This window comes from Gordonia sp. Swx-4, from assembly GCF_030316175.1.
Classification (GTDB): domain Bacteria; phylum Actinomycetota; class Actinomycetes; order Mycobacteriales; family Mycobacteriaceae; genus Gordonia; species Gordonia alkanivorans.
Genome location: NZ_CP128197.1, coordinates 3,505,935 through 3,621,277, shown reverse-complemented (window position 1 = coordinate 3,621,277; position 115,343 = coordinate 3,505,935). Strand labels below are relative to the sequence as shown.

Genomic DNA, 115,343 nt, shown 5'->3' with positions numbered 1-115,343 from the left:
CATCAACATCGTCGGCGTGCCCAAGACCATCGACAACGACATCGACGCCACCGACTACACGTTCGGGTTCAACACCGCCGTCGAGATCGCGACCGAGGCCATCGACCGCCTGCGCACCACCGGCAACTCGCACAAGCGATGCATGGTGCTCGAGGTCATGGGCCGCCACGCCGGCTGGATCGCGCTGCACTCGGGTATCGCCGGCGGTGCGCACGTGATCCTCATCCCGGAGAACCCCGAAAGTCTCGACCAGATCTGCGCGTGGGTGACCAGCGTCAAGGCCCGCGGCCGTTCGCCGATGGTCGTCGTCGCCGAGGGGTTCAAACTCCCCGAGATGACGGAGGCGTACTCCACCAAGGGCCTCGACGGCTTCAACCGTCCGCGGCTCGGCGGCGTCGGCGAGGTGCTGGCCCCGCTCATCGAGGAGCGCACCGGCATCGAGACGCGGGCCACCGTGCTCGGCCACATCCAGCGCGGCGGCGTGCCGTCGGCCTACGACCGCGTCCTCGCCACCCGCATGGGTATGGCGACCGCCGACCTGGTCGCCGAGAAGGGCTGGGGTCAGATGGTCGCCCTGCACGGCACCCGGATCGACCGGATCACCTTCGACGAGGCGCTCGGCGAGCTGAAGACCGTCCCGCAGGATCAGTACCAGGAGATCCGGGTCATCTTCGGCTAGACCGGCACGACTGCTAGACCGATGCGACTGCCGTCGCGGGGACCGGCTCGCGCGGAATGACGATCCACAGTGCCAGGTAGATCAGGACCTGCGGGCCGGGGAGCAGCATCGACAGCACGAACAGGACGCGGACCAGGGTCGGGTCCCAGCCCCAGCGTTCGGCGATGCCGCCGCAGACGCCACCCAGCCAGGCGTTCGAACGGGAGCGCGTCAGTCGCGGGGCGGACGAAGCGGGCTGTGCGGTGGTCATCGGGGTCTCCCTGCTGATCGAGGTGATGTGGGTCGGTGAACTGATGTCTACGACGGTAGGTCCGCCGACCCGTTCCCGGCATCGGTGATCACCCTGAACGTTCCCCTGGGATATCGCCGCATAAACTGGCAGCCATGACTTCCGCCGCCGTCGAACTGTTGGAGTACGACGAGGTCATCGCCGCTTTCGATCCGGTGATGGGCCTCGAGGTGCACGTCGAGCTGGGTACCGCGACCAAGATGTTCTGCGGATGCCCGACCGACTTCGGCGCCGAGCCCAATACCCAGGTGTGCCCGGTGTGCATCGGCCTGCCCGGATCGCTCCCGGTCGCCAACGCCAAGGCCGTCGAGTCCGCGATCCGCATCGGCCTGGCACTGAACTGCTCGATCCGGCCGTCGAGTAAGTTCGCGCGGAAGAACTACTTCTACCCGGACCAGCCGAAGAACTACCAGATCTCGCAGTACGACGAGCCCACCTCATACGACGGCTACCTCGATGTCCTGCTCGCCGACGGCACCACGTGGCGCGTCGAGATCGAGCGCGCACACATGGAGGAGGACACCGGCAAGTCGCTGCACATCGGCGGCGCCACCGGTCGTATCCACGGTGCGAGCCACTCGCTGCTCGACTACAACCGCGCAGGCGTCCCGCTCGTCGAGATCGTCACCCGACCCATCGTCGGTGCGGGGGACCGTGCTCCCGAGGTCGCACGCGCGTACGTGACCGCGCTGCGCGACCTGCTCAAGTCCCTCGACGTGTCGGACGTGCGAATGGACCAGGGCTCGATGCGCTGCGACGTGAACCTGTCCCTGATGGCCAAGGGCGCGAGCGAGTTCGGGACCCGTACCGAGACCAAGAACGTCAACTCGCTCAAGAGCGTCGAGATCGCCGTCCGCTACGAGATGCGCCGTCAGGCAGCGATCCTGCAGGCCGGTGGCGAGATCGTGCAGGAGACCCGCCACTTCCACGAGACCGACGGCACCACGTCGGCCGGTCGTCGCAAGGAGACCGCCGAGGACTACCGCTACTTCCCGGAGCCCGATCTGCCTCCGGTGCAGCCGGATGCGGCGTGGATCGAAGAGCTGCGCGCCACCCTGCCCGAGCTGCCGTGGCTGCGCCGTGCCCGCATCCAGGAGGAGTGGGGTGTCTCCGACGAGGTCATGCGCGACCTGGTCAACGTCGGCGCCGTCGACCTCATCATCGCGACCGTCGACGCCGGTGCCTCACCCGAGGCCGCCCGCGGCTGGTGGGTGTCGTTCCTTGCGCAGCAGGCCAATTCGCGGGGCGTCGAACTCGACGGTCTCGCCATCACGCCGGCGCAGGTCGCCGAGATCATCGGACTCGTCGACGAGGGCAAGCTGACCACCAAGCTCGCCCAGCAGGTCGCCACCGCGGTGCTCGACGGTGAGGGCGAGCCGAAGCAGATCGTCGCCGACCGCGGCCTCGAGGTCGTCCGCGACGACTCCGCACTGCAGAAGGCCGTCGACGACGCACTCGCCGCCAACCCCGACATCGCCGAGAAGATCCGCGGCGGCAAGGTCCAGGCCGCAGGCAAGATCGTCGGCGACGTCATGAAGGCCACCCGCGGACAGGCCGACCCGGCGCGCGTCAAGGAACTCGTCCTCGCCGCCTGCTCGTAGACGCCACCTCCGCTGCGAGGCGTGAGGAGCGACAGCGACGACCGGCAGACGTCAGCTCCACCGGCAGACTTCGATCGAAGTCTGCGAGTCGAGATGAGGTTCGCCGGTCATCAGCGCTCAGGGAGCGTTGGCGCCCGGTCAGGTCCGGTCGTTGCCGCCGCCCTGCGGGAGGAAGCGGAACACGCGGTCGTCGGTCGGCTTCGGATTGCCGGCCTGCTTGTTGACCGTGGCCACCTGCAGGAGTCCGTTGGGCAGGGCCGCCATTCGGCCGAGCGCGCCGTAGCGCTTCTCGAGCGCGACGACCGGCGGTGTGATCGTCGGGTCCTCGAGGGTGGGTTCGCGGATGCCCTCGATGCGCTGGGTGCGGGTCGTCGAGACGAAGATGCTGCCGCCCGCGACACCGCATCCGGCGATCTGCGGCTTGTCGGGCCACGTCCACAGGACCTTGGGGCCGCCCTCTTCGATGACCTGCACACGGTCCTCGGTCGCCGTCTGGTCGGCGACATAGATGGTGCCGGAGGACTCGTTGGGGCACAGTGCGACCGATGATCCGAAGCCGGAGGCCAGGATTCGCGGGCGCGGGCTGACACCCGAGGTGAACGAGGTCACCAGCAACAGCTTTCCGGCCAGCGACGACGGGTCGTCGGCGGCCGCGGGGTTCCCGGCGTCGCCCGTGGCCACCACGAGTTCGGTGGGCGTGCGGAAATACATCGAGCCCATGTTCCCGGTGGCGCCCTTGGGGATTCCGGTGAGGATCGGCTTCGGCACATCGTCGGGCGCCAGCCGCACGATCCGGTTGTCCGACGGCGTCGTGATCAGTGCGTAGATCAGACGGTCCTGGGAGTAGGTGGGGGAGAAGGCGAAATCGATGAGTCCGCCGTCGCCCGAGGCGTCGACGGGTGCCTGACCGAGGACCCGTTCGGGGCCATAACGCTTGGTGGTGATGATCTTTCCGGTGGTGCGTTCGGCGACCACCGTGACCTCACCCTGCTCGTCACCGGGCATCACCCCGCCCGTCGACGCGAGGCAGGTCGCGATCACCGCGGGGTCGGGGTCGACGCACGGACCGGTGGGCGGTGGCTGGGTGTCCCGCGGCGTCTCCGGCGGTGGCGTCGGCTCGGCCTGACCGCTCGGACGGTTGTTGGGACTGAACGCGCCGGCCTCCCGCTGACGGTCCTGTTCGGTGAAGTTCGCGCAGCCGCCCACGGTGAGCGCGATCACCGCCAGAACGGCCACCAGCATTCGGCCTGTCGGCCGCCCCTTCCACATGGCGTCCACAGTAATGGTGTGCCGACTCACCCCGCCGGGGTGCGGGGACCGCACCCCGCGAGCCTCTAGAGTCGGGCTTGTGAGCGAACGCGACACGCCGAGCGCCAGGGAGCCCGATACGTCGAGCCCGCCCGCGATGAGCCCCTACGACGAGCCGACCGGCCAGATCCCGGTCCAGGATCATCCGCCGACCCCCGCACCGCGGCCCGAGGTCGATCGCGATGACTTCTACAACCGGCACGCGCGGCGGCCGGCACCGTATGCGCGGGTCGACGACCTGGACGACATCGACCCCGGCGACGTGGAGACCCGACAGACCAAGGGGAGTGCGGACAAGCCGCCGGCCACACCCGTCCCCGTACCCCCGCGCGTCCCGGAATCCTCGAAGGCCCCGGAAACTCCCCGCACGCCGGAAGCCCCGCACGCGTCGGAGCCCGATGTCGAACCGACCGTCGCATTCGAGCGTCGCGCGGCAGCCGGTTCCGACGCCGGCGACATCCCCGCCGACGACACCGCGACCCGGCCCGAACCCGCGTTGCCGCCGGTCGGCGCCGCTCGCTACGACTTCCTCGACGAAGACGACACCGCCGGCCGCTACAGCGCGAACCCGGCCGATTCGAGCGCCGCGGACACCGCCCTGCTCGACGACGAGCCGGAGCGCAGGAGCCTGTTCGGTCGTCGCCGGAACCGGACTCCCGAGGACGAGTACGAAACCAAATCGGTCGCCGACGACGACCTCGAAGACGCGCTCGCGAAGTCCCGACGCGGCACCCTCGACCTCGGCCTGTTGCTGCTGCGCATCGCGCTCGGCGGTTTCGTCGGCGCGCACGGACTGCAGAAGCTGTTCGGACTGTGGAACGGGCCGCGTCTCAGCGGTTTCGAGCAGATGCTCGTCGACGGCGGATTCAACGCCGACTATGCGCAGATCCTCGCCATCGTCGGCGCACTCGCGGAGACGGTCGGCGGCCTCATGGTCATCCTCGGCCTCCTCACCCCGATCGGCGCCTCGGCCATCCTGGGCACGATGCTCGTCGCCGCGGCGTACCGGGTGTCCGCGGCCGGCGGCTTCGAGTTCTTCGCCGCCGCACAGGGAGCGGAGTACGAGCTGTTCCTCGCGGCCACCGCGGCCGCGGTCATCCTCACCGGGCCGGGCCTGTACTCACTGGACTACCCGCGCGGCTGGGCACGCCGACCCTTCGTCGGGTCGTTCGTGTGGCTGATCGTCGGCATCGGTGCAGCCGTCGCCGTGTGGATCCTGGCGAACGGGACCAATCCGCTGAACTGAGCTCCGCGCACAGACAACAGTGCGGGGTGCGTACCGACATCCGGTACGCACCCCGCACTCGTTGTTCAGTGGTCAGTCGACCTGACGGACCGCGCCCTTGTCGGCCGAGGTCGCGAGCTTCGCGTAGGCGCGCAGCGCGGTGGTGACGGTGCGCTCGCGGTCCTTCGGCTGCCACGGACGCTCGGAGGCCTCCATCTTCGCGCGGCGCTCGGCGAGCACCTCGTCGTCGACGAGCACCTCGAGGCGACGGGTCTTGACGTCGATGAGGATCTGATCGCCGTCCTCGACGAGTCCGATCGCACCACCCGACGCCGCCTCCGGCGACATGTGGCCGACCGACAGACCCGACGATCCGCCGGAGAACCGGCCGTCGGTGATGAGGGCGCACTTCTTGCCCATGCCGGTGCCCTTCATGAAGGCGGTCGGGTGCAACATCTCCTGCATGCCCGGCCCGCCCGCGGGGCCCTCGTAGCGGACGACGAGCACCTCGCCGGCCTGGATGGTCTTCGACAGGATGACCTGAACGGCCTCTTCCTGGCTCTCGACCACGCGGGCCGGACCCTCGAAGTGCCACAGGTCCTCGTCGATGCCCGCGGTCTTGAGCACGGCGCCGTCGGGAGCGAGGTTGCCGCGCAGGACGCACAGCCCACCTTCGACGGTGTACGCGTGCTCGAGGTCGCGGATACAGCCGCCGGCGGCGTCGGTGTCGAGCGAACTCCAGCGGTTGGCCGTGGAGAACGGGGTCGTGGTGCGCACGCCACCCGGCGCGGCGTGGAACAGTTCGACGGCCTCGTCGGTCGCCTTGCCGCCGCGGATGTCCCAGTCGTCGAGGGCCTGGGCCAGGGTCGGGCTGTACACGGTCGAGGTGGTGTCGTCGAGCAGTCCGGCACGGCGGAGCTCCCCGAGGATCGCGGGGATTCCGCCGGCCCGGTGGACATCCTCCATGTGGTAGTCGGAGTTGGGGGAGACCTTCGACAGGCAGGGAACGTTGCGGCTGATCTCGTCGATGGTCGACAGATCGAAGTCGGCGACCTCGCCCTCCTGCGCCGCGGCGAGGATGTGCAGCACGGTGTTGGTCGAGCCGCCCATCGCGACGTCGAGCGCCATCGCGTTCCGGAAGGCGGTCGGGGTCGCGATGCTGCGCGGCAGCACCGATGCGTCGTCCTCGCGGTACCAGCGGTTCGCGGCGTCGATGACGACCTTGCCGGCGCGCTCGAACAGCGCACGACGCGCCTCGTGGGTGGCCAGCGTGGACCCGTTGCCCGGCAGGGCGAGTCCGAGGGCCTCGGTGAGGCAGTTCATCGAGTTGGCGGTGAACATGCCCGAGCACGAGCCACAGGTCGGGCAGGCGGACCGCTCGACCTCGCTCAGCCCGTCCTCGTCCACGTCGCTGTTCGCGGAGGCGGAGATCGCGGTGATCAGGTCGGTGGGGGCCTGGGCGACGCCGTCGACGACGACTGCCTTGCCGGCCTCCATCGGACCGCCGGACACGAAGACGGTCGGGATGTTCAGGCGCATCGCGGCATTGAGCATGCCGGGGGTGATCTTGTCGCAGTTGGAGATGCACACCAGCGCGTCGGCGGTGTGGGCGTTGACCATGTATTCGACGGAGTCGGCGATGATCTCGCGGGACGGCAGCGAGTAGAGCATGCCGCCGTGACCCATCGCGATGCCGTCGTCGACGGCGATGGTGTGGAACTCACGCGGGACGCCGCCCGCGGCCCGCACTGCGTCGGCGACGATGTCGCCGACATCCTTGAGGTGCACATGGCCCGGCACGAACTGCGTGTACGAGTTGGCGATCGCCACGATGGGCTTGCCGAAATCGTCGTCGGTCATACCGGTGGCGCGCCACAGGGAGCGTGCTCCGGCGGCTTCGCGGCCGACGGTGGTGGTGCGTGACCTCAAGGCTGGCATGGGTTCCTCAATATCGATCGTCGGGTCGGGCAGAGTCGGCGTCGTCGAACGGCTTCGGGCGCTGCTGGGCCGAAGTCGTTCTCCGCGTCGGACTCTTGGCGTCAACACCGCGATCCCGGGGGTTTGTCTCACTCGGGCTGTGTGGTCCCGGGACCTGGGTTGAACGGCGTCGCACGCTGAGGGTGGGCGTCGCGAGTCGCCGAGAGACCAGGCTACTCCGCTGTGACATGCGGAAACAAAACGATTCGGACGTGCCCCCGGTGCTCCGGTGGTGACCTCAGATTCCCAGAACCGCCTTGGCGATGGAGAAGTAGACGATCAGGCCGGTCGCGTCGCAGAACGTCGAGATGAACGGGGTGGAGAAGACGGCGGGGTCCACCCGGATGGATTTCGCGACGAGCGGCATCACGCCGCCGACGGTCGCCGCCATCGTGCAGATCGACACGATCGTCAGCCCGATCACCCCACCGATGTCGACGCCGTAGACCAGTGCGGCGACGGCGAACCCGACGACGCCGAGCAGCGATCCCATGGTCAGCCCGACCCGGACCTCCTTGGCGGCGACCCGGACGACGTCGCGAGTGGTGACGTCGTCGGTCGCAAGGGCACGAGTCACGGTCGTCGCGGCCTGCGATCCGGTGTTGCCGCCGATGCCGGTCAGCAGTGGGATGAACAGCGCGAGGGCGACCTTCTGCTCGAGGGTGCCCTCGAAGATCTCCAGGACGTTGACGGTGAGGATCGCCGACACCGCGAGGACGAACAGCCACACGATGCGGGCGCGGGTGATCGACAGGATCGATGCATGGAGGTACGGCTCGCGGAGCGGCTCGCGGGCGCCGGCACGGGCCTCGTCGGTGTCGCGGGCCTGTTCGACGACCTCGACCGCGTCGTCGATGGTGAGGACGCCGACCAGCCGGTTGTCGCGATCGACGACCGGCATCGCGAGAATGCCGCGGTCGACGCATCGTTGGGCGGTGGCCTCGGCGTCGTCGTCGGCGTGCGCGAACATCGGCCTGCTCATCAGGTCGGCGATGGGTTCGTCGGGTTCCGCGAGGAGAAGGTCGCGGAGGCTGACGACGCCGCACAGGGACCGCGCGACGTCGAGGACCGGCACGGTGTAGATCGTCTCGGCGGCGTGGCCGCGGTCCTTGACCCGGGTGAGTGCGGCACCCGCGGTCTCGTCGCGTCGGGCGTGGACGAACTCGGGACTCATCCGACGCCCGACCGAACCGCGCGGGTAGCCGAGCACGACGGCGGTGACGTCGCGTTCGGCGGGGGTGAGTTGCTGGATGAGTGCGCGGGCGACGCCGGCGGGCAGTTCGTCGAGGAGTTCTGCACGGTCGTCGGGGTCGAGGTGGTCGAACGCCGCCACCACCTCGGCCGTCCCGAGATCGTCGATGAGCCGACGCTGGGAGCCCGCGGAGAGATCGTCGAAGACCTCGACGGCGAGATCCTTCGGGAGGAGACGGAAGGCCACGCCCCGCGCCTGGTGGGACAGACGGTCGAGGAGCGCGGCGATGTCACCGGCGGGCAGTGCGGACAGCGCGGTCGCGGCCGCTCCGAGTTGACCGTCGGAGATCAGGTCGTCGAGTTGGTTCGCGTCGAGCATCGCGTACGTCACCCGACGAGCCTATCGGCTGGTGTCGGTGTCAAAGCCGTTCGCGCAGCGACGATTCTGTGCCGCCGGGGACGGGTCGGGCCTACTTGTCGCGGTTTGCGGCGGCCTCGAACGGATCCGGGATGCGGCCCTTGCTGACCACGTTCAGCACCGGGAGATCGCGAAAACCGATGGCGGGCAACTTGACCCGCTCACCGTCGGGGCGGACCGCACGCACCGAGCTCCACTTGGGGAACTGCAGGCCGGCGATCTCGGACCAGGGGAGTTCGGTCGTGGACAGGGCGCCGACCGCGCGCACTCCGTCCTCGGTGACGACCGTGCGGAGGCGGTGGATCCACATGTACAGAGCCACCGGGGCGACGAAGAGGAAGGCGAACCAGTACGACGCGCCGAGCAGCAGGACCACCACGAGCGCGACCATCGGCACCGTGAAGTAGGCGACACGGTTGATGCGGAAGACCACGGGATAGGGGATCTCCGCCGAGTCGTCGGGTGTCGAGGCGGCGGGGTCGCTGGAATCAGTCGGCACACATCCATTGTGCCAACACGGCCACGGTGAACGCGGCGTCGGGTCTACCGGGCAGTAGTCGGTGAGACGTCCGTCACCACCTGTGCGTTCCCATGATGTGGGACGGCGTGGTCCGGAGTTTGACTCAGAACGACGCACGGTCCTACCGTGATCTACGTGATGACGAACGGGATCCTCGTAGTAATCGGCTGGCGCGTCGCCTGACCGGTCACCTCGCAGACCCCTACCGGCATCGACGCGCCACCCTCGAACAGCGGAAGCTGTCGGGGGTTTTTTCATGTCAGGTAGTCACATCACCCCACCACCGAAATACAGACAAGATGAGGATCGTGCAGTGAGCGCACCAACAGCACGCACCGACGCCGGCCGGAATGAGCCGACGCGCAACGCCGGACTGCGTCAGCAGTCTCCCGCGGCGGGCAACCTCCGTGCGGTAGGTCAGCACACCGTCGCGCCGGAGCGCGTCAGCGGTGCGCAGTCTGTGGTCCGATCGCTCGAGGAGCTCGGGGTCGAGGTCGTCTTCGGCATCCCCGGCGGCGCGGTCCTGCCGGTCTACGACCCGCTGCTGGACTCCACCAAGGTTCGCCACGTCCTCGTGCGCCACGAGCAGGGTGCCGGTCACGCCGCCACCGGCTACGCACAGGTCGCCGGTCGTGCCGGCGTCATGATGGCGACCTCGGGCCCCGGTGCCACCAACCTGGTGACCCCGCTGGCCGACGCGCAGATGGACTCCGTCCCGGTCGTGGCGATCACCGGCCAGGTCGGCCGCTCGCTGATCGGCACCGACGCCTTCCAGGAAGCCGACATCTCCGGCATCACCATGCCGATCACGAAGCACAACTTCCTGGTCAGCCGCGCCATCGACATCCCGAAGACCATCGCCGAGGCCTTCCACATCGCCGAGAGCGGCCGTCCCGGTGCGGTTCTCGTCGACATCCCGAAGGACATCCTGCAGAGCCAGACCACGTTCTCGTGGCCGCCGCAGATCGACCTGCCCGGCTACCGTCCGGTCACCAAGCCGCACGGCAAGCAGGTCCGCGAGGCGGCTCGCCTGATCAACGCCGCCAAGGCGCCGGTCCTCTACGTCGGGGGCGGCGTCATCAAGGCCAACGCCTCCGAGGAGCTGCTCGAGCTCGCCGAACTGACCGGCATCCCGGTCGTCACGACCCTGATGGCGCGTGGCGCGTTCCCCGACAGCCACGACCAGCACCTGGGCATGCCGGGTATGCACGGCACCGTGGCAGCCGTCGGCGCCCTGCAGCGCAGTGATCTGCTGATCACCCTCGGCGCCCGGTTCGACGACCGCGTGACCGGACAGCTCGATTCCTTCGCGCCCGACGCCAAGGTCATCCACGCCGACATCGACCCGGCCGAGATCGGCAAGAACCGTCCGGTCGACGTCCCGATCGTCGGTGACTGCAAGGCGGTCATCGCCGAGCTGACCGAGACGCTGCGCGACGAGCGGGCGACCACCGGCACCACACCGGACCTGTCCGAGTGGTGGACCTACCTCGACGGCATCCGGAAGACGTACCCGCTGAGCTACGACCGTCAGACCGACGGTTCGATGTCGCCGGAGTTCGTCATCCAGGCGCTGGGCAAGGCCGCCGGACCCGACGCGGTCTACTGCGCCGGCGTCGGCCAGCACCAGATGTGGGCCGCACAGTTCATCTCCTACGAGAAGCCGCGCACCTGGCTCAACTCCGGTGGTCTGGGCACGATGGGCTACGCGGTGCCCGCCGCCATGGGCGCCAAGGCCGCCGCACCCGACACCGAGGTGTGGGCCATCGACGGCGACGGCTGCTTCCAGATGACAAACCAGGAACTGGCCACCTGCGCGATCGAGGGCATCCCGATCAAGGTCGCGCTGATCAACAACGGCAACCTGGGCATGGTCCGGCAGTGGCAGACCCTCTTCTACGAGGAGCGGTACTCCAACACCGACCTGGCGACACATTCGCGGATGATCCCGGACTTCGTGAAGCTGTCGGAAGCGTTGGGCTGCGTCGCTTTCCGCGTCGAGCGTGAGGAGGACGTCGACGACGTCATCGCGCAGGCACGGGCGATCAACGACCGCCCGGTCGTCATCGACTTCATCGTCGGCAAGGACGCCCAGGTGTGGCCGATGGTCGCCGCGGGCACCGGCAACGACGAGATCATGGCGGCCCGCAACATCCGGCCGCTGTTCGACGACGACGAGGCGGCTTCCGACCCGGTCGACATCCACGAGACCATGACCAAGCCCGATGCAGCGGCCCCGGCCGACGCGCCGGCAGCGAAGAAGGACCAGAAGTGAGTACCACCCACACCCTCAGCGTCCTGGTGGAGGACCGGCCGGGCGTCCTGGCCCGCGTCTCCGGACTGTTCTCGCGTCGCGGGTTCAACATCGAGTCGCTGGCCGTCGGACCGACCGAGCTCAAAGGGATCTCGCGGATGACCATCATGGTCTCCGTCGAGGACTTCCCACTCGAGCAGGTCACCAAGCAGCTGAACAAGCTGGTGAACGTGATCAAGATCGTCGAGCAGGACCCGGCCAACTCCGTGTCCCGCGAATTGATGATGGTCAAGGTCCGTTCGGACTCGACCGTGCGCACCGAGGTCATCGAAGTGGTGAACCTGTTCCGCGCCAAGGTCATCGACGTGTCGCCGGAGTCGCTCACCATCGAGGCCACCGGTACGTCGGAGAAGCTCGAGGCTTTGCTGCGGATGCTCGATCCTTACGGCATCCGTGAGATCGCCCAGTCCGGCGCCGTTGCGCTCGGACGCGGACCGAAGAGCATGTCGGCCAACCGCTGACCTATACACTCCGCTGGAAACAGCGGCGAGAAATTTAAAAGTCCCTCGGCGAGAGAGAAAATCGCGAGGGGCGCCACATATCGAAGGGAAACAAAGTGGCCATCGAACTGTTCTACGACGACGACGCGGATCTGTCGATCATCCAGGGTCGCAAGGTCGCGGTGATCGGCTACGGCAGCCAGGGCCATGCGCATTCGCTGTCGCTGCGTGACTCGGGCGTCGACGTCGTCATCGGCCTGCGTGAGGGTTCCAAGTCCAAGGCCAAGGCGGAGGAGCAGGGCCTCAAGGTTCTGACCGCTTCCGAGGCTGCTGCCTGGGCCGACGTCATCATGGTCCTCGCACCCGACACCTCGCAGGCACAGATCTTCACCGAGGACATCGAGCCGAACCTCTCCGACGGCGACGCGCTGTTCTTCGGTCACGGCCTGAACATCCACTTCGGTCTGATCAAGGCTCCGGAGAACGTCACCGTCGCCATGGTCGCCCCGAAGGGCCCCGGCCACCTCGTTCGTCGTCAGTTCGTCGACGGCAAGGGTGTGCCCGCGCTCATCGCGGTCGCCCAGGACCCGAAGGGTGAGGGCCAGGCTCTCGCTCTCAGCTACGCCAGCGCCATCGGCGGTGGGCGCGCCGGAATCATCAAGACCACGTTCAAGGAAGAGACCGAGACCGACCTCTTCGGTGAGCAGGCCGTGCTCTGCGGTGGCACCGAGGAACTGGTCAAGGCCGGCTTCGAGGTCATGGTCGAGGCCGGTTACGCACCGGAGATGGCCTACTTCGAGGTGCTGCACGAGCTCAAGCTCATCGTCGACCTCATGTACGAGGGTGGCATCGCCCGCATGAACTACTCGGTCTCCGACACCGCCGAGTTCGGTGGCTACATCTCGGGCCCGCGTGTCATCGACGCCGACACCAAGGAGCGCATGCGCGCCATCCTGAAGGACATCCAGGACGGCACCTTCGTCAAGCGCCTCGTCGCCAACGTCGAGGGCGGCAACAAGGAGCTCGAGGGCCTGCGCAAGCAGAACGCCGAGCATCCGATCGAGGTCACCGGCAAGAAGCTGCGCGACCTGATGAGCTGGGTTGATCGTCCGATCACCGAGACCGCCTGAGTCTCACCCTCTCTGCACCGACAGCGGGCCCGCACCTTTCCAGGTGCGGGCCCGCCGTCGTATCCCACCTCTGAGAAGCGCCCCTGGAAAGCACCCCTGACATAGGCCCTCCACAGGGGGACCGTCGACACTACGTCGTCGGGTCTCTCCTGGAGGGTCGATCTCGGGGGCGGTTTCCAGCAACCAACGCCGTGCGCCGACGAGTGGCCCAGAAATGCGCAACGCCCCGGGTGAACCCGGGGCGTCGCGAGGGAAGTTCGATCAATCGTCAGGCGATCTTGAATCCCTTGTACTCGGGGACCGAGGCCACCCGGTTGAGGATCGGCTTGATGTTGGTGCCGGTCTCCGGGCCGAAGCAGCCGAGGAAGTAGTAGGCGTTCACCATGCCGACGAGGCGGTCGCCGACGACGACGGGACTGCCGGAGTCGCCTTCGATCACGCACAGCTGGCTCAGGTGGACGTCACCCTCGGAGAACCAGGCGATACCACAGGTGTTGCCGGTGGTGCGGCCTTCCTTGCACGCGATGGTGGGGAAGCCGATCGGCCGGGGATCGACCGAGCGGATCGTCACGCCGCGGACGGTGCGCAGCGGAACCACACGCGAGGCGTCCATCTCGATGATCGCCATGTCGAGGTCGGAGAACGAGTGGGTGATGGTGCCGGCCTGGCCGCGGTCCTGGAAGGTCTCCGAATAGACCTTCTGACCTGGGTTACCGCAGTGTCCCGCGGTGATGCCGATGAGCTTGCCGGTCTTGGAGCGGCCGATCGTGGTCAGGGTGCAGGCTGCAGCGGAGTTTCCACCTTTGAGGACAAGAATTCCCGAGCCGCCCCCGAGGAAGATCTTCGCCGGGGCCGCGACCGCGACGCCCGCTCCCCAGCCGGCGAGCACCGTCGCAGCCAAAACCGCCAACAGTGCCGTCAGCTTCTTCGTCATCCGCTCTCCACTTCTGATTCGCAATGCGCCGAAACGCCTGCCGGAACTGGTCGCGGCAGGCGGTCAAAACACACCGTACCGGGACTCTCCGGCTTCGCTCCTGCGTGGGATCGACCCGCGGTCGGTTTGCAACCCTTCCGTGATGCTTGCCGCAGCGCGTCGTAACCCCCGTCACACTCTACCCAGCCGCACGTACACGGCTCCTCTTTTGGGGTAGACCGCCTGTTCGGGGCCACCTACCAGACCTTTAAGGTGTGATACGGAGAGTCCACGACGCTCCGTCCTGCCGAAGGTGAGAAATCGCACCTGCCCCGAACCTGGAGAAAAGACTGTGAGCTCTGCTGGCCGCCCGGTCGTACTCATCGCCGACAAGCTGGCGCCGTCCACCGTGGAAGCACTCGGTGACGGCGTCGAGGTGCGATGGGTCGACGGCCCGGACCGTCCCAAGCTGCTCGAGGCCGTCGTCGACGCCGACGCCATCCTCGTGCGTTCCGCGACGACTGTCGACGCCGAGGTCCTCGACGCCGGCAAGAAGCTGAAGATCATCGCGCGCGCCGGCGTCGGTCTCGACAACGTCGACGTCCCCGCCGCCACCGCTCGTGGAGTCATGGTCGTCAACGCGCCGACCTCCAACATCCACACCGCCGCCGAGCACGCCATCGCGCTGCTGATGTCGGCGTCGCGCCAGATCCCGGCCGCCGATGCCACCCTGCGTGAGAAGACCTGGAAGCGTTCGGCTTTCAACGGTGTCGAGATCTTCGACAAGACCGTCGGCGTCGTCGGTCTCGGCCGCATCGGTCAGCTGGTCGCCGCACGTCTGGCCGCATTCGAGACGCACATCATCGCGTACGACCCCTACGTCTCGCCGGCCCGCGCCGCCCAGCTCGGCATCGAGTTGGTCACCCTCGACGAGCTCCTCGAGCGCGCCGACTTCATCACCGTGCACCTGCCCAAGACGCCCGAGACCCTCGGCCTCATCGGCGCCGAACAGCTGGCCCGCACCAAGAAGGGCGTCGTCATCGTCAACGCCGCGCGCGGTGGTCTGATCGACGAGCAGGCACTGGCCGACGCCATCAACTCCGGCCAGGTCCGCGCCGCCGGCCTCGACGTCTTCGCGACCGAGCCCTGCACCGACTCGCCGCTGTTCGACCTCCCGCAGGTCGTCGTGACCCCGCACCTCGGCGCCTCCACCAGCGAGGCCCAGGACCGTGCCGGTACCGACGTCGCCAAGAGCGTGCGTCTCGCCCTGGCCGGTCACTTCGTGCCCGATGCCGTCAACATCACCGGCGGAGCGGTCGACGAAGAGGTCGCCCCGTGGCTCGAGGTCGCCCGCAAGGCCGGTGTCCTCGTCGGCGCCATCAGCAAGGAGCCGCCGACCTCGCTGGTCGTCGACGTCCGCGGTGAGCTGGCCGCCAAGAGCGTCGACGTCCTCGGACTCTCCGCGCTGCGCGGTCTGTTCTCGGCCGTCCTCGACGAGCCGGTCACCTTCGTCAACGCTCCGGCCGTCGCCGAGAGTCGCGGCGTCACCTGCGAGGTGACCACCGCTCCGGAGAGCCCCAACCACCGCAGCGTCGTCGACGTGAAGGCCGTCTTCGCCGATGGTTCGGTTCACAACGTCTCCGGCGCGCTCACCGAGCCGCGTCTGGTCGAGAAGATCGTCAACATCAACGGTCGCAACTTCGACCTCCGCGCCGAGGGCCACAACCTGGTCGTCAGCTACGCGGATCGTCCGGGCTCGCTCGGCAAGATCGGCACCCTGCTCGGCGATGCCGGGGTCGACATCCTCGCCGCTGGTCTGTCCCAGGACGCCGAGGGCGGCGGCGCGACCATGATGCTGCGCATCAGCAGCGTGCTCGCCGACGACGTCGTCGAGGCGATCGGCTCGGCCGTGGGCGCCACTCTGATCGAGCAGGTGGACCTCTCGTGAAACTCGCAATCATCGCCGGCGACGGCATCGGTCCCGAGGTCATCGGGGAGGCACTCGGCGTCCTCGAGACCGTCGTTCCGTCGGTGAGCACCACCGAGTTCGATCTCGGTGCTCGCCGCTACCACCGCAACGGCGAACTCCTCACCGAGGACGACCTCGAGTCGCTGCGCAGCCACGACGCAATCCTGTTGGGCGCCATCGGCGATCCGTCGGTGCCGCCGGGCATCCTCGAGCGCGGTTTGCTGCTCACCATGCGTTTCGCCCTCGATCACCACGTGAACCTGCGTCCGTCGCGCCGGTACCCGGGTGTCACCTCGCCGCTGGCGGGCGACCCCGAGATCGATTTCGTCGTCGTCCGCGAGGGCACCGAGGGTCCGTACACCGGCAACGGCGGTGCGATCCGCGTCGGCACCCCCCACGAGGTCGCGACCGAGGTCAGCGTCAACACCCGCTTCGGCGTGGAACGCGTGGTGCGCAACGCCTTCGGGCGGGCGCAGCAGCGTCGTAAGAAGCTGACGCTGGTCCACAAGACCAACGTGCTCGGCTTCGCCGGATCGTTGTGGAGCCGCGCGGTCGAGGAAATCGGTGCCGAGTTCCCCGACGTCACCACCGACTACTGCCACGTGGACGCGGCGACCATCTACATGGTCACCGATCCGGGCCGCTTCGACGTGATCGTCACCGACAACCTGTTCGGCGACATCATCACCGACATCGCGGCTGCCGTCAGTGGCGGCATCGGACTCGCGGCGTCGGGCAACATCGATGCCACCGGCGCGAATCCGTCGATGTTCGAGCCGGTTCACGGTTCGGCACCGGACATCGCCGGCCAGGGCAAGGCCGATCCGACCGCTGCCATCCTGTCGACGGCACTGCTGCTCCAGCACCTCGGCGAGAACGACGCCGCGGCCCGGATCGAGAAGGCTGTCGCCGACGACCTCGCCGAGCGCAGCGGACCGGTTGTCACCAGCGAGGTCGGCAAGCGCATCCGCGAACGCCTCTCCTGAGGTTCCGCGAACCAGCACCAACGCATCAACCCACCACCCGGCGATCGGGTGGTGGGTTGATCCGTATGCGCTGAGGTCTGAGGTCTGAGGTCGTGGTCAGGTCAGGCTCTCACGGGCTCCTCGACGAGGCGCTGTGCGTCGCGCGGGACCAGGGGAGTGGCGACCAGCGGTGCGAGCGCGGTGACCGCGAACGCCGCCGGGAAACCGACCGCTGCGATCAGTGCGCCCAGCACGGGCGTCGTCGCGGCGGTGACCATGTACTGGCCCGTGTTCTGCACCGCGAGTCCGCGTCCGCTCCAGTCGGGCCCGGCGAACTCGGCGATGGCGGTGAACGCCAAGCCGTTGTCGGCCACCGAGATCACGCTCGCCACGGCCATCAGTGCGGGGGCCACGGGGCTGTCGAACCAATCCGCCACTGCGAGAGCGCACATCGATGCGATGCCGGCGACCGCGATGATCCGGATCGGGCGCATCCGGGAGAGCCAGGCGTCCGACCATCGACCCGCGGCGATCCGGCCGAGCGCGCCGACCACCTGTGTCACGGTGATCAGGATGCCGGCGCCGGCCGGCGACCAGTCGTGCGCCACGATCAGCCACGTGGGTACGAAGGTCCACATCATCGACTGCGGTACGACGAGCAGCATGCTGACGGTGTGAACCCGGGCGAGGAACGAATTGCCCCGGTAGGGGTTTCGAGTGATCGCCGGAGCATCGTCGTGGCCGCTGGGTGTCGCCCGGCGCGACGGGTCGCTGATACCGATCAGCACCGCCAGCAATCCGACGGCGGTGATCACGGCCGGGATGGCCAGTGCCGCAGCGGGTCCGTGGGTGGCGGCGACAACCGGCATGGTCAACGCGCACACCCCGATACCCAGAGGTTGCGCCATCTGCCGAATCCCCATCGCGGTGCCACGCTGATGGGCGGGGAACCAGCCCACCACGATTCGGCCGCTGGCGCCGTTGGCGGCGCCGGAACCGATGCCGCCCACCAGGAGAGCGGCTCCCACAAGGGCATACGACGCATCCGTGGCCGCAGCAACGGCCGCGCCGGTGGCGCCGACCAGCGAGATCGACAGGGAGATCAGCAGAATCCGGCGTTCGCCGTAACGGTCCAGCAGAATTCCCCACAGGAATGTGGCCATCGTGAGGCCGATGGTGGGGACGGCGGCGAGCGTCGACGCCGCGGTGAGGGTCAGCTCCGCATCGGTGTGCAGCGCGGGTATCAGATACGCGACGCCGCTCACGACGCAGGTGGTCGTCAGCGCGGCGAGCAGTGAGCATCCGAGGATGACCCATCTCCTGGTGTTGGAAATGATGCCGATGTCATCCATCCGAACTCACCCCGCTCTCTACTATCTCATACTATGGGACTTGAGGTTCACATTGTAAGAACGGTGAGGTGGTTCGCCAACTCGGCTCTCAACCGATGGGATCAGTCGGTGCGATAGGGTCTGGACATGCGCTTAGGTCGAATTGCGAGTCCCGACGGAGTGGCCTTCGTGTCCGTCGAAGGGGAGGGCGACGACGCTGTCGCCAAGGAGATCGCCGAGCATCCGTTCGGCACCCCGACGTTCACCGGTCGTTCCTGGAAACTGGCCGACGTCCGTGTGCTGGCTCCGATCCTGGCCAGCAAGGTGATCTGCATTGGCAAGAACTACGCCGCACATGCGGCCGAGATGGGTGGTGAGGCACCGGCCGACCCGGTGATCTTCATCAAGCCGAACACCTCGATCATCGGTCCCGAGGTCCCGATCGTGCGCCCGCCGTCGTCGGAACGTGTGGACTACGAAGGTGAACTCGCCGTCGTCATCGGACGTCCCTGCAAGGACGTCAAGGCCGGCCAGGCCAAGGACGTCATCCTGGGTTACACGATCGCCAACGACGTGACCGCCCGCGATCAGCAGAAGGCCGACGGTCAGTGGACGCGGGGCAAGAGCTACGACACCTTCTGCCCGCTCGGTCCCTGGATCGAGACGTCCTTCGATCCGTCCGACGTCGAACTCGTCACCGAGCTCGACGGCGAGGTCAAGCAGCGCACACGGACGTCGTTGATGCTGCACGACATCGGTGAGATCGTCGAGTGGATCACGCGGATCATGACCCTGCTCCCCGGTGACGTGATCCTCACGGGCACGCCCGAAGGAGTGGGACCCATGGTCGCCGGACAGCGGGTCTCGGTGACCGTCAACGGAATCGGCACGCTCTCCAATCCGGTGGTGGACAAGGCATGACAGCTCCCAGCACGGCACGCGTCAACGGCATCGACATCTCCTACAGCGTGGCCGGGAGCGGCCCGCTCGTCGTGATGGTGATGGGGACCGGAAGTCCCGGTCGCGTGTGGAAGGCCAATCAGGAACCGGCGCTGGTGAAGGCGGGCTACACCGTCGTCACCTTCGACAATCGCGGCATCGCCCCGTCGTCGGAGTGTGCGGAGGGTTTCAGCCTCGACGACATGGTCGCCGACACGGCCGCGCTCATCGAGTATCTGGACCGCGGTCCGGCCATCGTCGTGGGGACCTCGCTGGGCGCCCGGATCACCCAGGAACTCGCACTGGCCCGGCCCGACGTCGTCAAGGCCGCTGTCCTCATCGCCACCTACGGCCGCAATACGCCGCTGCAGGAAGCGATCTCGGCCGGCGAGCGCGCGCTCTACGACAACAAGATCAAGCTGCCGCCGGAGTACGAGGCCGCCATCACGGCTCATCTCAACCTGTCTCCGCACACCCTCGACGACGACCGCTCGGCCCGGGACTGGCTCGACATCATCGGGTTCTCGCCGCAGACGATCACCCCGGGAGTGCGTGCGCAGCTCGAACTCCACCACAAGGAGTCCGACCGGCTCTCGGCGTACCGCAACATCACCCGCCCGACGCTCGTCGTCGGTTTCGCCGACGACCGCACATTGCCGCCGAAGCTGGCTCGCGAGGTGGCCGAGGCGATTCCGGGCGCGGAGTACGTACAGATCGAACGTGCCGGGCATTTCGGCTATCTCGAACAACCGGCCGAGGTGAACCGCGTGCTCGTCGACTTCTGCGGGCGGTTCCGGGACTGAACGCGCCGGTCAGCGCCTGAGGCGGTTTCGATACCCTGAGGGTCATGACCAGTAGTGAAGCCGTACGAGTCCGATTCTGTCCGTCCCCGACCGGTACACCCCATGTGGGACTCGTGCGGACCGCGCTGTTCAACTTCGCCCAGGCGCGTCACGACGGCGGAACCTTCGTGTTCCGCATCGAGGACACCGACGCCTCGCGCGACAGCGAGGAGTCGTACCAGGCGATCCTCGACGCGCTGCGCTGGCTCGGGATGGACTGGGACGAGGGGCCCGAGGTCGGCGGCCCCTACGGTCCCTACCGTCAGTCGGAGCGTCGTGACATCCATGCCGACGTCGTCGCACGCCTGCTCGAGGCGGGGGAGGCCTACGAGGCCTTCTCCACCCCCGAGGAGGTCGAGGCGCGGCACAAGGCGGCCGGTCGCGACCCCAAGCTCGGCTACGACAACTTCGACCGCGACCTCACCGACGAGCAGCGGGAGGCCTACCGCGCCGAGGGTCGCAAACCGGTTGTGCGCCTGCGCATGCCGGACATCGACCTCTCCTGGGACGACCTGGTCCGCGGTACGACGACGATCAAGGCCGGCACCGTTCCGGACTTCGCGCTGACCCGCGCATCGGGGGATCCGCTGTACACGTTGGTCAACCCGGTCGACGACGCCATGATGAAGATCACCCACGTTCTGCGCGGTGAGGATCTTCTCTCCTCGACGCCGCGTCAGCTCGCGCTGTACGAGGCGCTCATCCGTATCGGTGTCGCCGACTTCGTGCCGAAGTTCGCCCATCTCCCGTTCGTGATGGGCGAGGGCAACAAGAAGCTGTCCAAGCGCGACCCCCAGTCGAACCTCTTCCATCACCGCGACCGCGGATTCATCCCCGAGGGGCTGCTCAACTACCTGGCCTTGCTCGGGTGGGGTTTCTCCAGCGACAACGACGTCTTCTCGCTCGACGAGATGATCGCGGCTTTCGATGTGCGACAGGTCAATTCGAATCCGGCGCGCTTCGACCAGAAGAAGGCCGACGCGATCAACGCCGAACACATCCGCCGGCTCGAACTCGGTGACTTCACCGCGCGCCTCAAGGAGTTCCTGATCGGTCACGGCCACCTGTCGGAACCGGTCGACGATGTGAGTTTCGCCGCACTCGCCGAGCTCGTCCAGACGCGCATCCAGGTCCTCGGCGACGCCTGGGACCTCATCAAGTTCGTCTACGTCTCCGACGACGACTTCACCATCGACGAGAAGGCCGCGAGCAAGAACCTGGGCGCCGATGCGGTGGCCGTTCTCGATGCCACGATCGCCGCTGTCGAGCCGCTGGCGTCCTGGACCACCCCGGAGCTGCAGGACGCGCTCAACGCGGCTCTGGTGGACGGTATGGAGCTCAAACCGCGCAAGGCGTTCGGTCCGGTGCGTGTCGCCGTCACCGGTTCGCAGGTGAGTCCGCCGCTCTTCGAGTCGATGGAGATCCTGGGTCGCGACAAGACCCTCGCGCGTCTCGCCGCAGCCCGGGAGATCGCCGGGAAATAGCCCTCTGAACTGCGCGTTTGTGGACTTCCGGTAACCCTTTGCTATTGTCTTCCTCGGCACTTTTCCTCAGGGAAAAGGGAAGTCCATGGGGTATGGTGTAATTGGCAACACAGCTGATTCTGGTTCAGCCATTCTAGGTTCGAGTCCTGGTACCCCAGCGAACTGAAGAAGATCGAGACCGCGAGGTCCGATCGCTGGAAGTTCCTTGGCCCCGTCGTCTAGCGGCCTAGGACGCCGCCCTCTCAAGGCGGTAGCGCGGGTTCGAATCCCGTCGGGGCTACAGAAGCTCCCTCTTCCTGCTCAGGCAGGAGGGGGGAGTTTTTCACTGCAAGGTGAGTGCGGCCGGACCCATGCTAGGGTCTGGTTCGCCGGAAAGTTCCAGGGCCCCGTCGTCTAGCGGCCTAGGACGCCGCCCTCTCAAGGCGGTAGCGCGGGTTCGAATCCCGTCGGGGCTACAGATGCACCCTCCCTCTGTCCAGCAGGGGGAGGGTGCTTTTCTCTGTGCGACAGAGCAACTCGCCCGTATCGCGATGTGATGATCGCGAGACGGGCGAGTCCGTGAGTGCGGGGATTGGGTTACAGGTACTGCGCGGTGCTTCCCGACGCCGGCATCTCCGGGATGCCGAGCTTGCGGTGATCCCACGAGCGGACGCGCGAGGGCACCAGGCGGACGGCCACGCGCTTGCGCATCATCTGCTCGACGAAGGGACGCGACTCCTCGGTGTAAGGGGCCGTGTAGCGCTCCCAGACGCTGATCCCTGTCTTCAGGCAGGAGTCCGGGTCGTCGAGGATCTCGGCGGTTCCCTCGAAGCTGACGCCGCGCAACGTGTCGTAGGTGTCGCCATCCTCGATCATCACCGTGCACCGGTTGTTGCGGCGGAGGTTGACCGCCTTCTGCGACTTGGACTTCGTCTCGAACCAGATCTCGCCGTCGATGACGCCGTACCACATGGCGACGAGGTGGATGCCGCCGTCGGGGCCCGTGGTTGCGAGGGTGGCCGTGCGGCTGCGCGCGACGAAGTCCTCGATCTCGGCGTCGGACATGACGATCTGGTTGCGTTGGTTGACTCCCATGTGACGAAGCTATCCGACGGACCCGTCGCACGGAACGGTCACTATCGGGAGCGGCCGTGAAGGTGACTCAGGCGCGAGAGGTCTGCAGGCGCTTGTGGATCGCGTCTGCGGCGGCGAGGAGATCGGCGGCCCACCGGGCGCCGGGCCGTCGGCCCATGCGGTCGATCGGGCCGGACACCGAGATCGCCGCGACGACGTCGCCGTTGCCGTCGCGCACGGGCGCCGAGACGCTCGCCACGCCCGCGGCACGTTCGCCGGCACTCTGGGCCCAGCCGCGGCGCCGGATCTCGTGCAGTGTCCGTTCACCGAAGACGCTGTCGTGCAGCAGTGCGCGCTGCGTCGCGGGGTCGGCCCAGGCGAGCAGGACCTTGGCCGCGGAGCCGGCGGTCATCGGGAAGCGCGTTCCGACGGGCACGGTGTCGCGGAGTCCGGTCGGCGGTTCCATCGCCGCCACGCACACGCGCTCGGCGCCTTCGCGGCGATAGACCTGTACCGATTCGCCGGTGATGTCGCGGAGCCGGGGAAGGACCATCAGGGCCGACTCGGTCACGGGATCGTGGGCGGATGCGGCGAGTTCGCCGAGGGCCGGCCCCGGCTGCCAGCGGCCGGTGATGTCGCGGGTGAGGAAGCGGTGGGTCTCGAGACCCACCGCCAGACGGTGGGCCGTGGCGCGCGGGAGCCCGGTCCGCTCGCACAACTCCGAGAGGTTGCACGGGGCCTCCGCGATGGCATGGAGCACAGCCACGGATTTGTCGAGTACGCCGATTCCGCTGCTGACTCCGGATGCGCTATCCTTTCCCATAGGACGATACTAGCTGTCCAAATAGTGAGATGCACGTTTCATCGCGAGATGGGCGTGCACCGTCCGCCGAACCCGAGAAGATATCGAGTGCAGCCATGAGCAACAGCCCAGCCCAGCCGCTTACTCTTGCCGAGAAGGTCTGGCGCGACCACGTTGTCGTGCCCGGTGAAGCAGATGCGTCCGGAACCAGGAACCCGGACTTGATCTACATCGACCTCCATCTCGTGCACGAGGTCACCAGTCCGCAGGCCTTCGACGGCCTCCGGTTGGCGGGACGTCCCGTGCGGCGTCTCGACCTGACGATCGCGACCGAGGACCACAACGTCCCGACGATCGACATCGACAAGCCGATCGCCGACCCGGTGTCGCGCACCCAGGTCGACACCCTCCGCAAGAACTGCGAGGAGTTCGGTGTCCGGCTCCACCCGATGGGTGATGTCGAGCAGGGCATCGTGCATGTCGTCGGCCCGCAGCTGGGTCTGACGCAGCCCGGCATGACCGTGGTGTGCGGTGACAGCCACACGGCCACCCACGGCGCCTTCGGATCGATCGCGATGGGTATCGGCACCAGTGAGGTGGAGCACGTCCTCGCCACGCAGACGCTTTCGCTGCGTCCGTTCAAGACGATGGCGATCAACGTCGACGGCGAGCTGCCGCCCGGCGTCACGGCCAAGGACCTCATCCTGGCGATCATCGCCAGGATCGGCACCGGCGGTGGGCAGGGATACGTCCTCGAGTACCGCGGCGAGGCGATCCGCAAGCTGTCGATGGAAGCCCGGATGACCGTGTGCAACATGTCGATCGAGGCCGGCGCCCGCGCCGGGATGATCGCTCCCGACGAGGTCACCTACGAGTTCCTCAAGGGGCGTCCGCACGCCCCGAAGGGTGCCGAATGGGATGCGGCTGTTGCCTACTGGGACAGCCTGCGCACCGACGACGACGCCGTCTTCGACGCCGAGGTCCACATCGACGCCACCGAGCTGACCCCGTTCGTCACCTGGGGAACCAACCCGGGCCAGGGCGCCCCGCTGGGATCGACCGTTCCGAACCCCGCAGAGTTCGGTGACGAGGTCGCGTCGAGCGCCGCTGCGAAGGCCCTCGAGTACATGGACCTGAAACCCGGTACGCCGTTGCGTGACATCAAGGTCGACACCGTCTTCGTCGGATCGTGCACCAACGGTCGCATCGAGGATCTGCGCGCGGTCGCCGACGTGCTCAAGGGGCGCAAGCTCGCCGACGGCATGCGGATGCTCATCGTGCCCGGCTCGATGCGGGTCCGCGCCCAGGCCGAGGAAGAGGGTCTCGGGGAGATCTTCCTGAACGCCGGCGCCGAGTGGCGTCAGGCCGGTTGCTCGATGTGTCTGGGAATGAACCCGGATCAGCTCGCGCCCGGCGAGCGTTGCGCGTCGACGTCGAACCGCAATTTCGAAGGGCGGCAGGGCAAGGGCGGACGGACCCACCTGGTGTCCCCGGCTGTCGCGGCCGCGACCGCGATCCGCGGAACGCTGTCCGCTCCGGCCGATCTCGGTTGAGTAACCCCCAGACCACATTCCAGACAACTTCCGAACAGGGGCTTTGAAAAATGCAGCCGTTCACCGAACACACGGGCATTGGCGTCCCGCTGCGCCGCAGCAACGTCGACACCGACCAGATCATCCCGGCCGAGTACCTGAAGCGCGTGACCCGCACGGGCTTTGAGGACGGTTTGTTCGCCGGGTGGCGCACCGATCCGGACTTCATCCTCAACAACGAGCCGTGGAGCAACGGCTCGGTGCTCGTCGCCGGTCCGGACTTCGGCACCGGTTCCTCGCGCGAGCACGCGGTGTGGGCGCTGTCCGATTTCGGGTTCCGCGTGGTGATCTCGTCTCGTTTCGCCGACATCTTCCGCGGGAACGCCGGTAAGGCCGGGCTCGTCGCTGCCCAGGTGGAGCAGTCCGACGTCGAATTGCTGTGGAAGCGACTCGAAGAGAGTCCCGGGATGGAAATCACGGTGAGCCTTGTCGATAAGACCGTCACCGCCGGAGACCTCGTGGTGCCGTTGGCAATTGATGACTACACGCGGTGGCGCCTGATGGAGGGTCTCGACGACATCGGATTGACGTTGCGCCAGGTAGACGCGATTTCCGAGTACGAATCGAAGCGCCCGTCGTTCAAACCGAGGACTCTCGCGGACTGACCGGAGACCCTTGTCGGCCGCGCGAACGGCCGGGTCCCGCCGAAGCGGAGACCTTGTGAGCTGACATGCGATTTCGCAACACGGCGTCTTAATTGGCGTGGAAGATGGACGTTTTCAAATTCGACGTTTACCGTGTGTTGGTAGCTGGCCGAAAATCGGTCAGATCAGCTTGCGGAGGTACTCATGAACAAGGCGGAGCTCATCGATGAGCTGACCAAGAAGCTCGACGCGGATCGCAAGACTGCGACTGAAGCCGTCGAGCTCGTCGTCGACACGATCGTTCGCGCGGTCCACAAGGGCGAGAGCGTGACGATCACCGGCTTCGGTGTTTTCGAGAAGCGGAAGCGCGCGCCGCGCGTGGCTCGCAACCCGCGCACGGGCGAGACCGTGAAGGTCCGTGCTACTTCGGTTCCCGCGTTCCGTCCGGGCGCTCAGTTCAAGGCCGTCGTGGCCGGCAAGCAGAAGCTTGCCGCCAGCGGTCCGGCTGTGAAGCGCGGCAGCGGCACCACCACCACGGCGGCCAAGAAGGCGGCCCCGGCGAAGAAGACCGCGGCAAAGAAGGCTCCGGCCAAGAAGACCGCGGCCAAGAAGGCTCCGGCCAAGACCACGGCAGCGAAGAAGACCACCGCGGCCAAGAAGGCTGCGCCGGCGAAGAAGACGACCGCAGCAAAGAAGACGACGACCGCGGCGAAGAAGACCACCGCGGCCAAGAAGGCTGCACCGGCGAAGAAGACCGCGGCAAAGAAGGCTCCGGCCAAGAAGACTGCGGCCAAGAAGGCTCCGGCCAAGAAGTCGACGCGTCGCTGAAAACCGGCCCGGTAGGGCAAACCTCTCAGATCAACCCCTGGTGACTTCCCCGCCAGGGGTTGATCTGTGTCCGGGGGTGCTCAGCCCTGGGGCAGCGGACTCGCAATGTGATCGGCCGCCACGAGCCGGCCGTCGAGAAGAGAGCAGACCCATACGCTGCCCTTGCGGTTCGACGCCTTAGGCAGCGTGATCCCGTCCTGCTCGGCCCACCATTCCATGAGCGGCGGGATCACCTTGCCCTGGCTGCACACCGCCAGGGTGTCCGGCATCTCGGACGCCAGCTCCCGGATCCGGCGTTGTGCCGCCGCCGGATCCGCGCGGTAGACCTCTTCGGAGAGATCCGGCTCGCTCCGCGCCTCGACCTCGAGGCGGTCCTGCAGCGGTTCGAGCGTCTGCTCGCAGCGCACCCGATCCGCGGCGTGAACCCGACGGGCGCCGAAGGCCAGCAGAAGGGGGACGAGCGCCGCCGACTGCGTACGTCCGACGGCGTCGAGCGGGCGGAGGCGGTCGTCGCCCTTGTACTGAGAGCGCCGACCGGCCTTGGCGTGGCGCACCAACAACAGGGTGTGCAGATCGGCCGGCAGCCGCGTGAACTCGCTCAGGATCTCGCGATCCAACTCGTGGCTCAGTGTCTCGCGCGCCTTCTCGACCGTGAGCCAGCGCAATTCGTCGACCTCGTCGTCCGGGGTGAACGCAGCGTCGCCGCCGCGCGCCGACCAGTAGCGCACGTGTTTGCGACCTGCCTCGACGTCGTAGTGGACATCGCCCAGGTGCCGTCCGAGGACGACGTGTTGTCCGGTCTCCTCGGCGATCTCGCGAACCGCGGTGTCGACGAGGGTCTCGCCTGATTCACCCTTGCCCTTCGGGATCGTCCAGTCGTCGTAGCGCGGCCGGTGGACGACGGCGATCTCCACGTCCTCCGTCGCCGTCGAGCCCGATGTCCCCGGACGCCAGACCACGGCGCCCGCGGCCCACACATCCTTCGGCGGGTTCTTACTCATCGGTGATCACCGTCGGGACGGGGCGCCGAGATCGGCCGGTCACGAAATGGTCTCCGGCCGACGACGATTGCGGCGCATCATCTGCCGCTGGTGATCGCGGACCTCTTCGCCGGCGGCGGGTGAGGCGACCCAGCTACCGTCGGTCTGCAGGACCCAGCAACGGGTGCGGGGGTCGAGGGCCGAGTCGAAGATGTCGCCGAGCTCGCCGGCAAGACGCTTGTCGCGTACGTTCACCATCACCTCGACGCGGCGGTCGAGATTGCGGTGCATCATGTCGGCGCTGCCGATCCAATACTCGTTCTGGGCACCGAAATGCAGGATTCGCGAGTGCTCGAGGAACTGACCGAGGATGGACCGGACGTTGATGTTGTCGCTGACACCTTCCATCCCCGGGCGCAGTGCGCTGATGCCGCGGACCACCACGTCGACCGGAACCCCGTTCTGGGACGCGCGATACAGCGCGTCGATCACCTGCTCGTCGACCAGCGCGTTGGCCTTCAGCTGCACGCGGGCACGGTCGTCGCCCGCGCGGAACAGTTCGATCTCGCGGTGGATTCGCTCGATGATGCCCGCCCGGATGCCCTGCGGGGCAACGAGGATGTTCCGGTACTCCTTCTTGCGTGAGTATCCGGTCAGCGTGTTGAACAGGTCGGTCAGGTCCGCGCCGATGTCGGGGGCGGCCGTCAGCAGGCCCACGTCCTCGTACAACCGCGCGGTCTTCGGGTTGTAGTTGCCGGTGCCGATGTGGCAGTAGCGCTTGATCGTCGAGCCCTCGCGCCGCACCACGAGACACGTCTTGCAGTGCGTCTTGAGTCCCACGAGTCCGTAGACGACGTGCACTCCCGCCTGCTCGAGTTGCCGGGCCCACTTGATGTTGGCCTGCTCGTCGAAGCGGGCCTTGATCTCCACCAGCGCCACGACCTGCTTGCCTGCCTCGGCGGCGTCGATGAGCGCGTTGACGATCGGGGAGTCACCCGAGGTGCGGTACAGCGTCTGCTTGATCGCGAGGACCTGAGGGTCGGCCGCGGCCTGTTCGATGAAGCGCTGCACGCTCGTCGAGAACGAATCGTAAGGGTGGTGCACGAGGACATCACCCTCGCGCAGCGTGGAGAAGACGCTCTTGGGCGTCTCCCGTTCGCCGAACGCCGGATGCGTGCCCGGCACGAACGGGCGGTCCTTCAGATGCGGCCGATCGAGGTCGTAGAGCTCGAAAAGCGAAGACAGATCGAGCAGACCGGGCACCTGGATGACGTCGGCCGGGTTCACGTCGAGTTCGCGCAACAACAGTTCGAGCATGTGCTCGCTCATGTCGTCGGCCACCTCGAGTCGGACCGGCGAGCCGAACCGGCGTCGGGCGAGTTCCCGCTCGAGCGCCTGCAGGAGATCCTCGTCGCGATCTTCCTCTACCTCGAAGTCGGCGTTGCGGGTGATCCGGAAGGCGTGATGCTCAACGACTTCCATGCCCGGGAACAGGTTGCCCAGGTTGGCGGCGATGAGGTGCTCCATGGGGAGGTACACCGCCTGTTTGGGGCGCCCGTCGTCGGCGCCGCGGTACGGCACCAGCTGATCGACCCGGATGAAGCGGTTCACATTGTCGGGGACCTTCACTCGCGCGAAATGCTCGCCGCTCTCGTTGATGTCTTTGACGGTCACCGCGAGGTTCAGCGACAGGCCGCTGATGTACGGGAACGGGTGAGCCGGGTCGACGGCCAGCGGCGTCAGGACGGGGAAGACCTCGTCCTGGAAGTAGTCGACCATGCGGGCGCGTTGTTCGTCGGTCAACTGCGACCAGGAGACGACATAGATGTCGTTGGCGGCCAACGCCGGCCGGACCGAGTCGAGGAAGACGCGGGCATGGCGGTCGGCGATGCTCTGCGTGCGGCCGGCGATGCGCATCAGCTGTTCGCGCGGGGACAACCCGTCGGCGGACCGGACCGACAGACCCGTCTCGTCGCGACGCTTCAGGCCGGCGACCCGGACCATGAAGAACTCGTCGAGGTTGGAGGCGAAGATGGCGAGGAACTTCGCCCGTTCGAGGAGCGGCAGCGAGGTGTCCTCAGCGAGGGCCAGGACACGGGAGTTGAAGTCGAGCCAACTCAATTCGCGGTTCAGGTACCGGTCCTCGGGCAGGTCCGCGGACTCGTCGGGGACGAGGGTTGCGGCCGGCGGTGCGTTGGGGATCGGCGTGGTCGTGACCGTTGCGGTGGTCGTTGAGGTGTCGTCGGCAGGGCTCACCCGTCAATCATGGCCCAAACTCTCCGCGCTTGGGATGGGTCGGAGGCCGGAACCTCACCGCCGGCGGCACGATGTCCGAATCGGCACGGTGCGACAGGCGAAGTCGCGCACTCTCAGACGTGACGCGGATCGACCGTCACAGACGACGCAGAGCGTCGGCGGTGTGGGGGCCGAGGCCGAGTGCGCGTGCGGCGTCGAGATCGGTTGCGGTGTCGACGTCCGTACGCAGATCGGTCCACCGCGCGTGCGCGGGGTCGAGTTCGACGGCGCCGGCGGCTCGGTGCGCAGCCGCTGATCCCGGGCCGAAACGCGGTGCGTCGTCGAGCGCACCGCGGTCGTCGGCGGTGAAGGTGCCGTGCAGCAGAACGGTGCCGGTCCCGTCGCGGTCGGTGAGGAAGCTGAGTCGGTGTGCCGGCGCCTCCTGCAGAACCTCGCGCATCGAGTCGCTGGTGGCAGCGGGCAGATCGGCCTGGACGAACACGACCCGCGTCGAATCCGGCCACGTCTCCCGCGCCCACCGTGCACCGTGACCGAAGGCGACGTTGAGTCCCGGGCCTGTGGTCGGGGAGACCACCTCGGGCAGCCCATGGGTACCGGCGCGCTGCGCGGCGGCGAGCACGTCGTCGTCGGGACTGACGACCACCACCCTCGAGACGCCGGCACCGCGCAGCGCCTCGACGGTGTCGAGGAACATCGCCAGGACCAGCCAGCCGCGGGTCGTCGGATCGTCGTGGCCGAAGGCCGACGCCAGGGTGGCCGCCAGCCTCGACTTCGCGCGATGCAGATTCTTGACCGCCAGCACGGCCGCGACCGTCGCCCCGCCGTCCGCGGGGCTCCCCGAGGCGGCGCTGAGGTCGACGCTCATGTCGACGGCGCTGTGGTCCATGCTGACCATCATGGTCCACCACGGGACCGTGGGTGACATTCCGGGTCGGTCAGAAGTGGACTGGCATTAGGGTGGGCAGGTAGTCGTTCGGTCCGGTGAAACGGACACGGGGCAGGAGGAGTGCGGTGCGCGCGGCGGTCATGGGTGCTGGTTCCTGGGGTACGGCGGTGGCGAAGGTTCTCGTCGACGCGGGGACCGAGACGGTCATCTGGGCTCGACGCCCGGAACTGGCCGATGCGATCAACTCCGAACACGTCAATCCGAACTATCTGTCGGACATCACGCTGCCCGGAGAACTCACTGCGACCAGCGACCCGGTGGCGGCCCTGAGCGGCGCCGACATCGTTGTCTGCGGGGTGCCGTCGCAGTCACTGCGGGAGAACCTCAAGCAGTGGACTCCGCACATCGGCTCCGATGCGTCGCTGGTGTCGCTCGCCAAAGGCATCGAGACCAGCACGCTGCTGCGGATGAGCGAGGTCATCGCCGAGGTCACCGGAGTGGCCGACGACCGGATCGCGGTGCTCACCGGACCCAACCTCGCGCACGAGGTCGCCGAAGGGCAGCCCGCGGCGACCGTGATCGCCTGCACCGACGAATCACGCGCGGTCACCCTGCAGAGTGCCTTCAGCACGCGCTACTTCCGCCCGTACACCAACACCGACGTCATCGGATGCGAGATCGGCGGCTCGGCGAAGAACGTGATCGCCCTCGCGTGCGGTATCGCCAGCGGCGTCGGATTCGGCCAGAACACACTCGCCACGATCATCACCCGCGGTCTCGCCGAGACCATCCGCCTGGGCGTTGCTGTCGGCGCAGAGATCGAGACCCTCGCCGGACTCGCGGGTGTGGGCGACCTGGTCGCGACCTGCTCGTCCCCGTTGTCGCGGAACCGGACTTTCGGTGCGCGGCTGGGCGAAGGGGCGACGATGGCCGAGGCACAGGCGGCCACCAACGGGCAGGTCGCGGAGGGCGTGAAGTCGTGTTCGTCGGTACGCGCGCTCGCCGAGAAGCATCAGGTCCCGATGCCGCTTACGGACGCGGTGCACAAGGTGTGCCACGACGGGCAGTCGGTCGCCGACGCCATCAACTCACTGCTCGGCCGCAGTGCCAAGCCGGAGATCTACCGGGACTGAACCCGGCGGAGCCGACCCGCGGAATCCGGCGGCAGGTCAGCCGAAGTCGAGTGGGCCGCGTTCGAGTGTCTGGTCGATGAAACCCGAGATGTCGGTGATCGGACCGTTCCCGGCATTCGACGGAACCCACAGCGCGACGTAGGGACGGTGGTCGACGCATACGTAGGCCTGGCCGGAGCCGTCGACGGTGTCGGTGATGAACCACTGCACACCGGCCTGGCCCGCGGCGTGGATCTCCTGGAGGTTGCTCGTCGGGGACAGTTCCGCCGGCCGGGTCACGCCGCAGCGGAGCGTCAGATCGTCGCCGGACCCCTCCGCGGGCCAGGTCGCGCGGTCCCCGGAGATCTCCTTGCTGCCGAATCCCTCGAACGTCTGCGGCACCGCCTCGAGCAGTCGCGTGCAGTCCGCTGATGCGCTGCCGTCCGCGGCATAGGACTCGACGGGGTTCACCGTGTCGGGTCGCAGCGCGGCGAACGCGATGAATCCCGCGATCACCATGATGGGGATGGCGACGAGGGTCGCGATGAGCGCAGGACTCAGCCGGGAGTCGGTGCCGTAGCGCTCGTCGGCGAGGGGGTCCTCGGTGGCTGCGGCGTCGTCACCACGGGCCGGGTCACCGGCGACCGGGTCGTCCGCCTTGTCGTCCACGGGATCCTGCGGGGTGTCATCCGAACCTGCTGACGTCACGCCACCACATTAGGAGCCGTGCAGGTCTGCGCCGACGCCGGGACCGGGGAACCGTGACCCGCGGGTGTTGCCGACCACCGAGCAGGTCAGGGTGCGGGTGATCCCGTCGACCTTCTGGATCTGAGGAACCACATTCTCGGTGAGTTGCGTGGCATCGGCGGCATCCACCCGGACGATCACGTCGTAGGGTCCGCTGACCTCTTCGGATGAGGCGACCCCCGAGATCTTGGCGATCGTCGCCGCCGCCAGGGCGGCTCTACCGACCTCGGTCTGGATCAGTATGTATGCCTGAACCACGGACATCCTCTCCGTTCGTGCCCCATCGCCGACACGGGCTGTCGAATCCGGCGGCAATGGGTGCTGCGCGGCGAACACCGTTCGCCGTGAGCCCAATACACTGTGGCACACATTGTCACCGACAAAGCCGCTCGCGCGCGACTCAAAGCGGACCCGACGAGAGAGAGACCCGACAAGTGACCCCCGACGAAGTCGGTAGCAACGGCCCCGACAACGTCGGTATCGACAGGTCCGACTCCGTCCGTATCGACAGGTCCGACTCCGTCGGTATCAACAGGTCCGACTCCGTCGGGGAGATCGGCGAGCGGGCGGTGATCGCCGCACTCACCGCAGCAGCGACCGCGGCCGGGCCCGTCGACGACATCGTGATCGGCTCGGGCGACGACGCGGCCGTCCTCGACATCGGCGGGTCGGCGGTCATCAGCACCGACACGGTGGTCGAGGGACGGCATTTCCGGTTCGACTGGTCGACGCCGCAGCAGATCGGGGCGCGGGCGGTGGTCCAGAGTTCGGCCGACGTCGCCGCGATGGGTGGTCGGACGACAGGGCTGGTGGTGTCCATCGCCTGCCCGGCTGCGACTCGAGTGGGCGTCATCCTCGACCTCAACGACGGTGTCGTCGGCGCCGCACATGCGCTGGGCGCACGAGTTCTCGGCGGGGACCTGGTGGCGGCGGAGCAGGTGGTCGTGAGCGTCACCGCGGTCGGGGCGCTCGAAGGTCGACGGCCGGTGTCGTTGGGCGGTGCCCGTCCTGGCGACGTACTCGCCGTGAGCGGTCCCCTGGGTGCGAGCGCCGCCGGGCTCGCGGTGCTGTCGACGCCCGGCGTCGACGATGCGCAGTGGACGGAAGTGGTTGCTCTGCATCGTGTTCCGATGCCTGATCTGAGTCAGGGTCCCGTCGCGGCCGCTGCCGGAGCGCATGCGATGACCGACATCTCCGACGGTCTCGTCGAAGAACTGATCACCATGTCGCGGGCCGCGCAGGTGGCGATGGCCGTCGAGGTCGCCGCGGTGCCGCGACGACCCGATCTGGCCCGCCTGGCAACGGAACTCGGAGCGGAAGTGGACGAATGGGTTCTGACGGGTGGCGAGGATCACCACCTGCTCGCGGCCTTCGACGCCGCGTCCGTGCCCGACGGTTGGACCGTGATCGGGTCGGTCCGCGAGGCCACGTCGACGACCCCGGAGGTGTGGGTCGACGGCCGGCGCGTCGGCGGACCCGACGGACCGGACCTGCACGGGTGGCAGTCGTTCGCCGAGCCGCGCGGATGATGTGCCGAATCCGTACGGTTCCGCCACCGGAACCGCCGCGCTCCACGACACTGTGGACATGGACTCGCGATCCGATTCCGCCGGCGACTCATCGTCGTCGATCCTCCTCGCGACCGTCGTCAACCCGGCCGGACTGACGCTGGCGAAGACGGTCACCCCGGAACGCGTCCCGGTGTTCGCGTCGGTGGGGCTCGGCGCCAGTCCGTCGTGGCATGCCTTCGCGATCGACCAGACCGGAATCGCGTTCAGTGACGAGGTCGGGGTGGTGGGGGACCAGCGCATCCGGATCGATCTCGGCGCGCGGGTGGAGGTGGACCCGACGCTGAGCTGGGCGCCCGGCGAGTTCTTCGGCCTCGCCGGGGATCCGGTGCCGCAGTGCGCCCGTGGCACCCTGCGTCGCGTCGTCGCGGAACTGGCGGATGCCGGCCTGCACGCCATGGTCGGCCACGAACTCGAGTTCGTTCTCCTGGCTGCGGACGGATCGCCGCTGCCGTCCGCTCCGTGGACCCCGTATGGCGCGGTCGGGCTGCTGGAGTACGAGGAGTTCGTGCGGGACGTCCTCGTCTCGTGTCGTGCCGCGGGTATCACGGTCGAACAGCTGCATCCGGAGCATGCGCGTTGGCAGTTCGAGGTTTCTCTGGGGCCGGCGGACCCCATCACCGCCGCCGACCGGCTGGTACTCACGCGGCTCATCATCGGTCGCCTTGCCCGCAAACACGGTCTGCGCGCCGGCTTTTCCCCGAAACCCTTCGTCGACGAAGCCGGATGCGGTGCTCATCAACATGTCTCGTTACACCGTGGAGATCGGCCCCTGTTCTCGGGCGGAACCGGCGTCGCCGGGATGACGCCAGACGGTGCCCACGCGGTCGCAGGCATCGTCGACGCGCTCCTCGAACTACAGGGTGTGCTGTGCGGATCGGTGGTGTCAGGCTTGCGCATGCTGCCCGGTCAGTGGGCCGGCGCGCACGTCTGTTGGGGCGTGGAGAACCGCGAAGCGGCGGTGCGCCTGGTCCGTGCGGACTCGGCAGACGCGAGTGCCGCTGATGCCCGGCGAGATACATCGGACGTCAGGGGACGGGGTGCCAACGTCGAGGTGAAGATCGCCGACCCGTCGGCGAACGTCTACTTCGCCACCGCCGCCATCCTGGGCGCGGCGGCGGCCGGAATCGAGTGGAAGGCCACCCTGCCGCCCGAGGTCGGCGTCGACCCGCGCACCCGTGCAGCCGGGGAACGAACACTGCTCTCCACCGACCAGAGCGAGGTCGTCGACCGGATGGACGTGTCGCCGCTGCTGCGCGGGATCCTGGGCGACCCGGCGGTCGATGCGCTCGTGGCGGTCCGCCGGTACGAGGTCACCCACATCCCCGATCACACCCCCGAAGCACTCACCGAACGGTTCCGGCTGGCCTGGAGCGTGTGACCGGCGCGGGCGGGCACGGACCGCTGTCCGTACGTGGCTAGAGTCTCCGTATGGCGATCTACGCACTCGACGACCGCGAGCCCGTTCTGGGCAACGACACCTATGTCCATCCCGATGCGGTGGTGATCGGAGCCGTCACTCTGGGTGACGGCGTCTCGGTATGGCCCGGCGCCGTCCTGCGCGGCGACTACGGCACCATCACCATCGGTGAGCGCAGCAACATCCAGGACGGCACGGTCATCCACTGCACCGTCTTCGAACCGACCGTGATCGGCGCCCGCTGCGTCGTCGGACACAACGCGCACATCGAGGGCGCGACCATCGGCGACGACTGCCTCATCGCCTCCGGCTCGGTGGTCCTCAACGGTTCGACGGTCGGCAACGGAGCGATCGTCGGAGCCGGCGCCGTCGTCCCGTTCAAGTTCGACGTGCCGCCGCGCCGCATGGCGCTCGGCGTGCCCGCCCGCCTGCGCGAGAACTACGAGGTCCCCGACGGACACACTGACCTCAACAGCGACATGTACTTCCAGAACGCCCAGTACTACCGCAAGTCGCTGCGGCGACTCGACTGACACGAATGACCGCACCGATGGGACCGATGGGGAGACCGGAGTGACCGCACCGACCAAACCGCTCGCCGAGATCATCGACCCCGGCTGGGCCGAGGCCCTCGCCCCGGTCGAGCCGATCATCACCGAGATGGGCCAGTTCCTGCGCAACGAGATCGCCGAGGGACGCCGCTATCTGCCCGCCGGGCAACACATCCTGCGGGCGTTCACCCGGCCGATCGACGACGTGCGCGTGCTCATCGTCGGGCAGGACCCGTACCCGACTCCGGGACATGCTGTCGGACTGAGCTTCTCCGTGGCCCCCGACGTACGTCCGATCCCGCGGTCGCTGGCCAACATCTACACCGAGTACTGCTCGGATCTCGGATATCCGATGCCGAGCAACGGTGACCTCACCCCGTGGGCGGACAACGGAGTGTTGTTGCTGAACCGCGTCCTGACGGTCGCGCCAGGGGAGCCCGCGTCTCATCGCAAGAAGGGCTGGGAGACGGTCACCGAATGCGCGATCAAGGCACTCGTCGACCGCGACGAACCGCTCGTCGCGATCCTGTGGGGCAAGGACGCCGCCTCGCTGCAGGAGTGGTTGCCGGACGTCCCGACCATCGTCTCCGCACACCCGTCACCGCTGTCCGCATCGCGCGGCTTCTTCGGGTCGCGCCCGTTCAGCCGGGCCAACGAAGAACTCGCCGACCTCGGCGCCGACCCGGTGGACTGGCGACTGCCCTGATCTGCGCTCCCAGCGATGAGAGTCAGCGACTCTTGCCGAACTCCGGCGCGCGCTTGCCCACGAACGCGTCGACCCCTTCGATGCCTTCGGCCAGCCCCGACCGCTCGGAGATGGAGCGACCCTCGAGGGCGAGCTGCTCGATGAGCGAGTTCTCCGACGAGACCGAGAGCAGGTGCTTGGTGCCGGAGTCGGCGGAGCGCGGCCCGGCGGCGATCTTCTCGGCGTTGGCGCGCGCCACGGCCTCGACGTCCTCGTCGGCGACGACCTCGGAGAAGATGCCCCAGTTCAGCGCGTCGTCGGCGGAAAGAACCCGGTCGGTGAGGATGATCTGGCGGGCCCGGGCCGCGCCGACCGCACGAGGGAGGGTCCAGGTGAGTCCGCCGTCGGGGGTGAGGCCGATGCCGCGGTACGCGGGACGCAGCTTGGACGAGGTGCCGCCGATCGCGACGTCGGCGTGCAGGACCAGCGACATGCCGGCTCCGGCCGACCAGCCCTTCGCGGCGGCGACGACCGGGATATCGGCCTCGTACAGGGCCGTCACGAAGGCATGGAAGTTGTCGGCGATCAGGCGCAGGTAGGTGGGGCGATCGTCGGCGGCGGCGAAAGCGCGCACGTTGCCGCCTGCACAGAAGTTCTTGCCCGGACCGACGAGCAGCACCGCGCCCACGTCACGACGGCCACGTGCCACCTCGCGCAGCGCCTGGGTGCCGGCGGCGATCCCGCCGTCGTCGAGGGAGTTGCCCGCGCCCGCAGCCGATACCGCGATCGTCAGGACGCCGTTGGCCTCACTGACGAGAGCCGGGGCGTCGGGCTGGGTGGTGTCGGTGGCAGGGGATTGCGTGGAGGTCATGCGCGAAACATTATCCCGCGCACACCAAAGACCCGACGCCGGGGAGCTTGCGCTCGGTGGCATCGGGTCTTGTGCTCTCGGAACCCCAAGTCACCCGCATGCGGGTGAGGAGGAGATCAGACAGCTGCGGTCTTGCCGGCCTTCAGGCAGGAGGTGCAGACGTTCTTACGCTTGCGGTTGCCCGGGGCGACCTCGACGCGAACAGACTGGATGTTCGGGTTCCAGCGGCGGTTGGTACGGCGGTGCGAGTGAGACACCGACTTGCCGAAGCCCGGGCCCTTGCCGCAAATGTCGCAGACGGCAGCCATCGTCGAACTCCCTTGATAGATGAATATGGTCTCGTGGTCAGCCTTCCGGATCGGCACCACCGGAAGGTGTGCGCGTGGACCGAAAGGCAACCCTGCAAGGATAACCAGCTCGGGTGGGCGTGACCAAATCCGGGTCGGTGTGCCTCACCTCGTGGTGCGGACGTCCCCGGGTCGTCGGGGACGCCGAGTAATCTGACACACATCCTTCCGGCCAGTCCTGTCGGCCCGCGACCCAGCCCCGTCGTAAGCCCACGTCAGAGCGAGAAAGAGTCATCGCGTGATCGCCCGCACCATCAACCCGCAGCTGCTGCGCGACTGGGCTCGTGTCTGTGTCGACCGGCTCGAGGAGTCGCGGGGCGAGATCAACGACCTCAACGTGTTCCCGATCCCCGATTCGGACACGGGCAGCAACATGCTGTTCACCATGCGTGCTGCCGCGGAGGCCGCTGCTGCCGCGCCGGATGACGCGACGTTGCCGCAGGTCGCCCGTGCGATGGCCGACGGTGCGGTGGCACAGGCCCGCGGGAACTCGGGCATCATCCTGTCTCAGGTTCTCATCGGGATGGCCGACGGTGCGGAGATCCTCGGCGACACCGACTCCCTGACCTTCGGCGACCTGGCGTCGCTCGGCCTGCGCCTGGGATCGCTGGCAGCGACCCGTGCGGTCAGCGAACCTCGCGAGGGCACGGTGCTGACGCTGGTGCGGGTGGCCGCCGAGGCGGCCGCGGCGCATGAGAAGGAGACCGCCGCCGACATCGTCCGGGCCATCGCCGACGACTGCGCCGAGGCGCTCGAACGCACACCGGAGCAGTTGTCGGTTCTGGCGTCCGCAGGCGTTGTCGACGCCGGCGGTCGCGGATTCCTCGTGATCGTCGATGCAATGGTCCAGGTGATCACCGGTGTCGCGAACCGTCGACGCCGCTATCGGGGCATCCTCACCGACAGCGCGACCCTCGGACACGGTGTCGACGACTCGTGCGTGGAGAGCAGCGATCAGGACTTCGAGGTCATGTACCTGCTCGACGGCGCGGCCGGGGACCAGATCGCCGGACTGCGCGAACGGCTGAACGAACTCGGCGACGCCGTGGTCATCGTCGGCGACAGTTCGAGCGGCGAGGGCGAGCGCTTCTCCGTTCACGTCCACACCTGCGAACCCGGTGCCGCGGTGGAGGCCGGCGCGGGACTGGGGCGACTGTCGGATGTTCGCATCAGCTGTTTCGCACTGGATGCCATTCGCGCACAAGTCGATTCGAACGAGCCCCCGCCCCGGCACAAGCGTGCGGTGGTCGCGGTCACATCCGGTGAGGGTGCCGCTGACCTCTTCGCCGAGGCCGGGGCGACCGTACTCCGTGCCGACGACGGGCTGACCGCACGCGCGTTGGGGCAGGCGATCCGCGACACCGACAGTGCGCATGTCGTCGTGATGGCCAACGGCGCGTTGAGCTCTCAGGATCTGGTCACTGTCACCACCGAGGTGCGTTCGACGCAGCGGTCGGTGCTGATGCTCCCGACGTCGTCGATGACCCAGTGTCTGGCCGCGCTCGCGGTGCACGACCCGAGCGAGATCCCGGATGTCGACGCCTACGCGATGGCCGAGGCCGCCGCCGGTGCGCGGTGGGGGTCGCTGCAACTCGCGACCACCAAGATGATGACGCTGGCCGGGATGTCGGACGTCGGCGATGTACTCGGACTGATCGGCGACGACGTCCTGGTGGTGGCGCCCGATCAGACCTCCGCGGGCACCGCGCTCATCGACCTGATGCTCGCGACCGGCGGTGAACTGGTGACGGTGCTCGCCGGAACCGACGTCGACGAGGACGCGCTCGAGGCCGTCGGCGAGCAGATGCGCCGCAGTCACCCCGGTATCGAGCTCGCGATCTACCGGACCGGGCAGCGCAGCGATCTGCTGCAGGTGGGTGTCGAGTGAACGAACTCGCTCTGGCGGATTCGCTGTCCGACGTCCTCGGGTCCAAGCCGGCCGAGAAGCTCGCAGGACTCGGCGTGACAACGGTCGGGGAACTGCTGCGCTACACACCCCGTCGGTACATCCGGCGTGGTCTCGTGGCCGACCATCAGCGACCCGAGCCGGGGGAGTGGCTCACCATCGTCGGCCGGATCACCAAGTCCGACCTGATCCAGATGAAGAGTCGTCGCGGCCAGTTCCTCAAGGTCAAGGTCACCGACGACAACGAGGTCTACGAGGCGAGCTTCTTCAACCCGAAGTTCATCCGCCACCAGCTGCGCCCCGGGGCCCGGGTCATGATGGCCGGCACGGTCAAGTACTTCCGCGAGCAGATCCAGCTGTCGCATCCGGAGTGGATGATCCTGCCCGACGGTGATCCCGAGATCGAGGACCACGTCGTCGGCTCCAAGATGCTGACCGAGATGTACGCCGTCGAGGAGGAGATCGCCCGGGAAGAGGGTGCTCATCCGCTCGTTGCGATGTTCGACCGCGAGATCCTGCCGATGTACCCGGCGACCAAAGAGGTTCAGACCTGGGACATCCTGGGTGCGGTGCGCCGGGTTCTGGACCATTGCGCGCCGATCCCCGACGCGTTGACCGATGCGCAGCGTCGTGAGCGCGGGCTCGTCTCGACCGACGAGGCGATCCGCAAGATCCATCTGCCCGACTCCGAGGACGACGTGAAGGTCGCCTCGCATCGACTCAAATTCGATGAGGCGCTGGCGATCCAGACGGTGCTCGCACAACGACGCCTCGCGGGTCGCAGCGATTCGGCGCCGCCGTGCCCGCATGTGCCCGGCGGTCTCGAGGACAAGCTGCGCGAACGTCTTCCGTTCACGCTCACCGAGGGTCAGGTTGCGGTGGGAGAAGAACTCGCCGAGGATCTCGCGCTCGCGGAACCGATGTCGCGGTTGCTGCAGGGCGAGGTGGGTTCCGGTAAAACCCTCGTCTCGCTGCTCGCGATGCTGAGGGTCGTCGACAACGGATACCAGTGCGCGATCCTCGCACCCACCGAAGTGCTTGCCGCGCAGCATCACCGGACGATGAAGAAGATGCTCGGTGACCTCGCCGACGGAGGCGAGCTGACCGCGGCCGAGGGGGCGACCCGCATCGCCCTGCTGACCGGGTCGATGAAGACCAAGGGGCGACGCGAGACACTGCTCGACGTGGTGACCGGTACCGCGGGCATCGTCATCGGTACCCATGCCCTGCTCGAGGAGAAGGTCGAGTTCTTCGACCTCGGCCTCGTCGTGATCGACGAACAGCACCGGTTCGGCGTCGAACAGCGTGATGTGTTGCGCAACAAGGGGCGTGATGGTCGAATCCCGCACTTCCTGGTGATGACCGCGACGCCGATCCCGCGCACCGTCGCGATGACCGCCTTCGGCGACCTCGAGACGTCTGTCCTGCGTGAGCTTCCCCGCGGACGTCAGCCCATCTCGACGTCGGTGGTGCCGATGGGCCGGCAGAACTGGGTCGACCGGGTGTGGTCGCGTGCCAACGAGGAGATCGATGCCGGCCGCCAGGTCTATGTCGTCTGCTCGCGCATCGGCGACGACGACTCACCAGAACCCGAACCCGGCCCCGACGGCGAGAAGGGGCCGAAGACCACGTCGGTGGTCGAGCAGTACGAGGCCCTGGTGGCCGGTCCGTTCGCGCATCGTCGGGTGGAGATGCTGCACGGCCGTCTGGCGCCGGAGGAGAAGGCGGCGATCATGGACGCGTTCGGCCGCGGCGAGGTCGATGTCCTGGTGTCCACCACCGTCATCGAGGTCGGTGTGGACGTGCCCAACGCGACCACGATGGTCATCGTGGACGCTGAGCGGTTCGGTGTAAGTCAGCTCCATCAGCTGCGGGGCCGCGTCGGTCGTGGGCAGCATGCGGGGCTATGTCTGCTGATGACCAACAGCAACGAGATCTCCCAGTCGATGCAGCGCCTGCGCGCGGTCGCCGGGTCGAACGACGGCTTCGAACTCGCCCGCGTCGACCTCGAGCAACGTCGCGAAGGTGACCTGCTCGGTTCGTTGCAGTCCGGTGTCAACACCTCGCTGCGGTTCCTGTCGCTTCTCGAGGACGTCGAGGTGATCGAAGACGCTCGCGGACTCGCGGAGGACGTCGTGAGCGAGGACATCACGCTGTTGCATCACCGGCCACTGGCCGATCTCGTCGACGGGATTCTGGTTCCGCAGAAAATCGCGTATCTCGACAAGTCCTGACCGGCGGTCGCTACCCGCTTGTGGAACCGTGCGGGACCGCATTACGTCAAAGTCCCATGGTCCTTCACGAGGCGACGTTCCGTTCGCCGACGCTGCGGCGGTTGCGTATGCGTCTGCGGTGGATCGGCCGGAACGGTTCGGCATCCGGGTCGTGGTCGGCGAGGCAGTGGTGGTTGCTGGTCTTCGCGGTGGTCACGGCGATCGTGGTCGCGGTGGGGTCGGGTGGCTTCGGTCCGCGCCCCGACACCGACCCGCGGGTGCGGGCCACGGCGCGAGAAGCACTGGCGCGCTTGGCGTCCATCCCCGTGTACGCGCAGCGTCCGGACCGCGACGACTACGACCGGAGGGCGTTCGGCTCGGCGTGGACGGATGCGGTGGCCGTGGCCGGCGGTGGCAACGGATGCGACACCCGCAACGACATCCTGGCCCGCGATCTGCAGGACATCCGGGCCGGACCGGTCCCGAGTTGCCCGAGAGCGGTTGTCGCCGGGGAGTTCCGGAGTCCGTACAGCGGCGAGTTCGTTGTGTTCCGTCGTGACCGTGGGGCGTCGACCGTGCAGATCGATCACATCGTGCCGCTGGCCTACGCCTGGGACATGGGCGCGTGGTCGTGGGAATTCGGCCGACGACTCGAGTTCGCGAACGATCCGGCCAACCTGGTCGCCGTCGACGGGGCGTCGAATCAGGACAAGAGTGACTCGGAACCGGCGCGCTGGATGCCGCCGGCGCGCGGGTTCTGGTGTCAGTACGCGATCCAGTTCGTGACCGTCAGCGTGACATACGGTTTGACGATCGACGTGGAGTCACGGGAGGTGCTCGCCGACGCGCTCCGTTGCGCCGGTTGACGTGATTCAGGCGGTTTCGCCACCGGATGCGTTGTGCAGCAGATTCAATCCCACGACGCCGACCAGGATGAGTAAGATGCACCCGAGACGGGCGAGTCCGGCGGGTTCGCGGAGGAACAGCATGCCGTAGAGGGCGGTTCCGACCGCGCCGATACCGACCCACACCGCGTAAGCGGTGCCGAGCGGGATCGAGCGGATCGCGTAGGCCACACCGGCCATGCTGCCGACGACACCGACGACGAAGATGACCGTGGGCCACAACCGGGTGAAGGTATCGGACTTCTCCAGCGCCGCCATGTAGACGATCTCGATCAGTCCGGCGGTCACCAACACAACCCACGGCACGTCCGACACTCCTCACCAACCCGGCTCCACACTCGTTCGTCACCCTAAGTGCGGCCGGGCCGGTCCGCTGGCCGAGCGCTCGACCAGGTCAGGCCGAGAACGTCGGTCGCCCACCCGTGGGACGCTTGAGCTGCGAGAACGCTGAGGTGGCACCGATTGTGGTGATCGCGGAGTAGAGCGCCTGCGCCTCGTCGCCGGTAGGGATGTCGGAGAGCACCGGGCCGAAGAAGTGAGTGCCGTTGATGCCGGTGATGGGGCTGCCGCCGGTCTCTCCCAGTGCTTCCTGGCTCCGCTGGTGCGCTGTTCCCAGTGTGTCGTCCCACGAGTCGTCGTCCATGGCGTCGGCCAATTCGGGAGGGAGCCCGGCCTCGGCGAGGATCTCGGCGACCACAGCGGGGGTCATCTCATCACCGGCGTGGTGGATGCGGCGGCCCATCGCTGTGTAGAGCGGCTCAACCGAATCGGCGCCGTTCTTCGCGATGGCGGCCATGAAGACCCGGCCGAGACGGCGCGAGGTGTCCCATTGCCGGCGCTGCTGGTCCGACGCGGGCTCCCGATCCTCGTTCAGGACGGCCAGGCTCATCACGTGCCAGGCGACGGTGTCATCGTGTCTCTCGGCCTGGTCGGTGAGCCATCGCGATGCGGCCCATGCGAAGGGGCACACGGGATCGAAGTAGAAGTCGAAGCGGGTCATGACAACTCCTGTCGTGTCAGGGGATTCTTTTCCGGGGTCGTCGGGGTCAGGACTGATCCGACAGGGCGTCGATCGCGGCCTGCAGCTTCGTGGCGGCGTCGCGCGCGACGGACTCGAGGTCGGGCTCTCCCGAGACCTGAACCATCAGAGCCGGATTCATCGCCTCCACGAGTGTCGTGCCGGGGTGGTCCGGGTCCGACCGGACGACGACATTGCACGGCAACAACAATCCGATCTGACGTTGGACCCCGAGTGCTCGGTGGGCCAGAGGCGGATTGCAGGCGCCCAGGATCAGGTACGGCTCCATGTCCTCGTCGAGCTTCTTCTTCAGGGTGGCCTGGACATCGATCTCGGTGAGGACGCCGAAACCCTGGTCGGCGAGCGCGGCGCGCGTGCGTTCGACCGCTTCGTCGAAGGGGACGCTCATCGTGGTGCTGAGTGCGAGTGACATTGTCTTCCTTTCATATCGGCCCCGTCCCGGGCCACACGGGTTGTCATCCGTTGGCCCGGGACGGAACCGGTTCGGGGGTCAGTGCGCGAAGCTGATCTTCGGGAGGACGCGACGCAACCAGGCGGGTGACCACCATGCGGCGCGGCCCGTGATCCGCAGCATTGCCGGAAGCAGGGTGAGGCGGATCAGAACGGCATCCAGCAGGACGGCGACACCGAGGATGATGCCCATCTCCTTCGGGGGGAGAGGTTCGGCCAGGGCGAAGGTGAAGAACACCGCCACCATGACCGCTGCCGCGGCGAAGATGATCCGGCCGGAATGGGCCATCCCGTCGACCTGGGCACTTGTTGCGCTGTCGGACCGCTCGAAGTGTTCCTTCGTGGTGGCGAGCAGGAAGACCGTGTAGTCCATCGCGATCGCGAAGATCATCGCGAAGAAGAACACCGGTCCCCACCCGTCGAGGAAGCCCTGGGGTGTGAAGCCCAACAGGTCCGCGAGGTGGCCGTCCTGGAAGATGAGCTTTGCCACGCCGAAGGCAGCTGCCGTCGACAACAGGCTGACCACGGTGCCGATCAGGGCGATCAGCGGTGCCTGCAGCGAGACCAGGAGCAACACGAAGCCCAGGATGAGGATGACGGCGACGACCAGCGGGAAGTAGTCGTTCAGGGCCTGCTGGAGGTCGAGGTTCTCGGTGGGTGCGCCACCGACCAGTGCATCGCTCGGCAGGGCGCCGCGCAGGTCGTCGACGATCGTGCCCATCTGCTCATCGGACGGGTCGACTGACGGAAGTGCCTGCATGAGAACGTAATCGGAGCCGTCAGCGGCGGGCATCGGAGGGGTCACCATCTCGATCCCCGGCGACTTGGAGGCGATCGCGGCGGTCTGCTGCGCCTCGCCGGCGGGTGCGACGATCTGCAGCATGCCGGGTGCGCCCTCGCCCATCTGTGACTGGACGAGTTCGTAGCCCTGACGCACCGGCGCGTCCTCGGGGACGACGGTGATCGACGGCATCGCGACCTTCAGGCCGAACACCGGGATCGACAGCGCGATGAGAACAGCGAGGGAGCCGGCGGCCACCGTCCAGGGGTGACGGTGCAGGAAGAGTCCCCAGCGGGCGAACACGGGTGAACGGTGTCGCTGGCGGCGGGCATACGGCAACGACACCGCATTGACCCGGGGACCCAGCTTGCCCAGTGCGGCGGGCAGCAAGGTCAGGGTGGCGGCCAGGACGAAGACGACGGCGAGCATGATGCCCACGGCCATCGTGCGCACCGCGGGTGCGGGAACCAGCAGCACCGCCGACAGGCTCACCAGGACGGTGATGCCGGAGAGCAACACCGCTTTTCCTGCGGTGTCCATGGTTTCGGCGACCGCGGCACGCATGTCGTCGGCGTGGCCGCGGATCGCATCGCGGAAGCGCGACACGATGAACAGTGCGTAGTCGATGCCCAGGGCCAGGGCGAACATCATGGCGAAGTTGATGGCCCACACGGAGATCGGGGTGACCTGGTTGAGGAGGACCAGTCCGCCCGCGGATGCGACGAGTCCGGCGATGGTCAGCAGCAGAGGGAGTCCGGCAGCGACGAGCGATCCGAAGGCGAGCACCATGATGGTCAGGGTGACGGGCCAGGAGAACAGTTCGGCCTTGATCATCGCGTCGTGATTGGCCTTGTTGAAGTCACTCCACAACGCCGACGCGCCGGTCGGATAGACCTCGACGCCGTTGCCGGACAGACCGGTCAGCTCGTCTTTGTGTTCGTCGACCGCCCGCACCATGTCGTCGGTGTTGGCGGCAGCGCCGATGAGGACGATGCCGGTGTGACCGTCGGGGCTGATGGACATCCCCGGTTGTGGTGGCACGACCTGGGCGAATCGGTCATCGGTCGCCGCGAGTTCGGTGATCTGTCCGACGACGGCCTGGACCGTGGGGCTCTCGACGCGGTCACGGTCGGAGTGGACGACCACCTGGACCGCCGCCGAGGAGTTTCCGCCGAAGTGTTGCTGGGCCAGCTCGCGGACCTGGACGGACTCGGACCCGTTGGCCTGCCATCCGGCGCCGGCGAGGGAGGAGAACACCGAGGGTGCCGCCGCTCCCAGGACCACCAGGAGCAGGACCCAGACGCCGAAAACCCAACGGGCGCGACCCGCCATCGTCGCGCCCCAGCGTCCGAGGAGCCCGGCTGTGGGACCCGAGGTATCAGGTGCTGCTTCGTCTTCGGACAAGGCCGAATTCGACGACATGAGAATCCTTTCGTTTTATACCCCTAGGGGTATCCGATCTGGCGTCGAACATACCCCTGGGGGTATCCTTGGGTCAAGGGGCCGATATCGATCGGTTGCGGAAACGGTGGAATGCCGAGACAGGAGAGGTCGGAATGACCAGTGATGTGAGGGTCCGTGCGGCCGTCGACGACGAGGCTATGGGTGCTGTCCTGAATCGGCTTCGACGCGCTCAGGGCCAGCTTGCGGGCGTGATCGCCATGATCGAGGCGGGTCGGGACTGCACGGACGTGGTCACGCAGCTCGCAGCGGTGTCACGAGCTCTGGATCGTGCCGGCTTCAAGATCGTGGCGTCCGGGATGCGGCAGTGCGTCGAGGCTGTGGACGGTGAGCGGGCCCCGCTGTCGGAGGCGGAGCTGGAGAAGTTGTTCCTCGCCCTGGCGTGAGGGGCGGGCCCGGACGCCCGCCGGGTGACGGTTACGGGAACGGAAGAGGGGGGCCGAGGAATCGGCCCTCCCTCTTCGATGATCGTCGGATGGGTGTTCGCGGGTCGGGTGCTGGGCCCTCAGCGTGGACATGAGGCGCGCGGGAGTCCGGCCTTCGCCATGAGCAGGCTGGCCGGGCACCACCCGACCGCGCTGTAGAGCAGCAGATTCGCGGCCACGAAGAGGGTGAGCACGGTCCACCACGGGGACACCGTCAGCACGAGGATGACGCTGACCGTCACCATCACGCCCGCAAGCGCGGGCACCATCCGCTCCACGGTCGATCGGGGCTGGTGGGTCTCGGTTGTGGGGGTCATGGGTTCTTCTTTCTGTTCCGGGGTCGTCTGACTGTCAAGGGACGATAACTCTGACCAATATACCCCCTGGGGTATAGTTACGGCGAGTGCAGACGAAAGGACTCTCAGAACATGTGTCAACCGGTGACCTGTAGAACGTGTGGCAAGACCACCTGGTCGGGCTGTGGTCGTCATGTCGACGCCCTCAAGCGCCGCGTCCCCGACTCCCAGTGGTGCGACGGGCACGCGAAAGAGTCGTCCCGACGCTCGAAGTGGTGGTCCCGCGCCTGACCGGACCGGATCTCTTTGGGGACGTGCGCGGCCCGGCGCTACTCTTGAGAACGGCATATCTCCCGCGACGACCTCGTCGCGGCGACCACCCGCGAAGTCGAGGAAGTTGATGAGCGCACCCACCGCAGAGCCCTCCGTCGCAACAGGCGAGTCCGACACCGAGAAGGTCGTCCTCGGACTCGCCAGAGCTGCGAAATCGGCATCCCGCTCGCTGGGTGGACTGACGACAGCGGACAAGAACGACATCCTGCTCGCGGCAGCCGACGCCATCGAGGCCGCCACGGAGACGATCCTCGCGGCCAACGCCGAGGACATCAAGCGCGCCGAGGAGGCGGACACCGAGGCGAGCCTGCTCGATCGTCTCCGTCTCGATGCAGCCCGGGTCGTCGGCATCGCGAACGGTCTGCGGCAGGTCTCGGTCCTGCCCGACCCCATCGGTGAGGTCGTCGCCGGCAAGACCCTGCCCAACGGACTCCAGCTCCGACAGCTCCGGGTTCCCCTCGGTGTCGTCGGCATCGTCTACGAGGCGCGTCCCAACGTCACGGTCGACGCGTTCGGCATCGCCTTCAAGTCGGGCAACGCGGTGCTGCTCCGCGGATCGTCGTCGGCTCGGTCGTCGAACGCCGAACTCGTCCGCATCCTGCGGGAGACCCTGTCCTCCAAGGGACTCAGCGCCGACGCGGTGTCGTTGCTGCCCAGCGAAGATCGCTCGAGCGTCACCGCACTCATCCGCGCCCGCGGGCTCGTCGACGTCGTGATCCCGCGTGGCGGTGCCGGACTCATCGAGGCCGTCGTCTCCAACGCGACCGTCCCGACCATCGAGACCGGCGTCGGCAACTGCCACGTCTACGTGCACGCGCTCGCCGACCTCGACGTCGCCGTCCGCGTCATCCTCAACTCCAAGACGCGCCGGCCGAGTGTCTGCAACACCGCCGAGACCGTCCTCGTCGACAAGGCCGTCGCCGCAGACGCGCTGCCCCGGATCACCCAGGTGTTGCAGTCCCAGGGCGTCGTCATCCACGGCGACGAACCCGGCATGGAACCGGCCACCGAGGACGACTGGTACAAGGAGTACCTGTCGATGGACATCGCGCTGAAGGTCGTCGACGATCTCGACGCCGCGGTCTCGCACATCGACACCTACGGCACCGGGCACACCGAGGCGATCATCACCACCGACCTCGCGGCCGCGGACGAGTTCACCCGCCGCGTCGACGCCGCCGCCGTCATGGTCAACGCCTCCACCGCCTTCACCGACGGCGAGCAGTTCGGGTTCGGCGCCGAGATCGGCATCTCCACCCAGAAGCTGCACGCGCGCGGCCCGATGGGCCTGCCCGAACTGACCTCCACCAAGTGGCTGGTCTGGGGCAACGGCCACGTTCGGCCGGCCTGATGACGACCCCTGCCGAGTACACCGCCTCCGGACCGCAGGTCGTCCCGTCGTTCACGTCGGTCGACGACGTCGTCTCGAAGCTGCGTGAGACCGGCTACCTCGCCGACGACGCCACCGCGACGTCGACCTTCCTCGCCGACCGGCTCGGCAAGCCGCTGCTGGTCGAGGGGCCCGCCGGTGTCGGCAAGACCGAACTGGCCAAGTCGATCGCCGCGGCCACGGACGCCGAACTCGTCCGCCTGCAGTGCTACGAGGGCATCGACGAGGCGCGGGCACTCTACGAGTGGAACCACGCCAAGCAGATCCTGCACATCCAGTCCACCGGCAACCGCGCCTGGGAAGAGGCGAAGACCGACATCTTCTCCGACGAGTTCCTGCTGCCGCGTCCGCTGCTGAAGGCGATCTCGCGCGAGGGCCCGACCGTGCTGCTGATCGACGAGGTCGACAAGGCCGACGTCGACATGGAAGGTCTGCTCCTCGAGGTCCTCAGCGACTTCGCGATCACCATCCCCGAGATGGGAACGGTTGCCGCGCAGCGTCGCCCGATCGTGTTGCTCACCTCGAATGCCACCCGTGAACTGTCCGAGGCGCTCAAGCGTCGTTGTCTGTACCTCTACATCGACTTTCCCGACGCCGAGCGGGAGAAGGAGATCCTCGCATCGCGGGTACCGAATCTGTCGGCGTCGCTGAGCGCGGAGCTGGTGCGCATCGTCGGCGTGCTGCGGACGCTGGACATCCGCAAGAAGCCGTCGGTGGCCGAGACGATCGACTGGGCCAACACCTTGCTCGCACTCGGTGCGGGTGAGCAGGCCGACACCAAGCGCGGCGGCCTCGACGACGGCCTCATCGCGCGCACGCTCGGTGTGGTGCTCAAGCACCGGCCCGATCTGAAGACGGCTCTCAAAGAACTCAAGCTGGGCTGATGACGACTCCGCTCGTCGCGCACCTCACCGACTTCGTCGACGAGCTGCGCCGTCGCGGGATCGTCGTCGGGCCGTCGGCCCTGATCGACGCGGCGAGCGCGATGGAGGTCCTCGACCTGCTGGAGCGCTCCCACCTCCGCGAGGGTCTGGCGACGACGCTGCTCGTCGACAATTCGCATCGCGGGGTCTTCGACCGCGTCTTCGATCTGTGGTTCCCGGTGGGCGCGGGGATGCGCACCATCACCGAGGACCTGCCGCGCGACGAGGACGGCAACCTCGACGTCGAGGCGGTACGGGACGCGCTCGCGGAGATGCTGGCCGACGACCCGGCGGCCGGTGACGGTCGACTCGAGCAGGCGATTGCGATGATCGTCGACGAGCTGGGACGCTATGGCTCGACGAAGGGTGAGGCCTTCTCGGCTTACCAAGCGATCTCCGCGGTGAGCCCGCAGACGCTGATCGCCAAGATCGCCGCGGCGATGGCCGGGGACGGCGAGGGCGACGCGGGCCGGCCGGGCACGGAGCCGCTGTACCGGCAGGCCGCCCGGCAGAAGGCCGCCGATCTGCGGGCCGCGATCGAACGCGAGACGCAGCGTCGGATGGCCGACCGCAACGGCCGTGACAAGGTCGGCGCGTACGCGGTGCCGCCGCTGCCGGAGAACGTCAACTTCCTGTCCGCGGGCGCCAAGGAGCAGGTGGAGATCCGCAAGACCATCGAGCCGCTGGCCCGGCTGCTCGCGGCGAAGCTCGAGACGCGACGACGCCGGGCCCATCGCGGTGCGGTGGACGTGCGCAAGACCCTGCGTGCGTCGATGTCCACCGGCGGTGTCCCGATCGAACTCAGTCACCGCAAGCCGCGTCCCGGCCGCCCGGAGCTGATCATCATCTGCGACGTGTCGGGGTCGGTCGCCGGGTTCAGCCAGTTCACCCTGCGACTGGTGTACGCACTCCGGCAACAGTTCTCGAAGGTGCGGGTGTTCGCGTTCGTCGACACCGTCGACGAGGTGACCGAGTTCTTCGACCACGGCGAAGAGGACTTCGGTGCGGCGATGCACCACATGATCTCGACCGCACGGATCTCGACGCGCGACGGGCATTCGGATTACGGGAACATGCTCGCCGGCTTCGTGGGCGACTATGCGGAGACGCTGACGCATCGGGGAGCGCTGCTGGTCCTCGGCGACGGCCGTAACAACTATCACGATGCGCACGTCGATGCGCTCGCCGAACTCGTCGAACGTGCCCGTCACGCCTACTGGTTGAATCCCGAGGCGAAGGAGCATTGGGGGACCGGTGACTCGGCCGCCACCGATTACGCGGAGGTCATCGACATGTTCGAATGCCGCAATGCGACGCAGCTCGGCACGGTCATCGCCGACCTGCTGCCGATCTGAGCGCGGCGTCACCGCGTAGACTGACCGTCCATGTCAACCGACCGCCATCGTGCGCGCCGCATCGGCGTGATGGGTGGCACGTTCGACCCGATCCACAACGGGCACCTGGTGGCGGCGAGCGAGGTCGCTCATCGCTTCGAACTGGATGAGGTGATCTTCGTCCCGACCGGGCGCCCGTGGCAGAAGCTGGGCGAGCACACGACGGTGAGTCCGCCCGAGGACCGGTACCTGATGACGGTCATCGCGACGGCGTCGAATCCGCAGTTCAGCGTGAGTCGCGTCGACATCGACCGGGACGGCGACACCTACACCGTCGACACGTTGCGCGATCTGCGGAAGCAACTGCCGGACGCGCAGCTGTACTTCATCACCGGCGCCGATGCGCTGGAGTCGATCCTGTCCTGGCAGGATTGGGAGGAACTGTTCGACCTCGCTCGCTTCGTGGGCGTGAGCCGGCCCGGCTACGAGCTCGACGCCACCCATCTGGCCCAGCATCTCGCGCAGATGCCGGACGACACGCTGCACCTGCTGGAGATCCCGGCGCTGGCGATCTCGTCGACCGAATGCCGCACACGTGCGGCGCAGGGTCGTCCGGTCTGGTACCTGGTGCCCGACGGCGTCGTGCAGTACATCGCGAAGAGGAAGCTGTATCGTGCGCCTCGGGCGTCGTCGCCCGGGGTGTCCGCGCCGGGAGCGGAGCGAGCGGGTGTCGAGCCCTGAGGGAATTTCGAGAGGACTTGTGTGACTGCGTCAGCTGAAGCGTTGGAGATGGCCAAGGTGGCTGCTCTGGCGGCCGCGGAGAAGCTCGCCCATGAGGTGACGGTGATCGATGTGTCGGAACAGTTGGTGATCACCGACGCCTTCGTCATCGCGTCGGCGGACAACGAGCGACAGGTCAATTCGATCGTCGACGAGGTCGAGGAGAAGTTGCGCGAGGCCGGGCACAAGCCGCTGCGTCGCGAGGGCACCCGTGAGGGGCGTTGGGCGCTGCTCGATTACGCCGAGATCGTCGTGCACATCCAGCACACCGACGAGCGCCGCTTCTACGCGCTGGAGAGTCTGTGGAAGGACTGCCCGGTCGTCGAGGTCGAAGGACTTACGTGAGCGGGGGTCCCGACACCCACGACACTTCGGTCGAGCGTCTGACCCCGGTCGTCCGGCGGCTGATCCTGTTGCGCCACGGGCAGACCGAGTACAACGCGGGCAGCCGTATGCAGGGCCAGCTCGACACCGACCTCTCCGAGCTGGGTGTGCGGCAGGCGAATTCGGCCGCGAACGAACTGGCGAAGCGGCAACCGCTGGTGATCTGGTCGTCGGACCTGAAGCGTGCCCGCGACACCGCGGAGGCTCTCGCACAGCGGACCGGCCTTCCGGTGACAACCGATGTGCGCCTTCGTGAGACGCATCTCGGCGAGTGGCAGGGTCTGACGCATCTCGACGTCGACGAGGTCATGCCGGGCGCACGGGCGGTGTGGCGCGACGACGCGACCTGGACGCCGCCGGGTGGCGAGAGCCGCGTCGACGTGGCGAGGCGCTCCACTCCGCTGGTCGACGAGCTGATCGAGCAGTTGCCGGACTGGGGTGTCGGCGACAATCCCGAGGCGCCGGTGGTGCTGGTGGCCCATGGTGGGGTCATCGCGGCGATGACCGCGGCGCTCCTCGGTCTGCCGGTGGACAACTGGCCGGTCTTCGGTGGTCTCGCGAACACCAGCTGGGTGCAGCTGTCGGGCCATGGTGTGCCCGGCGACCTTCCGCGGTGGCGGCTCGACGTGTGGAACGCGTCGGCCGAGGACTCGGACCCCGCCGTTCAGTGACCGACGTGAACGGCGGCGCCCCCTCGGGAGAGCGCTGCATGATGGTCCTGTCCGATTCGCTGGCCTACTACGGTCCGGTCGGCGGGCTGCCCGCGAACGATCCGCGGATCTGGCCGTCACTCGTCGGCGCCGACGTGGACCTGCCGGTGAAGCTGTTCGGCCGGATCGGCTGGACGAGCCGCGACGTCTGGTGGGCGCTGACCCAGGACCCGAACATCTGGGCCACCGTGCCGCACACCGATGTCGTCGTGCTGGCATTCGGCGGCATGGACACGTTGCCCTCGCCGCTGCCGACCGCGCTGCGCGAGCAGATTCGCTACGTGCGACCGAATCGGCTGCGGCAGTTGGTGCGTGACGCGTACTCGTGGGTGCAACCCCGTGGCGCGCGTCTGGGGTGGCCGCTGGCGTTGCCGCCGAAGGTGACCGTCGAATATCTCGAGAAGATCCATGAGGCCCTCTCACAGCTCCGTCCGGATCTGCCGATCGTCGTGTGCCTCCCGCCGACGCACAGCAGCCCGTATTACGGCCATGTCCACACGGGCCGAATTCCGACGACGGCGGCGATGGCGCGGTGGGCGGAGCAGCACGGGTTGCCCTGCGTCGACTTCTATCCGGTGACGCGGGACGCCTTCGAGGATCCGGCGGCGGCGATGAACCCGGACGGCATCCACTGGGGCTTCTCCTGCCATCGTCAGATCGCCGATCTGGTGACGCCCGTGGTCGAGAAGAGTCGGGCGAACACGTAGTCGACGGACGTCGCGACTCCCATGTGAGGTCCGACCGGTGAACCGGCTAACGTAGACGGGTGCCTGTCGTCGTCGTCACAGATTCGTCGTCTCGGTTACCGGAGTCGGTCACCGAGCACTACGGGATCCGGCAGGTCCCGCTACATGTCACGATCGAGGACAAGGACTACCGCGAGGGCGTCGACTACATCCCGGAGGATGTGGTGTCGACACCGGGCGTGACCACCTCGGGTGCCAATCCGAGTGAACTGACGGAGTACTTCGAGTCGGCACTCGAAGCGAGCGAAGGTGCCGGCGTGGTGGCGGTGCACATGTCGCGAAAGCTGTCCGGCACGTGGAGCTCGGCGCGGCTGGCAGCCGAGAAGTTCTCCGGGCAGGTCCGCATCGTCGACTCCCGATCCGTCGGTCTCGCAGTGGGTTTCACCGCCATCGGGGCGGCGCAGGCGGCCGCGAACGGCGCCGACCGGGATCGCGTGTACGAGTCCGCGATCCGGCAGGCCGCGACCGTCGACTCGCTGCTGTGCGTCCAGCAGCTCGACAACCTGCGCCAGAGCGGCCGGATCTCCGCCGCCGGCAGGCTCTTCGGTTCGGCACTGTCGATCAAGCCGATCCTGCACATGGTCGACGGCACGCTCCAGCTCAAGGAACGTCACCGCACCTTCTCCAAGGCGCTCGACAAGATGGTCGACGCGGCGGTCGAATCCGCAGGAGGACGCGCGGTCACGGTCGGCGTCCAGCACTGCGAGACCCCGGACGTCGCGGCGGAAGTCCTCGCCACGCTGCGCAACCGTCTACGGATGGTGACCTCCGAGCTGACCGTCGACCTCGGACCGATCCTCGGCTCCCATGTGGGTCCCGGATCGGTCGGTATCGTCATCGCCTCGCACCTCGACCCGATCGAAGGGCTCGAGGAGAGCTGAGCGCGGTCCGGTCGGGACCTGAATCGGGAATCGGTGCACAGTCTGGTTGCTGTCCACAGATCTCTCGGCTGCGCGCCGGGCCACGTCGATTCGGCACTGAACCGCCCTAGCGTGTGGCGCCATGAGCGCATCAGGACGGCGGAATCCGCTGGACCGTCTGGGACCGGTCGTCGAGCCGCCGGCTCGTCGGGATCTGTCTCCGGCCGCTGCCGAATCCGACCCGCCGCCCGGTGTCGGTGACCCGGGCGCGGCTGTCGCAGTCGAGGAGCCCGCGCATCCCGGTTGGGGGATCGGCGGGATGCCGACGTGGCTGGATGCGCCGCCGTCGCCGTCGCCACCGCGGCGTGGTCGGGTCGGGCGATTCGACGACGTGCTCGACCCGGACGCCGACTCTCCGGGCGGGGACTGGGACGAGGACGACGCCCCTGTTGCACGCCGACGCTTTGCCGTGGCACCGCCCGCGGCGATCGCGCTGATCGCGGTCGGGGTGATCGCCTGCGTCGTGGCGGGATTCGGACTGTTCCGCGGAACGGATACGACGCCGGTGGTGGACTTCGGTGCACCCGGACCGTCGTCGACGTCAGAGGTGTCGGCGCCGACTGCCGCGCAACCGAGTACGACGCCGGCGCAGTTGGTCGTGAGTGTCGTCGGCCTCGTGAACAAACCCGGACTGGTTCGTCTGGCTCCCGGAGCACGGGTCGCGGAGGCGATCGAACAGGCCGGTGGCGCCCGTAAGGGTGCGGATCTGTTGTCGCTGAATCTTGCTCAGGTCCTGCGCGATGGCGATCAGGTCCTCGTGGGCTACGCCGGTGGTGAGGGGCAGATGTCGATGCGCAGTGCGGTGGTCGGTGCGGAAGGTGCTGCGCCGGCGCCCGGTCCCTCGGCGGACCCGGGCAGTCCGCCACCGGCGTCGTCGGCGGCGGAGGCCGGCGGTCGGGTCAACCTGAACACGGCGACCGAGACCGAACTGGATGCGCTGCCCGGGGTCGGGCCGGTGACGGCGAAGGCGATCCTCGACTGGCGAGAACGCAACGGCCGCTTCATGTCTGTGGATCAGCTCGCCGAGGTGGACGGGATCGGTCCGGCGCGGCTGGCCAGACTTCGTGACCTCGTGACGGTCTGAGGATGGACTTTCGGCTGCTCGTTCCGGCGGTGGTGGTGTGGTCGGTGACGGCGTGCGGTCTGATGGCCCCCGTTGGTGTCGGCGTCGGCATGGCGATCGTCGCGTCACTGGTGGCCGTCGTCGGTGTGGTCGGTTCCCGCCGGTTCGGCTGGGAAATGGTGGGGCTCGTCGTCGTGGGAGCCGGTCTGGCCGCCGCTTGTGCGGCATCGCTCGCGCTCCGGCAGGAGGCGCGCGCCGACCACCCGCTGGCACACGTGTCGGGCAAGGCGACGGCGGTCATGACCCTGCGCAGCGATCCGACCCCGATCGGACCGGCGAGGCAGGGGCGGATTCGCGTACGCGTAGACGTCGAACAGATTGGCGGTCAGCGGGTTACGTCCGCGCCCGCGGACCTGCGTGCCGCGGCGCGGGCATGGTCGGGGTTGCTGCCCGGCCAACGGGTTGTCGCGGTCGTGAAGGTACGGCCACCGCCGAGCCGAACGCTCCTCGTCGCATCGCTGACCGCCTCGACTCCGAAGCTGATCGGCGGCCCGCCCGCGTATCAGCGAGTCGCCGGATCGATCCGGCAACGCCTGCAGCTGGTGGCCACCCGCGGCCTCGATCCGGAGGCCGCGGGTCTGCTGCCGGGTCTGGTGCTCGGCGACGAGAGTGGCGTGCACGAGGATCTGCGCGACGACTTCCGCGCCGCCGGACTGAGCCACCTCACGGCGGTGTCCGGGGCGAACTTCGCGATCGTCTGCGGCGCTGCGCTTCTCATCGTCCGGAGCATCGGGGTGCCACCGCGTGCCGCGGCGGTCGTCGGGCTGGTGGTGATCGTCGGATTCGTGATGCTCGTCCGACCCACGCCGAGCGTGTTGCGGGCAGCGCTGATGGGTGCGGTCGGGGTGCTGGCGCTGTTCGCGTCGCGTCGGTCGCAGTCGATGCCGGCTCTCGGGGCCGCGGTGATCGGTGGTCTCCTGTGGTGGCCGGAACTCGCTCTGCAACCAGGCTTCGCGCTGTCGGTGGCGGCCACCTGCGCCATCGTGCTGTGGGCACCGCGGCTGCGGGATCGGTTGCGGGGGTGGCGGTGTCCACCGGGGTTGGCGGAGGTGATCGCAATGGCGGTCACCGCGCAAGTCGTCACCGCTCCGATCGTCGTGCTGGTCACCGGTCAGCTGTCGGTGGTCGGGATCGTCGCCAATCTGCTCGTCGCGCCCGTCGTCGCGGTCATCAGTGTGGTCGGTACCGTTGCTGCCCTCGTGGGTGCGATCGGTCCACCGGATGGGATCGGCGCGGGGATCGCGGAACTGTTGGTCCGTGCGCTGGGGCCGGAACTGTGGTGGATGATCCGGTGCGCGCACACCCTCGGCGGTCCGGGGTGGGCGAGTGTGGAGGTGTTCGGGTGAGGAGAAGTTGAGGCAGATGCCCCACGCGGGTGAGGCGGGTCGCGGACGACGCTGGGGTCATGAACACACATACACCCCGAGAAGTCGTCACCGAAGCCCGCGCTCACCCACGGCTCGCCGACGGCGATGACGAGCGATTCGCCGGGTACGGCGTCATGGGCCTGCCGTTTGCGTCGGGCCACTATCTGGCCCTGCGCGACATGGTCGCCAGTTTCATCGGACCCGCGTATCGGTCCGTCTGGCATCGAGATCCGCACGGCCTCTGGACGCTTTACACCACAACCGAGCCGGACCAGAGTTGCCCACGCTACTTCGGCGCGGGCGCGACCACACGGCGCGTTCCGTCGATCAATGTCGGATGGGCCGACGACCAGACGTTCGAGGTGACGATGGGCGACACGCTCCGCTGGACGGTGGAGCTGGCCTCGTCACCGGCGACCCGGCTGATGACCACGCTGAGCGGTGCGACGCCCACCGCAGCGTGGCGCAGCCGGACCATGCTGCACGCCGTCGGGCCGATGGCGACGCTCATGCTGCGCGCCGGCCGAATCCGCATGTGCGCCCGGACCCCCAACGGGCCGCAGTTCCGCGGGACACCGCTGTACGTCTGGCGCGTCGCCGACAGCCGGGCGTGGCTGGACGGTGAGACTTTCGGTTCTCCCGCACCACTCGACGAACAGATCAGCATCGGCGACATCCCCCTCCCGCAACGCGGACTGTTCTTCGTCGGCCGATCGGCTTTCGATGCACCCGACGCCGCAAACGACACCACGCACGCCTTCACCGACACAGGAGTACAGACATGACCACGATGGAATCGCCGTCGCCAACGGACACCGCCCCGGCGGCAACCCTTCTCACCCGCACCGTCTACCTCGCCTATGGGGTGACTGCCTACGTCGCCTTCCTGGTGGTGTTCCTGTGGGCGATCGCGTTCGTCGAGAACGCCTCGATCGTCATCGGCGGCGTCGATATCGTGCCGCGGACCATCGATCGTGGCGGGCCGTCGACGGGGGTCGTGGCGGCGGTGGTGGTCGACCTCGGACTGCTGACGCTGTTCGCCGCGCAGCACAGCGTCATGGCGCGCGACGGGTACAAACGTCGGTGGACGCGCATCGTGCCCCAGCCGATCGAGCGCAGCACCTACGTCCTGGCGGCGACCGCGTGCCTGGCAGCTCTGCTCTGGTGGTGGCATCCGATCACCACCACCGTGTGGGACGTCTCCACATCGGCCTTGCGGTGGGTCCTCGTCGCGGCGTCGTTGTTCGGCTGGGTCCTCGTCCTGACCTCGACGTTCCTCATCAACCACTTCGACCTGTTCGGTCTGCGACAGGTGGTCGCCAACGCGCGGCGGCGGCCGCTCCCGCCGTATCGGTTCATCACACCCCTCTGGTACGGAATCGTGCGACACCCGATCTACCTGGGCTTCGTCATCGCGTTCTGGGTGGCCCCGACGATGACCGCCGGACATCTTCTGTTCGCCTGCGCGACAACGGGATACGTCTTCATCGGTATCCACTTGGAGGAACGGGATCTGATCCGGGACTTCGGGAACGACTATGTCGAGTATCGGCGTCGCGTCCCGATGCTGGTGCCCGGGCTGCGTGCGCGTCGAGCGTCGGGGCCGGCGCACGCGCGAGTCGCCTGACACCCGAGGCGATGAGCGCGACAATGAACGTCATGAGCCCGCAAAGGGTGCTTCCGCGTCGAGTCGAGGTGCTGGCCGGCCTGTCCGTCGCCATCGACCTCGGACTCGGTCAGCCAGCCGAGCACATGCTGCGGTCGGCGGTCATCGCCACGCGATTGGCGCGCCGGCTGGGGCTCGACCGATCGCAACAGGACACCGTCTACTACGCGACGCTCGTGATGTGGATCGGCTGTCACGCCGACTCCGCCGAGTACGCGCGCTGGTTCGGCGACGACATCGCGGTGCGCCGCGACGCCTATCTCGTCGACTGGTCGGGACTTCCGTATCTGCGTTTCCTCATCGGCAATCTCGGTCGCGGAGAATCACTTCCGCATCGGATGAAGATCATGGCCGAACTCTTCCGGGATTCGCGCGGCGCTATCGCGGCACTCGTGCACTCGCACTGCCTGTCGGCGGCTGCGCTGGCCGGCCACATCGGACTGGGTCCCGACGTCGAGCAGGCGATCACCTACACGTTCGAGCGCTTCGACGGGGGAGGGCTTCCCGGCGGGGTGTCCGGTGTGGAGATCCCGATCGAGATGCGGGTGGCACAACTGGCCGACATGGCCGAGGTCCACCAGCGCACGTATGGCGTCGACGGGGCGGTCGCGATGGCGCGGAGCCGGCGGGGAGGGCACTTCGATCCCGACGTCGTCGATGCCTTCGTCGACGATCCCGCGACTCTCTTCCCGGCTGACTCCGACGATCCGTGGGAGCTGGCGTTGGCGATCGCGCCGGATGCCGAGCTCCGTCTCGACGATCCGGGACTGGACCATCTGCTGCTCGCCATCGGAGATTTCGTCGACCTGAAATGTCCCTTCGCGCTGGGGCATTCACGCGGAGTGTCGGCGCTGGCCGAATCGGCTGCGGGGCACCTCGGTGTCGAACGATCGGACATCGACGCGACTCGTCGTGCGGGGTGGCTTCATGACGTCGGGCGAATCGGGGTGTCGAATCAGATCTGGTCGAAGGCCGGGGACCTCACCGCGGCGGAGTGGGAGCGCGTCCGCATGCACCCGTATCTCACCGACCGCGTCCTCACGCGCATCCCGGGTCTCCGGGACGTGGCACGCATCGCCCGGACCCACCACGAGCACCTCGACGGGACCGGCTATCCACTGGGACTCAACGGACCGGCGCTCGGGCAGCCGGAGCGCATTCTCGCTGCCGCAGTCACGTATCGGTCGGCGGTCGAACCCCGGCCGTACCGGGCGGCGATGTCGACGGACGAGGCGGTCTCACGGCTCGAGCGCCGCGCCCATCGCGGTGAACTCGACGCCGACTGCGTCGAGGCCGTTCTCGCCGCCGCCGGACACGCGCGGACCCGGGCGCGGCACAGCGACGCGTTGACGCGGCGGGAGCGGGGGATCCTCGGACTCGTCGCGCGTGGGCTGTCCAACCGGGACATCGCGTCGAAGCTCGTTCTGAGCGAGAAGACGGTGCGCAATCATGTCGAGCGGACGTATACCAAGATCGGGGCGTCGAATCGGGTGGGCGCCAGCCTGTACGCGCTGGAGAACGGGCTCGCGGGGTCGTCGTAGGTCCGTGGTCTGAGAACCGCCCGGCACGGGCCGGGCCGCACGCACGACGCCGGGACCGCCGCCGTAGTCCCCGCAGCCATGTCGGCCCGATCTGGCACGATGAGCACGTGACCGATCACCTGCACCTGCTCCTCGGAGACGACGACTTCCTGACCGGCCGGGTGATCTCCGCGGTCGCCGAGGCGTCGTCGAAGGAAGCGGGCACCCCGGTCCCGGTCACCCGGGTGCGTGCCGGTGACGTCAGCGAACACGAGCTCGCCGAGCTGCTCAGCCCGTCGCTGTTCGCCGAGGAACGCATCGTCGTCATCGAAGCGGCCGCAGAGGCAGGCAAGGAGCCGGCCGCGCTCATCGCGACGACGGCCACGTCGCTGCCCGAGGGCATCACGCTGATGGTGATCCACTCCGGTGGGGGACGCGCGAAGTCGATGGTTCCGGCGTTGAAGAAGGCCGGCGCCGTCGAGCACACGACCACCGCGCCGAAGTGGGCATCGGACCGGATGACCTTCGTCCGCAACGAGTTCCGCTCACTCGGTGTGAAGGTCAGCGCCGACGTCGTCGAGCAGGTCGTCGAGAGTGTCGGTTCCGAACTGCGTGAGCTCGCTGCCGCATGCGCCCAGCTCGTCGCCGACACCGGCGGCAAGGTGAACCGCGAGAGCGTGCAGCTGTACTACCAGGGCCGGTCCGAGGTGACCGGCTTCGAGGTCGCCGACAAAGCAGTCCTGGGGGACCGGGCCGGAGCACTCGAGTCGCTCGCCTGGGCGCTGCACCACGGAGTGCCGCGCGTACTCCTGGCCGACGCCCTCGCCGAAGCCGTCCACGCCATCGCCCGCATCCGGCCGATGGGGTCGATCGACCACTTCGCCGCCGCCTCCGAACTCGGCATGCCGCCGAACCGGGTCAAGAGCGTGCAGGCGAAGGCCAAGGCATGGGACTCGGAGTCGATCGCCCGCGCGGTCGGGGTGGTCGCGAAACTCAACGGCGATGTCAAGGGACAGGCCGCCGATGCCGACTACGCACTGACCTATGCCGTCGCCGCGGTTGCAGATCTCCGGCCGGACGGGCGTCGTCGGAACTGAGTCGGCAGTAGGTATCGGCTACTGCCGACTGGCCGAGTCTCGGTCAGCGGATCGGCGTCGAAACTCGTCCCCCTGACGCGATAGCGGGGGCAATGTGCCCTCGGGCGCCAGTCACGGGGACGACTTCTCACCCAGGCGAGGGGAGCGACTCAACCGCGCGCGGCCGGGCGGACGGTATCTCTCAGCAGAGAAGAACGACGATCACCCCGGCAACCGCGTGGATGCTACCGGGGTGATCGTGAGTATGAACATATGGCGGCGCGCCATGCGCCGAGGCGACCCGGAGGTCGGAGTGGGTCAGCTCAGAGCTTGTTGACCGCGAGAGCGATGGCCGACTTCTTGTTGGCGGCCTGGTTGGCGTGGATGACGCCCTTGCTGGCGGCCTTGTCGAGCTTGCGGCTCGCAGCCTGACCGAGCTCGGTAGCCTTGTCCTTGTCGCCGGACTCGACGGCCTCGCGGAAGCTACGGATCGAGGTACGCAGGGCCGACTTCACCGACACGTTGCGCTGCCGGTTCTTCTCGTTGGTGCGGTTGCGCTTGATCTGAGACTTGATGTTCGCCACGCGTGTTACCTCTGTCGTTGCTGGTGGATATGTCTGTCTGTTCTGGTCGGGCGGCGGACCGGTTGGCCCGAACTCGCACCGCGCGGCGTCGGCGCGTGAAGGAACTTCACGGCGTCACCGCAACAGCGGACAACATTACCAGCCGGGATCAGTCAGCCCAAAATCCGTCGTCGGGCCGATGCGCGCCGAAAAGAATCATCGTGGGCAAAAGTCTAGGCTCGAGTCATCATGTCCGTCGTTTACGTACACATCGGCCTCCCGAAGACCGGCACCACGCACCTGCAGGATCGACTCTGGCGCAACCGTGACCTGGCGTTGCAGACGTCCGGGTTGCTCTATCCGGGCAACGTCATCTCCGATCACTTCCACGCCGCGGTCCACCTCCAGCCAGAGCGCTACCTCGACTGGGCCGACCCGGCCTTCTCCGGGGTGTGGCCCAAGCTGCTCGGGCAGATGCGGGCCTGGCCCCAGACCTCGCTGCTGTCGCATGAGCTCTACAGCACCGCGACGAGCGAGCAGATCGAGCGGCTCCTGGCCGATCTGTCGTTCGCCGACGAGGTGCACGTCATCGCAACGGTTCGCGACCTCGCCCGCCAGCTCCCGTCGGTCTGGCAGGAGAACGTCAAGAACCAGCGGCGTGCCTCCTTCGACGAGTTCGTCGACGCGGTCGCGTTCGCGGCGGAATCGAACACGGTGGGTGAGGTGTCCGCGGAGAATGCCGGTCCGCTCGTCGAGGACGAACCGTTCTGGGAGTTCCAGGACCACGTCGGCATCCTCGCCAAGTGGGCGAAGTTCGTCGGACCCGAACGCGTCCACGTGGTGACCGTGCCGCGCGGTCGGCCGGCGCAGGGCGACGCCCTCTGGGATCGCTTCCTCCGCGTCCTGGAGGTCGACGCGGCACCGCTGAACATCCCGGTGCCCAGCCTCAACAGCTCGCTGTCGGCGTCGCAGGCCGAGTTCCTCCGCGGTCTGAACCAGCGCCTGCAGCCGGAGACCATCGAATGGCGCCGGTACGAACGCATCATCAAGGGGCAGGTGATCGGCGAGATCCTGTTCGAGGCGCGCTCGGGCGCGCCCCAGGGGCTGACGGTCAAACACCGGCAGTGGGCCGCCGCGCAGGCGGCCACGATGGTGGAGGCGGTACGCAGCGCGGGATACGACGTCGCAGGCGACCTCGCCGACCTCGAGGTGTCGGCGGACGGTGCCGCCGACGACGCGCCGATGCCCTCCGATCGCGAGGTGCTCGACGTGGCTCTCGACACGATCGCCTCGATGGTCCTCGTCGCGCCGCTGCCCAAGGTCGGACCGCCGATGAAGACGCGCGCAGCCAATGTCCTGCGGCGAGTCAAGCGCCGCGCCCTCGCGATGCGACGTTCGCTCTGAGGCGCCGGCGCATGGCGCGCACGACACGGTCGGCCAACCGTGGTGCCGATTTCGCGGTTATGCGGCACCATGGCAATTTATGACCCCCGCATCGACAAGTGCGCCCGCCAAGAAGGCGCCGCGAAAGTCCGCATCCGCGAAGACAACGACGTCGAGCTCGTCCGGGAAGGCTGCCTCGGGCCGCTCCGGATCGTCGAAGAGTTCGGGGTCAGGAGGCAGATCCCGCAAGTCGAGCGGTGAGGAGAACTTCACCGGGAACTTCGGTGGGTACTCAAAAGGTCCGTACGGCAAGGCATATGACGAGATGTTCGATGCCGCGGGCGATGTGCGCACCCCGTATCGCGGCATCTACAAGGCGATGTCCGACGAGGACTCGTCCGACCTGGTCGAGGCCCGCGTCGAAGCGTTGGGCCGCGCCTACCTCGATCAGGGTGTGACCTTCTCGCTGTCCGGCCAGGAACGCCCCTTCCCGTTGGACATTGTGCCGCGCGTGATTTCGGCCGGGGAGTGGAGCAAGCTCGAAGCGGGTATCACCCAGCGCGTGCAGGCGCTCGAGTTGTTCCTCGACGACATCTACGGTGAGCAGGAGATCCTGCGCGACGGCGTGCTGCCGAAACGGCTCGTCCACTCCTGTGAGCACTTCCATCGGCAGGCAGCAAACATTCGGCCGCCCAACGGTGTTCGCATCCACGTCGCCGGCATCGACCTGATCCGCGACGAGAACGGCGACTTCCGGGTCCTCGAGGACAACCTGCGGTCGCCGTCGGGTGTCTCATACGTGCTCGAGAACCGCCGCGCGATGGCGCGCGTGTTCCCCGACCTCTTCTCCAAACACCGCGTCCGCGCGGTGGCCGACTATCCGAGCCATCTGCTGCGTGCGCTGCGCGCATCGGCGGCGTTCAACGAGGCCGACCCGAACATCGTCGTGCTCACCCCGGGGGTGGCGAACTCCGCGTACTTCGAACACTCGTTGCTCGCACGCCTGATGGGTGTCGAGCTCGTCGAGGGCCGAGATCTGTTCTGCCGCGACAACGTCGTCTACATGCGCACCACCGAGGGCGAACAGCGCGTCGACGTCATCTACCGTCGCATCGACGACGACTACCTCGACCCGATGCAGTTCCGCCCCGATTCGATGCTGGGTGTCGCGGGACTGGTCAACGCGGCCCGCGCCGGAAACGTGGTCATCTCGAGCGCGGTCGGCAACGGTGTCGGCGACGACAAGCTGATCTACACCTATGTCCCGGAGATCATCGAGTACTACCTCGGTGAGAAGCCGAGCCTGCAGAACGTCGACACCCTGCGCTGCTGGCTTCCCGAGGAGCGCGAAGAGGTGCTCGACCGCATCGACGAGCTCGTCGTGAAACCCGTTGAGGGATCGGGTGGATACGGCATCGTCTTCGGGCCCGAGGCCACCAAGGCGGAGCTGGACACCCTGGCCCGCAAGGTCCGCAACGATCCGCGCGGCTGGATCGCACAACCCGTCGTGCAGCTGTCGACGGTGCCGACGAAGATCGGCAACGAGATCCGTCCGCGTCACGTCGACCTGCGTCCGTTCGCCGTCAACGACGGCGAGTCGGTCTGGGTCCTGCCCGGCGGCCTCACTCGCGTCGCCCTGCCGGAGGGGTCGCTGGTGGTGAACTCCAGCCAGGGCGGCGGCTCCAAGGACACCTGGGTGCTCGCCAGCCGGACGTCGGAGGCCGAACGAGAACTGTCCGGCGCGAAGGTGGTCACCACCAGTGGCGTCGCCGCGGCCCGGCCCGCCGACAGCGCCCCCGACCCGGTGCACACCCAGACCCAACAGCAGCAACAGCAGGGCGGTGATCCCCGATGATGTTGGCGCGCAACGCCGAGTCGTTGTACTGGATCGGCAGGTACGTGGAGCGCGCCGACGACATGGCGCGCATCCTCGACGTCGCGATCCACCAGCTGCTCGAGGACACCACCGTCGACGTCGACCAGCAGGCGCGACTGATCATCCAGGTACTCGGGCTCGAGGCGCCGGAGACCGACGAGGAACTCGACGTCTGGTCGCTGACGGAACGCGTGGCCTACGATGCCGACGCGGTCGGGTCGATCGTCGACCTCATCCGCGCGGCACGCGAGAATGCGCGCGGCGCAAGGGAAGTCACGTCGAGCGAGCTGTGGGAGTGTCTCAACACCACCTACAACGGACTCGACGCCGCCGAACGCCGGTCGCGCCGCCTCGGTCCGCACGAGTTCCTCTCGTACGTGAAGAACCGTGCGGCCATGTTCGCCGGACTCGCCGACGCCACCCTCAGCCACGACGACGGCTACCGCTACCTGCTGCTCGGCCGCTCCGTCGAGCGGGTCGACATGACGATCCGAATGCTGTTGTCGCGAGCGGGGGATCGCACCTCGTCGCCCGCATGGGTCAACGTGCTGGTCTCCGCCGGCGGTCACGACACCTTCCTGCGCACCTACCGCGGCGTCCTCGACGCGGAGAACATCGTCGAGTTCATCCTGCTCGACCGTCTCTTCCCGCGGTCGATCTTCCACGCGCTCAGCGTCGCCGAACGCAACCTCGGCCAGCTCGAGAAGGGGCCCAGCCGCGTCGGCGCGCAGGCCGAGGCCCAGCTGCTGCTCGGCCGGGCGCGGAGTTCGCTGGAGTTCCTCGAACCCGGCGAGCTGCTCGACGGACTGCAGGAGCGGCTCGTCGATCTGCAGGACACCTGCCGTGCCGTCAACGAGGCGGTCACCAAGCAGTACTTCCATGTGTCGCCGTACGTCTCGTGGGCCGACACCCGCGTCAGCGACAACCAGGTTATCGAGGAGAGTGAACTGTGAGCTGGCGTCTGCGCGTCGTCCATTCGACCGGTTTCGCGTACCACAGTCCCGTCACCTCCTCGTACAACGAGGCCCGGATCACGCCCCGCAGTGACGCCCGGCAGAACGTGATCGTCAATCGTGTCGAGACCGTGCCGGCCACCAGGTCGTACCGCTACACCGACTACTGGGGTACCGCGGTCACCGCCTTCGACCTACACGCACCGCACGAGGAGCTCGAGGTGTCGGGCATGTCGGTCGTCGAGACCGACGCCGGACAGCGTCCGGCAGAGGAAGACCAGGCGTCGTGGGAGGACATCCGCAGTGAGGCCACCATGGATCGCTACGACGAGATGCTCTCCAACACCACCTATGTGCCGAAGAACCGGCAGTTGATCGCGGCGGCGAAGAAGGTCGCCAAGGGGCTCACCCCGGCGGAGACGGTCGAGGCGCTGTCCCGGTTCGTCCATGAGGAGATGGAGTACGTACCCGGCACCACGGGCGTGCACACCACGGCCGTCGACGCCTGGAACGAGCGCAAGGGGGTCTGCCAGGACTACGCCCACCTCACCCTGGTTATGTTGCGCGGCCTGGGAATTCCGGCCCGCTACGTGTCGGGGTACTTGCATCCGAAACCGAATGCGGCGATCGGCAAGACGGTCCAAGGCCAGAGCCACGCATGGATCGAGGCATGGACCGGCGGCTGGTGGGGCTACGACCCGACCAACGACACTCCGATCACCGAGCAGCACGTGTCGGTCGGCGTCGGCCGCGACTATGCGGATGTGTCGCCACTCAAGGGGGTCTACACCGGTGGTGGCGCAACGGATCTCGACGTCATCGTGGAGATCACGCGGCTGGCGTAGGGGAGTGCTCAGCGCCAGCCGAAGCGCGACCTGAGTTCGTCGGCGACCGCGTCGAAACGGCGACGGTCGAGGATTGCGCCCTCGCGCCGGATGCCGTCGGCGTCGACGGCGAGGACACGGTCGAGGCGGACGAAGCTCGGCCGATTCTGTGAGTCCCAGGTCCCGGTGCCGACGGCGAACCAGTCGTCGTCGTCCCGGTGGTAGTCCTTGCTCGACAGCATCAGACCCAGAACCTCCTCGAAAGTGTCACCGTCGGCGGTCTCGGCGTTGGCGTCGCGGCCCACCACGAGCACCGGGCGGTCCTTGCCCTGGCTGGGGTCGTCCTCGTAGGCGACCCAGGTCCACACGATCTCGCCGGGGTCGGCGTCGCCGTCGAGTTCGGGGTTGTAGCTGATCGTGCGGGCGACCTCGGCGGTGGGACGGAGGCGGGACCGGATGCTGCGGCTCGTCACGCCCGGAATGCTTTCATCAGGAACTCGTCGACCGCGTCGGCGGTCAGCTGCGCGGTCGGCTTCTTCTTCGGGTTGAGGTCGTGACCGACCTTCTCGAGTTCGACGATCCGCGTCGGCGCGTCGATCAGGCCGATCGCCTCGGCCATCTCCTCGGCGGTGCCGAACGGGTCGGTGCTGCCGTGGACGACGAGGGTCGGCACGGTGATCGACGGCAGGTGTTCGGTGCGCAGCCGGTCGGGCTTGCCCGGTGGGTGCAGGGGATAGGAGGTGAGCAGCAGGCCGTCGGCGAGGTCGGTGCCGTCCTCGGCGACCGCCATCGACGCCTGACGCCCGCCGTAGGAGTGGCCGCCGACGAACAGCGGGCCGTCGGACTCCTCGCGGAACATCGCGCAGGCGGCGCGGATGCCGTCGCGGTCGGCCGGCGACGTCGACGGACTAGGCGGTCCCTTGGGTCGGCGCCGGCGATAGGGGAGGTCGATCCGGGCGACGACGTAGCCGCGCGAACTCAGTTCGTCGGCGAGCGCGCGCAGGATGATCGCGTCGCGGTTGCCGCCCGCGCCGTGCGCCAAGACGATCGTGGCGCGAGGAGTGCCGTCCGGGCGGTGCACGTCGGCGGCGACGTCATCGGTCTCGACGGTGGCGATGGTGGTCCCTGGCTTTTTCGACTCGGCGGACTCGGCTGTCACGGCTGCCACGGTAGCGCCCCACCATCCGCTTGGGCACCATTCGCGGCGGTCATGAGAACATGGTGGTCAACGTACGTGTCCATCCTCGAGGAGTAGTTCCAATTCCCACCTTCGTCGACACAACCTTCACCGACCCGGCGCGCATCCGGAACTTCTGCATCATCGCCCACATCGACCACGGAAAGTCGACGCTGGCCGACCGGATGCTGCAGCTCACCGGTGTCGTGGAAGAGCGCCAGATGCGGGCGCAGTACCTCGATCGCATGGACATCGAGCGTGAGCGCGGCATCACCATCAAGGCGCAGAACGTGCGGTTGCCGTGGCAGCTCGACGGTGACGACTACGTCGTGCACCTCATCGACACCCCCGGTCACGTCGACTTCACCTACGAGGTGTCGCGTGCGCTCGAGGCGTGTGAAGGCGCGGTCCTCCTCGTCGACGCCGCTCAGGGCATCGAGGCACAGACGCTCGCCAATCTGTACCTCGCGATGGAGAACGACCTCACCATCATCCCGGTCCTGAACAAGATCGACCTGCCCGCGGCCGACCCCGAGCGTTACGCCGCCGAGCTCGCCCACATCGTGGGCTGTGAGCCCGAGGACGTCCTGCGGGTGTCCGGCAAGACCGGCGTCGGCGTCGGCGAACTGCTCGACGAGGTCATCCGCAAGGTGCCCGCCCCCGTCGGGAACGCCGACGCGCCGGCACGCGCGATGATCTTCGACTCGGTCTACGACACCTACCGCGGCGTGGTCACCTACGTCCGTGTCGTCGACGGCAAGATCGTGCCGCGCGAGAAGATCCAGATGATGTCGACCGGCGCGACCCACGAACTGCTCGAGGTCGGCATCGTGTCGCCGGAACCGAAGCCCACCCAGGGACTCGGAGTCGGCGAGGTTGGCTACCTCATCACCGGTGTGAAGGACGTGCGCCAGTCGAAGGTCGGTGACACCGTCACCAGCGCCCGCAACGGCGCGAGCGAAGCGCTGACCGGTTATCGCGAACCGCGGCCGATGGTCTACTCGGGCCTGTACCCGATGGACGGTTCCGACTATCCGGTCCTGCGTGAGGCGCTGGAGAAGCTGCAACTCAACGACGCCGCGCTCACCTACGAGCCGGAGACGTCGGTGGCGCTGGGCTTCGGATTCCGCTGCGGCTTCCTGGGTCTGCTCCACATGGAGATCACCCGCGAGCGTCTCGAGCGCGAGTTCAACCTGGACCTCATCTCCACCGCACCCAACGTGGTGTACCGCGTCGTGATGGAGGACGGCTCCGAGCACATCGTCACCAACCCGTCGGACTGGCCGGAGGGCAAGACCCGCCACATCTACGAGCCGGTCGTCAAGACCACGGTGATCGCGCCGAGCGAGTTCATCGGCGCCATCATGGAACTGTGCCAGTCGCGGCGCGGCGAGCTCGGCGGCATGGACTACCTGTCGGAGACCCGCGTGGAACTCCGCTACACCCTGCCGATGGCCGAGATCATCTTCGACTTCTTCGACTCGCTGAAGTCGCGCACGCGCGGCTATGCATCTCTCGACTACGAAGAGGCAGGCGAGCAGGAAGCCGACCTGGTCAAGGTCGACATCCTGCTCCAGGGCGAGGCCGTCGACGCGTTCAGCGCGATCGTCCACCGCGACGCCGCCTACGCCTACGGCAACAAGATGGCGCTCAAGCTCCGCGAGCTCATCCCGCGTCAGCAGTTCGAGGTCCCGATCCAGGCGGCCATCGGCTCGAAGATCATTGCGCGCGAGAACATCCGGGCGATCCGCAAGGACGTCCTCGCGAAGTGCTACGGCGGCGACATCAGCCGTAAGCGCAAGCTGCTCGAGAAGCAGAAGGAAGGCAAGAAGCGGATGAAGACCATCGGCCGCGTCGAGGTCCCGCAGGAGGCGTTCGTCGCGGCGCTCTCCACCGATGCAGCAGGTGACAAGCCGAAAGGGAAGTAGATGACGGGGCAGGACAGCGCAACCAATCCGGTACTGGCACAGAGTGATCTGCCCTACGATCTACCGGACTTCGCGTCGATCTCCGACGAGGACTTCCTGCCCGCCTTCCGTGAGGCGATGGCGTCGCACCTCGCCGAGGTCGAGGCCATCGCCGCCGATCCTGCGGAACCGACCTTCGGCAACACGATCGAGGCGCTGGAGCTGTCGGGTCGCGACCTTGCCCGCGCGTCGGGCATCTTCTTCAATCTCGTCGGCCCCGACACCAACCCCAAGCGCAACGAGATCTCCCAGGAGCTCTCGACGCTGCTGACCGACCACGGCAACACGATCGCGATGAACCCGGTTCTGTTCGGCCGGATCTCGGATCTCGCGTCCCGCGCCGACGACCTCGACCTGACCGAGCCGCAGCGTCGTCTCCTCGACAAGCGATACCGCGAGTCCGTGCGTGCCGGTGCCGGTCTGCCGGAGGCCGAGCAGGCGGAGATGCGCCAGATCGCCTCCCGGCTCGCGTATCTGACGACCACGTTCTCGCAGAAGATCCTCGACGACACCAACGATTCGGCGGTCCTCGTTGAGGACGCGTCGGACCTCGACGGCTTGTCCGCCGGCCAGATCGCGGCCGCTCGACGCGCGGCGGCCGATGCCGGCCACGAGAGCGGCCACCTGATCACCCTGGAACTCCCGACCAGCCAGTCCGTGCTGACCGAGTTGACGAATCCTGCCGTGCGGCAACGGGTGTTCGACGCGTCGGTGAACCGCTGCGCGCGCGGCAACGACCACGACACCCGGGAACTCATCCTCGAGATCGTGCGTCTGCGTGCTCGCCGTGCCGAACTGCTCGGGTACCGCGACCACGCCGAGTTCGTGATCGCCGAGCAGACCGCGCCCGACGCGTCCGCGGTCGACGACCTGCTGCGGGAACTCAACCAATCGGCGATGCGTGCCGGGGGTCGGGAACTGACGCGGCTCACCGAGTTCGCCGAAGGCGCCGAGATCGGACCCGCCGACCTGACCTTCTGGCTCGAACGTGAGAAGCAGGCCAAGTCCTCGGTACCGCTCGACGGTTTCGCCGACTACTGCGAACTCGACACCGTCCTGACGCGCGGAGTCTTCCACGCCGCCAACAAGTTGTACGGCCTGACGTTCGTCGAACGGACGGGACTGCCCGTCTATCACCCCGACGTGCGTGTCTGGGAGGTGCGGGACGACTCCGGCACTGGCATCGGGCTGTTCCTCGGTGACTTCTACGCGCGGCCGTCCAAGCGCGGCGGTGCCTGGATGAACAACATCGTCGACCAGTCGTCGATGCTGGAGACCCAGCCGATCATCGTCAACGTCCTGAACCTGACGAAACCCGATGAGGGGCAGCCGTGTCTGCTCACCATCGATCAGCTGACGACCCTGTTCCACGAGTTCGGGCATGCTCTGCACGGTCTGCTGTCGTCGGTGCAGTACCCGTCGCAGTCGGGGACATCGGTGCCGCGTGACTTCGTCGAGTTCCCGTCGCAGGCCAACGAGATGTGGGCGCTCCACCCGGATGTGCTCGCCAACTATGCGTTGCACCACGCGACCGGTGAGGCGATCCCGGCCGAACTGGCCTCCGCCGCACGGGAGTCCGCCGGCGCCGAAACCGCGCACGGGACCATCGAGTACCTCGCGGCGTCGTCGCTCGATCTGGCCTGGCATCGGTTGACGGTCGAGGAGGCCGCGGCCGTCACCGACGTCGAGGCGTTCGAGGCGAAGGCGCTCACCGAGGTCGGCCTGCAGACCGACCTGATCCCGCCCCGCTACCGCAGCGCCTACTTCAACCACATCTTCGGCGGTGGTTACTCGGCCGGCTACTACAGCTACATCTGGTCGGAGGTCCTCGACGCCGAGACCGAACAGTGGTTCCTCGCCTCGGGCGGCCTGGAGCGCGACAACGGGCGACGCTTTGCCGAGGCGACGCTGTCGCGCGGTGACAGCATCGACCCGCTGGTATCGCACGAGGCGCTGATCGGCCGTAAACCGCAGATCGAGCCGCTCCTGCGTCGACGGGGGCTCGCGGCTTGAGCCGGGTTCGATCATGACAAGGGGACAACGCCACAACCTCGCCCGGTTCGCGGTGCTCAGCATCGTGACCGCGGTGGTCGTGTTCGGCCTCAAGCTGCTGGCCTGGTGGATCACCGGGTCGGTGGGCCTGCTGTCCGACGCGCTCGAATCGATCGTCAACGTCGTCGCCGCCGTGGGCGCGTTCGTCGCACTACGCGTCGCCGCGAAGCCGCCGGACCGGGGGCACAACTTCGGGCACACCAAGGCCGAGTACTTCTCGGCGGTCTTCGAAGGTGTCCTGATCGTCGTGGCGGCGGTGATCATCGTAGTGACCGCGATCGACCGGCTCATCAACCCCCGCGAGCTCGAAGAGGTCGGGCTCGGCCTCGGCATCTCGGTGGGCGCCACGGCCCTCAACGCGGCGGTGGGGTTGATCCTCATCCGCGCCGGCCGCAAACACCGGTCGCTGACCCTCGAGGCCGACGGCAAGCATCTGATGACCGACGTGGCGACCACCGTCGGCGTCCTCGTGGGTGTGTTCCTCGTCGCGTTGACCGGCTGGCTGCCCCTCGACCCGCTGATCGCCATCGCGGTCGCGATCAACATCATGGTCGTCGGTACCCGGCTCGTGTGGCGCTCGAGTGCGGGACTGATGGATTCCGCGCTTCCCGCGGAGCAGCGCTCCGCCATCGACGACGTGCTCGACCGGCACCGCACCGACGGCATCGTTTTCCACGACATCCGCACCCGCGAGGCCGGTCACGAACGGTTTCTGCAGCTCCACATGCTCGTGCCCGGCGACTGGTCGGTGCAGCGCGCCCACGATCTCACCGAGGTCGTCGAGGACGACCTGCACGCAGCGGTCCCGGACCTGAACATCACGACGCACGTCGAACCGGTCAACGATCCGCGCGCCTACGAAGACTGGCGGTTGGAGTAGAGGGTCGGGGTGCTCACCGTGTGTGTGCATGGCCTGGGCGGAGTTCAGATCGCGATGATTTCAACTCCGGCGAGGCCCTCGCGGGTTGCTAGCGTGATCCGGTCCCGCCGGTCACCGCCCTGTCCCGACCGGCCCCGCTGAGTCTTGGAGGAAGAGTGAGCGCTGGCCCTGTCACGCCGCGCGGCACCCGAGTGCTGGTGAGCCTTCTGGCGTTGGCGATGGTGTTCGTCGCGGGCTGCGGTGGCGGATCGACCGACGAGCCCGGCGGAGTGGACATCTCCAGCGGCGACCGGCACCTCGATCTGGTCGCCTACGCGGTCCCCAAGATCGGCTTCGACGAGATCATCCCGGCGTTCCGCGACACCCCGGAGGGCCACGACATCGGTTTCTCGGCGTCGTACGGCGCCTCCGGTGATCAGTCGCGCAAGGTGGCCCGTCGTGTTCCGGCCGACGTCGTCAACTTCTCCGTCGAACCCGACATCACCCGCCTGGTGAAGGCGGGTCTGGTCGACGAGGACTGGAAGAAGCAAGCACCCAACAACAGCACCCCGTTCGGGTCGGTCGTCGCGCTGGTGGTCCGCAAGGGCAATCCGAAGGGCATCCGCGACTGGGACGATCTGCTGAAGCCCGGCGTGCAGGTGGTCACCCCGAACCCCGGCAGCTCCGGGTCGGCGAAGTGGAATCTGCTGGCACCGTATGCCGCGCTCAGCGACGGCGGCCGGGATTCGCAGGCCGGCCTCGACTACGTGGCCGAACTGGTACGCGACCACATCAAGGTGGTGCCCAAGTCGGGCCGCGAGGCCACCACGGCGTTCGAGCAGGGGCAGGGCGATGTCTTGATCAGCTACGAGAACGAGGCGATCATGCTCGACAAGGCCAACTCCACCGCCGCCCCGAACAGCCAGGTCGAATATGTGATCCCGCCGCAGACTTTCAAGATCGAGAACCCCGTCGCGGTCGTCAACACCTCCGACGACAAAGCGGGCGCACGCTCCTTCGTGGACTTCCTCTTCACCCCGGAGGCGCAGCTGATCTGGGCCGAGCAGGGATTCCGGCCGGTGGACCCCGCGGTCATCGAGGCGACCCGGGATCTGTTCCCCGGTGACATCGCGAAGCTGTGGACCATCGCCGAACTCGGCAAGGTGCTCGGGGAGGGCACCGCCGAGGACAACGACGGCAAGGACCTGACCGGCTGGAAGGCCGTCGACGAGGCGCTGTTCGGCAAGAAGGGCGCCATCACCAAGATCTACGACTCAGGGGGTAAGCAGTGACCTCGGTCGACTCGACGGCCACGGAGAGCGGGGCACCCGTTCCCGACTCCCGGCCGCCACGCGGGTTCCTCGGACGCTCGCGGACCTTCGCCGGCGTGAGCCCGATGACCATCGGCGTCGCCTGGCTCTGGCTCAGCGTCATCGTCCTGCTGCCACTCGCGGCGATCACCGTGCAGTCCTTCGACGACGGCTGGAGCGGCTTCTGGGAGGCCGTCTCGGCGCCCGCCGCAGTGGACGCCATCTGGATCACCGTGGTCGTGTCCGTCGTCGCGGCGCTGATCAACGTCGTGTTCGGCACGCTGATCGCGTGGGTGCTGGTCCGCGACGAGTTCCCCGGCAAGGGATTCGTCAACGCCATCATCGACCTGCCGTTCGCGCTGCCGACGATCGTCGCCAGTCTCGTGTTGTTGTCGCTGTACGGGCCGAACAGCCCCATCGATATCCAGCTCAACGCCACCAAGCCCGCTCTGGTGATCGCGCTGACGTTCGTCACGCTGCCGTTCGTGGTCCGTCAGGTGCAGCCGGTGCTCATCGAACTCGACGTCGACGTCGAGGAGGCCGCGGCGGTACTCGGCGCCAACAACCTCACGATCTTCCGCAAGATCATCCTGCCCGCGCTGCTGCCGGCGATCCTGATCGGTGCCGGCCTGGCCTTCACCCGCGCCATCGGCGAGTTCGGTTCGGTGGTGCTCATCGGCGGCAACATCCCAGGCGACACCCAGGTGGCCTCGCAGTACATCCAGCAGCAGATCGAGATCGACGCGCCGATCGACGCGGCCGCGATCTCGGTGGTCCTGCTGCTCATCGCCTTCGTCGCGCTGCTCATCCTGCGCGTCGCCGGACGGTGGCAGTCCAAGCGGGAGGACGCTGACCGATGAAGGTGTCGAACCCGACCAAGTACACGCTGCGCACCATCGCGCTCGTCTACCTGTTCGTCCTCCTGATGGTTCCGGTCGGCACCATCTTCTACCGCTCCTTCGAACACGGCATCGTCCAGTTCTGGGAGTGGATCACCACCCCGGCGGCCATCTCCGCACTGCAGCTCAGCCTGCTCATCGTCGCCATCGTCGTGCCGCTCAACGTGGTCTTCGGCGTGATCACTGCGCTGGCCCTGGCCCGTGGGCGGTTTCCCGGCAAGGGATTCCTGCAGGCTGTCGTCGACTTGCCGTTCGCGGTGTCGCCGGTGGTCGCCGGTGTCGCGCTGATCCTCCTGTGGGGCCACGGCGGCTGGTTCGGCGGCATCGAGAGTCTCGGCTTCCGGATCATCTTCGGCTTCCCCGGGCTGGTGCTGGCCACGCTGTTCGTCACGCTGCCGTTCGTCGCCCGCGAGGTCGAACCGGTGCTCCGGGAGATCGGTACCGAACAGGAAGAGGCCGCCGCGACGCTGGGCGCCAGCAATTGGCAGGTCTTCTGGCGGGTCACCCTCCCGGCGATCCGCTGGGGCCTGACCTACGGCATCGTTCTGACCGTCGCGCGAGCGCTGGGCGAATACGGCGCGGTGACCATGGTGTCGTCGAACTATCCCGGTGTGTCCCAGACGCTGACGCTGCTGGTCCACTCCCGCTACACCGACGACTACAACGAGTTCGGCGCCTACGCGGCCGCGACCCTGCTGATGTTCGTCGCCATCCTGGTACTCGTCCTGATGTCCCTGATCGAGCGCCGCGCCAAGTCCCGTCTCGTCGACGCCAGCGAATCCACCTCGGGCGACGTCGAACTCACCGAGGTCGACCTCACCCCGCCACACGGACCGGCATCCGTCGACGCCAAGCAGATCGTCCATCCCAACGCCCAGCACAAGGAAGGCGTGTGACATGTCCATTCAGGTGATCGGCGCGAACAAGCGCTACGGCGACTTCGCCGCCCTCGACAACGTCTCCATCGACATCCCGGACGGTCAGCTCACCTCGTTGCTGGGGCCGTCGGGCTCCGGCAAGTCGACGCTGCTGCGGGCGATCGCCGGCCTCGACACCCTGGACTCGGGCACCGTCCGGATCAATGACAACGACGTCTCGCAGAAGTCACCGCAGAAGCGCGACATCGGATTCGTGTTCCAGCACTACGCCGCGTTCAAACACCTCACCGTGCGCGACAACATCGCCTTCGGCCTCAAGATCCGCAAGCGGCCCAAGAAGGAGGTCGACGCCAAGGTCGACCAGCTGCTCGAGGTGGTCGGACTCTCCGTCTTCCAGCACCGGTTCCCGGCGCAGCTGTCGGGTGGCCAGCGGCAGCGTATGGCCCTCGCCCGCGCACTTGCCGTCGACCCCAAGGTGCTGCTCCTCGACGAGCCGTTCGGCGCCCTCGATGCGAAGGTGCGAGACGACCTGCGCCGCTGGCTGCGTCGTCTCCACGAGGAGGTGCACGTCACCACCGTGCTGGTCACCCACGACCAGCAGGAGGCGCTCGACGTGAGCGACCGCATCGCCGTCCTCAACAAGGGACGCATCGAGCAGGTCGGTACCCCCGACGATCTCTACGACCGTCCGGCCAACGAGTTCGTCGCGTCGTTCCTCGGTTCGACGGTCCGCCTGAACGGCGAACTGGTTCGCCCGCACGACATCCGGATCGGACGCACCCCGGAGATGGCCTCGCCGGCCGCCGACGCATCGCTCGATACCGGTGTGATCAAGGCGACGGTGCTGCGCGTCGTGAACCTCGGCTTCGAGACCCGCGTCGAGCTCGTGGCCGCGACCACGGGCGACGAGTTCGCCGCCCAGATCACCCGCGGCGACCAGAACGCCCTCAACCTGCAGACCGGGGAGACCGTGTACGCGCGGGCCACCAAGGTCGCGGCGCTGACCGAGGCCTGAGCATCTCGACCGTCAGTGATTCGCGGGCTGGAACGTGTGCTGGTGTTCGGCTTCCTCGGCGCGGATCACGTGCATGACCGCGTTGATCAGCGCGAGATGGGTGAACGCCTGCGGAAAGTTGCCGAGCTGCTGGCCGGTCTTCGCGTCGATCTCCTCGGCGTAGAGCTTGAGGGGGCTCGAGTAGGACAGGAGTCGCTCGCACAGGGTCTTCGCGCGTGACAGTTCGCCGATCTCGACGAGCGCCGACACAAGCCAGAACGAACAGATCGTGAAGGTGCCCTCCTCGCCGGTGAGGCCGTCGTCGGTCTCCTCGACCTTGTAGCGCAGCACCAGGCCGTTGTCGGTCAGCTCGTCGGCGATCGCGAGAACCGTTGCGCGGACGCGATAGTCGTCGGGCGGAAGGAACCGCAGCAGCGGCACGAGAAGCAGCGACGCATCGAGCGCGTCGTTGCCGTAGCGCTGGGTGAAGACCCCGCGGTCGTTGACGCCGTGGGCAAGGATGTCGGCCTTGATCTCGTCGGCGATCGCCGCCCACTCGCGGGCGTGCTTCTCCTCGCCGTGCATGGTCGCGAGGCGGGAACCGCGGTCGAGAGCCACCCAGCACATCACCTTCGACGAGGTGAAGTGCTTCGGTTCGCCGCGCACCTCCCAGATGCCGCGGTCGGGTTCGCGCCAGTGCTTGATCGCTTCCTCGACCTGAGCCTTGAGGACGGGCCACAGGGTCTCGGGGACCGCCTCGTGGGACTTGATGTTGAGGTACACCGAGTCCAGCATCGTGCCCCAGATGTCGTGCTGCGCCTGGTTGTACGCACCATTGCCGATGCGGACGGGGCGGGCGCCGTCGTAACCGGAGAGGTGGGTGAGCTCTTCCTCTTCGAGCGTCCGCTCGCCGCCGACGCCGTACATCACCTGCAGGGGATGCCGTTCGCCGTTGGTGATGCCGGAGACGTCGGCGATGAAGGAGAAGAAATCGTCGGCTTCACGATCGAGGCCCAGCGTGTACAGCCCCCACAGCGCGAACGTCGAATCGCGCACCCACGCATAGCGGTAGTCCCAGTTACGTTCGCCCTGAGGGGTTTCCGGCAGCGAGGTGGTCGCGGCGGCCAGGAGCGCGCCGGTCGGGGAGTAGGTGAGTCCCTTGAGGGTGAGCGCGGAGCGTTGCAGATGGGAGCGCCACGGATGGTCGGGGAACGTGCCGATGTTGATCCACTGCCGCCACGACTCGGCCGTGGACCACATCTTCTGGGCCGCCTCGTCCCAGTTCTGCGGTGCAGGAAACCGAGACCAGCTCAACGCGACGAACCGGTTGTCGCCCTCGACGAGACGGGTGCGCGCACGTGCTTCACGGCCCTCGAGTCCGAGACGGAGGTCGGTGGTGAGTTTGAGAGTGGGCATGTCCGCGTCGGACTCGGTGTCCTTGGCGGTCGCGATGGCCTCGCCGTAGGCCGGGCCGGTGTACTCCCACTTGGTCGTACCCCGGTGGTAATCGAACGCCGGTTCACAACTCATGTGCAGTTCGACGGTGCCTGACACACACCGCACCGTGCGGAGCAGGATGTGCTCGGCGTCCCAGTCGGTGGGCGTACGGCGATGAGTGCGGGAGCGTCGCTCGTTGTCGTGCCACGGGCCCATGACCAGGGCATCGCGCACGATGATCCAGCCGGTGTCGGTCTGCCACGTCGTCTCGACCATCAGGCTGCCGGGGAGGTACCGGCGGTCGACGGGCACGCTGACGCCGTACGGCGCGAGGCGGAAGTGGCCGGCGCTCCGATCGAGCACCGCCCCGAACACGCTCGGCGAATCGGGACGCGGCACGCACATCCACTCGACGGAGCCGTTGCGGGCGATGAGGCAGTTGGTCTCGGTGTCGGACAGGAACGCGTAGTCGCCGATGGGGGGAAAGGCGCTCCGGTGCGCCGGGTTGGTCGGCGGCATCGGTGCCGGTCCCGGGACGCTGACTCGTGCGGCGTCGGTGCCGGCGCCCTGTGTGGGGGTCGCGGTCGGCAGGGACGTTACGGTGGAGTCATCTGCAACAGACATGGGATCTATCATTGCGACGGGCGCTGTCCGACGCCAGTCGGCCCGAACGGGGCCGGGCAGACAGATGAACCGAATCGGACGGACGAGGTGATGAGGTGACGGCGTTCTTCGCCTGGTGGGACGGCGTGGAGGAGTGGCTGACCGGCCTGTCCTTCGTTCCGCAGCTCTTGGTCACCGTCGCCGTGGTGATTCCGGTCGCGATCCTGCTCGCCTATGTTCTCAATCTCCTGGTCGACCTGGCGGCAACGCTGTTCGACCGCCGACGCTTCGCCGACGACGATGGGACCGGACTGTGAAACTGATGCGCTCGCCGGTCACCCTCGCGCTGCTGGCGTTGCTGGTCCTCGTCGTGATCGCCTGGCTCGTCACGATGTGAGAAGGCCGTCGGACCCCATCGGGGAACGACCTGACGGGCGGTCAGCGCCCGGCGATCACCGTGCGACGCTGTGCGGCCGTGCGATAGAGGCCGCAGATCCCCTCGACGACGTCGGGGTGCGCGCCGAGCGGTCCGGCCACGAGCGTTTCGTCGGCCAGCGCGTCCAGAGCCGACTCGACCCGCTCGATCAGCAGACCGGCCGACAAGAAGTACGGACTGAGTGCGATGCGCTCGGCACCGACGGCACGGAGTCGACGGACTGCCGTGGCGACGGCGCGGTTGCCCGAACCGAGTTTGGTCGCGAAGACCACCTCGACCGGCCGATGCAGGGACGTGGAGAGTTCGATGGCCCGGCGCCGGACGTGACGGTCGGCGGATTCGTCGGAGGAACCGACCGCCGACAGGATCACGCCGTCGCGCTCGTGAAGCCCGGCTTCGAGCAGACGGTCGGCGAGTGCTGCGGTGAACGACCGGGTGCCGATGACGTCGGTCTGCTGCGCGAACGGCCGGTGCTCGGCGATGATCGCCGGCAGATCGATCTTGTGGTGATACCCGGCGGACAGCAGCAGCGGGACGACGACCGGATCGTCACCGGTCTCGCTCCCGGTCGCCAGGACTTCGCCGACGAGCGGCTCGTCGAGATCGAGGTAGGACAGGACCACCTCGACGCCCGGAAGCCTGACGGCGACGGCGTCGCGCACACGGCGCGCGGTCGCGCCGAAGCGCGGATCGCGACTGCCGTGTGCGACGAGGACGAGAACCGGACTCACACCAACTCTTTGAGGTGCAGCGGCGCGAGTGCGTCGCCCACCAGGCCGGCGGCGAGGGTGTTGCCACCCTGCGGGTCGATCAGCAGGAAGCTGCCCGACTCGCGGTTCACCTGGTAGTCGTCGGCCGGGATGGGCTCGGCGGTCTGTACCGAGATCCGCACGATCTGGTTGAGCTCCACCGATTCCGGGGCCTCCACGAGCGCCAGGTTCTGCTCGTCGAAGAGAGCGTCGAGCCCACCGACGATGGCCTGCGTCGTCTTGGTGCCGTGCTTGAGGAGCAGACGCGCACCGGGGCGCAGCTGCTTCTCGGCGAGCCAGCAGACGGTCGCGGTGAACTGCTGCACCGGCTCCGGGGCGTCGACCGCGGCGGCGATCAGGTCACCGCGCGAGATGTCGACGTTGTCGGCGAGCAGGATCGTGACGCTGCGCCCGGTGTGCGCGGACTCCAGCGGACCGTCGGCGGTGTCGATCTGGCTGACGGTGGTTCGCTGACCCGACGGCAGGACGACGACCTCGTCACCCACCGATACCCGTCCGGCGGCGATCTGACCCGCGTAACCGCGGTAGTCGGGGTATTCCGCGGTGCGGGGGCGGATCACGTACTGCACCGGGAAGCGCAGGCCCACCGGGGCACGCTCGGTGAGGTTGGGGACCGTCTCGAGGTGCTCGATGAGGGTCGGGCCGTTGTAGAACGGGGTGTTCTCCGAGCGGTTCGCGATGTTGTCGCCGTGCAGCGCGGACACCGGGATGGCGGTGACCTGGTCGTCGGACCAGCCGAGCGAGCGGGTCAGTTCGGCGAACTCGGCGGAGATCTCGGCGAACACCGATGCCTGATCGTCGACGAGGTCGATCTTGTTGACCGCCAGCACCAGCTGCGGCACACCGAGAAGGGCCATCACCGCGGCGTGGCGGCGGGTCTGCGAGACGACGCCGTTGCGGGCGTCGACGAGCAGGATCACCAGCTGGGCGGTGGAGGCGCCGGACACGGTGTTACGCGTGTACTGCACGTGGCCCGGGGTGTCGGCGAGCACGAAAGAGCGTGCGGGCGTCGCGAAGTAGCGGTACGCCACGTCGATGGTGATGCCCTGCTCGCGCTCGGCGCGCAGGCCGTCGACGAGCAGCGACAGGTCGGGCCCTTCGAGCCCGCGGTCCACCGATGCTTTGGTCACTGCGTCGATCTGGTCGGCCAGAACGGATTTCGTGTCGTACAACAGGCGGCCGACGAGCGTCGACTTGCCGTCGTCCACACTGCCCGCAGTGGCGATGCGGAGAAGGTCGGGTGCATGTCTCATGTCAGAAATATCCTTCGCGCTTGCGGTCTTCCATGGCGGCCTCGGAGACCCGGTCGTCGCCACGGGTGGCGCCGCGCTCGGTCAGCCGCGACGCGGCCACCTCGTCGAGCACGGCCTCGTTGTCGGCGGCTTCGGAGAGCACCGCGCCGGTCGACGAGCCGTCGCCGACGGTGCGGTAGCGCACCGAGAGACGCTGCAGCTCTTCACCTTCGCGCGGTCCGCCCCAGACGCCGGGGGTCATCCACATGCCGTCCCGCAGGAAGACGTCACGTTCGTGGGCGTAGTAGATCGAGGGGAGCAGAACCTGCTCGCGGGCGATGTAGCGCCAGATGTCGAGCTCGGTCCAGTTCGACAGCGGGAACACACGCACGTGCTCACCCGGGGCGTGACGGCCGTTGTAGAGGTTCCACAGCTCGGGACGCTGACGCTTCGGGTCCCACTGGCCGAAGGCGTTGCGCAGCGAGAAGATCCGCTCCTTGGCGCGCGAGCGCTCCTCGTCGCGGCGACCGCCGCCGAAGACCGCGTCGAAGCGGTTCTCGGTGATGGCATCGAGCAGCGGGATGGTCTGCAGCGGGTTGCGGACGCCGTCGGGGCGCTCGGTGAGCCGGCCGTCGGCGAGGTAATCCTCGACCTTGGCGACGTGCAGGCGCAGGTTGTGACGGTCGACGACGTCGTCGCGGAACTCGAGGACCTCGGGCAGGTTGTGCCCGGTGTCGACGTGCAGCAGCGAGAACGGCAGCGGCGCAGGCCAGAACGCCTTCAGTGCGACGTGGAGGAGGACGGTCGAATCCTTGCCGCCGGAGAAGAGGATCACCGGGCGCTCGAATTCGCCTGCCACCTCACGGAAGACGTGGATGGCCTCGGATTCGAGGGCGTCGAGGGTGGTGAAGTCGTCGGCCTCGGCGGAGACGGTGGTATCGCGGATTGGTTCGGTGACGGTCATGCGTGGAGCCCACATTCTGTCTTGGCGCGACCGGCCCAGCGGCCACTGCGCGGATCGGATCCGGGTTCGGGTTTGGCGGTGCACGGTGCACAGCCGATGGAGGGGTAGCCTTCGTCGACCAACGGGTTGACGAGCACGCCGTTGGAGTCGATGTAGTCCTGCATCGTCTCGTCGGACCACGCTGCGATCGGGTTGATCTTGACCAGCCCGAAGCCCTCGTCGAACGAGATGAGCGGCGCGTTGGCCCGGGTCGGCGCCTCCACGCGGCGGATGCCGGTGATCCAGGCGTCGTAACCGGCAAGGCCCGCCTTGAGCGGCACGACCTTGCGCATGCGGCAGCATTCGCCGGGATCGCGCGCGAAGAGGTTGCGGCCCAACAGTTCATCCTGTTCGGCGACGGTGTGCTCGGGGTTGAGGTTGACCATCCGAACCCCATACACCTGTTCGACGGCGTCACGGGTGCCGATGGTCTCGGCGAAGTGATATCCCGTGTCGAGGAACAAGACCTTGACCGGCTCCCCGTCGAGCAGGTCGCGGTCGATGTTCTTCACCGCGAGGTCGACGAGGGCGGCGTCCTGCATGTTCGACGCGACGACGAAGTTGGTGCCGAAGGTCTCCGCGGTCCACCGGATCAGTTCCTCCGGGGTGGCGTCGGGACCGAGGTCGGCCGCGCCCTTCGCCGCGATCGCCCGGAGTTCGTCCTCGCTGTGGCGGCGGCCGGTGGCCGGTGCCGGGGTGCTGATGGTCATCGGAGAGCCTCCTCGTCGGCGCGAACGGCCCACTGCGCGAACCGTTCACCCTCTTCGCGCTGGTCCACGAAGTTGCGGACCACGCGCTCGATGTAGTCGCCGAGCTCGGTGCCGAGCACCTTGTGCTGGCGCAGCTTGCGACCGAAACCGGAGTCCAGGCCGAGGCTGCCGCCCAGGTGGACCTGGAAGCCGTCGGTCTGGTTGCCGTCGGCGTCCTCGACGAGCTGTCCCTTGAACCCGATGTCGGCGATCTGCGACCGTCCGCAGGAGTTGGGGCAGCCGTTGATGTTCACGGTGATCGGCACGTCGAGGTTCGAGTTGATGTCGGCGAGCCGCTCGTCGAGTTCCGGCGCGAGAACCTGTGAACGCTTGCGGGTCTCCGTGAACGAGAGCTTGCAGAACTCGATACCGCTGCACGCCAGCAGGTTCCGGCGCCACTGCGTCGGCCGGCCGTGCAGGCCGAGCGGCTTGAGCTCGTCGATGAGCCACTCGACCTTGTCGTCGGGGACGTCGAGGACGATCAGCTTCTGGTACGGGGTGAAGCGCACGCGGTCGGAACCGACGGCGGCGACGGCCTCGGCGGTCTTGGTCAGGATCGTGCCCGACACGCGACCGGCGATGGGGGAGAAGCCGATCGCGTTGAGTCCGTTGCGCAGCTTCTGCACACCGATGTGGTCGATCGGGCGTTCGGGCTGCACCGGAGCCGGGCCGTCGATCAGCTTGCGGCCGAGGTACTCGTCCTCGAGGACCTGACGGAACTTCTCGATGCCCCAGTCCTTGATGAGGAACTTCAGGCGTGCCTTGGCGCGGAGGCGGCGATATCCGTAGTCGCGGAAGATCGAGACCACGGCCTCCCACACGTCGGGCACCTCGTCGAGCGGGACCCAGGCGCCGACGCGCTGGGCGAGCATCGGGTTGGTGGACAGGCCTCCGCCGACCCAGAGATCGAGGCCCGGGCCGTGTTCGGGGTGGACGACGCCGACGAAGGCGACATCGTTGATCTCGTGGACCACGTCCTGCTGGCCGGAGATCGCGGTCTTGAACTTGCGCGGCAGGTTCGAGTACTTCGGGTCGCCGATGTAGCGGCGGACGATCTCGTCGATGGCCGGGGTGGGGTCGAGGACCTCGTCGAAGGATTCACCGGCGAGCGGCGAACCCAGCACGACGCGGGGGCAGTCGCCGCAGGCCTCGGTGGTCTTGAGGCCGACGCCTTCGAGGCGCTCCCAGATCGTCGGGACGTCCTCGATGCGGATCCAGTGGTACTGGACGTTCTCGCGGTCGGAGAGGTCGGCGGTGTCGCGGGCGAACTCGGTGGAGAGTTCGCCGAGCGTGCGCAGCTGCGCGACGTTGAGTGCGCCGGCGTCGCAACGCACGCGCATCATGAAGTGCTTGTCTTCGAGGATGTCGATGTTCTCGTCGCCGGTCCAGGTGCCGTCGTAACCCTCGGCGCGCTGTGTGTAGAGGCCCCACCAGCGCATCCGACCGCGCAGGTCCTGCTTGTCGATCGAGTCGAAGCCCTGCTTGGAGTAGATGTTCTCGATGCGGGCGCGGACGTTGAGGGGGTTGTCGTCCTTCTTGACCTGCTCGTTGGGGTTCAGCGGCTCGCGGTAGCCGAGCTTCCACTGACCTTCGGCGCGGCGCTTGGCCGGGCGTGCCTTGCGTGCGGGACGAGCGCGCTTCTCGGTGCCGGCCTCTCCTGCAGCAGCGGGGTTGACGGCATCAGGCTGTGAGTCCGTGCTGGGGACAGCAGCAGGGGCGTCGGTTGTGGACGTCATGAAATCTCCTGTGCCGGCGCACAGGGCCGGCGTTCATTGCACGAAAAAGTGGGCTGAAACGTGCCGGCATCCCTGGGATGCAGGGATCAATCGGGGCCGAGACGTCGCTAGATGCGACAGAAAGCGCTGTTGACGCGCTTGAGATCAATGTGGCGACGCGCTGCGAGCCACACCCCTGGGAAAATCACGAGGTCCATAGTGCCACGATCTCCATCGCCTCGTCTACTTGGGGTTATTTTCCATCATGATGATGGAAACGCCTCTGCGCCGGCGCGACCGAAGGTCTCACCTCGAGTCGGTCGAGGAAACGCGTCGTGGTTGTTCCCGGCCTGAGCCGCGGCGTTGTCCGCCCCGGTCGATCCGGCGATTTCGGTGCTGACGTCGAGGTCGTCATGATGGAACGGTGAAGGTCGACATCGAAGCAGCCACCCCCGAGCTCACCGCGCAGCTCATCGACGGGGCGTGCCGAGACGTCGACCCCGACGTGCCGTTCGGCCTGTACCTGCACGTCCCGTTCTGCGCGACCCGCTGTGGCTACTGCGACTTCAACACCTACACCGCGGGGGAGCTCGGCTCGACGTCGTCGCCGGAGTCCTGGCAGGAGGCGGTCGCCGCGGAACTGGAGTCGGCGGCACGGCTGCTGGCGCCGACCCGGAAGGTGTCGACGATCTTCGTCGGCGGCGGTACGCCGTCTCTCCTCGGCGCCGACGGACTCACCCGGCTGCTCGACGCGGTGCGCGCCAACTTCGACCTCGCCCCCGACGCCGAGGTCACCACCGAGTCGAACCCGGAGTCGACGTCGCCGGCGTTCTTCGAGCAGCTGCGCGGGGCCGGGTTCACCCGCATCTCGCTCGGCATGCAGTCCGCCGCCCAGCACGTGCTCAAGGTCCTCGACCGGGTGCACACGCCGGGACGCGCGGTCGCCGCGGCGCAGGAGGCCCGGGCGGCCGGCTTCGACCACGTCAACCTCGACCTCATCTACGGCACCCCCGGCGAGACGGACGCCGACCTGCACACCACCCTCGACGCCGTGCTGTCCGCGGGCGTCGACCACGTGTCGGCGTACGCGCTGATCGTCGAGGACGGCACCGCGCTGGCGCGTCGAATCCGGCGCGGCGAGATGCCCGCACCCGACGACGACGTGCTCGCCGACCGCTACAAGATCCTCGATGATCGGTTGGGTGCCAACGGTTTCGGCTGGTACGAGGTGTCGAACTGGGCGCTCGACGACGCTGGTGCGTGCCGCCACAATCTCGCCTACTGGAACAGCTCGGACTGGTGGGGGATCGGCCCGGGCGCGCACTCGCACGTCAACGGGGTGCGCTGGTGGAACGTGAAGCATCCGGCGCGCTATGCGCAGACGCTCGGAGAAGGCGTGTTGCCCGCGGCGTCGTCGGAACAGCTCACCGCCGAGGACCGCCACATGGAGGCGGTCATGCTCACCACCCGACTCCGGACCGGACTGCCGAACGACCTCCTCGACGACGCCGAACGTGCGAACGCCGAAAAGCTCTGCGCCGACGGCCTGCTCGGCTCGACGGGCGGTGCCTATGTCCTCACCGACGCCGGCCGGCTTCTCGCCGACGGTGTGATCCGCCGCGTGCTCTGGGGCTGAGCCGCGGACTACCAGGGCCGCTCGGGGCGCGACGGGCTCGTCCAGCCGGTCGACCGGGCGCCTCGACGATGAGCCCCACCACCGCCAGGGGTTTCGGGAGCGCCACGCGGCGGACGGACCGGTTCGGGCGGGACGTCGACGATGCGGGGACGGGCCGGGATCTCGGCGGTGTCGTCGAGCTGCTCCTCGAGGGGGCGCGCGCCCTCGGAGAGGTCGAGGGCGTCGAGATCGAGGGTGCGGGCGTGGATGATGTTGCGGTTCCGCAGTGCCGAGCGCACCGCGCGGTGGAGTCCGTCCTCGAGGTAGAGGTCGCCCTCCCAGCGGACGACGTGCGCGAAGAGGTCGCCGTAGAACGTCGAGTCCTCGCTGAGCAGCTTGTCCAGGGCCAGCACCTTGGTGAGCGTGATCAGCTGGTCGAGTCGCAGCTGTCGCGGTGGGATCTTGGCCCAGCCACGCGTCGACAGCTTGTGGTCGGGATAGGGCCTGCCCTCCCGCACCCCCTTGAAGATCATGTGACTCCGCGCCGGTTTCGTAGTATGGACGTACCCAGTATGGGACGTACCCAACTCTATGGCCCAACCCCATGGACCGGGACTCGGATCAGGAGGTGTACCGCGTGTCCACAACGGATGACCGTCGATTCGAGATCCTCCGCGCGATCGTGACCGACTACGTCGAATCGCAAGAGCCCATCGGGTCGAAGGCACTCGTCGAACGGCATCAGCTCGGGGTGTCGAGTGCGACCGTCCGCAACGACATGGCGGTACTCGAGGCCGAGGGGTACATCACCCAGCCGCACACCAGCTCGGGTCGAGTCCCCACGGACAAGGGCTACCGGATGTTCGTGGACCGCATCAGCGAGATCAAGCCGCTCTCGTCGGCGGAACGTCGCGCCATCCTGTCGGTGCTCGACTCCGGCGTCGACCTCGACGACGTGCTGCGACGCTCGGTGAAGCTGCTGGCCCAGCTGACCCGCCAGGTGGCCGTCATCCAGTACCCGGTGCTGTCGGCGGCCCGCGTCCGGCATCTCGAGGTCGTCTCGCTCTCCCGGTCGCGGTTGCTGCTCGTCGTGATCGTCGACAACGGCCGTGTCGAACAGCGGATGGTCGCGCTGAACGAGGACCACGACGAAGAGGACATCAGTCGTCTGCGTGACATGTTCTCCGCGGCGCTGCACGGCAAACGGCTCGCCGAGGCGTCGGCGGCGGTGGCCGAGCTCGCCAACTCGGCACCCGACGACATCCGGGGTGCGGTCCTCAGCATCGCCACCGTTCTCGTCGAGACCCTCGTCGAACGCGGCGACGACCGGCTGGTGCTCGGCGGCACCTCCAACCTGGCGCGGTCGGCGAGCGACTTCACGCCGGTCGTCGGCGGCATGGACACCGTCCTCGAAGCGCTCGAGGAGCAGGTCGTCGTGCTCAAGATCCTCGCCACGACACAGGACATGGGCCAGGTCACAGTGCAGATCGGAGAGGAGACGCAGACCGAGAACCTGCGTGGGACCTCGGTGGTGTCCACAGGGTACGGTGCATCGGGAACCGTGTTCGGCGGCGTCGGTGTGCTCGGCCCCACACGGATGGACTATCCGGGAACCATCGCGTCGGTCGCAGCCGTTGCCAAATACATCGGTGAGGTGCTCGCCGAACGATGACCGCCGCCCCGGCGACGGACGTCAGGTGAGGGCCCCAACCGGTCGACGGCAGAATCGAGTGGTTCCACTGCGTACCGCGCGGACGTGCGTCCACACCGATGGCGCGCACCGCGTGGGCACCAACTGAGACCGAAGGATCACTACAACCGTGGCACGTGACTATTACGCAATCCTGGGTGTGGCGAAGGGTGCCAGTGACCAGGAGCTCAAGCGCGCCTACCGCAAGAAGGCACGCGAACTGCATCCCGACGTCAACCCGGGCATGGAGGACGAGTTCAAGGAGGTCAGCACCGCGTACGAGGTGCTGACCGATCCGGAGAAGCGCCGCATCGTCGACGCCGGTGGCGACCCCCTCGCGGGTGCGGGTGCCGGGGGGTTCGGCGGATTCGGCGGCGGAGGCGGCGGATTCGGCGACGTCTTCGAAGCCTTCTTCGGCAACGGCGGCGCCTTCGGCGGTGGCGGCGGTTTCGGGTCGGGACGCGGTCCCCGCTCGCGCGTCCAGCCGGGTGAGCCCGCGCTCGTCAACCTCAAGCTCGATCTCGCCGAGTGCGCCCAGGGCGTCAACAAGGAGATCACCGTCGACACCGCGATCCTGTGCGACGCGTGCACCGGGTCGGGAACCAACGGCGACAGCAAACCGGTCGCCTGCGACACCTGCCACGGTGCCGGCGAGATCCAGTCGGTGCAGCGCTCGTTCCTCGGTCAGGTCATGACCGTCCGCGAGTGCCCGACCTGCCACGGCGTCGGCGAGGTCATCCCCGATCCCTGCCACAAGTGCGGCGGCGACGGTCGCGTGCGTTCGCGTCGCACCATGACCGTCCGCATCCCGGCCGGCATCGAGAGCGGCATGCGCGTCCGGCTCAGCGGCCAGGGCGAGGTCGGCCCCGGCGGCGGTCCGGCCGGCGACCTCTACGTCGAGGTCACCGAGCGGCCGCACGAGGTCTTCTTGCGCGACAAGGACGACCTGCACTGCACCCTGAAGGTCCCGATGGTCGACGCCGCGCTCGGTGCCGAGTTCGACGTCGAGACCATTCTCGGCGATCCCGTCACCGTCAAGATCGACCCGGGCACGCAGCCCGGCCAGGTGGTCAAGCTGCGCGGCCAGGGTATGCCGCACGTCAGCTCGGGTGTCCGCGGAAACCTGCACGTCCATCTCGACGTGGTGGTGCCGACCAAGCTCGACAGTGCCCAGACCGACGCGCTCAAGAAGCTCAAGAAGGTGGCGCAGGACGAGATCGAGGTGGTCAACACGTCGGCCGCGGCCGCCCCGGGCGGACTCTTCTCACGACTGCGCAACGCATTCGCAGGCAAGTGAGCCCACCGCTTTTCTGGGCGGACTCCGTCCCTGCCCCGGGTGCCGACCTCATCCTCAGCGGGCCGGAGGGCCGGCATGCGGTGACGGTCGCGCGCCTCGGGGTGGGGGAGCGCATCCTCGTCGGCGACGGCGCGGGATCGGTGGCCGGATGCGAGATCCGGGAGATCACCGGCAAGGACACCCTCGTCGCGTCGGTGCGTGAGTTCTCCTTCCAGGCGCGTCCCGCCCCGCAGGTGACCCTTGTGCAGGCCTTGCCGAAGTCCGAACGGTCTGAGCTGGCCGTCGATCTCGCGACCGAGGCCGGCATCGACGTGATCGTGCCCTGGCAGGCGATGCGCTGTGTCGCACGGTGGACGGGCAAGGCGGACAAGGGCGTTGCCAAGTGGCGGGCCGCGGCGTCGGCTGCCGCCAAGCAGAGCCGCCGACCCTGGATTCCCGAGGTCACCGACCTCGCCACCACCATCGATGTCCGCGCGCGGTGCGCCGACGCGGTCGCCGCCGGTGGTGTGGTCGCCGTGCTGCACGAGGAGGCGGCGCGGCCCCTCGCCGAACTGCCGCTCGCCGATGCGAGCGAGATCGTGCTCGTCGTCGGTCCCGAAGGCGGACTCGACGACGCCGAGGTCGCCGACCTGACCGCGCTCGGTGCCCATTCGGTGGTGCTCGGCCCGGAGGTGCTGCGTACCTCGACGGCGGCCGCGGTCGCGCTGGGTGCGATCGGTGTGCTGACCGGACGGTGGTCGCGATGAGTACCGTCCGACGCTGCGCCGTACGACGCACCAAGATCGAATACGGCACCGAGCCTTCCCAATTCGGCCACGTATACCTCCCGCGTGACGGCCTCGACCCCGCGACGCCGGCCCGGGTGGTCGTGCTCGTCCACGGCGGCTCGTGGTCGGTGGAGTACGGTTCGACGATCCAGACCGCAGTCGCCCGCACGATGGCCGAACGCGGTGCGGTCGTGTGGAACATCGAGTACCGCCGCGTCGGGGAACCGGGCGGCGGCTGGCCGAACACCGGGCGCGACGTGGTCGAGGCGATCCGGGCCCTCGACGGCTCGGTGCGCGATGCGCTGCAAGAACAGGACGTCGACCTCCGCGCGATCGACTTCTCCTCGGTGGGCGTCGTCGGGCATTCGGCCGGAGGCCAGCTCGCAGTGTGGGCCGTCGGCAAGCTCGGCGCACGTACCGCCTCGACCACCATCACCACCGTCGTGGCCCAGGCAGCGGTCCTCGACACCGTCTCCGCGGCAGACAAGGAATCCCTGCGCGCCCTGATGGGCCGCCCGTACAGCGAGTCACCGCGCCGCTACGAAGAGGCATCGCCCATGCTCGCGCCGGTCTTCGACGCGCACGTCGTCGCGATCACCGGTGACGACGACGACCTCGTGCCCGACGTGGTGAGCCGCCGGTACGTCGACGACGCGATCGCCCGCGGGCAGTCGGCCGAACTGATCGTCGTACCGGGCGAGGGTCACCAGGCGTTCGTCGAGCCGCGCACCGGTTGCGCGCGGCAGACGATTCGGGTCCTGGGGATCTGACCGACCGGTATGTCCGATCGATGGGCATACTGAGACGCTGACGGTCGACTTACGTACACGAAGTGGTGGGGGCTCGTGCTTGTAAATCCAGATGTCTTACGTGGACTCTCCGACAAAACGTCGGGTGCAGCGGATGCGGTCGAAGCAAACACGCTCGCCGGGATGGTCCTGGGCGCGTTCTCCGAGATGCACGGTTCAGCATCTGAGTGGAGTGCCCGCGCAGTTGATGAGTTCGTGGCACCACTCGTCGGCGCTGTCTCCCAGAGCTTCGACGAGTTGGCGGGTGCAGCCAGGGGAGCTGCGGGCAATTACGAGATGACAGATGATGATCTGAAGTCCAAGATCGATGCCTCCTTCAAACCATGATCCCTTCGCGCGCCCGATTGACGGGTTGGAATTTCGGGCCCATCACGGCTGCTGCGGACACGGTGAGAACCAGGGGTGCCGCCATCGAGAAGGCCGGTCGCGACATCGAAAGCTCGTGCGAGGCGCTACCAGCCGTCCGCGCCTGGGACGGCCCGGGCCACGCCGCAGCGACAGCTGCGTTCGGGCGTGCACGAGGCCAAACGGGAGAGATCGGGAAGCTGGCTGACCGTCTCGTCGATTCCTTGACTCAGGGGTATTGGACGTTGACCTCTGCTGAGGACAAGCTCATGGGCAAGGTTGCCGAGGTCGAGGGCAGCAAACTTTTCCTGGTTCATGACCATTGGGCCATCACACTTCGTCCGATGCCGATGACTCGCGTACGTGCAAAGGAACTCTTCGCGGAAAGGGACAATCTGCAGGAGCAGTTGAACCCTCTGGTGACGGCGATGGGTCAGGCGGATGATTCGGTGTCCGAAAGTCTGCAGAGTGCCGCTCACAGTGCGGGTTTCGAGATGCGATCATCTTCGATACCTCAGGTGGCCCCCTGGCTCATGGAGCCTGAAGACGACGTTCCTGACCCGGCTACGCTACCCGGGAAGCTTTATCAGCGTTCCGTATCCGAAGCAGATGCATCGGTGACGGTGGCCGAGACAACCACGGGTGTGGATTCGGACGGCCAAGAATTCACGACGCTGATCATGCAAGACGGAAGCCGAGTGGTCAGGACCGAAATCGGTCAGTCCCGCGGGGTGCTTTGGACGGAGGAACGGTACGACCCGAGAGGAGAACTCGTGTGGAGTACCAGTGCGACGGATTGGCTCAATGGCCGGACCATGGTGTCGACAAGGTATGCCGACAAAACGTTGGTCTCGGTGCTCTACGGCGAAGACGGACGGGCCATCAGTGGTGAGGTCCTGGCGAACGGAGTATCCGAGGAAGCGCAACCGCTGGATAGTAGTTTCTTTTCACACCCGGCGTTGACAACAGTTGGCGGAGTCTTGGCAGGGGCCGACGAACATAGCGACAACGCGCTAAAGAAGGAGCTCCCTACTCTGTCGAAGAACCAGTTCCAGAACATCAAAGCGGGTGCGAAGTTCGGGGGCTATGGCTTAGGAGTCGGCCTCGCGCTCTATGACGTGGCGACTGTGGACGAACCAGATCAGAAGTGCCAGGCGGCGATCTCGGGGTTGGCTAGCGCCGTCGGTGGCACTGCGCTAGGAGCTGCGGGCGGCATGGTGCCCATCCCCGTCGTCGATGTAGCGGCGGCTGGACTCGGCACTGTCGCAGGGTCTTGGTTGTTCGGATTTCTTGGCTCGGAATTGGGAAGGGCTGTCTGTTATGACTGATGATCAGGCCGTGCCGGAATGGGACAGGATTCGCAGACAAACCCGATGGACATGCGTCGCCCTGATCATCTTTGGAGCTCTCGGACTTTTCTGGCTGTGGCACCTGACGAGATCGCTGGCTGACGGTCGCTATTCGGACGCAGCGTTCTATATTTGCGCGTCTGCTACTTGCGCAGCAGTGCTCTGTGCGTCAGGGCTCGTGCTGAAGAACCGTGCTCGGTCCACCGCAGCTCCAGGGGCGGCTGATTCGATACCGGGCGGGATCAGGTTCGCGACATCGCGTCGACTTCGGATGGCGTATCGAGGGTCTTTGACGCTGATCGCGGTTTCGTCCGGCCTGTTCGCTGTCGGTATGTGGCTGGGGCAGTTCGATTTTCCGATGAGCCCGGGGCAAGCGCTGATCTTCCCCTGGGTCACAGCCGCGATTGCCGCCTACTCCGTGATTGCCCTCGCCTGGTTCGCGATGGGACTGCTGCGATATCCGTGCATCGAGGTTTCGACTGCCGGTTTGGACGTCACTGGGTTTCGGTTGAAGCAAACGGTCAAGTGGGACGATGTTGCGGACATCGTTCCGCGTGCGGACGGCAAGAACCCGGAGATCGACATCTTCCTGAAGGATCGGGCACGGGCCGGCGTGGAGATCTTCTACCGGGGCCCTTTTTCTCCTGGGTATATGCAAGCTCAGCGATCCGTTCGAGTCACCGCAGATCTCTTCGCCGTCGGAGCCGTGCCAATCCTCGACTTCATCGACTACTACGCCTTCAACCCCGAGGCTCGCGCAGAGCTGGTCGATGGTCGGGCCCTGCGCCGGTTGGCGTCGATGGGCCAACCGGCAGTCGAGGGCTGAGACGGTCAGGAAATATTGCCTGCTGATCGGCCGTTGCATAGCGATACACTGACCACACAACTGCGCGTTTCCTTCAGTGAATCCTCACTGCGAAGTGACGGACGCCCGCAGGCCACAACCGCAGACCACCAGGAGTGATTTCATACGTGAGTGACGACAACCCCGACCCGAGCGGGCAATCCAGCCGAACGCAGCCGCGCCGGTCTGGGGTCACATCCACCGTCGAAGTCTCTCCCGGAGTGGTGTTCGGGCTGCTCGGCGCCAGTGACGTCAACCTTCGGACGCTCGAGCAGCTGCTTCCCGCCGACATCCACGTGCGCGGCAACCAGGTGACGTTGACCGGCGAGCCCGCCGATGTCGCCGCCTCCGAACGCGTCATCGCCGAACTCACCGACCTCGTCGGACGTGGCACCCCGCTGACCCCGGACCTCGTCCGGCACAGCGTGTCGATGCTCTCCGACGGCGGCCAGGAATCGCCCGCCGAGGTGCTGTCGCTGGACATCCTCTCGCGCCGCGGCAAGACGATCCGGCCCAAGACGCTGAACCAGAAACACTACGTCGACGCCATCGACGACAACACCATCGTGTTCGGGCTGGGTCCGGCCGGCACCGGCAAGACCTATCTCGCGATGGCCAAGGCCGTGCAGGCCCTGCAGTCGAAGTCGGTCAACCGCATCATCCTCACCCGCCCGGCCGTCGAGGCCGGCGAACGCCTGGGCTTCCTGCCGGGCACGCTGAGCGAGAAGATCGACCCGTATCTGCGTCCGTTGTACGACGCCCTGCACGACATGATGGACCCCGAGGCGATCCCGAAGCTGATGGCAGCCGGGGTCATCGAGGTGGCTCCGCTGGCCTACATGCGCGGCCGCACGCTCAACGACGCCTTCATCATCCTCGACGAGGCGCAGAACACGACGAGCGAGCAGATGAAGATGTTCCTGACGCGCCTGGGCTTCGGCTCCAAGGTGGTCGTCACCGGTGACGTGACCCAGGTCGACCTCCCGGGCGGTGCGAAGAGCGGCCTGATGGCGGCGACCGCGATCCTCGAGGGCATCGACGACATCCACTTCTCCCGGCTCACCAGCCAGGACGTCGTCCGGCACCGCCTGGTCGCCGACATCGTCGACGCCTACGGTCGCGCGGAGGAGAATCAGCGCACCGGTGCACGCATCGACGCCGCGATCGGCGGCAACCGCGCGGCGCGTCGTGCGGCTTCTCAGGGGCGTCGCTCATGAGCATCGAACTGGCCAACGAGTCCGGGGTCGAGGTCCCGGCCGAGCTGATCATCGACGCCGCGCGGTTCGCGGTGAACGCGATGGACGTGAACCCCGGCGCGCTGCTGTCGGTCCTCTGCGTCGACGAGGACACCATGGCCGACATGCACGTGCAGTGGATGGATCTTCCCGGACCCACCGATGTGATGAGCTTCCCGATGGACGAGCTCGTCCCGGGCGGCCGTCCCGACGCCACCGATCTCGGTCCGGCGATCCTCGGCGACATCGTGCTGTGTCCCGAGTTCGCCCGGAAGCAGGCTCGCGAAGCGCGGCGCTCCTTCGAGCACGAACTCGCGATGCTCACCATCCACGGCGTGCTCCATCTCCTCGGCTACGACCACGCCGAGCCCGAGGAAGAGCGCGAGATGTTCGGGCTGCAGAACGAGATCCTCGACGCCTTCTACGCCGACCGGCACCGGCGCGCGCAGGATCAGCGCCAGACCGACCGTGATTCGCGGCTGCTGTCCAACATCGGATTCACCGGAACCGAAGCGGGGTCCGGGGACGCGGGGACGACCGGACGGTCCGAGGAGGACTGAGCGTGCCCTCCGACTATTGGTTCATCGTGGCCGCAGTCGTACTGATCGGGCTCGGCGGTTTGTTCGCCGCAGTCGACACCGCGGTCTCGACTGTCTCCAACGCCCGCGTCGACGACATGGTCCGGGAAGGTCGGGCCGGCGCACGCCGCCTCGCGATCATCCTCGACTCCCGCGCCACCTACCTCGGGCTCGTGGTCCTGCTGCGAGTGGCCTGCGAGGCCGCGGCCGCCGCACTGATCGCCGTGGCGGCGACCCGATGGCTCGGCGTCGGTTGGGGTCTCGTCGTGGCGATCACCGCCATGACGGTCATCTCCTATGTCGCCATGGGCGTCGGGCCGCGCACCCTCGGCCGCCAGCACGCGTACACGATCGCGCTGTCGACGTCGTACCTGTTGTCGGCGCTGGGCATCCTGCTGAAGCCGGTGACCCGCCTGCTGATCCTCATCGGTAACGCCCTGACCCCGGGCCGCGGCTTCCGAAACGGCCCGTTCGCCACCGAGATCGAGCTGCGCGAGGTCGTCGACCTCGCCGAGGCGCGGGGTGTGGTGGCCGCCGACGAGCGCCGGATGATCCACTCGGTCTTCGATCTCGGCGACACCAGCGCACGCGAGGTCATGGTGCCGCGGCCGGAGATGGTCTGGATCGAGGCCGACAAGAACGTCCTGCAGGCCACCAATCTCGCGACACGGTCGGGGCATTCGCGTATCCCGGTCATCGGCGAGAACACCGACGACGTGCTGGGGATCGTCTACCTCAAGGACATGGTCCAGCGGACGGTCGCCACGCGGACCGACCCGACCACGCTGCGCGTCTCCGACATCATGCGCGACGCGGAGTTCATCCCGGATTCCAAGCCGCTCGACAAGGTTCTCGCCGACATGCAGCTCACGCGCAACCACATGGCGATCCTCGTCGACGAGTACGGCGGCATCGCCGGGCTGGTGACGATCGAGGACGTCCTCGAGGAGATCGTCGGCGAGATCACCGACGAATACGACACCGACGAACTCGCACCCGTCGAGGATCTCGGCGACGGATCGTACCGTGTGTCGGCGCGCCTTCCTGTCGAGGATCTCGGCGAGCTGTTCGACGTCGAGATCGAGGAGGAAGAGGTCGAGACGGTCGGCGGACTCGTCGCGCTCGAACTCGGCCGGGTCCCGCTGCCCGGGGCCCGGGTCAAGTCACACGGCCTGCAGCTCGTGGCCGAGGGCGGTCCCAATCGCAAGGGACGCCAACGCATCATCACGGTCCTCGTCACGCGCGTCCCCGGGTCCGGTGCCGACGGCCAGGATTCGCAGCGCCACGAATCCTCCGGTGGTCGAGGGCATTCCGGCCGGCAGGGTCGCCATGACCGCACCGCGGCCCGCGAACACGAGGACGAGGCCCACCGCAACAACCACGAGCAACCGACAGCAAGGATGAATCAGTGACCGAGACCCTCGCCGACGAGGATCAGAAGCTCGTGGTGCTCGCACGCGGAGCACTCGCGCGTGCCGAGGCGCGTTCCGGAGCAGCCGTTCGTGACGGCGACGGTCGCACCTATGCGGGCGCCGAGGTCCGCACCAAGACCCTCACGCTCAGCGGCCTGCAGGTCGCGGTCGCCTCGGCGATCTCGAGTGGGGCCACCGCCTTCGAAGCGGCGGTGCTCGTCAACGGCGACTCCGACGATCCCGGTCTCGCGACCCTGCACGAACTGAGCCCGCAGGCCTACACGTACGTCACCGATGCCGCCGGCCGGCCGCAGCAGCGACTCGGCGGCGCCGATGTCTGAGTCCGCCCCCGAGTTCCGTTCCGGCTTCGTCTGTTTCGTCGGCCGCCCCAACACCGGCAAGTCGACGCTCACCAACGCGTTGGTGGGGGAGAAGATCGCGATCACCTCCAACCGGCCGCAGACCACACGCCACACCATCCGCGGCATCGTCAACCGGCCCGACGCGCAGCTCATCCTCGTCGACACCCCGGGACTGCACCGGCCGCGCACCCTGCTCGGCAAGCGGCTCAACGAGCTGGTCCGCGACACGTACTCCGAGGTCGACGTGATCGGCGTCTGCATCCCGGCCGACGAGGCGATCGGCCCCGGCGACCGCTGGATCATCTCGCAGGTCCGCGAGATGGCTCCGCGCACCACGCTTCTCGGCGTCGTCACCAAGATCGACCGGGTCGGCCCCGAACAGGTCGCCAAACAGCTCATGGCGCTCTCCGAACTCCTCGGCCCCGACGCCGAGGTGGTGCCCGTGTCGGCCAAGTCGGGCAAGCAACTCGACGTCCTGAGCGACCTGCTCGTCAGCCTCATGGAAGAGGGCCCGGCGTTCTATCCCGACGGTGAGCTCACCGACGAACCCGAGCAGGTCCTCATGGCCGAGTTCATCCGCGAGGCCGCGCTCGAGGGCGTCCACGACGAGCTGCCGCATTCGCTCGCCGTGGTGATCGAGGAGGTCATCGACCGCGAGGACCGGCGACCGGACCAGCCGCCGATGGTCGACGTCCACGCGGTGCTCTTCGTCGAGCGGGACAGCCAGAAGGGCATCATCATCGGGCGCAAGGGAGCGCGCCTGAAAGAGGTCGGTACAGTTGCGCGCGCACAGATCGAGCGGTTGCTGGGGACCAAGGTCTACCTGGATCTGCACGTGAAGGTCGCGAAGGACTGGCAACGCGACCCCAAGCAGCTCCGCCGACTGGGCTTCTAGACGAGAAGATTGACGGCACCGTCCTCGCGGACAAGGGCCGCGGGGGAGGTACGTCGATGGGAACGCACGAGTCGCAGGAGACCTCCGACACAGGTCGCGGAGCGCACGAGGCGCCGGAGGTCGAGGAACCGACCGGACGGACCATCGCCGGGGTGCTCGGATCGCCCCGGTTCTGGCTCGCTCCGCTGATCCTCGTCGCGGTGCTGTTCTCGCTCATGGCCGCGCTGTACATGTCGGCCGTCGTCGACCCGCAGCGCCACCTCCACGACTTCCCGATCGCCCTCGTCAACGAGGACTCCGGCGGCGAGGTGACCGGCGCCGACGGCAAGGCCACCGAGCAGAACTTCGGCGATCAGGTCGCCGACGGCATCATCTCCTCGGCCGCCGACAACGGCATCGTCGTCCGGCGCACCGATCGGTCGACCGCTCTCGGCGAACTGAACAGCGGCAAGGTGTACGGCGTCGTCATCATCGGTTCGAACTTCACCAATCGTGCAGTCGCGCTGGGACGTTCGACGGTGCTCCCGGCGCAGCCGACGCGCCCCGCCATCGACATCTTCATCAACCGCGGGTCCGGCGCCTTCGCGTCGTCGATCACCACGACGTTCGCCGAGCAGGTGACCACGCGGGTCAACGCCGAGGTCGGGCAGCAGCTGACCGCGCAGGTGCGCGAGCAGCTCGACCGCAACGACGTCACGTTCACCGGTGCCGCTCAGCTCGCGCTGGCGAGTCCGGTCGCTGTCTCGGTGTCGGAGCCGACGCCGCTGCCGCAGGGCGCCGGAAACGGATTGTCGGCGTTCTACCTCACGCTGCTCCTGGTGCTGGCCGGCTTCACCGGCGCGATGATGGTGAGCATCGTCGTCGACGGCATGCTCGGTCAGACGCCCATCGAGTACGGCCCGTTCTACCAACTCCGCGAACGTCTCGCGATCAGCCGCTGGGCGACGCTCGCCGCCAAGTGGACCATCATGTTCCTCGTCTCGGTGGTGCTCTCGACCCTGTTCATCGCGGTGGGCTCGTGGGTGGGTACGTCACTGCCGAACGCCTTCGTGCTGTGGCTGATCTCGATCCTCGCGATCTTCGCGGTCGGGGTGAGCGCGAGCGCGATGATGGCCGTGTTCGGCAACGCCGGCCTGCTGTTCAACCTCGTGTTCTTCGTCGTGTTCGGCCTGCCGTCGTCGGGCGGAACACTGCCGCTCGAGGCGAGTCCGCGGTTCTTCGAGTGGATCGCGGCGATCGAGCCGATGCACGTCATCTACCTCGGCGTTCGGTCGGTCCTGTACTTCGACGCCGACCTGTCCGCCGGGCTCGCGCGGTCGGTCGTCCAGTGCTTCATCGGCCTGCTCCTCGGCGTGCTGCTGGGTCTGCTCGGCACCAAGTACTACGACCGCAAGGGTTGGCACCGCTACCCGGGTGGCATGACGCTCCCGCCGAAGCTCGACAAGATCGTCAACGCGGGCTGACCGGGTTCTACGCCCCGCCCCCTTGCGCGGAAACCTGGCACGGTGGATGCATGGGTACGTCGGTGGAGATGTCGATCGCGGAGATGTCGGCCGCTTTGCACGACCTGCGGGACGAGCTCGACCGTGCGGAGGAGCTCGCGGGGCCGCTGATCTCCGCGGTGGCCGAACAGCATCGGCAGAGCGCGCGCAACCTCGTGCACTACGTCACGGTGCGACGGCGGGATCTGCGTCCGCTGCAGTCGTCGATGGCCGCCCACGGGTTGTCGAGTCTCGGCCGGATGGAATCGATCGTCTACTCCTGGATCGAGACGGTCATCGAGACCGTCGACGCCCTCGCCGCAGGCAGACGCAGACACCCGATCTGGGGTGATCTCTCCGACGGGGTACGGGTTCTCGGCGCCAACCGCGACCAGTTGTTGGGCAGCGTGCACCCGGGTGGGGCCGACGACGTGACCGCCGACCGGCCCGGCGACGAGCACGGTAGACGAGCCAGCCGGGTGATGGTCACGATGCCGACCCAGGCCGCCGACGACCCGGATCTGGTGCGACGCATGGGCGAGGCCGGGATGGATGTGGCACGGGTGAACTGCGCCCACGACGGACCCGCCGGATGGGCGCGGATGATCGAGTCGGTGCGCGGACTCCCCGGGCGCGTGCGTGTCGCGATGGATCTGGCCGGGCCCAAACTCCGCACCGGACCGCTCGAGCCGGGACCGAAGGTCGTGAAGGTGAAACCCGTCCGAGCCGACGACGGGACCGTCGAACGCCGATCACGGGTGCGGATGAGTACGACCCCGCCCGATCCCGATCACGCCCTGCCCGACGGCATCGACGCGATCATCCCGGTCGACGACCTCGGCGCGGTGTGCCAGGGCGACCGACTCCGGCTTCGCGACGCACGCGGTCGCCGTCGACGTCTGGACGTCGTCGCGGTGTCCGAGGCCGGGATCGACGGCGAATGCGATCGCACCGTCTACTACCGGACCGGGGCGTCGATCACGGGAAAACGGCTCCGCGGAAAGGCTCTCGTCGTCGGGGATTTGCCGGAGAAGCGCCAGCATCTGCTGATCCGCACCGGCGACGAGATCCGACTCCAGCGTGACCTCGCGCCCTCACCCGCGACCAGGGTCGGACCACATCGGATCGGATGCGAACTCGGGAACGCCTTCGACGATGTCGAACCGGGGCACCGAGTGCTGTTCGACGACGGGAAGATCGCCGGACGCGTGCGCGAGAGGTTCGACGACGAGATCGTCGTCGACATCGAACGCGCCGGCCCGAAGGGCACCAAACTGCGAGCCGAGAAGGGCGTCAACCTCCCGGACACCACTCTCCACATCCCCGCGCTGACACCGGAGGACCGCGCAGCTCTCGAGTTCGTGGCGACGCACGCGGACATGGTCAACTTCTCGTTCGTCCGGTCGCCGGAGGATGTCGCCGACCTCATCGCCGAACTCGAGCGCCTCGACGCCCGGAACGTCGGGATCGTGCTCAAGGTCGAGACCCGCGCCGCGTTCGAATCGCTGCCGCAGATGCTCTTCGAGGCGATGCGATGGGATGCGGTCGGCGTGATGATCGCGCGAGGGGACCTCGCCGTGGAGGTCGGGTTCGGCCGGCTGGCCGAGGTGCAGGAGGAGATCCTGTGGCTCTGCGAGGCCGCGCACATTCCGGTCATCTGGGCCACGCAGGTTCTCGACGGCCTGGCGAAGAAGGGTGTTCCGTCTCGTGCTGAGGTCACCGACGCCGCGATGAGCCGCCGTGCCGAGGGGGTCATGTTGAACAAAGGTCCGTACATCGTCGAGGCCATCGAGGCGCTCACCTCGATCCTCGACCGGATGGGCGGCCACGTCGAGAAGAAACGGTCGCTGCTGCGTCCGCTCACCTCGTTCGACATCAGCCCGCGCTGACCCACTGCTGCTCGAGTAGACCCGAGCTTGCGAAGGGCGTATCGGAAGGGCATGTCGGGGTCGGCGGTGTCGGTGGACGGTGGGACAATCGGCGGGTGAGGTTCTACCGGGATGAGGCCGTCGTGCTCCGCCAGCACAAGCTGGGCGAAGCCGACCGCATCATCACCCTGCTGACCGCGGAGCACGGGCTCGTGCGCGCGGTCGCCAAGGGGGTGCGCCGGACACGGTCGAAGTTCGGCGCCCGTCTCGAACCCTTCGCCCACATCGACGTGCATCTGTACCCGGGTCGCAGCCTCGACGTCGTCACCCAGGTGCACAGCCTGCACGCCCTCACCGACGCGATCGTCGCCGATTACGGGCGCTACACGACGGCCTGCGCGGTCCTCGAGACCGCCGAGCGGCTGGCGGGTGAGGAACGCGCACCCACCCGCCAGCTGCACCGCCTCACGGTGGGTGCGTTGCAGGCGCTGGCCGAGGACCGTCGGCCGCGGGAACTGATCCTCGACGCCTACCTGCTGCGCGCCATGTACAGCGCCGGCTGGATGCCCGCGCTGGAGGAATGTGCGCGCTGCGCCAACCCCGGTCCGCACCGGGCCTTCCACGTCGCCGCCGGCGGGGCGGTGTGCCTGCACTGCCGGCCACCCGGCTCGGCCACCCCGTCGCCCGGCGTGCTCGACCTCATGGACGCGCTGTTCCGCGGTCAGTGGGAACACGTGGAGGAATCGTCGAACTCCCTGCGCCGCCAGGCCAGCGGCCTCACCGCCGCGCATCTGCAATGGCATCTCGAACGTCAGCTCCGAACCCTGCCGCTCATCGAACGCACGGCGCCTCATAGGCTGATGGAAACGGGTGTCGAACCAGTGGTGGACGACGGGGTGAGGAGAGTCGACGATGGCGTTGCGGCCGGGTAGTTCGTCGAAGGGACGCAAGCCGACGAGCCCACGTACGGAGGTTCGTGCCCCGGATCCCCATCCCAGCGGTGCTCGGCCCCCGGCCATTCCCGCCCAGTTCGTGCCCAAACACGTGGCTCTGGTGATGGACGGCAACGGGCGCTGGGCCACCGACCGTGGACTGCCGCGAACCGAAGGACACAAGCGCGGTGAGGCCGTCCTGATGGACACCGTCTGCGGCTGCATCGAATTGGGCGTCGGATGGCTGTCGGCCTACGCCTTCTCGACCGAGAACTGGTCGCGCAGCCCCGAAGAGGTGCGTTTTCTGATGGGCTTCAACCGCGACGTCATCCGCCGGCGCCGCGACGAGATGCACGAGATGGGCGTTCGTGTCCGCTGGGCGGGTCGCCGACCCCGACTGTGGCGCAGCGTCATCCGCGAACTCGAGATCGCCGAGGAACTGACCAAGGACAACACCGTGATGACGCTGACGATGTGCGTCAACTACGGTGGCCGCGCCGAGATCGCCGACGCCGCCCGTGAGATCGCCCGTCGCGCCGCACGTGGCGAGATCGATCCCGAGCGCATCACCGAGTCGACCTTCGCGCGTTACCTCGACGAGCCCGACATGCCCGACGTCGACCTGTTCCTGCGTCCGTCGGGTGAACAGCGCATCTCGAACTTCCTGCTGTGGCAGTCGGCCTACGCCGAGATGGTCTACCAGGAGAAGCTGTTCCCCGACTTCGACCGCCGCGACCTGTGGGACGCGTGCCTCGAGTACGCCTCCCGCGACCGTCGCTTCGGTGGGGTGAACCCGTCGTGACCGATGCCGCCGCACTGCTCGAACGTACCGCCGTCATCGTGGCCGAGCTCGGTCCCGTCGACCGACCCGACGCGGAATCGGTTGTGGTGCAGGTCGGTCCGACGCGTGCATCGATCCGGGTGCTGACGCTGTCGGACGGCCTCGACGTCCTCGCCGTGACCCAGATGGTGGCCATGGACCTGCCCAACACCCCGACCCTGCGCGACGACGTGGAGGCCTTCGGCGCTCAGTTGAGCTTCGGGAGTCTGCGTCGGTCCGATCCGGCCGGTGTCACGACAGACGTGTTGCAGTACTACACATTTCCAGCGGGCCGACTCGACGACCTGCCGCTGCTGACGGTCCTGCACATCGTACTCGCCGCCGGGGTCGACGCCGCCGAGCGACTGGTGGCGACGTAGCACTTCCGGACTGAGGTCGCTCCACGCTGCGTCAGTTGCGCTGGCACCCTTGGCAGTTCGCGCACAGGCCGAAGACCTCGACCGTGTGATTGATGTCGGTGAAGCCGTGTTCGGCGGCGATGGTCGCGGCCCACTTCTCGACCGGGTCGGCCTGCACCTCGACGGTGGTTCCGCAGTTGCGGCACACCAGGTGATGGTGGTGTCCCGACGAGCAGTGGCGGTACCGGGTTTCGCCGGACCCGTCCCACAGGACGTCGATCTGACCGGCCTGGCTCAGGGCCTGCAGGTTGCGATACACGGTGGTCAGGCCGATGGACTCGCCTCGGCCCTTGAGGATCTCGTGGAGTTCCTGGGCCGAGCAGAAGTCGTCGGTGCCGGCGAGGGCGTCGGCGATGGCCGCGCGCTGGCGCGTCGAACGGACTCCGGTGACCGGCTGCGGGCCGGATGCCTCGACGCCGGTCATTCGGACACCACCGACGGGCCTCGGTTGGTCTCGTTCGCGTGGACCAGGGCGTCCACGACGATGTGGGCGACGTGGTCGTCGAGCAGTTCGTAGGTGATCTCGCGACCGTTGCGATGGCCGCGGACGACGCCGGCGTCCTTGAGGACGCGAAGGTGCTGGCTGACGAGCGGCTGGCTCAGACCGAGGTGGCCGACGAGTTCGTGCACACACTGGACGCGCTCACGCAGAGAGAGCACGATCGCGACGCGGGTGGGGGAGGCGAGAGCCCGCAACAGATCGGCGGCGGCTTCCCGTGCGGCGGCGTCGGAGTCGTCGGCCGGTCCGGACGCGCCGAACTGCCCGGATCCCTTGATGGGTTCAGCCGACATGTCACTCCTCCCGGAACGCTCGCGTCACAGCACTGCCGCCATTCTAACGGAAATGGTTTTCAATCAGTGACGGCGGAGTCAGCCTTCGGTCCGTTGCCGCCGTTCGACCGACGGAACGCCGTCGGGACCGTTCGTCGCGAGAGCGTAGGCGGCCACCGCGTGGGCGACCGCGGCGGCGTTGACGGCCAGCAGATCGGTGTTGATGTTGTCGATCGTGTCGCGGGGGCTGTGATAGTTCGGATCGAAGGCCACCCCGGCCTCTCCGCCCCACATCTCGGCTTCCTTCTCGCTCTTCTTCCGCTCGGCCCCGGTTGCTACGCCGCCGGCCGGTATACCGACCGCGATGAACGGACCGTAGTCGGATCGACCGTCGAAATCGGCCGCGCCCAGCTGGATTCCCCGGTCGGCATAGAACTTCGCGAAGACGCGTTCGATGCCGTCGGAGCCGGCGGGACCCGCCGCGGCGCCGTTGCGTTCGGAGTCGTCGCCGTCGTAGGTGAAGTACCCGCCGTTGGGGGAGGCGAGCATGTCGAAGTTCAGATACAGCGCGAGGGCGCGTCGTCCGGCGGCGTCGAGACCGCCGACGTACTCGCGGGAGCCGACCAGACCGTCCTCCTCGCCGCCCCAGAACGCGAAGCGCATCCGGTGGGGGACCCGGGGTGACGACCCGAGGCGCAACGCCGTCTCGAGGACCGCCGAACTGCCGCTCGCGTTGTCGTTCATGCCTGGTCCTACGACGACGCTGTCGAGGTGGGCGCCCGCCATCACGACGTCGTCGGGCGTCCCGGTGCGGGTCTCGGCGATGATGTTGCGGGTCGTGATCGGGGTGGTCTCCGCGTCGACCTCCAGCCGCAGTTGCTCGGCCTCGCGCACCTGGTCGGCGTCGTCGCGTGACACTGCGAGAACGGGTATGTCCGGCACGTCTTCGGTGCCGAGGGTCAACCCGAACGGCGGCCCGTCCTCGTTGTTCACGATGACGACTCCGACCGCTCCCGCCGACTGAGCGTGGCGGGCCTTGTCCGTGAAGGTGCAGTCACCACGGGTGATCACCGCGAAGGCCCCGCGCACGTCGGCCGGGAAGTCGGCGGGTGCGCACCCCGCAGCGGCGACGGTCACCGGTTTCGCGGTGACCGGCTCGCGGGTCCCGACCGAGTACTCGAGCACGTGTCCCTTCACGTCGCGGCCGTCGGCGGAGAACTTCACCGACTCGAGGTCGTAGCGCTTGTAGCTGAACTCCGGCGTCGTGACCTCGAACCCGGCGCCGCGCAGTAGTCCGGCTACGTAGTCGACCGAGGCGTCGTAGCCGGGGGTACCCGACGCGCGGGTCCCGCCGTGGTTGTCCGCGATCTGCTGGAAGGCTCGGACGTGCCCCATGACGCGGTCGAGGGTGACCGCGTCGGCCAGACCGGCCGGGGTGACGTCGGTGACCGGTGGCCCGACGGACGGCGTCGAGACCGGGGCCGAGGACGCACTGCGCCTGGGACTCTCCGGTCCGGCGCCGCCGCAGCCGGCGATGGTGACGGCCACGACGATCACCGCCACCAGACGAAGCCCGGCGGACCGACCGGGCCGGTTCCGGTGTCGAGGCGGTGACTTGCTGTGCGCGCTGGGCGCGCACTGATCCGGCCGGGTCACCTTCTGAGCTTCACACCCGGGTTCTCAGGCGTCCCCGGCGCCCTGTCGCATGGCGGTCAGCGCGTCGCGGAGCCGTTTGACGTCTTTCGGAGTACTGCCGGTCATCCCGAAATCGACGCCGGTCAGGCCGCGCGTGGCAGCGGCTACGATCTTTCGGCCCTGGGGGGTGATCGTCACGCAGGTGGCACGACGGTCGGTGGGGTGGGGGCTGCGCTCGAGGAGCTTGCGAGCCTCCAGTCGGTCGGTCGCCAGCGTCGCGGTGGTTGCGTGCACCATGAGGTTGCGCGCCAGGCTGGAGATCAGACGGGTGCCGTGTTCGGATAGTTGCAGTGTCATCAGGAGCAGATAGTCGGTCATGTTGAGACCGTGCTTCTTCAGCTCGGTTTCGACCTCGTCGGCGACGATGCGCTGGTAACGCAGCAAGGAAGTCAGCGTCAGGAAGCGCTGCTCGTCCCCGTCGAGCTTCTGCTGTTCCCAATAGTGGCGTGCCCAATCCACCGGGTCGGTGATCGTGTCCGGCGTCTTCTGCGTGCTCGTCACTGCTCTGCCTCCTGTGGCCTGGTCTCCGCTGTCGGCCGAAAATGAAAGTCTACGCCTTGAGTATCGGAACAGCACAGTGGACGGGTCTGTGTGATCGCGGGAGACGCGACACTCTCGGAGACCCGACCTCCGCGAGGATCGTACGTCGCAGGACCGCGGAATGTCGGGGCCGGCCCGGTCTGCCGGTCACGCCTGGGTGCGATGATCACGATGGGACACGCTGCCGGGCGCCGAGTTCGGTGACGTCGGATGCTTCCCCGGCGGAGAGTCTGCGCATCGCCCGCTTGTCCAGCTTGCCCACCGCCGTGCGCGGCAGCGAGTCGGTGAGATACATCTTTCGCGGGATCTTGTAGCCGGCCAACCGGGTTCGGGCGTGGCGCTCGATCTCCGCCATGCTCAGGGGGTCGCTGGGATCGGCCGGAACGATAAGGGCTGCAAGACTTTCGCCCATCTCCTCATCGGGAACCCCGAAACATGCGACGTCGGCGACGGCCGGATGGTCGGCCAGTACCTGCTCGACTTCGGCAGGGTAGATGTTGACACCCCCGGACACCACCATGTCCGAGAGTCGGTCGGTGATCCAGACGTAGCCGTCGGCGTCCATGTGCCCGGTCTCGCCGAGGGTGAAGCGCTCCCCGCTGCGCGTTCCGTCGGTGTAGTTGATGCCGTGACCGCTGGTGTCCAGAAACCACAGTGGCCCTTCGGTTCCCGGCGGTGCGGGCCGGCCGTCGGTGCCGGCGACGAACGCTTCGAACGGTGGAACCGCACGGCCCACGGACCCGGGACGTTCGAGCCACTCGGTAGCGCTGATCATGCAGGTGGTGCCGACTTCGCTGGCACCGTAACTCTCCCAGACGATGTCACCGAACCATTCGATAACGGCGCGCTTCACCGGGAGGGGGCACTTCGCGCCGACCTGCAGGACGTGTCGGAGCGAGGCGAGGTCCGCGGCGGCACGACGCTCATCCGGGAGGGCGAGTAGGCGCTGGAAGTGTGTCGGAACCATGATGGTCGAGCCGATCCGGTCGCGTTCGAGGGCGGTCAGTACCGACTCGGCCCGGAACTTGCCGGTGACGGTGACAGGTGTGCCACCCGCGAACAGGCGTGTGCCGGTCAGCGGGCCGGAGTGGTACAGCGGGCCGACCACGAGGTGTCTTCCGAATTGCACCATGTGGTTCCGGCCGAGTCCATCGAGGTGTTCGGCGATGTTGTCGCCGCCGACCCAGGACGTGAACGGCAGTTCGACGCCCTTCGGGCGACCGGTGGTTCCCGACGTGTAGACCAGCGTCCGTCTCGGTGGCATGTCGGTCGGCGGCTCGTCCATACCGTCGCACCAGTCGGACCACGGCCTCACCCCGGCCGGGTGGTCGGCGTCGCCGCCCCACGCGACCACCGTGCGGATCCCGGCGAGACGGGCCGCTTCGGCCGCAACGTGGACTGTCTGCTGGTCGCACAGGATCACTTCCGCCTGTGAATCCTCCAGTATGTGCGCCGTCTCCGTGGCCGTCAGGTGTGAATTCACCGCCACCGCAGACGCGCCACCGAGGATGCACGAGACGTGGGCCAGGAGGGTCTGTGCCGAGTTCGATGCGATGACCGCGACCCGACGCAGCGGACCCAGTTCCGCGCGCGCCAGTGCATTCACCGCCGGCCGCAGCCGCCGGTCGACCTCTGCCCAGGTCAGGGACTCGTCGTCGTCGCGTAGGGCGATCTCGGTGGGTCGTTTCCGGGCGAGCCGACCCGCGAAGGTCACGGCGTCACCGCGGGCGGTCCGGCCACCGATGGCTGGGTTCGGCTACGCGGCGTCATCGCGCTGCACGAACTCGATGGTGTTGCCATCGGGGTCGGTCACGAAGGCGATCCATGTGCCCGACTCGACCTCGAAGGGCTCCTTGAGGACCGACGCGATTCCCGACTCCCGGCAGTCGGCGAGCAGTTCGGCGAGATCGTCCACCGAGATGGTGAGGTAGCGAATCCCGGTGCTCGCGCCGATGCCGCCGACAGCCGCGGTCGAGGCGGGTGCGGTGTCGTACACCAGCATCTTGAGGAGGGCGTCGCCGAGTCGGAAACGGGTGATCGAGACGCCGCCCATGCGAATCCGATCGAGCTCGGGGAGGCCGAGTACGTCGCGGTAGAAGCAGGTCATCTCATCGATGTTCATGGTCACGATGCCGAGATCGACGACTGGTTTGGACAAGGCGGCGGCCATGAATTCCTCTGCTTCCATGAGGTCTGGACTGATCAGTCATACTCCAGTCTACAATAGTAGAGGTATAGAGTACTAGTGGATGCTCGGGAAGCCGTCGGCGGGAGCATCGACCCGCACCCCAAATCGCACGACGGTGTCGTCGAGTCCGTTGTGGCAAGGAGATGTTGATGATGAGAACACGCTTCACCGAGACCTTCGGGATCGATCATCCGATCGTGTGCGGCGGGATGACCGCCGTCGGAAGGGCGGGCCTCATTGCGGCCGTCGCCGATGCCGGTGCTCTCGGCTTCCTGACGGCGCTGACGCAGCCGACCCCCGAGGATCTCGCCATCGAGATCGGCCGGGTTCGCGAGTTGACCGACAAGCCCTTCGGCGTGAACCTCACCATCCTGCCCACGGTGAATCCGGTCCCGTACGACGAGTACCGCGACGCCATCATCGACGGCGGGGTCAAGATCGTGGAGACGGCCGGGGCCAATCCCGAACCGCACATGCCAGCCTTCAAGGCCGCCGGCGTCAAGGTGATCCACAAGGCTGTTGCCGTCCGGCATGCGCTGAAAGCCGAACGTCTCGGGGTCGATGCGATCAGCATCGACGGCTTCGAGTGCGCCGGACACCCCGGCGAGGACGATGTTCCGGGACTGATACTCATCAACGCGGCCGCACGGAAGCTCTCCATTCCGATCATCGCATCCGGCGGCTTCGCCGACGGTGCCGGCCTGGTCGCGGCGCTCGCGCTGGGTGCGGACGCCGTCAACATGGGCACGCGGTTCGTCGCAACCACCGAATCGCCGGTGCATGACAATGTCAAGCAGCAGATCGTCGCCAACGACGAGCGTTCAACCGTCGTCGTTTTCAGGGAGTTCCGCAACACTGCGCGGGTCGCGCGCAACGCGGTCTCGGAAGAGATCGCCGAGATCTCGGCGCGTCCGGGGGCGACGTTCGCCGACGTCGCGCACCTCGCGTCCGGTGAGCGTGGTCGCCGCGAGGTGCTCGACGCCGGGAACATGGATGGCGGGATGTGGTGGGCCGGACAGGCTCAGGGGCTCATCGACGAGGTGCTGTCCTGTCGTGAGGTCGTCGACTCGATCGTGTCGGAGGCCGAGTCGATCATCGGTGACCGTCTGCCGAAGCTGCTGGGATGACCCGGTGGGTCCCGAGGTGATCATGCTGGAGACTTGCTGATCGGCCGTCGGACCGCTCATCACATGACCGCCGCCGGAAGGCTCTTCGCCGGCGGCGGTCACCTGATGTCGTCAGGCTCTCACTTCACGCCTGCGAGGCCGCCGGTGAGCACCTCCTTGTCGTGGCGTCCTCGCATCCGGAAGCCGACAGAGCTCGCGTCGGGACGCCACAGGTCGACGGTGAGCGTGTCGCCGGGCCAGACCGGTCCGGCGAACCGTGCCGACATCGACGTCAGGGTTGCGTCGGGCCCGGCCACGTCCAGAACCGCGCGGCCGGCGAAGCCAAAGGTGCACAGGCCGTGCAAGATCGGCCGGTCCATGCCGGCGCGGGCCGCGAACGCCGGATCCGAGTGCAACGGGTTGTAGTCGCCGGAGAGTCGATAGATCAGCGCCTGATCAGGTCGCGTCTCGTAGGTGAGCGTGGTGATGAGGTCGGGATCGGTGGGGGCCTCGGTGGTCGCCGAGTTCGACCCGGCGAGACCGCGTTCGCCGCCCCAGCCTCCGACGTCGCGAATGAACAGACCGGCTGAGCTGCGCCACAGCGCACGGCCGTCGGTGCCGGTTCCGGTGGTCTGGGCGACGATGAGTGCCGCTTTGCCCTTGTCCCACATCTCGGTGATCTCGGTGACGGCCTGCGCTTCGCCTTCGACGGGGATCTCGTCGAGGATCTCCACTCGCTGTTCGGCGTGCAGCAGTTTCGTCCAGTCGAACCGACCGGCCTTCTTGAGCACGCTGAAGTCGACTCCGAGGGTCACCGGCATGGTCGGCACCATCTGCTGCTCGACACCCTTGGTGTTGTTGGTGGTGAACTGCAGGTCGTCGGTACCGGCGCCCACACCCAGCGCGTACAGCATGCAATCGCGCGAGGTCCACCGGACGGTTCTGGGCTCGCTCGTGGCTCCCAGCGCGTTCGGATCGAAGGGTTGCGACTGCGACATGGCGTCTCCTGATTCGCGGTTGTGGTCGAGATGGTCGTGTAGTAAATACTCTAGTACTATACAGTTTAGTCGGCCAGGTTTTCCTGACCTGGCATCCATCCCTCGAAAGGCGCGAGATGACGCAGACGATTCCGGCGGTCGACTACCTGGTGCTGGGAGACCAACCGCATCTGGTCGCGAACGCATGTGTGCAGTGCGGAGCCCTCTACTTCGACCGTCGCAACGCGTGCGCCAAGTGCTTTGCCACGGACTTCGAGTCCCGGCCGCTCGCCACCGAAGGCGTCCTTCGCGCGTACACGATCGTCCAGCGCGGTGCGAAGAACGGTCCGTTCACCTCTGCGGTGGTCGAGCTGACCGGCGGGGGTGTCGTCAAGGCGAATCTGCTGGGCGTCACCGAGGCCGACGGCATCCGGCCGGAGATGAAGGTCCGGTTGGCGACTTTCGAGGCAGGTACCGATGACGACGGAACCGTCGCCGTCGCTTTCGGATTTGAACCGATCGGAGCATGAGCATGAGTGACAACGTCTGGATCATCGGCACGTCGATGACGAAGTTCGGTCGATTCGCCGACCAGGATCTGCTCGACCTGGCGGCCACCGCGTCGCTCGACGCGCTGGCTGACTCCGGTCAGACCATGGCCGACATGGGAATGCTGGCCCTGGGCAACGTCTACGAGGCGAACTCCCACAACGGCCAGCGTCTGCAGAAGCAGATCGGTCAGACCGGCATCCCCGTCTACAACGTCGTCAACGCGTGTGCCACCGGGGCGACCGCGGTCCGCGTGGCGATGATGGGCATCAAGGCTGGCGAGTGCGACATGGCGCTGGCCGTCGGTGTCGAGAAGATGGGCAAGATGGGCATGCTCGGCGGTGCTGCCCGCAAGGCGGGGGAGAAGAAGATCTTCACTCCCAAGGGCCGCTACGGAGCAGTGGTGAAGACCGAGGGCCTCCTCGGTACCGGTCTGATGCCGGGTGTCTTCGCGCAGGCGGGCACCGAGTACGCGCTCGCCCACGGCGTCACCGCCGAACAGTTCGCGAAGGTCGCGGTGAAGAACCACCTCCACTCGACCCTGAACCCGTTGGCGCAGTACCGAAAAGAGTTCACCCTCGACGAAGTCATGGGCGCCGAGGTCATCAGCCATCCCAACACGCTGCCGATGTGTTGCCCGACCGGTGACGGTGCCGCTGCGGTCGTGTTGGTCTCCGATGCCAAGCTCAAGACCCTCGACCCCGACGTCCGACGCCGCGCGGTCAAGATCAGTGCCTCCGTGATGACCTCGGATCCGTGGGTCGACGGCGGCCAGGTGCAGCCCGACGTCAACACCCTGACCAGGCTCGCGGCCGACCAGGCCTACGAGATCGCCGGCATCGGCCCCGATGATCTCGATCTCGTCGAGCTACACGACTGCTTCGCCACCGCAGAGCTGATCCACTACGACAACCTCCGACTGTGTGAACCGGGTGGCGCGGGCGACTTCATCGACTCCGGCGCCCCGATGCGGGATGGCCGGATACCGGTGAACGTGTCCGGCGGTCTGTTGTCCAAGGGGCACCCCATCGGGGCCACCGGCATCGCGAATCTGTACGAGGTCGCAACCCATCTGCGCGGTGAGGCCGGCGACCGCCAGATCGAGGGCGCCAAGGTCGGCCTGACCCACGTCATCGGCCTGGCATCGGCATGCGCCATCCACGTGCTGGAAGCCCCGGCGGCATGACTCCCGCGACCGTGACCGCCGAAGCCGAGAAGGAGCGCTGATGTCCGGACCGCTCACCGGTGTACGGGTGCTCGAGATCGCCAGTGCGGCACCAGCTCCGTTCGCCTGCATGATGCTGGCCGACCTGGGTGCCGACGTGGTCACTGTGGACCGGCCGGCCAAACCCGGCCGCACCCCGCGGCGGCCCAACGATCCGCTGGTGCGGTCGCGCCGCTCAGTCGTCGCCGACCTCAAGAACCCGGCAGGTGTCGCGACCGTGCGTCGCCTGGCCGCGAACGCCGATGTCCTGGTGGAGGGTTTCCGTCCGGGCGTGATGGAACGCCTGGGACTCGGGCCCGACGATCTCGCCGTCGTCAATCCCGGTCTGATCTTCGCCCGGATGACCGGTTACGGCCAGGAGGGCCCGCTGTCTGCTCGTGCCGGCCATGACATCAACTACATCGCGGTCGCCGGGGCGCTCGAGCCGATCGGGCGAGCCGGTGAACGGCCGCTGCCCCCGCTCAATCTCATCGGCGACTTCGGCGGTGGCGGAATGCTCTTGGCGGTCGGCATTCTCGCCGCACTCCACGAGCGGTCGACTTCCGGTCGGGGACAGGTGGTGGATGCGGCGATGGTCGACGGCGCGGCGTTGCTCACCTCGTTCGTCCACGGGGTGCGGGCGGACGGCCACTGGTCCGACGAGCGGGGTACCAATCTCCTCGACGGAGGTGCCCCGTTCTACGACACCTACCTGACCGCGGACGGCCGCTACATGGCGGTCGGCGCCCTGGAGCGTCGCTTCTATCAGCAACTGCTCACGGGGCTGGATCTCGACGACGATCCGGGCTTGCCGGGCCAGATGGACCGCGACGGCTGGCCGGAGCTGCGCTCTCGGTTCGCTGCCGCATTCGCGACGCGCACCCGCCGGGAATGGACCGAGATCTTCGCCGACCTCGACGCCTGCGTGTCTCCGGTACTCGCGCCGGGAGAGGCGCCCGACGGTGAACATGCCGTTGCACGAACGGGATTCATCGATGTCGGCGGGGTTCGCCAACCTGCCCCGGCACCGCGATTCTCGCGGACGCCTGCCGCGACACCGTCCGCGCCCCGCCTGCCCGGCGAGGACACCGAACAAGTGTTGGCGGACTGGGATGCCGGGGGTCTCGCCGGGGGAATCCTCACCGAGAACGAGGTTGCTGCACCATGACCACCGCAGAGTTGCTGACGGTCCCGAACACCGTCGACGAGGCCCGTACCGGCTTCCGTTCCTGGCTCGACGACAACCGGGAATCCCTGGCGGAGTTCCGCGAAACCGGCGGCGAGCTCACCGAGGTCTTCGAACGGCTCGGCCGACTGCAGCGGATGCTGTACGACGCGGGCTGGATCCGCCTGGGCTGGCTTGAGTCGGCCGGTGGTCTCGGTGGCCGGCCGATCCTGCGCGCCATCATCAGCGAGGAGCTCGCAGCCGCGGGCTACCCGCCGCCGTTCTCCTTCGCCACCCAGGAGGTGCTCGGACCCGCCGTCGCCGAGTTCGCATCCACCGAGCTGGCGGCGACGGTCCTCCCGCGATTGCTGCGCGGAGAAGAGACGTGGTGCCAGGGCTTCTCGGAGCCCGGAGCGGGAAGCGACCTCGCGTCGTTACGCCTCAAGGCCGTCCGGGCCGATGGCGGCTGGCGGGTGTCGGGCGAGAAGATCTGGACGAGCTGGGCACAGCTCGCCGACCGCTGTCTGCTGTTGGCACGGACCGGCTCCCTGGACTCGGGCCACCGGGGCATCTCGGCGTTCCTGCTGGACATGGACACGCCGGGAATCACGGTGAGCCAGTTGCGGAGTATGAACGGTGACGACGAGTTCTGTTCACTGTTCTTCGACAACGTCTTCATCCCCGACGAGCGGGTGCTCGGGAAGGTCGACTGCGGCTGGGCCGTCGCCATGCACGTGCTCGCCGGCGAGCGGGGTGCCGCGGCCTGGCAGCGCCAGATCTGGTTACGCTCCCGACTCGACGCCCTCGCCACCGATCCGTCGGCGAACGTCGACGACGCCGTTCTCGGCGAATCGCTGGAACTGCTCGCCGCACTGAGACTCCTGTCGCGACGCACCGTGCGCCGGCTGTCGGCCGGCGAACCGGTGGGATCTACGACGTCGCTGGACAAGCTGGCCATGTCGACGGCCGAGAAATACCTCTTCGACATCGCGCTGGCCGGAAAGACCGAGGACATCGTCTTCGGCGGTCCAGCGGGCGAGAGTCCGGACATCGAGGTCGATGGGGCCATCTGGCGCAACGACTATCTCTACAGCCGGGCGTCGTCGATCTACGGAGGCGCCGCCGAGATCCAGCGCAACATCATTGCCGAACGCCTACTGGGCTTGCCCCGTTGAGGTTGGAGAT

At 67.6% G+C, this 115,343-nt stretch carries 111 protein-coding genes and 3 tRNA genes (1 of these 114 only partly in view); 76 read left to right on the top strand and 38 right to left on the bottom strand.

The features are described 5' to 3' along the window. Positions 1-679 carry the 3' portion of a 6-phosphofructokinase gene (locus tag PWF70_RS16540; RefSeq protein ID WP_006359392.1) on the top strand. Its footprint begins 356 nt before the window's first position, so only the last 679 of its 1,035 coding nucleotides appear in the window; the start codon falls outside the window, past its left edge; the stop codon is at positions 677-679. A gap of 13 nt (positions 680-692) precedes the next feature. Here the strand turns inward: PWF70_RS16540 and PWF70_RS16535 are convergent, their stop codons facing one another. Continuing rightward, a complete protein-coding gene (locus PWF70_RS16535) occupies positions 693-929 on the bottom strand; it encodes a PspC domain-containing protein (RefSeq protein ID WP_075863818.1) in 237 nt (78 codons plus the stop codon). Between the two features lie 134 nt (positions 930-1,063). Between PWF70_RS16535 and gatB the strand changes: the two genes are divergently transcribed. Then, positions 1,064-2,569, top strand: a complete 1,506-nt coding sequence (gatB, locus tag PWF70_RS16530) for an Asp-tRNA(Asn)/Glu-tRNA(Gln) amidotransferase subunit GatB (RefSeq protein ID WP_127962737.1) — start codon at positions 1,064-1,066, stop codon at positions 2,567-2,569. Between the two features lie 138 nt (positions 2,570-2,707). On the opposite strand, the gene PWF70_RS16525 is transcribed toward gatB, so the two are convergent. Beyond that, a complete protein-coding gene (locus tag PWF70_RS16525; protein ID WP_006359389.1) occupies positions 2,708-3,811 on the bottom strand; it encodes a PQQ-dependent sugar dehydrogenase in 1,104 nt (367 codons plus the stop codon). A 106-nt stretch (positions 3,812-3,917) separates the two neighbouring features. Between PWF70_RS16525 and PWF70_RS16520 the strand changes: the two genes are divergently transcribed. Continuing rightward, positions 3,918-5,123, top strand: a complete 1,206-nt coding sequence (locus PWF70_RS16520) for a DoxX family protein (protein ID WP_035751249.1) — start codon at positions 3,918-3,920, stop codon at positions 5,121-5,123. A 72-nt stretch (positions 5,124-5,195) separates the two neighbouring features. Here the strand turns inward: PWF70_RS16520 and ilvD are convergent, their stop codons facing one another. From ilvD to PWF70_RS16505, 3 genes are all read right to left on the bottom strand, one after another. After that, positions 5,196-7,040, bottom strand: a complete 1,845-nt coding sequence (gene ilvD, locus PWF70_RS16515) for a dihydroxy-acid dehydratase (protein ID WP_006359387.1) — start codon at positions 7,038-7,040, stop codon at positions 5,196-5,198. Between the two features lie 277 nt (positions 7,041-7,317). After that, complete coding sequence (gene mgtE, locus PWF70_RS16510; protein ID WP_035751250.1) at positions 7,318-8,661, bottom strand: magnesium transporter; 1,344 nt, start codon at positions 8,659-8,661, stop codon at positions 7,318-7,320. A 79-nt stretch (positions 8,662-8,740) separates the two neighbouring features. Continuing rightward, positions 8,741-9,187 carry a PH domain-containing protein gene (locus PWF70_RS16505; RefSeq protein WP_006359384.1) on the bottom strand — a complete coding sequence of 149 codons (447 nt, stop codon included), beginning with the start codon at positions 9,185-9,187 and terminating at the stop codon, positions 8,741-8,743. Between the two features lie 334 nt (positions 9,188-9,521). Between PWF70_RS16505 and PWF70_RS16500 the strand changes: the two genes are divergently transcribed. The 3 genes from PWF70_RS16500 to ilvC all read left to right on the top strand — a co-directional run bounded on the left by PWF70_RS16500 (position 9,522) and on the right by ilvC (position 13,092). After that, a complete protein-coding gene (locus tag PWF70_RS16500; protein ID WP_006359383.1) occupies positions 9,522-11,483 on the top strand; it encodes an acetolactate synthase large subunit in 1,962 nt (653 codons plus the stop codon). Continuing rightward, positions 11,480-11,983: an acetolactate synthase small subunit gene (gene ilvN, locus PWF70_RS16495; protein ID WP_005199381.1), complete on the top strand. Its 504-nt coding sequence runs from the start codon at positions 11,480-11,482 to the stop codon at positions 11,981-11,983. The genes PWF70_RS16500 and ilvN overlap by 4 nt, the downstream gene beginning before the upstream one ends. A gap of 95 nt (positions 11,984-12,078) precedes the next feature. Beyond that, positions 12,079-13,092: a ketol-acid reductoisomerase gene (gene ilvC / locus PWF70_RS16490; protein WP_006359382.1), complete on the top strand. Its 1,014-nt coding sequence runs from the start codon at positions 12,079-12,081 to the stop codon at positions 13,090-13,092. 268 nt (positions 13,093-13,360) lie between these two features. Here ilvC and PWF70_RS16485 read toward each other — a convergent pair whose 3' ends face one another. Further along, entirely contained in the window at positions 13,361-14,026 is a 666-nt protein-coding gene (locus PWF70_RS16485; protein WP_075863816.1) for a S1 family peptidase, read from the bottom strand. A gap of 331 nt (positions 14,027-14,357) precedes the next feature. Here PWF70_RS16485 and serA point away from each other — a divergent pair, with 331 nt between their 5' ends. Both serA and PWF70_RS16475 read left to right on the top strand, forming a co-directional pair. Then, positions 14,358-15,953 (top strand): phosphoglycerate dehydrogenase, encoded by a 1,596-nt coding sequence (gene serA / locus PWF70_RS16480; protein WP_042376380.1) that lies wholly within the window; start codon positions 14,358-14,360, stop codon positions 15,951-15,953. After that, positions 15,950-16,960, top strand: a complete 1,011-nt coding sequence (locus PWF70_RS16475; protein ID WP_006359380.1) for a 3-isopropylmalate dehydrogenase — start codon at positions 15,950-15,952, stop codon at positions 16,958-16,960. Before serA ends, PWF70_RS16475 begins: the two co-directional genes overlap by 4 nt. 101 nt (positions 16,961-17,061) lie before the next feature. Here the strand turns inward: PWF70_RS16475 and PWF70_RS16470 are convergent, their stop codons facing one another. After that, a complete protein-coding gene (locus PWF70_RS16470) occupies positions 17,062-18,291 on the bottom strand; it encodes an MFS transporter (RefSeq protein ID WP_286352659.1) in 1,230 nt (409 codons plus the stop codon). 126 nt (positions 18,292-18,417) lie between these two features. Here PWF70_RS16470 and PWF70_RS16465 point away from each other — a divergent pair, with 126 nt between their 5' ends. From PWF70_RS16465 to PWF70_RS16440, 6 genes are all read left to right on the top strand, one after another. Continuing rightward, positions 18,418-19,191 (top strand): fumarylacetoacetate hydrolase family protein, encoded by a 774-nt coding sequence (locus PWF70_RS16465; protein ID WP_006359378.1) that lies wholly within the window; start codon positions 18,418-18,420, stop codon positions 19,189-19,191. Then, a complete protein-coding gene (locus PWF70_RS16460) occupies positions 19,188-20,012 on the top strand; it encodes an alpha/beta fold hydrolase (protein WP_042376377.1) in 825 nt (274 codons plus the stop codon). Before PWF70_RS16465 ends, PWF70_RS16460 begins: the two co-directional genes overlap by 4 nt. A 44-nt stretch (positions 20,013-20,056) precedes the next feature. Beyond that, entirely contained in the window at positions 20,057-21,535 is a 1,479-nt protein-coding gene (gltX, locus tag PWF70_RS16455; protein WP_042376375.1) for a glutamate--tRNA ligase, read from the top strand. An 86-nt stretch (positions 21,536-21,621) separates the two neighbouring features. Then, positions 21,622-21,693, top strand: a tRNA-Gln gene (locus PWF70_RS16450). A gap of 49 nt (positions 21,694-21,742) precedes the next feature. Then, positions 21,743-21,815 (top strand) — tRNA-Glu (locus PWF70_RS16445). 102 nt (positions 21,816-21,917) lie between these two features. Further along, positions 21,918-21,990, top strand: a tRNA-Glu gene (locus PWF70_RS16440). A gap of 121 nt (positions 21,991-22,111) precedes the next feature. On the opposite strand, the gene PWF70_RS16435 is transcribed toward PWF70_RS16440, so the two are convergent. Both PWF70_RS16435 and PWF70_RS16430 read right to left on the bottom strand, forming a co-directional pair. Further along, positions 22,112-22,609: a PPOX class F420-dependent oxidoreductase gene (locus tag PWF70_RS16435; protein ID WP_042376374.1), complete on the bottom strand. Its 498-nt coding sequence runs from the start codon at positions 22,607-22,609 to the stop codon at positions 22,112-22,114. A 67-nt stretch (positions 22,610-22,676) separates the two neighbouring features. Then, positions 22,677-23,411 (bottom strand): IclR family transcriptional regulator, encoded by a 735-nt coding sequence (locus PWF70_RS16430; RefSeq protein ID WP_042376373.1) that lies wholly within the window; start codon positions 23,409-23,411, stop codon positions 22,677-22,679. A gap of 95 nt (positions 23,412-23,506) precedes the next feature. Here PWF70_RS16430 and leuC point away from each other — a divergent pair, with 95 nt between their 5' ends. From leuC to PWF70_RS16415, 3 genes are all read left to right on the top strand, one after another. Then, a complete protein-coding gene (leuC, locus tag PWF70_RS16425; RefSeq protein WP_006359373.1) occupies positions 23,507-24,943 on the top strand; it encodes a 3-isopropylmalate dehydratase large subunit in 1,437 nt (478 codons plus the stop codon). Between the two features lie 50 nt (positions 24,944-24,993). Then, positions 24,994-25,587, top strand: coding sequence for a 3-isopropylmalate dehydratase small subunit (leuD, locus tag PWF70_RS16420; protein ID WP_006359372.1), 594 nt, complete (start codon positions 24,994-24,996; stop codon positions 25,585-25,587). 183 nt (positions 25,588-25,770) lie between these two features. Then, positions 25,771-26,394: an HU family DNA-binding protein gene (locus tag PWF70_RS16415; protein ID WP_042376372.1), complete on the top strand. Its 624-nt coding sequence runs from the start codon at positions 25,771-25,773 to the stop codon at positions 26,392-26,394. Between the two features lie 80 nt (positions 26,395-26,474). Here the strand turns inward: PWF70_RS16415 and PWF70_RS16410 are convergent, their stop codons facing one another. From PWF70_RS16410 to cofC, 3 genes are all read right to left on the bottom strand, one after another. After that, positions 26,475-27,395, bottom strand: coding sequence for an NUDIX hydrolase (locus tag PWF70_RS16410; protein WP_042376371.1), 921 nt, complete (start codon positions 27,393-27,395; stop codon positions 26,475-26,477). 39 nt (positions 27,396-27,434) lie between these two features. Next, a complete protein-coding gene (locus PWF70_RS16405; RefSeq protein WP_006359369.1) occupies positions 27,435-29,630 on the bottom strand; it encodes an RNA degradosome polyphosphate kinase in 2,196 nt (731 codons plus the stop codon). 136 nt (positions 29,631-29,766) lie between these two features. Continuing rightward, a complete protein-coding gene (cofC, locus tag PWF70_RS16400) occupies positions 29,767-30,516 on the bottom strand; it encodes a 2-phospho-L-lactate guanylyltransferase (RefSeq protein WP_042376399.1) in 750 nt (249 codons plus the stop codon). Between the two features lie 125 nt (positions 30,517-30,641). On the opposite strand from cofC, the gene PWF70_RS16395 reads away from it, so the two are divergent. Further along, the gene (locus PWF70_RS16395) at positions 30,642-31,649 is read left to right on the top strand and encodes an NAD(P)H-dependent glycerol-3-phosphate dehydrogenase (protein ID WP_042376370.1); all 1,008 of its coding nucleotides are present in this window, start codon (positions 30,642-30,644) and stop codon (positions 31,647-31,649) included. Positions 31,650-31,685: 36 nt separating this feature from the next. Here the strand turns inward: PWF70_RS16395 and PWF70_RS16390 are convergent, their stop codons facing one another. Together PWF70_RS16390 and PWF70_RS16385 are read right to left on the bottom strand one after the other, a co-directional pair. Then, the gene (locus tag PWF70_RS16390) at positions 31,686-32,336 is read right to left on the bottom strand and encodes a DUF3515 domain-containing protein (RefSeq protein WP_042376369.1); all 651 of its coding nucleotides are present in this window, start codon (positions 32,334-32,336) and stop codon (positions 31,686-31,688) included. A 9-nt stretch (positions 32,337-32,345) separates the two neighbouring features. Further along, complete coding sequence (locus PWF70_RS16385) at positions 32,346-32,639, bottom strand: Lrp/AsnC ligand binding domain-containing protein (protein WP_042376367.1); 294 nt, start codon at positions 32,637-32,639, stop codon at positions 32,346-32,348. A gap of 215 nt (positions 32,640-32,854) precedes the next feature. On the opposite strand from PWF70_RS16385, the gene PWF70_RS16380 reads away from it, so the two are divergent. The 4 genes from PWF70_RS16380 to PWF70_RS16365 are packed head-to-tail and all read left to right on the top strand — an operon-like array spanning position 32,855 to position 36,620. After that, a complete protein-coding gene (locus PWF70_RS16380; protein ID WP_414625827.1) occupies positions 32,855-33,904 on the top strand; it encodes a thiamine-phosphate kinase in 1,050 nt (349 codons plus the stop codon). A 58-nt stretch (positions 33,905-33,962) separates the two neighbouring features. After that, positions 33,963-35,324, top strand: coding sequence for a type I glutamate--ammonia ligase (locus tag PWF70_RS16375; protein ID WP_042376395.1), 1,362 nt, complete (start codon positions 33,963-33,965; stop codon positions 35,322-35,324). A gap of 50 nt (positions 35,325-35,374) precedes the next feature. Further along, positions 35,375-35,896, top strand: a complete 522-nt coding sequence (locus PWF70_RS16370) for a gamma carbonic anhydrase family protein (RefSeq protein ID WP_006359362.1) — start codon at positions 35,375-35,377, stop codon at positions 35,894-35,896. 40 nt (positions 35,897-35,936) lie between these two features. Next, positions 35,937-36,620, top strand: a complete 684-nt coding sequence (locus tag PWF70_RS16365; protein WP_006359361.1) for a uracil-DNA glycosylase — start codon at positions 35,937-35,939, stop codon at positions 36,618-36,620. A gap of 22 nt (positions 36,621-36,642) precedes the next feature. On the opposite strand, the gene PWF70_RS16360 is transcribed toward PWF70_RS16365, so the two are convergent. Together PWF70_RS16360 and rpmB are read right to left on the bottom strand one after the other, a co-directional pair. Further along, positions 36,643-37,470 carry an enoyl-CoA hydratase/isomerase family protein gene (locus tag PWF70_RS16360; protein ID WP_006359360.1) on the bottom strand — a complete coding sequence of 276 codons (828 nt, stop codon included), beginning with the start codon at positions 37,468-37,470 and terminating at the stop codon, positions 36,643-36,645. Between the two features lie 116 nt (positions 37,471-37,586). Beyond that, positions 37,587-37,778, bottom strand: coding sequence for a 50S ribosomal protein L28 (rpmB, locus tag PWF70_RS16355; protein WP_004023092.1), 192 nt, complete (start codon positions 37,776-37,778; stop codon positions 37,587-37,589). A 277-nt stretch (positions 37,779-38,055) separates the two neighbouring features. Between rpmB and PWF70_RS16350 the strand changes: the two genes are divergently transcribed. The 3 genes from PWF70_RS16350 to PWF70_RS16340 are packed head-to-tail and all read left to right on the top strand — an operon-like array spanning position 38,056 to position 42,802. Next, positions 38,056-39,705, top strand: coding sequence for a DAK2 domain-containing protein (locus PWF70_RS16350; RefSeq protein ID WP_042376366.1), 1,650 nt, complete (start codon positions 38,056-38,058; stop codon positions 39,703-39,705). Further along, positions 39,702-41,957 carry an ATP-dependent DNA helicase RecG gene (recG, locus tag PWF70_RS16345; RefSeq protein ID WP_042376365.1) on the top strand — a complete coding sequence of 752 codons (2,256 nt, stop codon included), beginning with the start codon at positions 39,702-39,704 and terminating at the stop codon, positions 41,955-41,957. Before PWF70_RS16350 ends, recG begins: the two co-directional genes overlap by 4 nt. Positions 41,958-42,013: 56 nt before the next feature. Next, positions 42,014-42,802 (top strand): HNH endonuclease family protein, encoded by a 789-nt coding sequence (locus PWF70_RS16340; protein WP_035751268.1) that lies wholly within the window; start codon positions 42,014-42,016, stop codon positions 42,800-42,802. Positions 42,803-42,808: 6 nt separating this feature from the next. Here PWF70_RS16340 and PWF70_RS16335 read toward each other — a convergent pair whose 3' ends face one another. The 4 genes from PWF70_RS16335 to PWF70_RS16320 form a co-directional block, all read right to left on the bottom strand. Then, complete coding sequence (locus PWF70_RS16335) at positions 42,809-43,147, bottom strand: DMT family transporter (protein WP_035751377.1); 339 nt, start codon at positions 43,145-43,147, stop codon at positions 42,809-42,811. 88 nt (positions 43,148-43,235) lie between these two features. Next, a complete protein-coding gene (locus PWF70_RS16330; protein WP_035751269.1) occupies positions 43,236-43,841 on the bottom strand; it encodes a mycothiol-dependent nitroreductase Rv2466c family protein in 606 nt (201 codons plus the stop codon). 46 nt (positions 43,842-43,887) lie between these two features. Next, positions 43,888-44,292 (bottom strand): DUF302 domain-containing protein, encoded by a 405-nt coding sequence (locus PWF70_RS16325; RefSeq protein WP_006359353.1) that lies wholly within the window; start codon positions 44,290-44,292, stop codon positions 43,888-43,890. A 78-nt stretch (positions 44,293-44,370) separates the two neighbouring features. Beyond that, positions 44,371-46,533, bottom strand: coding sequence for an MMPL family transporter (locus tag PWF70_RS16320; RefSeq protein ID WP_042376364.1), 2,163 nt, complete (start codon positions 46,531-46,533; stop codon positions 44,371-44,373). A 134-nt stretch (positions 46,534-46,667) separates the two neighbouring features. On the opposite strand from PWF70_RS16320, the gene PWF70_RS16315 reads away from it, so the two are divergent. Further along, positions 46,668-46,958 (top strand): metal-sensitive transcriptional regulator, encoded by a 291-nt coding sequence (locus tag PWF70_RS16315; protein WP_006359351.1) that lies wholly within the window; start codon positions 46,668-46,670, stop codon positions 46,956-46,958. Positions 46,959-47,077: 119 nt separating this feature from the next. On the opposite strand, the gene PWF70_RS16310 is transcribed toward PWF70_RS16315, so the two are convergent. Continuing rightward, complete coding sequence (locus tag PWF70_RS16310; RefSeq protein ID WP_006359350.1) at positions 47,078-47,314, bottom strand: YgaP family membrane protein; 237 nt, start codon at positions 47,312-47,314, stop codon at positions 47,078-47,080. Positions 47,315-47,425: 111 nt separating this feature from the next. On the opposite strand from PWF70_RS16310, the gene PWF70_RS24230 reads away from it, so the two are divergent. The 15 genes from PWF70_RS24230 (at position 47,426) to holA (ending at position 61,586) form a co-directional block, all read left to right on the top strand. Continuing rightward, positions 47,426-47,584: a DUF8730 family Cys-rich protein gene (locus PWF70_RS24230; protein WP_488160741.1), complete on the top strand. Its 159-nt coding sequence runs from the start codon at positions 47,426-47,428 to the stop codon at positions 47,582-47,584. 109 nt (positions 47,585-47,693) lie between these two features. Then, on the top strand, positions 47,694-48,977 hold the full coding sequence (locus PWF70_RS16305) for a glutamate-5-semialdehyde dehydrogenase (protein WP_042376363.1): 1,284 nt from the start codon (positions 47,694-47,696) through the stop codon (positions 48,975-48,977). Further along, positions 48,977-49,900, top strand: coding sequence for an AAA family ATPase (locus tag PWF70_RS16300; protein WP_006359348.1), 924 nt, complete (start codon positions 48,977-48,979; stop codon positions 49,898-49,900). Before PWF70_RS16305 ends, PWF70_RS16300 begins: the two co-directional genes overlap by 1 nt. Continuing rightward, positions 49,900-51,294: a vWA domain-containing protein gene (locus PWF70_RS16295; protein WP_042376361.1), complete on the top strand. Its 1,395-nt coding sequence runs from the start codon at positions 49,900-49,902 to the stop codon at positions 51,292-51,294. Before PWF70_RS16300 ends, PWF70_RS16295 begins: the two co-directional genes overlap by 1 nt. A 30-nt stretch (positions 51,295-51,324) precedes the next feature. After that, complete coding sequence (nadD, locus tag PWF70_RS16290; protein WP_035751281.1) at positions 51,325-52,014, top strand: nicotinate-nucleotide adenylyltransferase; 690 nt, start codon at positions 51,325-51,327, stop codon at positions 52,012-52,014. 21 nt (positions 52,015-52,035) lie between these two features. Continuing rightward, a complete protein-coding gene (gene rsfS / locus PWF70_RS16285; RefSeq protein WP_035751282.1) occupies positions 52,036-52,398 on the top strand; it encodes a ribosome silencing factor in 363 nt (120 codons plus the stop codon). Beyond that, the gene (locus PWF70_RS16280) at positions 52,395-53,108 is read left to right on the top strand and encodes a histidine phosphatase family protein (RefSeq protein ID WP_006359344.1); all 714 of its coding nucleotides are present in this window, start codon (positions 52,395-52,397) and stop codon (positions 53,106-53,108) included. Before rsfS ends, PWF70_RS16280 begins: the two co-directional genes overlap by 4 nt. A gap of 38 nt (positions 53,109-53,146) precedes the next feature. Next, entirely contained in the window at positions 53,147-53,854 is a 708-nt protein-coding gene (octT, locus tag PWF70_RS16275) for a diglucosylglycerate octanoyltransferase (RefSeq protein WP_230461963.1), read from the top strand. Positions 53,855-53,913: 59 nt separating this feature from the next. Beyond that, the gene (locus tag PWF70_RS16270; RefSeq protein ID WP_006359342.1) at positions 53,914-54,774 is read left to right on the top strand and encodes a DegV family protein; all 861 of its coding nucleotides are present in this window, start codon (positions 53,914-53,916) and stop codon (positions 54,772-54,774) included. Between the two features lie 121 nt (positions 54,775-54,895). Next, positions 54,896-55,897, top strand: coding sequence for a ComEA family DNA-binding protein (locus tag PWF70_RS16265; RefSeq protein WP_035751284.1), 1,002 nt, complete (start codon positions 54,896-54,898; stop codon positions 55,895-55,897). A 2-nt stretch (positions 55,898-55,899) separates the two neighbouring features. Next, positions 55,900-57,282, top strand: a complete 1,383-nt coding sequence (locus tag PWF70_RS16260; RefSeq protein WP_035751286.1) for a ComEC/Rec2 family competence protein — start codon at positions 55,900-55,902, stop codon at positions 57,280-57,282. A gap of 59 nt (positions 57,283-57,341) precedes the next feature. Next, on the top strand, positions 57,342-58,088 hold the full coding sequence (locus tag PWF70_RS16255; RefSeq protein WP_280088701.1) for a hypothetical protein: 747 nt from the start codon (positions 57,342-57,344) through the stop codon (positions 58,086-58,088). Beyond that, on the top strand, positions 58,085-58,930 hold the full coding sequence (gene mddA, locus PWF70_RS16250; protein ID WP_280088702.1) for a methanethiol S-methyltransferase: 846 nt from the start codon (positions 58,085-58,087) through the stop codon (positions 58,928-58,930). Before PWF70_RS16255 ends, mddA begins: the two co-directional genes overlap by 4 nt. Before the next feature lie 23 nt (positions 58,931-58,953). Next, a complete protein-coding gene (locus PWF70_RS16245) occupies positions 58,954-60,510 on the top strand; it encodes an HD domain-containing phosphohydrolase (RefSeq protein WP_035751291.1) in 1,557 nt (518 codons plus the stop codon). A gap of 107 nt (positions 60,511-60,617) precedes the next feature. Continuing rightward, on the top strand, positions 60,618-61,586 hold the full coding sequence (holA, locus tag PWF70_RS16240; RefSeq protein WP_035751292.1) for a DNA polymerase III subunit delta: 969 nt from the start codon (positions 60,618-60,620) through the stop codon (positions 61,584-61,586). A 302-nt stretch (positions 61,587-61,888) separates the two neighbouring features. Here holA and rpsT read toward each other — a convergent pair whose 3' ends face one another. After that, positions 61,889-62,149, bottom strand: coding sequence for a 30S ribosomal protein S20 (rpsT, locus tag PWF70_RS16235; RefSeq protein ID WP_006359335.1), 261 nt, complete (start codon positions 62,147-62,149; stop codon positions 61,889-61,891). Between the two features lie 228 nt (positions 62,150-62,377). Here rpsT and PWF70_RS16230 point away from each other — a divergent pair, with 228 nt between their 5' ends. The 4 genes from PWF70_RS16230 to PWF70_RS16215 all read left to right on the top strand — a co-directional run bounded on the left by PWF70_RS16230 (position 62,378) and on the right by PWF70_RS16215 (position 67,185). Beyond that, on the top strand, positions 62,378-63,532 hold the full coding sequence (locus PWF70_RS16230; RefSeq protein ID WP_042376348.1) for a hypothetical protein: 1,155 nt from the start codon (positions 62,378-62,380) through the stop codon (positions 63,530-63,532). A 79-nt stretch (positions 63,533-63,611) separates the two neighbouring features. After that, a complete protein-coding gene (locus tag PWF70_RS16225) occupies positions 63,612-65,366 on the top strand; it encodes a circularly permuted type 2 ATP-grasp protein (protein ID WP_035751293.1) in 1,755 nt (584 codons plus the stop codon). Then, entirely contained in the window at positions 65,363-66,340 is a 978-nt protein-coding gene (locus PWF70_RS16220) for an alpha-E domain-containing protein (protein WP_127962758.1), read from the top strand. The genes PWF70_RS16225 and PWF70_RS16220 overlap by 4 nt, the downstream gene beginning before the upstream one ends. Then, the gene (locus tag PWF70_RS16215) at positions 66,337-67,185 is read left to right on the top strand and encodes a transglutaminase family protein (RefSeq protein ID WP_042376346.1); all 849 of its coding nucleotides are present in this window, start codon (positions 66,337-66,339) and stop codon (positions 67,183-67,185) included. Before PWF70_RS16220 ends, PWF70_RS16215 begins: the two co-directional genes overlap by 4 nt. 8 nt (positions 67,186-67,193) lie before the next feature. Here the strand turns inward: PWF70_RS16215 and PWF70_RS16210 are convergent, their stop codons facing one another. Together PWF70_RS16210 and PWF70_RS16205 are read right to left on the bottom strand one after the other, a co-directional pair. Beyond that, on the bottom strand, positions 67,194-67,637 hold the full coding sequence (locus tag PWF70_RS16210) for a type II toxin-antitoxin system PemK/MazF family toxin (RefSeq protein WP_035751296.1): 444 nt from the start codon (positions 67,635-67,637) through the stop codon (positions 67,194-67,196). Next, positions 67,634-68,332 carry an alpha/beta hydrolase family protein gene (locus PWF70_RS16205; RefSeq protein WP_035751297.1) on the bottom strand — a complete coding sequence of 233 codons (699 nt, stop codon included), beginning with the start codon at positions 68,330-68,332 and terminating at the stop codon, positions 67,634-67,636. Before PWF70_RS16205 ends, PWF70_RS16210 begins: the two co-directional genes overlap by 4 nt. 50 nt (positions 68,333-68,382) lie before the next feature. Here PWF70_RS16205 and lepA point away from each other — a divergent pair, with 50 nt between their 5' ends. From lepA to PWF70_RS16170, 7 genes are all read left to right on the top strand, one after another. Continuing rightward, positions 68,383-70,269: a translation elongation factor 4 gene (gene lepA, locus PWF70_RS16200; protein ID WP_042376345.1), complete on the top strand. Its 1,887-nt coding sequence runs from the start codon at positions 68,383-68,385 to the stop codon at positions 70,267-70,269. After that, positions 70,270-72,321, top strand: coding sequence for a M3 family metallopeptidase (locus PWF70_RS16195; RefSeq protein ID WP_042376343.1), 2,052 nt, complete (start codon positions 70,270-70,272; stop codon positions 72,319-72,321). It begins immediately after the preceding gene. 13 nt (positions 72,322-72,334) lie between these two features. Then, entirely contained in the window at positions 72,335-73,240 is a 906-nt protein-coding gene (locus PWF70_RS16190) for a cation diffusion facilitator family transporter (RefSeq protein WP_042376341.1), read from the top strand. A gap of 155 nt (positions 73,241-73,395) precedes the next feature. Beyond that, complete coding sequence (locus PWF70_RS16185; protein WP_035751300.1) at positions 73,396-74,511, top strand: sulfate ABC transporter substrate-binding protein; 1,116 nt, start codon at positions 73,396-73,398, stop codon at positions 74,509-74,511. After that, positions 74,508-75,389: a sulfate ABC transporter permease subunit CysT gene (cysT, locus tag PWF70_RS16180; protein ID WP_035751301.1), complete on the top strand. Its 882-nt coding sequence runs from the start codon at positions 74,508-74,510 to the stop codon at positions 75,387-75,389. Before PWF70_RS16185 ends, cysT begins: the two co-directional genes overlap by 4 nt. Continuing rightward, a complete protein-coding gene (gene cysW / locus PWF70_RS16175) occupies positions 75,386-76,324 on the top strand; it encodes a sulfate ABC transporter permease subunit CysW (protein ID WP_035751302.1) in 939 nt (312 codons plus the stop codon). The genes cysT and cysW overlap by 4 nt, the downstream gene beginning before the upstream one ends. Before the next feature lies 1 nt (position 76,325). Beyond that, complete coding sequence (locus tag PWF70_RS16170) at positions 76,326-77,321, top strand: sulfate/molybdate ABC transporter ATP-binding protein (protein WP_035751303.1); 996 nt, start codon at positions 76,326-76,328, stop codon at positions 77,319-77,321. 12 nt (positions 77,322-77,333) lie between these two features. Here the strand turns inward: PWF70_RS16170 and PWF70_RS16165 are convergent, their stop codons facing one another. Continuing rightward, the gene (locus PWF70_RS16165) at positions 77,334-79,361 is read right to left on the bottom strand and encodes a glycoside hydrolase family 15 protein (protein WP_035751304.1); all 2,028 of its coding nucleotides are present in this window, start codon (positions 79,359-79,361) and stop codon (positions 77,334-77,336) included. A gap of 95 nt (positions 79,362-79,456) precedes the next feature. Here PWF70_RS16165 and PWF70_RS16160 point away from each other — a divergent pair, with 95 nt between their 5' ends. Next, complete coding sequence (locus tag PWF70_RS16160; RefSeq protein ID WP_035751305.1) at positions 79,457-79,657, top strand: hypothetical protein; 201 nt, start codon at positions 79,457-79,459, stop codon at positions 79,655-79,657. 121 nt (positions 79,658-79,778) lie between these two features. Here PWF70_RS16160 and PWF70_RS16155 read toward each other — a convergent pair whose 3' ends face one another. The 5 genes from PWF70_RS16155 to PWF70_RS16135 are packed head-to-tail and all read right to left on the bottom strand — an operon-like array spanning position 79,779 to position 85,266. After that, a complete protein-coding gene (locus PWF70_RS16155) occupies positions 79,779-80,507 on the bottom strand; it encodes a sirohydrochlorin chelatase (protein WP_035751306.1) in 729 nt (242 codons plus the stop codon). Continuing rightward, entirely contained in the window at positions 80,504-81,799 is a 1,296-nt protein-coding gene (locus tag PWF70_RS16150) for a sulfate adenylyltransferase subunit 1 (RefSeq protein ID WP_006359320.1), read from the bottom strand. The genes PWF70_RS16155 and PWF70_RS16150 overlap by 4 nt, the downstream gene beginning before the upstream one ends. 1 nt (position 81,800) lies before the next feature. Then, positions 81,801-82,757 (bottom strand): sulfate adenylyltransferase subunit CysD, encoded by a 957-nt coding sequence (gene cysD / locus PWF70_RS16145; protein ID WP_372512896.1) that lies wholly within the window; start codon positions 82,755-82,757, stop codon positions 81,801-81,803. After that, entirely contained in the window at positions 82,739-83,491 is a 753-nt protein-coding gene (locus tag PWF70_RS16140; protein ID WP_035751308.1) for a phosphoadenylyl-sulfate reductase, read from the bottom strand. Before PWF70_RS16140 ends, cysD begins: the two co-directional genes overlap by 19 nt. Then, positions 83,488-85,266 carry a nitrite/sulfite reductase gene (locus tag PWF70_RS16135; RefSeq protein ID WP_035751309.1) on the bottom strand — a complete coding sequence of 593 codons (1,779 nt, stop codon included), beginning with the start codon at positions 85,264-85,266 and terminating at the stop codon, positions 83,488-83,490. The genes PWF70_RS16140 and PWF70_RS16135 overlap by 4 nt, the downstream gene beginning before the upstream one ends. A gap of 403 nt (positions 85,267-85,669) precedes the next feature. Here PWF70_RS16135 and hemW point away from each other — a divergent pair, with 403 nt between their 5' ends. Further along, on the top strand, positions 85,670-86,881 hold the full coding sequence (gene hemW, locus PWF70_RS16130) for a radical SAM family heme chaperone HemW (RefSeq protein ID WP_035751310.1): 1,212 nt from the start codon (positions 85,670-85,672) through the stop codon (positions 86,879-86,881). A gap of 8 nt (positions 86,882-86,889) precedes the next feature. On the opposite strand, the gene PWF70_RS16125 is transcribed toward hemW, so the two are convergent. Further along, positions 86,890-87,393: a type II toxin-antitoxin system VapB family antitoxin gene (locus PWF70_RS16125; protein WP_006359136.1), complete on the bottom strand. Its 504-nt coding sequence runs from the start codon at positions 87,391-87,393 to the stop codon at positions 86,890-86,892. A gap of 104 nt (positions 87,394-87,497) precedes the next feature. Between PWF70_RS16125 and hrcA the strand changes: the two genes are divergently transcribed. The 17 genes from hrcA to PWF70_RS16040 all read left to right on the top strand — a co-directional run bounded on the left by hrcA (position 87,498) and on the right by PWF70_RS16040 (position 103,924). Beyond that, entirely contained in the window at positions 87,498-88,532 is a 1,035-nt protein-coding gene (hrcA, locus tag PWF70_RS16120; protein WP_006359135.1) for a heat-inducible transcriptional repressor HrcA, read from the top strand. A gap of 148 nt (positions 88,533-88,680) precedes the next feature. Continuing rightward, a complete protein-coding gene (gene dnaJ, locus PWF70_RS16115) occupies positions 88,681-89,847 on the top strand; it encodes a molecular chaperone DnaJ (RefSeq protein WP_006359134.1) in 1,167 nt (388 codons plus the stop codon). Beyond that, positions 89,844-90,593: a 16S rRNA (uracil(1498)-N(3))-methyltransferase gene (locus PWF70_RS16110; RefSeq protein ID WP_006359133.1), complete on the top strand. Its 750-nt coding sequence runs from the start codon at positions 89,844-89,846 to the stop codon at positions 90,591-90,593. Before dnaJ ends, PWF70_RS16110 begins: the two co-directional genes overlap by 4 nt. Next, positions 90,590-91,384, top strand: a complete 795-nt coding sequence (locus PWF70_RS16105; RefSeq protein ID WP_006359132.1) for an alpha/beta hydrolase family protein — start codon at positions 90,590-90,592, stop codon at positions 91,382-91,384. The genes PWF70_RS16110 and PWF70_RS16105 overlap by 4 nt, the downstream gene beginning before the upstream one ends. Positions 91,385-91,459: 75 nt before the next feature. Beyond that, on the top strand, positions 91,460-91,750 hold the full coding sequence (locus PWF70_RS16100) for a type VII secretion target (protein WP_081790116.1): 291 nt from the start codon (positions 91,460-91,462) through the stop codon (positions 91,748-91,750). 287 nt (positions 91,751-92,037) lie between these two features. Beyond that, positions 92,038-93,096 (top strand): hypothetical protein, encoded by a 1,059-nt coding sequence (locus PWF70_RS16095; protein ID WP_232283126.1) that lies wholly within the window; start codon positions 92,038-92,040, stop codon positions 93,094-93,096. Between the two features lie 310 nt (positions 93,097-93,406). After that, on the top strand, positions 93,407-93,943 hold the full coding sequence (locus PWF70_RS16090) for a hypothetical protein (protein ID WP_231498879.1): 537 nt from the start codon (positions 93,407-93,409) through the stop codon (positions 93,941-93,943). Positions 93,944-94,089: 146 nt separating this feature from the next. After that, positions 94,090-95,178: a PhoH family protein gene (locus PWF70_RS16085; protein WP_040003882.1), complete on the top strand. Its 1,089-nt coding sequence runs from the start codon at positions 94,090-94,092 to the stop codon at positions 95,176-95,178. Further along, positions 95,175-95,756: an rRNA maturation RNase YbeY gene (gene ybeY / locus PWF70_RS16080; protein ID WP_006356722.1), complete on the top strand. Its 582-nt coding sequence runs from the start codon at positions 95,175-95,177 to the stop codon at positions 95,754-95,756. Before PWF70_RS16085 ends, ybeY begins: the two co-directional genes overlap by 4 nt. Before the next feature lie 2 nt (positions 95,757-95,758). Further along, a complete protein-coding gene (locus PWF70_RS16075; protein WP_006356723.1) occupies positions 95,759-97,186 on the top strand; it encodes a hemolysin family protein in 1,428 nt (475 codons plus the stop codon). Beyond that, positions 97,183-97,527, top strand: a complete 345-nt coding sequence (locus tag PWF70_RS16070) for a cytidine deaminase-like protein (RefSeq protein ID WP_006356724.1) — start codon at positions 97,183-97,185, stop codon at positions 97,525-97,527. Before PWF70_RS16075 ends, PWF70_RS16070 begins: the two co-directional genes overlap by 4 nt. Further along, positions 97,520-98,443 (top strand): GTPase Era, encoded by a 924-nt coding sequence (gene era / locus PWF70_RS16065; RefSeq protein WP_006356725.1) that lies wholly within the window; start codon positions 97,520-97,522, stop codon positions 98,441-98,443. The genes PWF70_RS16070 and era overlap by 8 nt, the downstream gene beginning before the upstream one ends. A 56-nt stretch (positions 98,444-98,499) precedes the next feature. Then, positions 98,500-99,906: a YhgE/Pip domain-containing protein gene (locus PWF70_RS16060; protein ID WP_155225401.1), complete on the top strand. Its 1,407-nt coding sequence runs from the start codon at positions 98,500-98,502 to the stop codon at positions 99,904-99,906. Positions 99,907-99,956: 50 nt separating this feature from the next. Next, positions 99,957-101,813, top strand: a complete 1,857-nt coding sequence (locus tag PWF70_RS16055; RefSeq protein ID WP_006356727.1) for a pyruvate kinase — start codon at positions 99,957-99,959, stop codon at positions 101,811-101,813. Positions 101,814-101,908: 95 nt separating this feature from the next. Continuing rightward, positions 101,909-102,724: a DNA repair protein RecO gene (gene recO / locus PWF70_RS16050; RefSeq protein ID WP_035751313.1), complete on the top strand. Its 816-nt coding sequence runs from the start codon at positions 101,909-101,911 to the stop codon at positions 102,722-102,724. Continuing rightward, complete coding sequence (locus PWF70_RS16045; RefSeq protein WP_006356729.1) at positions 102,705-103,526, top strand: isoprenyl transferase; 822 nt, start codon at positions 102,705-102,707, stop codon at positions 103,524-103,526. Before recO ends, PWF70_RS16045 begins: the two co-directional genes overlap by 20 nt. Next, positions 103,523-103,924, top strand: a complete 402-nt coding sequence (locus PWF70_RS16040) for a hypothetical protein (protein WP_006356730.1) — start codon at positions 103,523-103,525, stop codon at positions 103,922-103,924. Before PWF70_RS16045 ends, PWF70_RS16040 begins: the two co-directional genes overlap by 4 nt. A 31-nt stretch (positions 103,925-103,955) precedes the next feature. On the opposite strand, the gene PWF70_RS16035 is transcribed toward PWF70_RS16040, so the two are convergent. From PWF70_RS16035 to PWF70_RS16010, 6 genes are all read right to left on the bottom strand, one after another. After that, positions 103,956-104,387, bottom strand: a complete 432-nt coding sequence (locus PWF70_RS16035; protein WP_005199285.1) for a Fur family transcriptional regulator — start codon at positions 104,385-104,387, stop codon at positions 103,956-103,958. After that, a complete protein-coding gene (locus PWF70_RS16030; RefSeq protein WP_006356731.1) occupies positions 104,384-104,755 on the bottom strand; it encodes an ArsR/SmtB family transcription factor in 372 nt (123 codons plus the stop codon). Before PWF70_RS16030 ends, PWF70_RS16035 begins: the two co-directional genes overlap by 4 nt. 78 nt (positions 104,756-104,833) lie before the next feature. Further along, entirely contained in the window at positions 104,834-106,291 is a 1,458-nt protein-coding gene (locus PWF70_RS16025) for a M28 family peptidase (RefSeq protein WP_414625826.1), read from the bottom strand. Positions 106,292-106,414: 123 nt separating this feature from the next. Then, positions 106,415-106,930, bottom strand: a complete 516-nt coding sequence (locus PWF70_RS16020; RefSeq protein WP_006356733.1) for a MarR family winged helix-turn-helix transcriptional regulator — start codon at positions 106,928-106,930, stop codon at positions 106,415-106,417. A 205-nt stretch (positions 106,931-107,135) separates the two neighbouring features. After that, a complete protein-coding gene (locus PWF70_RS16015; protein WP_042376335.1) occupies positions 107,136-108,683 on the bottom strand; it encodes an AMP-binding protein in 1,548 nt (515 codons plus the stop codon). Between the two features lie 42 nt (positions 108,684-108,725). After that, entirely contained in the window at positions 108,726-109,157 is a 432-nt protein-coding gene (locus PWF70_RS16010) for a VOC family protein (protein ID WP_052362773.1), read from the bottom strand. 149 nt (positions 109,158-109,306) lie between these two features. Here PWF70_RS16010 and PWF70_RS16005 point away from each other — a divergent pair, with 149 nt between their 5' ends. Beyond that, positions 109,307-110,284, top strand: a complete 978-nt coding sequence (locus tag PWF70_RS16005) for an NAD(P)H-dependent flavin oxidoreductase (RefSeq protein ID WP_006356736.1) — start codon at positions 109,307-109,309, stop codon at positions 110,282-110,284. Between the two features lie 119 nt (positions 110,285-110,403). On the opposite strand, the gene PWF70_RS16000 is transcribed toward PWF70_RS16005, so the two are convergent. Further along, a complete protein-coding gene (locus PWF70_RS16000; RefSeq protein WP_042376334.1) occupies positions 110,404-111,261 on the bottom strand; it encodes a MaoC/PaaZ C-terminal domain-containing protein in 858 nt (285 codons plus the stop codon). A 116-nt stretch (positions 111,262-111,377) separates the two neighbouring features. Between PWF70_RS16000 and PWF70_RS15995 the strand changes: the two genes are divergently transcribed. The 4 genes from PWF70_RS15995 to PWF70_RS15980 are packed head-to-tail and all read left to right on the top strand — an operon-like array spanning position 111,378 to position 115,333. Next, complete coding sequence (locus PWF70_RS15995) at positions 111,378-111,770, top strand: Zn-ribbon domain-containing OB-fold protein (protein WP_006356738.1); 393 nt, start codon at positions 111,378-111,380, stop codon at positions 111,768-111,770. Further along, on the top strand, positions 111,767-112,975 hold the full coding sequence (locus PWF70_RS15990) for a thiolase family protein (protein ID WP_040003884.1): 1,209 nt from the start codon (positions 111,767-111,769) through the stop codon (positions 112,973-112,975). Before PWF70_RS15995 ends, PWF70_RS15990 begins: the two co-directional genes overlap by 4 nt. Positions 112,976-113,015: 40 nt before the next feature. Beyond that, positions 113,016-114,161, top strand: coding sequence for a CaiB/BaiF CoA transferase family protein (locus PWF70_RS15985; protein ID WP_006356740.1), 1,146 nt, complete (start codon positions 113,016-113,018; stop codon positions 114,159-114,161). Continuing rightward, positions 114,158-115,333, top strand: a complete 1,176-nt coding sequence (locus PWF70_RS15980) for an acyl-CoA dehydrogenase family protein (protein WP_006356741.1) — start codon at positions 114,158-114,160, stop codon at positions 115,331-115,333. Before PWF70_RS15985 ends, PWF70_RS15980 begins: the two co-directional genes overlap by 4 nt. Positions 115,334-115,343: the final 10 nt, after the last annotated feature.

Coding starts and splice junctions, on each gene's coding strand:
- PWF70_RS16310 (WP_006359350.1), bottom strand. CDS start 47,314: ATGACCCCCACAACCGAGACCCACCAGCCCCGATCGACCGTGGAGCGG.
- PWF70_RS16340 (WP_035751268.1), top strand. CDS start 42,014: ATGGTCCTTCACGAGGCGACGTTCCGTTCGCCGACGCTGCGGCGGTTG.
- octT (WP_230461963.1), top strand. CDS start 53,147: ATGATGGTCCTGTCCGATTCGCTGGCCTACTACGGTCCGGTCGGCGGG.
- PWF70_RS16385 (WP_042376367.1), bottom strand. CDS start 32,639: ATGTCCGTGGTTCAGGCATACATACTGATCCAGACCGAGGTCGGTAGA.
- PWF70_RS16045 (WP_006356729.1), top strand. CDS start 102,705: ATGGCGTTGCGGCCGGGTAGTTCGTCGAAGGGACGCAAGCCGACGAGC.
- era (WP_006356725.1), top strand. CDS start 97,520: ATGTCTGAGTCCGCCCCCGAGTTCCGTTCCGGCTTCGTCTGTTTCGTC.
- PWF70_RS16260 (WP_035751286.1), top strand. CDS start 55,900: ATGGACTTTCGGCTGCTCGTTCCGGCGGTGGTGGTGTGGTCGGTGACG.
- PWF70_RS16135 (WP_035751309.1), bottom strand. CDS start 85,266: ATGACGTCCACAACCGACGCCCCTGCTGCTGTCCCCAGCACGGACTCA.
- PWF70_RS24230 (WP_488160741.1), top strand. CDS start 47,426: ATGTGTCAACCGGTGACCTGTAGAACGTGTGGCAAGACCACCTGGTCG.
- PWF70_RS16245 (WP_035751291.1), top strand. CDS start 58,954: ATGAACGTCATGAGCCCGCAAAGGGTGCTTCCGCGTCGAGTCGAGGTG.
- PWF70_RS16325 (WP_006359353.1), bottom strand. CDS start 44,292: ATGTCACTCGCACTCAGCACCACGATGAGCGTCCCCTTCGACGAAGCG.
- PWF70_RS16220 (WP_127962758.1), top strand. CDS start 65,363: ATGATGTTGGCGCGCAACGCCGAGTCGTTGTACTGGATCGGCAGGTAC.
- PWF70_RS16190 (WP_042376341.1), top strand. CDS start 72,335: ATGACAAGGGGACAACGCCACAACCTCGCCCGGTTCGCGGTGCTCAGC.
- PWF70_RS16370 (WP_006359362.1), top strand. CDS start 35,375: ATGGCGATCTACGCACTCGACGACCGCGAGCCCGTTCTGGGCAACGAC.
- PWF70_RS16435 (WP_042376374.1), bottom strand. CDS start 22,609: ATGGGAGTCAACCAACGCAACCAGATCGTCATGTCCGACGCCGAGATC.
- cofC (WP_042376399.1), bottom strand. CDS start 30,516: ATGGACCACAGCGCCGTCGACATGAGCGTCGACCTCAGCGCCGCCTCG.
- PWF70_RS16470 (WP_286352659.1), bottom strand. CDS start 18,291: ATGGATGACATCGGCATCATTTCCAACACCAGGAGATGGGTCATCCTC.
- PWF70_RS16265 (WP_035751284.1), top strand. CDS start 54,896: ATGAGCGCATCAGGACGGCGGAATCCGCTGGACCGTCTGGGACCGGTC.
- PWF70_RS16230 (WP_042376348.1), top strand. CDS start 62,378: ATGTCCGTCGTTTACGTACACATCGGCCTCCCGAAGACCGGCACCACG.
- cysW (WP_035751302.1), top strand. CDS start 75,386: ATGAAGGTGTCGAACCCGACCAAGTACACGCTGCGCACCATCGCGCTC.
- lepA (WP_042376345.1), top strand. CDS start 68,383: ATGGTGGTCAACGTACGTGTCCATCCTCGAGGAGTAGTTCCAATTCCC.
- PWF70_RS16000 (WP_042376334.1), bottom strand. CDS start 111,261: ATGTCGCAGTCGCAACCCTTCGATCCGAACGCGCTGGGAGCCACGAGC.
- PWF70_RS16295 (WP_042376361.1), top strand. CDS start 49,900: ATGACGACTCCGCTCGTCGCGCACCTCACCGACTTCGTCGACGAGCTG.
- PWF70_RS16465 (WP_006359378.1), top strand. CDS start 18,418: ATGCGCTTAGGTCGAATTGCGAGTCCCGACGGAGTGGCCTTCGTGTCC.
- PWF70_RS16150 (WP_006359320.1), bottom strand. CDS start 81,799: ATGAGACATGCACCCGACCTTCTCCGCATCGCCACTGCGGGCAGTGTG.
- PWF70_RS16060 (WP_155225401.1), top strand. CDS start 98,500: ATGGGAACGCACGAGTCGCAGGAGACCTCCGACACAGGTCGCGGAGCG.
- PWF70_RS16010 (WP_052362773.1), bottom strand. CDS start 109,157: ATGGAAGCAGAGGAATTCATGGCCGCCGCCTTGTCCAAACCAGTCGTC.
- PWF70_RS16375 (WP_042376395.1), top strand. CDS start 33,963: ATGGACTCGCGATCCGATTCCGCCGGCGACTCATCGTCGTCGATCCTC.
- PWF70_RS16300 (WP_006359348.1), top strand. CDS start 48,977: ATGACGACCCCTGCCGAGTACACCGCCTCCGGACCGCAGGTCGTCCCG.
- PWF70_RS16255 (WP_280088701.1), top strand. CDS start 57,342: ATGAACACACATACACCCCGAGAAGTCGTCACCGAAGCCCGCGCTCAC.
- cysD (WP_372512896.1), bottom strand. CDS start 82,757: ATGTGGGCTCCACGCATGACCGTCACCGAACCAATCCGCGATACCACC.
- PWF70_RS16410 (WP_042376371.1), bottom strand. CDS start 27,395: ATGAGTAAGAACCCGCCGAAGGATGTGTGGGCCGCGGGCGCCGTGGTC.
- PWF70_RS16055 (WP_006356727.1), top strand. CDS start 99,957: ATGGGTACGTCGGTGGAGATGTCGATCGCGGAGATGTCGGCCGCTTTG.
- ilvD (WP_006359387.1), bottom strand. CDS start 7,040: ATGCCAGCCTTGAGGTCACGCACCACCACCGTCGGCCGCGAAGCCGCC.
- PWF70_RS16195 (WP_042376343.1), top strand. CDS start 70,270: ATGACGGGGCAGGACAGCGCAACCAATCCGGTACTGGCACAGAGTGAT.
- PWF70_RS16305 (WP_042376363.1), top strand. CDS start 47,694: ATGAGCGCACCCACCGCAGAGCCCTCCGTCGCAACAGGCGAGTCCGAC.
- PWF70_RS16125 (WP_006359136.1), bottom strand. CDS start 87,393: ATGATCTTCAAGGGGGTGCGGGAGGGCAGGCCCTATCCCGACCACAAG.
- PWF70_RS16415 (WP_042376372.1), top strand. CDS start 25,771: ATGAACAAGGCGGAGCTCATCGATGAGCTGACCAAGAAGCTCGACGCG.
- PWF70_RS16140 (WP_035751308.1), bottom strand. CDS start 83,491: ATGACCATCAGCACCCCGGCACCGGCCACCGGCCGCCGCCACAGCGAG.
- PWF70_RS16030 (WP_006356731.1), bottom strand. CDS start 104,755: ATGTCGGCTGAACCCATCAAGGGATCCGGGCAGTTCGGCGCGTCCGGA.
- PWF70_RS15985 (WP_006356740.1), top strand. CDS start 113,016: ATGTCCGGACCGCTCACCGGTGTACGGGTGCTCGAGATCGCCAGTGCG.
- PWF70_RS16360 (WP_006359360.1), bottom strand. CDS start 37,470: ATGACCTCCACGCAATCCCCTGCCACCGACACCACCCAGCCCGACGCC.
- leuC (WP_006359373.1), top strand. CDS start 23,507: ATGAGCAACAGCCCAGCCCAGCCGCTTACTCTTGCCGAGAAGGTCTGG.
- PWF70_RS16525 (WP_006359389.1), bottom strand. CDS start 3,811: ATGCTGGTGGCCGTTCTGGCGGTGATCGCGCTCACCGTGGGCGGCTGC.
- gatB (WP_127962737.1), top strand. CDS start 1,064: ATGACTTCCGCCGCCGTCGAACTGTTGGAGTACGACGAGGTCATCGCC.
- nadD (WP_035751281.1), top strand. CDS start 51,325: ATGTCAACCGACCGCCATCGTGCGCGCCGCATCGGCGTGATGGGTGGC.
- leuD (WP_006359372.1), top strand. CDS start 24,994: ATGCAGCCGTTCACCGAACACACGGGCATTGGCGTCCCGCTGCGCCGC.
- gltX (WP_042376375.1), top strand. CDS start 20,057: ATGACCAGTAGTGAAGCCGTACGAGTCCGATTCTGTCCGTCCCCGACC.
- PWF70_RS16095 (WP_232283126.1), top strand. CDS start 92,038: ATGGGCAAGGTTGCCGAGGTCGAGGGCAGCAAACTTTTCCTGGTTCAT.
- PWF70_RS16535 (WP_075863818.1), bottom strand. CDS start 929: ATGACCACCGCACAGCCCGCTTCGTCCGCCCCGCGACTGACGCGCTCC.
- PWF70_RS16170 (WP_035751303.1), top strand. CDS start 76,326: ATGTCCATTCAGGTGATCGGCGCGAACAAGCGCTACGGCGACTTCGCC.
- ybeY (WP_006356722.1), top strand. CDS start 95,175: ATGAGCATCGAACTGGCCAACGAGTCCGGGGTCGAGGTCCCGGCCGAG.
- PWF70_RS16165 (WP_035751304.1), bottom strand. CDS start 79,361: ATGTCTGTTGCAGATGACTCCACCGTAACGTCCCTGCCGACCGCGACC.
- PWF70_RS16460 (WP_042376377.1), top strand. CDS start 19,188: ATGACAGCTCCCAGCACGGCACGCGTCAACGGCATCGACATCTCCTAC.
- PWF70_RS16330 (WP_035751269.1), bottom strand. CDS start 43,841: ATGACCCGCTTCGACTTCTACTTCGATCCCGTGTGCCCCTTCGCATGG.
- mddA (WP_280088702.1), top strand. CDS start 58,085: ATGACCACGATGGAATCGCCGTCGCCAACGGACACCGCCCCGGCGGCA.
- PWF70_RS15980 (WP_006356741.1), top strand. CDS start 114,158: ATGACCACCGCAGAGTTGCTGACGGTCCCGAACACCGTCGACGAGGCC.
- PWF70_RS16035 (WP_005199285.1), bottom strand. CDS start 104,387: ATGACCGGCGTCGAGGCATCCGGCCCGCAGCCGGTCACCGGAGTCCGT.
- PWF70_RS15990 (WP_040003884.1), top strand. CDS start 111,767: ATGAGCATGAGTGACAACGTCTGGATCATCGGCACGTCGATGACGAAG.
- rpmB (WP_004023092.1), bottom strand. CDS start 37,778: ATGGCTGCCGTCTGCGACATTTGCGGCAAGGGCCCGGGCTTCGGCAAG.
- PWF70_RS16105 (WP_006359132.1), top strand. CDS start 90,590: ATGAGTACCGTCCGACGCTGCGCCGTACGACGCACCAAGATCGAATAC.
- PWF70_RS16315 (WP_006359351.1), top strand. CDS start 46,668: ATGACCAGTGATGTGAGGGTCCGTGCGGCCGTCGACGACGAGGCTATG.
- PWF70_RS15995 (WP_006356738.1), top strand. CDS start 111,378: ATGACGCAGACGATTCCGGCGGTCGACTACCTGGTGCTGGGAGACCAA.
- PWF70_RS16485 (WP_075863816.1), bottom strand. CDS start 14,026: ATGACGAAGAAGCTGACGGCACTGTTGGCGGTTTTGGCTGCGACGGTG.
- PWF70_RS16005 (WP_006356736.1), top strand. CDS start 109,307: ATGATGAGAACACGCTTCACCGAGACCTTCGGGATCGATCATCCGATC.
- PWF70_RS16320 (WP_042376364.1), bottom strand. CDS start 46,533: ATGTCGTCGAATTCGGCCTTGTCCGAAGACGAAGCAGCACCTGATACC.
- PWF70_RS16225 (WP_035751293.1), top strand. CDS start 63,612: ATGACCCCCGCATCGACAAGTGCGCCCGCCAAGAAGGCGCCGCGAAAG.
- PWF70_RS16430 (WP_042376373.1), bottom strand. CDS start 23,411: ATGGGAAAGGATAGCGCATCCGGAGTCAGCAGCGGAATCGGCGTACTC.